General features: G+C 65.6%; 107 protein-coding genes and 2 tRNA genes (2 of these 109 running past the window's edge). 54 read left to right on the top strand and 55 right to left on the bottom strand.

All coding sequences use genetic code 11. From position 1 onward, the window contains the following. The 4 genes from IWX81_RS08550 to IWX81_RS08535 all read left to right on the top strand — a co-directional run. Positions 1 to 1,200: the 3' portion of a ParA family protein gene (locus IWX81_RS08550; protein ID WP_199280885.1), read on the top strand. Its footprint begins 111 nt before the window's first position; the window shows 1,200 of its 1,311 coding nt (coding positions 112-1,311); its start codon lies off the left edge, out of view; the stop codon is at positions 1,198 to 1,200. A 15-nt stretch (positions 1,201 to 1,215) separates the two neighbouring features. Then, on the top strand, positions 1,216 to 3,021 hold the full coding sequence (locus tag IWX81_RS08545; RefSeq protein ID WP_199280884.1) for a type IV secretory system conjugative DNA transfer family protein: 1,806 nt from the start codon (positions 1,216 to 1,218) through the stop codon (positions 3,019 to 3,021). Between the two features lie 387 nt (positions 3,022 to 3,408). Next, positions 3,409 to 3,906: a hypothetical protein gene (locus tag IWX81_RS08540; protein ID WP_199280883.1), complete on the top strand. Its 498-nt coding sequence runs from the start codon at positions 3,409 to 3,411 to the stop codon at positions 3,904 to 3,906. A 20-nt stretch (positions 3,907 to 3,926) separates the two neighbouring features. Further along, entirely contained in the window at positions 3,927 to 4,370 is a 444-nt protein-coding gene (locus IWX81_RS08535) for a single-stranded DNA-binding protein (protein WP_199280882.1), read from the top strand. A gap of 675 nt (positions 4,371 to 5,045) precedes the next feature. Here IWX81_RS08535 and IWX81_RS08530 read toward each other — a convergent pair. From IWX81_RS08530 to IWX81_RS08455, 16 genes are all read right to left on the bottom strand, one after another. After that, positions 5,046 to 5,996, bottom strand: coding sequence for a nucleotidyl transferase AbiEii/AbiGii toxin family protein (locus IWX81_RS08530; RefSeq protein ID WP_199280881.1), 951 nt, complete (start codon positions 5,994 to 5,996; stop codon positions 5,046 to 5,048). Then, positions 5,986 to 6,555 (bottom strand): type IV toxin-antitoxin system AbiEi family antitoxin domain-containing protein, encoded by a 570-nt coding sequence (locus IWX81_RS08525; RefSeq protein ID WP_199280880.1) that lies wholly within the window; start codon positions 6,553 to 6,555, stop codon positions 5,986 to 5,988. Before IWX81_RS08525 ends, IWX81_RS08530 begins: the two co-directional genes overlap by 11 nt. A gap of 58 nt (positions 6,556 to 6,613) precedes the next feature. Next, the gene (locus tag IWX81_RS08520) at positions 6,614 to 6,862 is read right to left on the bottom strand and encodes a hypothetical protein (RefSeq protein WP_199280879.1); all 249 of its coding nucleotides are present in this window, start codon (positions 6,860 to 6,862) and stop codon (positions 6,614 to 6,616) included. Between the two features lie 51 nt (positions 6,863 to 6,913). Next, on the bottom strand, positions 6,914 to 9,922 hold the full coding sequence (locus IWX81_RS08515; protein ID WP_334593604.1) for an AAA family ATPase: 3,009 nt from the start codon (positions 9,920 to 9,922) through the stop codon (positions 6,914 to 6,916). 181 nt (positions 9,923 to 10,103) lie between these two features. Continuing rightward, positions 10,104 to 10,796 carry a hypothetical protein gene (locus IWX81_RS08510; RefSeq protein WP_199280877.1) on the bottom strand — a complete coding sequence of 231 codons (693 nt, stop codon included), beginning with the start codon at positions 10,794 to 10,796 and terminating at the stop codon, positions 10,104 to 10,106. A gap of 36 nt (positions 10,797 to 10,832) precedes the next feature. Then, on the bottom strand, positions 10,833 to 12,629 hold the full coding sequence (gene dcm / locus IWX81_RS08505) for a DNA (cytosine-5-)-methyltransferase (protein WP_199280876.1): 1,797 nt from the start codon (positions 12,627 to 12,629) through the stop codon (positions 10,833 to 10,835). A 37-nt stretch (positions 12,630 to 12,666) separates the two neighbouring features. Next, positions 12,667 to 13,140, bottom strand: a complete 474-nt coding sequence (locus tag IWX81_RS08500; RefSeq protein ID WP_199280875.1) for a hypothetical protein — start codon at positions 13,138 to 13,140, stop codon at positions 12,667 to 12,669. After that, positions 13,130 to 14,875, bottom strand: coding sequence for a DEAD/DEAH box helicase (locus IWX81_RS08495; protein ID WP_199280874.1), 1,746 nt, complete (start codon positions 14,873 to 14,875; stop codon positions 13,130 to 13,132). The genes IWX81_RS08500 and IWX81_RS08495 overlap by 11 nt, the downstream gene beginning before the upstream one ends. Next, complete coding sequence (locus IWX81_RS08490) at positions 14,872 to 16,401, bottom strand: hypothetical protein (RefSeq protein ID WP_199280873.1); 1,530 nt, start codon at positions 16,399 to 16,401, stop codon at positions 14,872 to 14,874. Before IWX81_RS08490 ends, IWX81_RS08495 begins: the two co-directional genes overlap by 4 nt. Further along, entirely contained in the window at positions 16,398 to 17,009 is a 612-nt protein-coding gene (locus IWX81_RS08485; protein ID WP_199280872.1) for a sigma-70 family RNA polymerase sigma factor, read from the bottom strand. Before IWX81_RS08485 ends, IWX81_RS08490 begins: the two co-directional genes overlap by 4 nt. A 184-nt stretch (positions 17,010 to 17,193) precedes the next feature. Further along, entirely contained in the window at positions 17,194 to 18,228 is a 1,035-nt protein-coding gene (locus IWX81_RS08480; RefSeq protein WP_199280871.1) for a zeta toxin family protein, read from the bottom strand. Then, positions 18,218 to 18,475: a hypothetical protein gene (locus tag IWX81_RS08475; protein WP_199280870.1), complete on the bottom strand. Its 258-nt coding sequence runs from the start codon at positions 18,473 to 18,475 to the stop codon at positions 18,218 to 18,220. Before IWX81_RS08475 ends, IWX81_RS08480 begins: the two co-directional genes overlap by 11 nt. A gap of 104 nt (positions 18,476 to 18,579) precedes the next feature. Next, positions 18,580 to 20,001, bottom strand: coding sequence for a ParB/RepB/Spo0J family partition protein (locus IWX81_RS08470; protein ID WP_199280869.1), 1,422 nt, complete (start codon positions 19,999 to 20,001; stop codon positions 18,580 to 18,582). 269 nt (positions 20,002 to 20,270) lie between these two features. Continuing rightward, a complete protein-coding gene (locus tag IWX81_RS08465) occupies positions 20,271 to 20,501 on the bottom strand; it encodes a hypothetical protein (protein WP_199280868.1) in 231 nt (76 codons plus the stop codon). A 154-nt stretch (positions 20,502 to 20,655) separates the two neighbouring features. Next, complete coding sequence (locus IWX81_RS08460) at positions 20,656 to 20,913, bottom strand: hypothetical protein (RefSeq protein ID WP_199280867.1); 258 nt, start codon at positions 20,911 to 20,913, stop codon at positions 20,656 to 20,658. A gap of 161 nt (positions 20,914 to 21,074) precedes the next feature. After that, positions 21,075 to 22,088 carry a hypothetical protein gene (locus IWX81_RS08455; RefSeq protein WP_199280866.1) on the bottom strand — a complete coding sequence of 338 codons (1,014 nt, stop codon included), beginning with the start codon at positions 22,086 to 22,088 and terminating at the stop codon, positions 21,075 to 21,077. Between the two features lie 116 nt (positions 22,089 to 22,204). On the opposite strand from IWX81_RS08455, the gene IWX81_RS08450 reads away from it, so the two are divergent. From IWX81_RS08450 to IWX81_RS08440, 3 genes are read left to right on the top strand one after another with little or no spacing between them, the layout of a single operon-like run. Further along, on the top strand, positions 22,205 to 22,804 hold the full coding sequence (locus IWX81_RS08450; RefSeq protein WP_199280865.1) for a hypothetical protein: 600 nt from the start codon (positions 22,205 to 22,207) through the stop codon (positions 22,802 to 22,804). Continuing rightward, a complete protein-coding gene (locus IWX81_RS08445; RefSeq protein WP_199280864.1) occupies positions 22,782 to 23,012 on the top strand; it encodes a helix-turn-helix transcriptional regulator in 231 nt (76 codons plus the stop codon). Before IWX81_RS08450 ends, IWX81_RS08445 begins: the two co-directional genes overlap by 23 nt. Beyond that, entirely contained in the window at positions 23,009 to 24,151 is a 1,143-nt protein-coding gene (locus IWX81_RS08440) for a tyrosine-type recombinase/integrase (protein ID WP_199280863.1), read from the top strand. The genes IWX81_RS08445 and IWX81_RS08440 overlap by 4 nt, the downstream gene beginning before the upstream one ends. A 32-nt stretch (positions 24,152 to 24,183) precedes the next feature. Here the strand turns inward: IWX81_RS08440 and IWX81_RS08435 are convergent, their stop codons facing one another. From IWX81_RS08435 to serS, 6 genes are all read right to left on the bottom strand, one after another. After that, on the bottom strand, positions 24,184 to 24,441 hold the full coding sequence (locus IWX81_RS08435) for a hypothetical protein (RefSeq protein ID WP_199280862.1): 258 nt from the start codon (positions 24,439 to 24,441) through the stop codon (positions 24,184 to 24,186). 203 nt (positions 24,442 to 24,644) lie between these two features. Further along, positions 24,645 to 24,733, bottom strand: a tRNA-Ser gene (locus tag IWX81_RS08430). A 49-nt stretch (positions 24,734 to 24,782) separates the two neighbouring features. Continuing rightward, positions 24,783 to 26,060 (bottom strand): LCP family protein, encoded by a 1,278-nt coding sequence (locus IWX81_RS08425; protein ID WP_199280861.1) that lies wholly within the window; start codon positions 26,058 to 26,060, stop codon positions 24,783 to 24,785. Between the two features lie 174 nt (positions 26,061 to 26,234). Further along, positions 26,235 to 26,322: transfer RNA gene (locus IWX81_RS08420), tRNA-Ser, on the bottom strand. Between the two features lie 64 nt (positions 26,323 to 26,386). Further along, a complete protein-coding gene (locus IWX81_RS08415; RefSeq protein WP_199280860.1) occupies positions 26,387 to 27,211 on the bottom strand; it encodes an HAD family hydrolase in 825 nt (274 codons plus the stop codon). Continuing rightward, the gene (gene serS / locus IWX81_RS08410; RefSeq protein ID WP_199280859.1) at positions 27,208 to 28,473 is read right to left on the bottom strand and encodes a serine--tRNA ligase; all 1,266 of its coding nucleotides are present in this window, start codon (positions 28,471 to 28,473) and stop codon (positions 27,208 to 27,210) included. Before serS ends, IWX81_RS08415 begins: the two co-directional genes overlap by 4 nt. Before the next feature lie 39 nt (positions 28,474 to 28,512). Between serS and IWX81_RS08405 the strand changes: the two genes are divergently transcribed. Together IWX81_RS08405 and IWX81_RS08400 are read left to right on the top strand one after the other, a co-directional pair. After that, positions 28,513 to 29,499: a diacylglycerol/lipid kinase family protein gene (locus IWX81_RS08405; RefSeq protein WP_199280858.1), complete on the top strand. Its 987-nt coding sequence runs from the start codon at positions 28,513 to 28,515 to the stop codon at positions 29,497 to 29,499. 184 nt (positions 29,500 to 29,683) lie between these two features. Then, positions 29,684 to 30,589, top strand: a complete 906-nt coding sequence (locus IWX81_RS08400) for a DUF559 domain-containing protein (RefSeq protein ID WP_199280857.1) — start codon at positions 29,684 to 29,686, stop codon at positions 30,587 to 30,589. Between the two features lie 113 nt (positions 30,590 to 30,702). Here the strand turns inward: IWX81_RS08400 and pheA are convergent, their stop codons facing one another. Then, the gene (gene pheA, locus IWX81_RS08395; protein WP_199280856.1) at positions 30,703 to 31,656 is read right to left on the bottom strand and encodes a prephenate dehydratase; all 954 of its coding nucleotides are present in this window, start codon (positions 31,654 to 31,656) and stop codon (positions 30,703 to 30,705) included. Between the two features lie 44 nt (positions 31,657 to 31,700). On the opposite strand from pheA, the gene pgm reads away from it, so the two are divergent. Both pgm and IWX81_RS08385 read left to right on the top strand, forming a co-directional pair. Next, positions 31,701 to 33,377, top strand: coding sequence for a phosphoglucomutase (alpha-D-glucose-1,6-bisphosphate-dependent) (gene pgm / locus IWX81_RS08390; protein ID WP_199280855.1), 1,677 nt, complete (start codon positions 31,701 to 31,703; stop codon positions 33,375 to 33,377). Further along, on the top strand, positions 33,374 to 33,988 hold the full coding sequence (locus IWX81_RS08385) for a hypothetical protein (protein ID WP_199280854.1): 615 nt from the start codon (positions 33,374 to 33,376) through the stop codon (positions 33,986 to 33,988). The genes pgm and IWX81_RS08385 overlap by 4 nt, the downstream gene beginning before the upstream one ends. Here the strand turns inward: IWX81_RS08385 and IWX81_RS08380 are convergent. After that, the gene (locus IWX81_RS08380; RefSeq protein ID WP_334593598.1) at positions 33,976 to 34,830 is read right to left on the bottom strand and encodes a M15 family metallopeptidase; all 855 of its coding nucleotides are present in this window, start codon (positions 34,828 to 34,830) and stop codon (positions 33,976 to 33,978) included. The genes IWX81_RS08385 and IWX81_RS08380 overlap by 13 nt on opposite strands. 267 nt (positions 34,831 to 35,097) lie before the next feature. Here IWX81_RS08380 and IWX81_RS08375 point away from each other — a divergent pair, with 267 nt between their 5' ends. From IWX81_RS08375 to IWX81_RS08345, 7 genes are all read left to right on the top strand, one after another. After that, a complete protein-coding gene (locus tag IWX81_RS08375; protein ID WP_199281001.1) occupies positions 35,098 to 36,831 on the top strand; it encodes an MDR family MFS transporter in 1,734 nt (577 codons plus the stop codon). Positions 36,832 to 37,384: 553 nt separating this feature from the next. Further along, entirely contained in the window at positions 37,385 to 38,668 is a 1,284-nt protein-coding gene (locus IWX81_RS08370; protein ID WP_442977638.1) for an ABC transporter substrate-binding protein, read from the top strand. Between the two features lie 87 nt (positions 38,669 to 38,755). Next, complete coding sequence (locus IWX81_RS08365; RefSeq protein WP_199280852.1) at positions 38,756 to 39,760, top strand: carbohydrate ABC transporter permease; 1,005 nt, start codon at positions 38,756 to 38,758, stop codon at positions 39,758 to 39,760. Then, positions 39,757 to 40,680 (top strand): carbohydrate ABC transporter permease, encoded by a 924-nt coding sequence (locus IWX81_RS08360; RefSeq protein ID WP_199280851.1) that lies wholly within the window; start codon positions 39,757 to 39,759, stop codon positions 40,678 to 40,680. The genes IWX81_RS08365 and IWX81_RS08360 overlap by 4 nt, the downstream gene beginning before the upstream one ends. A 7-nt stretch (positions 40,681 to 40,687) precedes the next feature. Then, positions 40,688 to 42,145, top strand: coding sequence for a GH1 family beta-glucosidase (locus IWX81_RS08355; protein ID WP_199280850.1), 1,458 nt, complete (start codon positions 40,688 to 40,690; stop codon positions 42,143 to 42,145). Positions 42,146 to 42,159: 14 nt separating this feature from the next. Next, positions 42,160 to 43,185, top strand: a complete 1,026-nt coding sequence (locus IWX81_RS08350; protein ID WP_199280849.1) for a LacI family DNA-binding transcriptional regulator — start codon at positions 42,160 to 42,162, stop codon at positions 43,183 to 43,185. Positions 43,186 to 43,194: 9 nt separating this feature from the next. After that, a complete protein-coding gene (locus tag IWX81_RS08345; RefSeq protein ID WP_199280848.1) occupies positions 43,195 to 43,479 on the top strand; it encodes a GNAT family N-acetyltransferase in 285 nt (94 codons plus the stop codon). Positions 43,480 to 43,512: 33 nt separating this feature from the next. Here IWX81_RS08345 and IWX81_RS08340 read toward each other — a convergent pair whose 3' ends face one another. From IWX81_RS08340 to IWX81_RS08325, 4 genes are all read right to left on the bottom strand, one after another. Next, positions 43,513 to 43,761 (bottom strand): DUF3072 domain-containing protein, encoded by a 249-nt coding sequence (locus IWX81_RS08340; RefSeq protein WP_199280847.1) that lies wholly within the window; start codon positions 43,759 to 43,761, stop codon positions 43,513 to 43,515. Positions 43,762 to 43,833: 72 nt separating this feature from the next. Further along, positions 43,834 to 44,142 carry a hypothetical protein gene (locus tag IWX81_RS08335; protein WP_199280846.1) on the bottom strand — a complete coding sequence of 103 codons (309 nt, stop codon included), beginning with the start codon at positions 44,140 to 44,142 and terminating at the stop codon, positions 43,834 to 43,836. 38 nt (positions 44,143 to 44,180) lie between these two features. Continuing rightward, entirely contained in the window at positions 44,181 to 44,597 is a 417-nt protein-coding gene (locus tag IWX81_RS08330; protein WP_199280845.1) for a hypothetical protein, read from the bottom strand. A 9-nt stretch (positions 44,598 to 44,606) separates the two neighbouring features. Continuing rightward, positions 44,607 to 45,239 (bottom strand): TetR family transcriptional regulator, encoded by a 633-nt coding sequence (locus IWX81_RS08325; protein ID WP_199280844.1) that lies wholly within the window; start codon positions 45,237 to 45,239, stop codon positions 44,607 to 44,609. 87 nt (positions 45,240 to 45,326) lie between these two features. Between IWX81_RS08325 and IWX81_RS08320 the strand changes: the two genes are divergently transcribed. Together IWX81_RS08320 and IWX81_RS08315 are read left to right on the top strand one after the other, a co-directional pair. Beyond that, positions 45,327 to 46,043, top strand: a complete 717-nt coding sequence (locus IWX81_RS08320; RefSeq protein ID WP_199280843.1) for a type 1 glutamine amidotransferase domain-containing protein — start codon at positions 45,327 to 45,329, stop codon at positions 46,041 to 46,043. 24 nt (positions 46,044 to 46,067) lie between these two features. Next, a complete protein-coding gene (locus IWX81_RS08315) occupies positions 46,068 to 47,075 on the top strand; it encodes an NADP-dependent oxidoreductase (RefSeq protein WP_199280842.1) in 1,008 nt (335 codons plus the stop codon). Positions 47,076 to 47,131: 56 nt separating this feature from the next. Here IWX81_RS08315 and IWX81_RS08310 read toward each other — a convergent pair whose 3' ends face one another. Together IWX81_RS08310 and IWX81_RS08305 are read right to left on the bottom strand one after the other, a co-directional pair. Further along, positions 47,132 to 48,181 carry a lipoate--protein ligase family protein gene (locus tag IWX81_RS08310; RefSeq protein ID WP_199280841.1) on the bottom strand — a complete coding sequence of 350 codons (1,050 nt, stop codon included), beginning with the start codon at positions 48,179 to 48,181 and terminating at the stop codon, positions 47,132 to 47,134. Between the two features lie 33 nt (positions 48,182 to 48,214). Continuing rightward, positions 48,215 to 49,099 carry an alpha/beta hydrolase gene (locus IWX81_RS08305; RefSeq protein ID WP_199280840.1) on the bottom strand — a complete coding sequence of 295 codons (885 nt, stop codon included), beginning with the start codon at positions 49,097 to 49,099 and terminating at the stop codon, positions 48,215 to 48,217. 119 nt (positions 49,100 to 49,218) lie between these two features. Between IWX81_RS08305 and IWX81_RS08300 the strand changes: the two genes are divergently transcribed. From IWX81_RS08300 to IWX81_RS08290, 3 genes are all read left to right on the top strand, one after another. After that, complete coding sequence (locus IWX81_RS08300; protein ID WP_199280839.1) at positions 49,219 to 50,091, top strand: N5-glutamine methyltransferase family protein; 873 nt, start codon at positions 49,219 to 49,221, stop codon at positions 50,089 to 50,091. 72 nt (positions 50,092 to 50,163) lie between these two features. Continuing rightward, complete coding sequence (locus IWX81_RS08295) at positions 50,164 to 50,580, top strand: MarR family winged helix-turn-helix transcriptional regulator (RefSeq protein ID WP_199280838.1); 417 nt, start codon at positions 50,164 to 50,166, stop codon at positions 50,578 to 50,580. Next, positions 50,577 to 51,902, top strand: coding sequence for an MFS transporter (locus IWX81_RS08290; protein ID WP_199280837.1), 1,326 nt, complete (start codon positions 50,577 to 50,579; stop codon positions 51,900 to 51,902). Before IWX81_RS08295 ends, IWX81_RS08290 begins: the two co-directional genes overlap by 4 nt. 279 nt (positions 51,903 to 52,181) lie before the next feature. Here the strand turns inward: IWX81_RS08290 and IWX81_RS08285 are convergent, their stop codons facing one another. The 5 genes from IWX81_RS08285 to IWX81_RS08265 all read right to left on the bottom strand — a co-directional run bounded on the left by IWX81_RS08285 (position 52,182) and on the right by IWX81_RS08265 (position 57,744). Further along, on the bottom strand, positions 52,182 to 53,030 hold the full coding sequence (locus tag IWX81_RS08285) for a transglutaminase family protein (RefSeq protein ID WP_199280836.1): 849 nt from the start codon (positions 53,028 to 53,030) through the stop codon (positions 52,182 to 52,184). Then, positions 53,027 to 53,956: an alpha-E domain-containing protein gene (locus tag IWX81_RS08280; RefSeq protein ID WP_199280835.1), complete on the bottom strand. Its 930-nt coding sequence runs from the start codon at positions 53,954 to 53,956 to the stop codon at positions 53,027 to 53,029. The genes IWX81_RS08285 and IWX81_RS08280 overlap by 4 nt, the downstream gene beginning before the upstream one ends. Further along, positions 53,950 to 55,614, bottom strand: coding sequence for a circularly permuted type 2 ATP-grasp protein (locus tag IWX81_RS08275; protein ID WP_199280834.1), 1,665 nt, complete (start codon positions 55,612 to 55,614; stop codon positions 53,950 to 53,952). The genes IWX81_RS08280 and IWX81_RS08275 overlap by 7 nt, the downstream gene beginning before the upstream one ends. A gap of 74 nt (positions 55,615 to 55,688) precedes the next feature. After that, positions 55,689 to 56,387, bottom strand: a complete 699-nt coding sequence (locus tag IWX81_RS08270; RefSeq protein ID WP_199280833.1) for a potassium channel family protein — start codon at positions 56,385 to 56,387, stop codon at positions 55,689 to 55,691. Continuing rightward, complete coding sequence (locus tag IWX81_RS08265) at positions 56,380 to 57,744, bottom strand: TrkH family potassium uptake protein (protein WP_334593585.1); 1,365 nt, start codon at positions 57,742 to 57,744, stop codon at positions 56,380 to 56,382. The genes IWX81_RS08270 and IWX81_RS08265 overlap by 8 nt, the downstream gene beginning before the upstream one ends. A gap of 54 nt (positions 57,745 to 57,798) precedes the next feature. On the opposite strand from IWX81_RS08265, the gene IWX81_RS08260 reads away from it, so the two are divergent. Continuing rightward, a complete protein-coding gene (locus IWX81_RS08260; RefSeq protein WP_199280832.1) occupies positions 57,799 to 58,677 on the top strand; it encodes an SMP-30/gluconolactonase/LRE family protein in 879 nt (292 codons plus the stop codon). 3 nt (positions 58,678 to 58,680) lie between these two features. Here IWX81_RS08260 and IWX81_RS08255 read toward each other — a convergent pair whose 3' ends face one another. From IWX81_RS08255 to IWX81_RS08245, 3 genes are all read right to left on the bottom strand, one after another. Further along, positions 58,681 to 59,121, bottom strand: a complete 441-nt coding sequence (locus IWX81_RS08255) for a nitroreductase family deazaflavin-dependent oxidoreductase (protein WP_199280831.1) — start codon at positions 59,119 to 59,121, stop codon at positions 58,681 to 58,683. A gap of 22 nt (positions 59,122 to 59,143) precedes the next feature. Continuing rightward, positions 59,144 to 59,932 (bottom strand): endo alpha-1,4 polygalactosaminidase, encoded by a 789-nt coding sequence (locus tag IWX81_RS08250; RefSeq protein WP_199280830.1) that lies wholly within the window; start codon positions 59,930 to 59,932, stop codon positions 59,144 to 59,146. A 96-nt stretch (positions 59,933 to 60,028) separates the two neighbouring features. After that, positions 60,029 to 61,039 carry a LacI family DNA-binding transcriptional regulator gene (locus IWX81_RS08245; RefSeq protein ID WP_199280829.1) on the bottom strand — a complete coding sequence of 337 codons (1,011 nt, stop codon included), beginning with the start codon at positions 61,037 to 61,039 and terminating at the stop codon, positions 60,029 to 60,031. A 202-nt stretch (positions 61,040 to 61,241) separates the two neighbouring features. Between IWX81_RS08245 and IWX81_RS08240 the strand changes: the two genes are divergently transcribed. The 11 genes from IWX81_RS08240 to IWX81_RS08190 all read left to right on the top strand — a co-directional run bounded on the left by IWX81_RS08240 (position 61,242) and on the right by IWX81_RS08190 (position 74,436). After that, positions 61,242 to 62,762 (top strand): sugar ABC transporter ATP-binding protein, encoded by a 1,521-nt coding sequence (locus tag IWX81_RS08240; protein ID WP_199280828.1) that lies wholly within the window; start codon positions 61,242 to 61,244, stop codon positions 62,760 to 62,762. Continuing rightward, a complete protein-coding gene (locus tag IWX81_RS08235; RefSeq protein ID WP_199280827.1) occupies positions 62,759 to 63,784 on the top strand; it encodes an ABC transporter permease in 1,026 nt (341 codons plus the stop codon). The genes IWX81_RS08240 and IWX81_RS08235 overlap by 4 nt, the downstream gene beginning before the upstream one ends. Continuing rightward, positions 63,777 to 64,802: an ABC transporter permease gene (locus tag IWX81_RS08230; RefSeq protein WP_199280826.1), complete on the top strand. Its 1,026-nt coding sequence runs from the start codon at positions 63,777 to 63,779 to the stop codon at positions 64,800 to 64,802. The genes IWX81_RS08235 and IWX81_RS08230 overlap by 8 nt, the downstream gene beginning before the upstream one ends. Positions 64,803 to 64,859: 57 nt before the next feature. Further along, positions 64,860 to 65,915, top strand: a complete 1,056-nt coding sequence (locus IWX81_RS08225; protein WP_199280825.1) for a rhamnose ABC transporter substrate-binding protein — start codon at positions 64,860 to 64,862, stop codon at positions 65,913 to 65,915. Between the two features lie 64 nt (positions 65,916 to 65,979). Then, positions 65,980 to 66,354, top strand: a complete 375-nt coding sequence (locus IWX81_RS08220) for an L-rhamnose mutarotase (RefSeq protein WP_199280824.1) — start codon at positions 65,980 to 65,982, stop codon at positions 66,352 to 66,354. Then, positions 66,351 to 67,517, top strand: a complete 1,167-nt coding sequence (rhaI, locus tag IWX81_RS08215; RefSeq protein ID WP_199280823.1) for an L-rhamnose isomerase — start codon at positions 66,351 to 66,353, stop codon at positions 67,515 to 67,517. The genes IWX81_RS08220 and rhaI overlap by 4 nt, the downstream gene beginning before the upstream one ends. A 27-nt stretch (positions 67,518 to 67,544) precedes the next feature. Then, positions 67,545 to 68,975: an L-fucose/L-arabinose isomerase family protein gene (locus tag IWX81_RS08210; RefSeq protein WP_199280822.1), complete on the top strand. Its 1,431-nt coding sequence runs from the start codon at positions 67,545 to 67,547 to the stop codon at positions 68,973 to 68,975. Positions 68,976 to 69,009: 34 nt separating this feature from the next. Continuing rightward, positions 69,010 to 71,046: a bifunctional aldolase/short-chain dehydrogenase gene (locus tag IWX81_RS08205; RefSeq protein WP_199280821.1), complete on the top strand. Its 2,037-nt coding sequence runs from the start codon at positions 69,010 to 69,012 to the stop codon at positions 71,044 to 71,046. Further along, positions 71,046 to 72,407, top strand: coding sequence for a rhamnulokinase (locus tag IWX81_RS08200; protein ID WP_199280820.1), 1,362 nt, complete (start codon positions 71,046 to 71,048; stop codon positions 72,405 to 72,407). Before IWX81_RS08205 ends, IWX81_RS08200 begins: the two co-directional genes overlap by 1 nt. 66 nt (positions 72,408 to 72,473) lie before the next feature. Then, complete coding sequence (locus tag IWX81_RS08195; protein ID WP_199280819.1) at positions 72,474 to 73,115, top strand: GntR family transcriptional regulator; 642 nt, start codon at positions 72,474 to 72,476, stop codon at positions 73,113 to 73,115. Beyond that, entirely contained in the window at positions 73,108 to 74,436 is a 1,329-nt protein-coding gene (locus IWX81_RS08190; RefSeq protein ID WP_199280818.1) for an alpha-hydroxy acid oxidase, read from the top strand. Before IWX81_RS08195 ends, IWX81_RS08190 begins: the two co-directional genes overlap by 8 nt. A gap of 285 nt (positions 74,437 to 74,721) precedes the next feature. Here IWX81_RS08190 and IWX81_RS08185 read toward each other — a convergent pair whose 3' ends face one another. After that, on the bottom strand, positions 74,722 to 75,717 hold the full coding sequence (locus IWX81_RS08185; RefSeq protein WP_199280817.1) for a M56 family metallopeptidase: 996 nt from the start codon (positions 75,715 to 75,717) through the stop codon (positions 74,722 to 74,724). Positions 75,718 to 75,737: 20 nt separating this feature from the next. Beyond that, on the bottom strand, positions 75,738 to 76,100 hold the full coding sequence (locus IWX81_RS08180; protein ID WP_199280816.1) for a BlaI/MecI/CopY family transcriptional regulator: 363 nt from the start codon (positions 76,098 to 76,100) through the stop codon (positions 75,738 to 75,740). 179 nt (positions 76,101 to 76,279) lie between these two features. Here IWX81_RS08180 and IWX81_RS08175 point away from each other — a divergent pair, with 179 nt between their 5' ends. Genes IWX81_RS08175 through cydD form a run of 3 tightly spaced genes read left to right on the top strand, consistent with a single transcriptional unit; the run spans position 76,280 to position 82,140 of the window. Continuing rightward, a complete protein-coding gene (locus IWX81_RS08175) occupies positions 76,280 to 77,866 on the top strand; it encodes a cytochrome ubiquinol oxidase subunit I (RefSeq protein ID WP_199280815.1) in 1,587 nt (528 codons plus the stop codon). A gap of 9 nt (positions 77,867 to 77,875) precedes the next feature. After that, positions 77,876 to 78,907: a cytochrome d ubiquinol oxidase subunit II gene (cydB, locus tag IWX81_RS08170; protein ID WP_199280814.1), complete on the top strand. Its 1,032-nt coding sequence runs from the start codon at positions 77,876 to 77,878 to the stop codon at positions 78,905 to 78,907. Continuing rightward, positions 78,904 to 82,140, top strand: a complete 3,237-nt coding sequence (cydD, locus tag IWX81_RS08165) for a thiol reductant ABC exporter subunit CydD (RefSeq protein ID WP_199280813.1) — start codon at positions 78,904 to 78,906, stop codon at positions 82,138 to 82,140. Before cydB ends, cydD begins: the two co-directional genes overlap by 4 nt. A 107-nt stretch (positions 82,141 to 82,247) precedes the next feature. Here cydD and IWX81_RS08160 read toward each other — a convergent pair whose 3' ends face one another. Both IWX81_RS08160 and IWX81_RS08155 read right to left on the bottom strand, forming a co-directional pair. Beyond that, positions 82,248 to 82,928, bottom strand: coding sequence for an IclR family transcriptional regulator (locus IWX81_RS08160; protein ID WP_334593575.1), 681 nt, complete (start codon positions 82,926 to 82,928; stop codon positions 82,248 to 82,250). Next, positions 82,925 to 84,454, bottom strand: a complete 1,530-nt coding sequence (locus tag IWX81_RS08155) for an APC family permease (protein WP_199280812.1) — start codon at positions 84,452 to 84,454, stop codon at positions 82,925 to 82,927. Before IWX81_RS08155 ends, IWX81_RS08160 begins: the two co-directional genes overlap by 4 nt. A 188-nt stretch (positions 84,455 to 84,642) precedes the next feature. Here IWX81_RS08155 and IWX81_RS08150 point away from each other — a divergent pair, with 188 nt between their 5' ends. From IWX81_RS08150 to IWX81_RS08140, 3 genes are read left to right on the top strand one after another with little or no spacing between them, the layout of a single operon-like run. Next, a complete protein-coding gene (locus tag IWX81_RS08150) occupies positions 84,643 to 86,127 on the top strand; it encodes an APC family permease (protein WP_199280811.1) in 1,485 nt (494 codons plus the stop codon). 33 nt (positions 86,128 to 86,160) lie between these two features. Beyond that, a complete protein-coding gene (locus tag IWX81_RS08145; RefSeq protein ID WP_199280810.1) occupies positions 86,161 to 88,161 on the top strand; it encodes a primary-amine oxidase in 2,001 nt (666 codons plus the stop codon). Positions 88,162 to 88,181: 20 nt separating this feature from the next. Continuing rightward, positions 88,182 to 88,745: a hypothetical protein gene (locus IWX81_RS08140; RefSeq protein ID WP_199280809.1), complete on the top strand. Its 564-nt coding sequence runs from the start codon at positions 88,182 to 88,184 to the stop codon at positions 88,743 to 88,745. Between the two features lie 96 nt (positions 88,746 to 88,841). Here the strand turns inward: IWX81_RS08140 and IWX81_RS08135 are convergent, their stop codons facing one another. Continuing rightward, positions 88,842 to 89,885, bottom strand: coding sequence for a Gfo/Idh/MocA family protein (locus IWX81_RS08135; protein ID WP_199280808.1), 1,044 nt, complete (start codon positions 89,883 to 89,885; stop codon positions 88,842 to 88,844). A gap of 162 nt (positions 89,886 to 90,047) precedes the next feature. Here IWX81_RS08135 and IWX81_RS08130 point away from each other — a divergent pair, with 162 nt between their 5' ends. Together IWX81_RS08130 and IWX81_RS08125 are read left to right on the top strand one after the other, a co-directional pair. Further along, on the top strand, positions 90,048 to 90,791 hold the full coding sequence (locus IWX81_RS08130; RefSeq protein ID WP_334593571.1) for an HAD family hydrolase: 744 nt from the start codon (positions 90,048 to 90,050) through the stop codon (positions 90,789 to 90,791). Beyond that, the gene (locus tag IWX81_RS08125) at positions 90,788 to 93,328 is read left to right on the top strand and encodes a glycoside hydrolase family 65 protein (RefSeq protein WP_199280807.1); all 2,541 of its coding nucleotides are present in this window, start codon (positions 90,788 to 90,790) and stop codon (positions 93,326 to 93,328) included. Before IWX81_RS08130 ends, IWX81_RS08125 begins: the two co-directional genes overlap by 4 nt. Before the next feature lie 145 nt (positions 93,329 to 93,473). On the opposite strand, the gene IWX81_RS08120 is transcribed toward IWX81_RS08125, so the two are convergent. Beyond that, positions 93,474 to 93,926, bottom strand: coding sequence for a hypothetical protein (locus IWX81_RS08120; RefSeq protein ID WP_199280806.1), 453 nt, complete (start codon positions 93,924 to 93,926; stop codon positions 93,474 to 93,476). A gap of 349 nt (positions 93,927 to 94,275) precedes the next feature. On the opposite strand from IWX81_RS08120, the gene IWX81_RS08115 reads away from it, so the two are divergent. After that, on the top strand, positions 94,276 to 95,118 hold the full coding sequence (locus IWX81_RS08115; RefSeq protein WP_199280805.1) for a hypothetical protein: 843 nt from the start codon (positions 94,276 to 94,278) through the stop codon (positions 95,116 to 95,118). A gap of 90 nt (positions 95,119 to 95,208) precedes the next feature. On the opposite strand, the gene ddaH is transcribed toward IWX81_RS08115, so the two are convergent. Beyond that, the gene (gene ddaH / locus IWX81_RS08110; RefSeq protein ID WP_199280804.1) at positions 95,209 to 96,057 is read right to left on the bottom strand and encodes a dimethylargininase; all 849 of its coding nucleotides are present in this window, start codon (positions 96,055 to 96,057) and stop codon (positions 95,209 to 95,211) included. Positions 96,058 to 96,160: 103 nt separating this feature from the next. Between ddaH and IWX81_RS08105 the strand changes: the two genes are divergently transcribed. From IWX81_RS08105 to IWX81_RS08095, 3 genes are all read left to right on the top strand, one after another. Then, on the top strand, positions 96,161 to 96,598 hold the full coding sequence (locus IWX81_RS08105; protein ID WP_199280803.1) for an Lrp/AsnC family transcriptional regulator: 438 nt from the start codon (positions 96,161 to 96,163) through the stop codon (positions 96,596 to 96,598). Between the two features lie 55 nt (positions 96,599 to 96,653). After that, on the top strand, positions 96,654 to 97,103 hold the full coding sequence (locus IWX81_RS08100; protein ID WP_199280802.1) for a hypothetical protein: 450 nt from the start codon (positions 96,654 to 96,656) through the stop codon (positions 97,101 to 97,103). A gap of 87 nt (positions 97,104 to 97,190) precedes the next feature. Then, positions 97,191 to 98,204: an SDR family oxidoreductase gene (locus tag IWX81_RS08095; RefSeq protein WP_199280801.1), complete on the top strand. Its 1,014-nt coding sequence runs from the start codon at positions 97,191 to 97,193 to the stop codon at positions 98,202 to 98,204. Positions 98,205 to 98,265: 61 nt separating this feature from the next. Here the strand turns inward: IWX81_RS08095 and IWX81_RS08090 are convergent, their stop codons facing one another. Both IWX81_RS08090 and IWX81_RS08085 read right to left on the bottom strand, forming a co-directional pair. Beyond that, entirely contained in the window at positions 98,266 to 98,709 is a 444-nt protein-coding gene (locus tag IWX81_RS08090) for an SRPBCC family protein (protein ID WP_199280800.1), read from the bottom strand. 2 nt (positions 98,710 to 98,711) lie between these two features. Continuing rightward, positions 98,712 to 100,166, bottom strand: coding sequence for a phytoene desaturase family protein (locus IWX81_RS08085; RefSeq protein ID WP_199280799.1), 1,455 nt, complete (start codon positions 100,164 to 100,166; stop codon positions 98,712 to 98,714). A 44-nt stretch (positions 100,167 to 100,210) separates the two neighbouring features. On the opposite strand from IWX81_RS08085, the gene IWX81_RS08080 reads away from it, so the two are divergent. After that, positions 100,211 to 100,561, top strand: a complete 351-nt coding sequence (locus IWX81_RS08080) for a GntR family transcriptional regulator (protein WP_199280798.1) — start codon at positions 100,211 to 100,213, stop codon at positions 100,559 to 100,561. Between the two features lie 37 nt (positions 100,562 to 100,598). On the opposite strand, the gene IWX81_RS08075 is transcribed toward IWX81_RS08080, so the two are convergent. From IWX81_RS08075 to IWX81_RS08060, 4 genes are all read right to left on the bottom strand, one after another. Further along, positions 100,599 to 100,811, bottom strand: coding sequence for an antitoxin (locus IWX81_RS08075; protein WP_199280797.1), 213 nt, complete (start codon positions 100,809 to 100,811; stop codon positions 100,599 to 100,601). 98 nt (positions 100,812 to 100,909) lie between these two features. Next, complete coding sequence (locus IWX81_RS08070) at positions 100,910 to 102,340, bottom strand: dihydrolipoyl dehydrogenase family protein (RefSeq protein ID WP_334593566.1); 1,431 nt, start codon at positions 102,338 to 102,340, stop codon at positions 100,910 to 100,912. Positions 102,341 to 102,350: 10 nt separating this feature from the next. Continuing rightward, entirely contained in the window at positions 102,351 to 102,908 is a 558-nt protein-coding gene (locus IWX81_RS08065) for an isochorismatase family protein (protein ID WP_199280795.1), read from the bottom strand. Positions 102,909 to 103,062: 154 nt separating this feature from the next. Next, positions 103,063 to 106,536, bottom strand: a complete 3,474-nt coding sequence (locus IWX81_RS08060; RefSeq protein ID WP_199280794.1) for a proline dehydrogenase family protein — start codon at positions 106,534 to 106,536, stop codon at positions 103,063 to 103,065. A gap of 120 nt (positions 106,537 to 106,656) precedes the next feature. On the opposite strand from IWX81_RS08060, the gene IWX81_RS08055 reads away from it, so the two are divergent. Then, positions 106,657 to 107,541 (top strand): LysR substrate-binding domain-containing protein, encoded by an 885-nt coding sequence (locus IWX81_RS08055; RefSeq protein ID WP_199280997.1) that lies wholly within the window; start codon positions 106,657 to 106,659, stop codon positions 107,539 to 107,541. A gap of 129 nt (positions 107,542 to 107,670) precedes the next feature. Here IWX81_RS08055 and IWX81_RS08050 read toward each other — a convergent pair whose 3' ends face one another. Then, a complete protein-coding gene (locus IWX81_RS08050; RefSeq protein ID WP_199280793.1) occupies positions 107,671 to 107,997 on the bottom strand; it encodes an antibiotic biosynthesis monooxygenase family protein in 327 nt (108 codons plus the stop codon). Between the two features lie 79 nt (positions 107,998 to 108,076). Between IWX81_RS08050 and IWX81_RS08045 the strand changes: the two genes are divergently transcribed. Both IWX81_RS08045 and IWX81_RS08040 read left to right on the top strand, forming a co-directional pair. Next, positions 108,077 to 108,553 carry a MarR family winged helix-turn-helix transcriptional regulator gene (locus IWX81_RS08045; RefSeq protein WP_199280792.1) on the top strand — a complete coding sequence of 159 codons (477 nt, stop codon included), beginning with the start codon at positions 108,077 to 108,079 and terminating at the stop codon, positions 108,551 to 108,553. Then, a complete protein-coding gene (locus IWX81_RS08040; protein ID WP_334593558.1) occupies positions 108,546 to 110,084 on the top strand; it encodes a phytoene desaturase family protein in 1,539 nt (512 codons plus the stop codon). Before IWX81_RS08045 ends, IWX81_RS08040 begins: the two co-directional genes overlap by 8 nt. A 25-nt stretch (positions 110,085 to 110,109) precedes the next feature. On the opposite strand, the gene IWX81_RS08035 is transcribed toward IWX81_RS08040, so the two are convergent. Both IWX81_RS08035 and IWX81_RS08030 read right to left on the bottom strand, forming a co-directional pair. Beyond that, positions 110,110 to 110,652 carry an acyl-CoA thioesterase gene (locus tag IWX81_RS08035; RefSeq protein WP_334593650.1) on the bottom strand — a complete coding sequence of 181 codons (543 nt, stop codon included), beginning with the start codon at positions 110,650 to 110,652 and terminating at the stop codon, positions 110,110 to 110,112. Positions 110,653 to 110,697: 45 nt separating this feature from the next. Next, entirely contained in the window at positions 110,698 to 111,639 is a 942-nt protein-coding gene (locus tag IWX81_RS08030) for a DNA-3-methyladenine glycosylase family protein (RefSeq protein WP_199280789.1), read from the bottom strand. 49 nt (positions 111,640 to 111,688) lie between these two features. Here IWX81_RS08030 and trhO point away from each other — a divergent pair, with 49 nt between their 5' ends. Then, positions 111,689 to 112,567 carry an oxygen-dependent tRNA uridine(34) hydroxylase TrhO gene (gene trhO / locus IWX81_RS08025; RefSeq protein WP_199280788.1) on the top strand — a complete coding sequence of 293 codons (879 nt, stop codon included), beginning with the start codon at positions 111,689 to 111,691 and terminating at the stop codon, positions 112,565 to 112,567. A gap of 47 nt (positions 112,568 to 112,614) precedes the next feature. On the opposite strand, the gene IWX81_RS08020 is transcribed toward trhO, so the two are convergent. Further along, complete coding sequence (locus tag IWX81_RS08020; RefSeq protein ID WP_199280787.1) at positions 112,615 to 112,971, bottom strand: DUF4190 domain-containing protein; 357 nt, start codon at positions 112,969 to 112,971, stop codon at positions 112,615 to 112,617. Positions 112,972 to 113,104: 133 nt separating this feature from the next. Here IWX81_RS08020 and IWX81_RS08015 point away from each other — a divergent pair, with 133 nt between their 5' ends. Both IWX81_RS08015 and IWX81_RS08010 read left to right on the top strand, forming a co-directional pair. Further along, positions 113,105 to 114,130: a 6-phosphofructokinase gene (locus tag IWX81_RS08015; RefSeq protein WP_199280996.1), complete on the top strand. Its 1,026-nt coding sequence runs from the start codon at positions 113,105 to 113,107 to the stop codon at positions 114,128 to 114,130. A 36-nt stretch (positions 114,131 to 114,166) separates the two neighbouring features. Then, on the top strand, positions 114,167 to 114,267 hold the 5' portion of the coding sequence (locus tag IWX81_RS08010) for a DUF1304 domain-containing protein (protein ID WP_199280786.1). The gene runs 304 nt beyond the window's last position; only the first 101 of its 405 coding nucleotides appear in the window; the start codon lies at positions 114,167 to 114,169; the stop codon falls past the right edge of the window.

Here is a 114,267-nt window from a genome sequence, read left to right as displayed (position 1 = left end):
GACGCGCGGAGTGTGGTGCTGCGCCGCACCGTCTGGGAGGCGCGCCGCGCCCGAGGCCCCATCGAACTGACGACCGCAGGTGATCACGGGGAACACAGGATCACCGTCTCCCCCGACGGAACTATTGCAGCGAGCTCCCCCGGCGATGACATCACCGAGTTCGCCGATGCCTTCGACGAGACCAATGAGTCCGAACCCAGTGCGATCGCAAATCTGCGCCGAGTGCCGAGCATCGGTCCGTCCACCGAGGCTCTGCTGGCTAAGGGCTCGGGAGAACCCGCGCAGTCGTCAGGGCGAGCATCGTTCATCCAACCGGAAGGGCTCTTGCCACCCTCATCGGGCGTGGTCGGTTTGCTCAGTCGTCTCGGTATGACCATCAAGCCCAGCGCGGCGCAACGCCAGCATCTCGAGAACGTGCGGGCAACTGCCCGGCATTGGGGTGGGTGCCGAACGATCGCCGTCGTTAATGGCAAGGGCGGTGTCGGCAAGACTATGACCAGTGCGATGCTGGCCGCCGTGTTCGCCCGAAATGGAGGCGGGAGCGTCCTGGCGTGGGACAACAACGACACCCGCGGCACGCTCGGATGGCGCACCGAATCGAGTCGGCACGACGCGACCGTGCAGGACGCTCTCGCCGCGGCCGAGGAACTCTTGGCCTCCGGAGCCGCCGCGGCAGACGTCGCTGGATACGTCCATCACCAAACCGAGGATCGCTACGATGTGCTGCGCTCCAACCCTCAACTGCTGGCCGCCAGCCAGCGAATCGGACACGCCGAGTTCAACCAGCTCCTGCGGGTCGTCACCCGGTACTACCGCCTGGTGGTCTTCGACTCCGGCAATGACGAGTCCGCCGAACGCTGGCTGCGGATGGTCGACTCTTGCGCGCAACTGGTGGTGCCAACTCTGGCGGCACCGGAATCGGCCGAGTCGGCGGCGTTGCTTTTGGAAGCCCTCGCGGCGAGGGACGAGCACTCTGCACGGTTGGCCCGCAATGCGGTCGTCATCGTCACCCAATCCGAGCCGGGACCCTCCGCCGAGATAAGGCGGGTCGCCGCAGCATTCGAAGGGATGGTGCGTTCCGTTCACCAGATCCCGTTCGATGCCGGCCTGAAGGGCGGCCCGCTTCGATTCGACAACCTCCGCCCGGTAACCCAACGAGCATGGGTGGCCGCGGCGGCCGCCATCGCCTCCGAGATCTAAGTCGGAGGGACGATCATGGCGCGGGATGGGTTCTGGCCGAAAGCTGCAGCAGCGGCGATCGCCGCGTTGATCCTTTTGAACCTGCTGTTCGCCTTCCTCGCCGAGGCGATCACCCAGATCGTCTGCGGAAACGTACCCACGGCGTCCGGGCCCTTCTCCGCTCTATGGCTTGCGCTGAGCGGCGATCCCACGACATACCTCTCGCCCGCTGGATGCACCTTGCCCGTCTGGCAGATCCGGATCGCCGATGCCGTAGCCCTGGTGCTGCTTGTTGCGCTGGCCGTGTGGGCGTTGGTTGCGTGGGCGCGTTACCAGCAGTCGGACGCGAAGTTCGTTTCCGACCTGCACCGTAGGCCAGGGTTCGCGAGCGCGGCAGAGGTAAGACAGCACCTGTCTGCGGCAGCCGTTCTCCGACGGGCGAGCGTCCTGCGACCGGGATCCGCGCACGTGGCAGCAGCGGATGTTGGATGGCGGGTCGGGCGAGCTCGCGGGACGGACGTGTACGTGTCCATCGAAGACTCGGTTGCGTTGGAAGGACCGCCGCGGTCGGGCAAGGGCTACCGGGTGCTCATCTCCGCGATCCTCGACTGGGCAGGTCCACTGGTGACAACCTCGACGACCAACGACAACCTGACCGCGACGATGCAGATGCGTGGCCAGCGCGGCGAGGTGTTCGTGTTCGACCCGCAAGATCTGTCGGGCATCCGTCACACGGTCCACATCAACCCGATTGCCGGCTGCGATGACCCTCTGGTCGCAGTCCAGCGGGCCTCGGCGATCGTTACCGGAACGGCGCTCGGCGCGTCCGCGACAAATCAGGAATGGGCGGCTGCCGCTGCAACGGTCCTATCCCGGCTGCTTCACGCGGCGGCGGTCGGCGGGCGAGACGTCGCTGACCTGCACGAATGGGGCTCAACACCGGCGCTGGCGCGGGCGGCCGTGGAGATCCTGCGCTCCGATGGTGCACCGGGCTGGGGCGATGGTCTCGAGGCGGTGCTTGTCGGCGACGACAAGCTGCGCTCCTCCACATGGTTCGGGGTGCAGGCCGCCGTCGCCCCTTTGGCGATCCCACAAATCCGTGAGGCCCTACGGCCGGAGCCCGGAAGCCCTGGGTTCGAACCCGAAGCATTCCTCGACGGCCACAACACCCTGTATCTGCTGGGCTCCGGATCTGGGGCTGGGGCGATGGGTGGTTTCTTGTCGGCTGTTCTGGACGATGTCGTGGAGGTCGCGCGTCGCAAAGCGCTCGCCTCCCCGGGGGCCCGCCTGGGCGAGCCGCTGGGACTGATCCTGGACGAGATCGCGAACCTCTTCCGGTGGGCGGCACTCCCGCGGGTCATGGCCGACGGCGGAGGGCGCGGGATCTGCACGTTCGTGGTGCTGCAAGCACTGTCCCAGGCCGAGACCGCCTGGTCCAGGGCCGAAGCCGACACCATCTGGAGCGCCGCCACCGCCAAGCTCCTGCTCGGTGGCGCTGCAGGAGTCGCCCACCTACGAGACATCGAAACGCTGCTCGGCCACCGAGACCGGCGACGCACCCAACGCTCATGGAGCACAGAACGCTCCGGCACCCAAACCTCCGAACACCACGACCGGCTACCGTTGATGACCGCGGACGAGATCCGCCGACTACCTCAGGACATCGGACTGCTCGCCTACCGCAACAGGCGCGGCGTGCTGCTCGATCTGAGTGCATGGGACCAGCGCAAGGACGCCCGCGTCATACAGGCGGGCAAACGTCGCACCGAGACCGAACAGCGGAGCGTGTTCGCCGAGCAACGCCAACCCGCGCCCGTCGCTCCTGCCGAGGATGAGCCGTGAGCAACGCCAGAAAGTCCCCGGTCGGAAACGGGTACCGCACTGGCTACTTGAAGTCGATCCAGTGGTTCCGCCGCCGCGACCACTGGTTCTCCGAACAGGAGGCTCGAACACGCGAGCTTCGCTGCGTCGTGTGCCGCACCACGGCACCCGCCGTCAGCTCGAATTACATCATCTCGACTACTCATCGGTCCCTCGCATCGGCGATCAATGGATCGCTGGAGAGGTCCACGAGGACCTATGCGCGATGCATCCGGGGTGCCACGAGTTGGTGCACCGAGTGCTCGACACCGACCCGGTGCTGCGAGCCCATCGCAGGCGACCGATCGCCACCGTTCATGCCATCCGGATCGCCCGATCCCGCCTGCCGCAAGAAGGAGGGATCCGGACATGAGAGGCGAGTATGACGACGAAGAGGACTGGGCGCCCGTCGAGGACCTCATTGCTGGGCTCGACCTAGACCCCTTCGATCCCCTCGCCCGCACAGGATCCGACGCCTCTCCTGGCACCCGCGCAATCCGATGGCGAGACCTGCCACCGGAACTCGCATCGGTCGAGTGGGCAACGCTGCGCGAATGGGTCCAATGGGTCACAACCCGCTTCGACGTGCCCATCACCCTCATCCCGAACTGCTGGTGGAAACATCCCGCGCTGGTCGAAGAGCTCTCCGCCCTCCACGTTGCCTGGCGCACCGCCTACGACAAGCAAGACACCGGGCTCGGGCCGATCATGTGGCTCGAGCGGTGGCATGCCGCCAAGGCCCGGCTTCGTGAGGTCTACCCCGGGTCGTGCACCAGCGGACACAAAGACTCGAAGAGACGTTCCTGGGAGGGCACAACCGACCAGGGCGAATGGGACGCCTGGGTGAGAGACGCCCACGGCGACTAACGAGGAAAGGAACGAGAGAGATGAGTACGAAGATCCCCGTCACGATCGAGGGCAACCTCACCGCCGACCCGGAGCACGGCACCAGCGAGAACCAGGTCGACTACGCCCGATTCTCCGTCGCCGTGAACGACCGACGGCTCAACGAGCAGACCAACAAGTGGGAAGATGCCGGCACCGTCTTCCACCGCGTGGTCGTGTTCAACGAGCAAGCCCGCCATGTGGTCGGCAGCCTCCGCAAAGGCGACCAGGTCCTTGTGGCTGGCGATTTGCGGTTCGGCACCTTCACCGACAAGGACGAGAACGTCCGCGAGAGCCGGGACATTGTCGCCGACACGGTCGGCGCCTCGCTCCGATTCGCCACGGTGAACATCGAGCGTGCCGCCCCAAAAGCTAGCGGCCCCAACGCCTACGCGGAGGGGCCGGTAGCTACGCCGGCGGCAACCGGCGCAGGATTCGCTCGCTAAATCACTGAGAGATGCGGAGCGGGAGTCAGTGTACTCCCGCTCCGTTTTTCACGCTTGACCTCGGAGCGGGCTGTCGGAGGCTGGCGACAAGATCCTCACATGTCGACAGCATCAGTCTCCTACCGCCCCGTTCTCAGCATCCTCGTGCTGGATCTCCCCGCGCTGCCTGTGATCGGGCTCCTCGGCGCCGGAGTAGCGGTGAGCCTCGCCCTTGGCAACGTCGCTTCTTCGGCGCGATCATCGCGATCAACGTCGCCGCGGACATGGCCGGATCCTCTGTACCAGGTTCGACATCCGAGATGCTAGGCGTCGTGATCGGAGCCGCGGGAGTTCTTGGGCTGACCGGAAGCGCAACCCTGTTGGGCCGGCGGGTACTCACACTTAAACCGGGCGGACGGGCGAAGTCCCTGAAACGCGGAGTCCGGAGACTCTGCCGGACCGTCCAAGCCCCAGCGATCACACTGGACCAACACAGCCTCCTGGTTCGGCACCTCACCACGACCTGGTACCTGCTCTGGCTTCCGCTATTGACCCTGATCGCCGCGGCGATCTGGCTGTCGATCGCCATGAAATAGCGGACTCTCCTGCAGCCGCAGGATGCGGATCTCTCAAAACGCCTGGAGCCCAGTCGCCCAATCCCGCTTTCTCATCTCTGCCCGATCCACCAAACTGCCCTCAGGCCGATTCGATCTGCTCGATCCACTCGTTGAGCTCAGCGACTGCCTCGTCGAGGGGGATTGTGAACTGCGCCGATGCGGCAGCGCGCGGGTAGTCGACTGACCAATGCGTGTGGGCGACCGCGACCGGTGGCCATGTTCGCTGTGGGAGCCCCAACTGGCCGGCTTCATCGGCACGGGAAGAGAACACGGCCGTCGCCGCGTCACGAATCTCGGCCAGGGTCGGGCTGCCAGTCGCGGCAGCGAGGTCACGTAACAGGAGCAGGTCGATGACGTCCCGGACGCGATCGTTGACGGATGCGGGCGGGTCGTGAGGGTCGGTGACGGCATGAAGCTTTTGCGCGATCTGGAATCGCATAGCGATCCCGACGAGGATGTCAGGATCGGGAAGCCCGAATCCACCAAGCGGCGGCGACTCAACTGCCTCGGCTTCCTGCCCGATGCCGGCCTCGTCGGCAGAGATTTCGAACTGAATGCGCCGCCAAGTCACGCCCCGCAGTTCGAGGATGAGGTCGAAACGGCGTGGTTTGATGAGCTTGCTCGGCACGTTGATGACCTCGACCGGGCCGCGTCGTAATGTCAGCGGACCCCACGGCTCCGTGAGCACCTGCTCGAGGATCCGCAAGAAATCGTCCAGATCGCCCCGGACCACGCCATCGATGTCTTTGGTGGACCGCCCGGGCACGTTCAGGCGGTGCTGGAGCAACGTGCCGCCCTTGAGCAGAAACAACTGCCGACCGTCCCCGTCGACGGCGCGCTGGACGGCGGCGATCGCAACCGACGAGGCGATCAGCCAGCCGAGCCGACCACCACCGGTATCAGCACCCAGCCTGCCCTCAGCCTGAGATATCCATCCGTTCAGCACCGCCGCTGACACGGGCTGCTTCGTCTTGGGCACCAGTTGCCGCAGCAATGCCGCGATGCGAGACGGCGCAGGCTCATCCGTCATGACGCACCTCGAGGATCGCAGCCAGCTCGTCGCGCTCAGCGGTCGTCATCCGGCCCTGCGCGTGACCGTTCTCTATCGCCTGTCGTAGCAAGTAAGTCGGGGTCCCAGTGGAAATGCACTGGGTGATCGCGGTGGCAACCGTGACGGTGGGGACCTCCTGCCACCACCCGATCTGCTCCCGCGTTAGATCTTCGTAGTGGATGACGTAGCCCTCCCCCGCGCTGCGCCGCAGCCGACGGTCCTTGCCGACTGTGACGTGGATGCGATTCGGGTTGATGTCGCTGATCCCGTACACATCCAGCGCTGTCTCATGGCTCAGGCATGCCTCCGGCGCCCGCGTCCACAGAACCGCGAGCATGTACGGGTCGTGCTCGCTCACCGGATAGCGGGGGAAGCGATACACACCGAAGGCTGCGCGCTCCAACGTGCCGCGCTGCACCAACATCTGCAACGCGCCCTTGCCCACCCCGAGCTGCGCCGCCTGCTGCGCCGTAACGAAGCCGTGCTGCACAGTTGCGGTCTCCCACAAGTCATCGCGAGAAAGCGTCCGATCGGTCATGGCAAAAGTATAACGGAACCGTGACACTATTGACACTAAGTTTGCGGGCGACCTGTCATTACCGCGATTCGCTGGGCGTTTCAGGATCCTCGCCATTGGCGATCGCCTCGATCCAGTCAGCGGCGTCGTCGGAAATGTAGAACCCGGACGGGCCGCTTTGCCCTACCCACCATGCGTCCGAGGTGATCGTCCCGCCCGCAGCGGTGACCTCGGCCACGATTTCCGCCGGCACTGCGTCGCCGTTGTTCTCAATCAGCCACTCTCGTGTTGACGGGCGCAGCTTCGGCCACCATTGCTCGATGCTCATGCACCAAAGTCTGCCACTGACCGCGCCACGGGCTTCCGACCGGCCCAGTCGTTAGATGCTAAGACCGCCACTTGAGTCTCGGACGGGCGGGGCGACTAGTGACTCGGCTTGGAACTCCTGGTCGGCGGCACTTGCGACTTGATGTGAGTTGTGGAGCGGAGTCACAAACCGCTCTCGATGTTCCTGCAGGAGAGCCGCGATCTCGTCTCGGGCGCCCTCGATCCGAATCTGGATAGCGGCCCGCTCGGTGGTCGATGTCGGTCGATGGCCGATCGTTCTGGCGTGACTGACGGCCTCGGCGCGGGTGATGTCCCTATCGATCTCCCGTAGCCGGGCTCGCGCCGCGCGCTCGACCGCGCGCGCCGTCTCCAGACGATCCAGCACACCGCGAACTGAATCGTTCGAGCCAGGTGCGTGCGCGCGGGCCGCGCGGCCAAGTTCGCTGAGTGAGGCGCGACGGGCGTCGTCCAGGGTGACTTCTAGGCGGCCGCGCATCATGGTGTCCGCGAGCTGGTCGATCGCGTGATCGGTGTCGCGGCCGATCGTGATCGCAGTGTTCGTGTGGCGACCGCGGGTCATCCCGACATAGAGTCCGGCAGCGTCGACGCCGGGTCCGACATAGGAGCTGTGCACGGTCTCGCCTTGGATCCCGTGCACGGTGGAGGCGTAGGCGAGGTGGAGGTGTTCAGCGGCGTAGTCGTGGTCGACGGTGCGGATGTCGCCGGAGTCAGTGACTGAGGCGAGCTGGATGCCGTCGCGCTCAATACCTGTGACAGTCCAGATGGCGCGGTTGTCGACGCCGGACTCGGTGTCGTTGCGTCGGGTTTGCACAACGTCGCCGACCAGGAGTCTCTGTCCGTGTTGACCGAGCGCGACCCTGTCAAGGGTGAGCTGACCGTGATCGAGGCGCTCATGCTGGATGCGGTCGTTAATCTGCTGCGCTTCGGCGTTGGTTGCGGTCACCAGCGCGACGCGCTGCCCGCTCGAGTCGTGTCGAAGGTAGGCGGCGACCATCTGCTCCTTCGCCTCATACTCGGTCGCGACGACCTCCACGTGTCCGGACACGGCCAGCTCGTCAGCGATCGTTCGAGCATCGGCTCGGTCGGCGGGTTCCCGCAACCGAAGGGTCAGGGCACCATAGGCAGCGTCGCGGAATCGGTGCACTGCGGTGAGTTCGACGGTGGATCCGGAGCGGCGCTGCATGCTGGCCATCGCGCCGGAGTGGCCGACCGGCAGAGCCTGGAGGTGGTCACCGATCATCGCGATGCCCGCCCCGGTACGGTCGGCGAGTTCGGCGAGGACGTTGGCAGTGTGAAGGTCGACCATGCCGGCTTCATCGACCACGATTCGATCCCCCGCACCCAGAGGGAGGCGTCGCGGCCCGCGGAAGGTGACTCCGGTGCGAGGGTCGGTATCACCCACCCTCAAGCGGGTCCACACGTTGCGGCCCGCGGGGTCGGCCTCAAATCGGTAGCCATGGTCGACGAGCAGAGCGTGCAAGCTGGATGCGGCCGCGCCGATCTCACGACCGGCAACAGTGGCCGCCTTCCGGGTGGGTGCCACCACGACCATCCGCCGACCCCTAGTCTCAAGGACCGTGCGAGCGACCCGCAGAAGGGTTGTCTTACCCGTCCCGGCCGGCCCGGTGACAGTCACGAGACGATTCGTGCCGGCGATCGCACCGGCCGCTTGAACCTGCCCTAGATCGAGAGTCGTGTCCTCCTCCAACTGGTCGGCGGCCACGCGCGTAATCACCTCCGCTGGGATGTCATCGCCGGGAGTGTTGAGCTGATCGAATCGTGCGGCAAGGTCGAGTTTCGCTTGCGCGGTCGGCAGAGACATCAGGTGCTTCACATGCGCAGGGACCGCGGTCTCGTCGTCGAGGAAGTCCACGGTCTGTTCCCGCAGCGCCCGGCCGGTGAGATCCTCGACTACCTCCTCGAGGACGGCGCGCTCCACCACGATGCCAGAAGCGGCGAGCGCGCGGATCACGCCAGCACGAACGTCGAATTGGCTGAACCGCCCGCCGCTGCCAGCAGCGCGGCGGTCGGCATCGGCGATCGCGGTAGCGGTGAGCAGATCACGGTCGAGGTCCGCGAGCAGCCGAGGTGCCATCGACGCAGGGTGCCGTGGTCGGAGTGCCGACTTGTCGAGAGCGGCGATCTCGTCACGGACCTCGCTCGCCCAAACAGCCTCATCCATATCGTCGGGCTTACCCGGACGCCCCTGCGCCCAAGCCAATCGATCGATCCACGCCAACGTCGCATGGTCGGGCTGCTGACCCGGGTGGGTCTGCCGCCAGCCAGCGAGGCAGATGGCGCGGTTCGCCTCGATCTGGTTCGACCTTCGCGAGAGCGGTCGGACCAGATGAGCGAGCTCGGCGACCTCACCATCAGCATCGAGGGTGAAGCCGTGCGCCGCGAGTGCGGCAACCCACGATGGATCGGTACGGGACGCCAGATCTCCCTCCGCGTTGACGACGGTGTGTAGCTTCATTGCGACCCGCGAGTCAACGTTCGACCACTTGCCATCCTCACCGAGCACCTTGACACTCAGCCATAAGTGCCGGTGGATATGCGGGTCGAGAGCGCGAGACCGTTCATGCTGCAGCTCGACCACCTCGAGACGGGCAATGGGCTCACGGATCAAACCGCCGGCACCCCGCCGTGCGTTCAACTCACGCTGCCAAAGCCGAAGGGTCCGGTCGCGAATGCGGTCCTGCAATGCGTCGAACTCTGCCCGCAGCTCTGGTGTGACTAGGACGGCAAGGCTGAAGGACTTGGGCATGTTCATCGTCCCATCGAGCAACAGGTCCGCGTCTGGGCTGGTCAGCTCTCGACCGCGCGGCTCCCCGGTCAACGGATCAGCGCCGTCGACCCAGCGGGCGAGACCGGTGGCGTCGAGCGCGCCTTCCTCGATAGCAGCGCTAGTCACCGTGAACCGCGGAACCACTGCGGCTTCAGCAGTCCCATAGCTGACCGCCCGCTTGACTGCCTCGCCGCGGCGCTGGACGGCGGCGTCGCAGGTGCCATCGAAGGCGTAGGCGACAGCTTGGCCCACGCCCTCGGACGCTTTGCCTCGCTTCCACCGCTCCAATCCGCCCCGCATACAAACAACGCTAGGCGTGAATGCCCCCATCACGCCCGAGTGCCTGCGTGCATTCCTTCAACTCTGTTACTCCGCGGCTCGTTTCAATGTCGACCGGCGATATCGGAGTTCGTAGCGGCGCCCTGCGGCTGATTCAGAACAGTGGGGGTCCGGCGTCCGCAGCCTGACGTGGGGTGCGCTGCCGCCGAGAAGTCTTTGGCATCTTCCGAAAAGCAACGCGATCGGCGAAAAGGCTACGGGCCAAGCCCATCATCGCGGGAATGGCAGCGGCGTATACGGAAAGCAGTTCGGGTCTGGCGCCGTCGATTCCGAGGCCGCAATTGGCGGCACGTACGAGGGGAAGGAGGCGTTTCAGGCGCTGCTCATCTGTGGCGAACAGCACTACCGGGTGAGGCGACCACGAGTTCGCGACGTGGCTCCGACAACTCGCCGCAGGGAAGAAGCCCGCGTTGGACATGGCGTGAACCAGACCTGAGACGCCGAGTTCCAGACTGCCGAGGCCTGCCCAATTGGAAGTCGGATCCGCCAGGAACGGCAGGTCTGCCAGCTCTTCACGAGGCATTGGATCGTCGGGATCCATTTCCTCGACTCGTCTAGCCAATGCCTCGAACTCCCAGGCGTTCCTGGCGCGTTGGCCGACGTGTTCTGCAGCGACCGCTTCCGCACGGATGACTTCGGCGGTCCAATGGGTGCCGGCGCCGACGATTGGCCAGACTCCTATGAAGTTTCCGAACCCCTCGTCATCGATATCGCTCGTTTTCGGCACCCAGAAGGTAGCACCGGTGGGAATCTCGAGGCGGATGTCTACCTTGGCCGTGGGAAACATAGGAGAAGTCTGCTACGAAGCCGTTGCGGCTATTGCCTAGGGCGTCGAAACCGTGATGAGGTGATCCGAACTGCCCGTACGCAACGCCGCGATCACTTCGTGGATGTGACGAATGCAATCCTGAGGATCCTCATGCTCCCAGAATTCGACTATCTCCCAGCCCTCAGTGCGCCAGAGCTCCCGTGAAACGGCATCGCGTTGGACATTGCCGTGGATCTTGTCAGCCCACCATTTAGTACTGGACTTAGTAGATCGAGAGTGCTTCTCGCATCCGTGAAGGAAACACCCACTAACGAGGACGACTACTTTCGCGTCCTCGATGAGAATCTCCTTATTTAGCCGGGCGGTCTCCTCGGTTCGCGCGCTGAGGGTGAAGGGGACCCCTGCCGCCGAGAGGGCGTCGCGGACTCCTCGCTCAGCTGCGGTGTCCTGGTAAGCCTCTTTCTTCATCCTCGCTCGCGCGACCTCATCGATCGCGGTCTCGGATTGAGTGGCGACACCCCGCTTCATGACCGCCGGGCGTGGATGATGTGACTTCGCTCTCACTCCCCAGACTTGGACCGCAATTTCGTGAGCCAGGACCGATGCCAGTAGCGGCGGTACAGCATTTCCGATCTGACGGCATCGCGACCCGATCGATCCGATGAACTCGTAGCTGTCCGGAAAGGTCTGGAGGCGAGCGCCTTCCCTCACAGACAGCGACCGATTCTCGGTGGGGTGGGTAAAGCATCCGGTGGTGACGTTGTTGAACTGTGTTGTGATCGTGTACGAGGGCAAGTTCCAGTCCAGCCGACCGAGTAGGTTCGTGCTGTCCGTGCGGCGCATCCCGCGGTATCGATCTGGGAGCAGGTGGGGAGGTACGTCCCGCCACGTCCCGCCAGCGGGCACGTGGGAGATGAGCGAGGCTGTGTCGGTGGCCAGCGGCTGCACTTCGTGGTCGCGAACCGTCCGGCTGCTTCCGCGCATCTGCTTTGCAAACGGGGTGGCCTTCTCTTTCGGAACGGAGTAGCGCGATGAGGACGCAACTCCCGTCTCGAGGGGTGGAAGGTCGCCGATCGCGTCATCCACTGTCAGGTGGGGCAGTAGTCCCTTCGCCTTACGCTTGGTCTCCCACATTTCGAGTGCGTCCCGACGCCAGCCGCCCATGTGGGTCGGTTCCGGAAAGGCAAAGGGCTCATCACCAAGGACGCCCACGATGAACAGCCTCCGACGCCGCTGCGGGACCCCCCAGTCGGCAGCGAGGAGAATCTCCTTGCGAACTGAGTAGCCGATCTCGGTGAAGCGCTTGAGGACTTTGTCACCGAACGCCCCCTCTTTCCAGTAGACCATTCCTGGCACGTTCTCCATCAGGAACGCCTTCGGACGAAGGTGCTCCACGACTTTGAACATGTGTTCCCAGAGGTCGTTGCGTTCGTCACCGTCGGCCACCCAGCCAGACCGCCGACCGGCCGTGCTGAACGACTGACAGCTTGGGCCGCCGAGGACGACGTCCACCCTCCCCCCGGCGAGCTTCTTGATTTGAGCGGGGGTGAAGTCGGTGATAGAGGCGCACTCGACGTGTGTGTCGGGATGGTTCTTCTCGTAGGTTGCGCACGAGTCGGCATCGAAGTCCAAGGCGAACGGTATCTCGTAGCCGGCGTCGCGAAACCCTTGGCTCAGGCCGCCCGCGCCTGAGAAGAGGTCGATCGCACGGAGAGGGTACTTCCCGCGACGTTCACCACTTACATTGGTCGCGGATGTGGGTGCGGCGACTGTCCCGGGATTGGCAACCGAGCTGGGGTGCTTTGCGGTCCTCCGCGGGAGGCCGCGGGCGGACTTCGGGACGTAGGACATGACTCAACTTTAGGCGAGACCACCGCGTTCGTCGAGTTCAACGTTCAGGATGTGTGGGCCTGGTCGTGGCCGATCCTGAGAAACGGCGGTTGGCCAGGTTCAGTGGTGCTTGTGCGCCGATTTCGATCGTCAAGATAGCGAGCGAGGCATCCACGACGAAGGTGCGCACGTGCCCGTTGCCCATGCCGCCCACGCGCCAGACGCGGGTGAGCGTTTCCGCCCACGGCCTGGATTCCGATGGTTCGACTGCGAGAGAGAGGCTGACGTCCCAGCCGGCCACCCGCCAGTTCCTGCACGCACGCGCGTAATGGACCAGTCGACGCTGGGTCGATTGGTTGCCTGGTGACTCGCTCGATTTTGCGTCCCCGACGCCTAAGCGCGGTCGGACCGGATCGAGCCGCGCGACATCGGGTTGCAGCTCCCAGCGAAGATTTAGCGGAATGGTGAGGCCGGCAAGGATGAGCATCGAGTCGAGCTGCCCGCGACGCAACTCGTGCAGGTCACTTGGCATCGCTCGCCCCTATTTCATCGAGGCTAGCGAGGAGTTCGGCCAGCATCATTTCCCTCGAGAAGCGTTCGAGCTCAGGATCTCCAAGAAGATCGGCTTGCCGCATCGCCTTCTGTTTGAGCCGTTCGAACTCGTTCCACTCGATCGTGCCCTCGCTCAGCAGGGTCACGTACTCGACCGGCTTCGTCTGTCCCCGTCGGTGCGTGCGGTCGAGCGACTGCAGAAAGTGCGCGGCCTGATTCGACATGGACTCGTACACCGAGATTGCCGCGCTATGAAGAGTGATGCCAGCTCCGGCGGCGGCAGGGTTGCCGAGGAAGAGACGGGTGTTGTCGTCCGTCTGGAAGGCCTTGACCGCGGCGCGCCGTGCCTTCGAATCAGTGACGGAACCGTCAATGCGAACCAGGCCATGCTTCTCGTATCGCTCCGCGAGCTGGTTCAGCGTCGATCGGTAGAAAGACCAGATCACCACCTTCTCGCCGAGCGACAGCCAACGCGCGAGTAGTTCGTCCAGAGCGGCGAACTTGGACGGCAAGGAGGAGAACGATGGGTCCACACCGCGCGGGTCCGAACAGATGCGGAGCAGAGCAGATCGACGAGCCAGGAAGTTGGCGTAGTTCGCGTTGAACTCGTCATCAGAGGTTGTGGAGAGGTCCGTGGCGAGTTGACTGGCGACACGTTGGTAAAGCCGGTTCTGCTCCGCACTTAGAGTCACCGCCAGCTCCGTGTAGGTGCGGTCGGGGAGATCCGGCAGGACCATTTGCTTGAGGTTGCGCGTGAACACAACGCTCGATTCAACGATGGACCGGATCTGATCCTGCGCATCGTCGGGATCACGTGAGAGTGCTACCCCGTTGAACGCTCGTCCCATGTCCACAAACGAGACCTGAGCGACGATGTCTGCCGCGCTATTGGGCGCTGGCGTGCCGCACAGAGCGAAAGCCCGTACGCACCATTCGCGCAATTGGGTCGCCGCGAACGTGCGGGCAGCGCTCGGATTCTTGACGTTGAAGGATTCGTCCGCTGCGATCGCCACCCGACGTCGGGTGCAGAGGAGACGCAGGTCATCAGAGATCGCCAGCGTGGTCTCGTAGTTGCAAACGTAGACGTCTGCGCCGCTTGTCAACATCGCCGCCTTTGCTCGACGCGAGCCCTCGAGCACCTGGACGCGATACGCGCCGTCTGTGAAGCGATCGATCTCCGACGCCCATTCGCCGATCATGGACTTGGGTGCGACGATCAGCAGGACCTCGGCGATCTCTCGTTCCACAAGTAGGTCGAATGCCGCCACGAGCGAGATGGTCTTGCCAGTCCCCTGCTCATCGAAGACGCATGCTCCGTAGGAGTCGCTCATCGTCATGATTGCCACGTTGCGAACTTGATGGTCATCGAGGAGGTCGATGAGACGGCAGTCGTTGACCTGCGCTCGGACCTGATCGAGTGGCAGCTGCTTCAGTCGATTGGCACGGGCAACATCGTCAACAAACGGCCGTCGACGATTCGCGAGAAATTGGAGGACGTCGGCCGGCCAGCGAACGTTCAAGGCGTCACTATCTTGAAGGCTCGCCGCCTGGTCCAATGAGACCTCAACAGCTCCGTTCCTGATCCTGGCCCCGGCGGGCTCGACAAGAGCGGCACGCACGTCTGCCGCGAGGGCGTACACGTCGCCACCGCCAAGGGGGACGAGTTCCACGACTTCGCCTCCGCTTAGCGCGCGTCGTGCGAGAACGCCTGTCATTCGACCTCCACGGTGGCCAAGGCGTCGCCACGAGTTGACAGTTCGCCGTTGATCGCGCCGAGCGTGCCCATCAGGGTTTTGCGCAGACCGATCAGCAACTCGTCATCGAGGGTTTCCCACGCTTTCGTGGGGGTGTCCGAGAGACGCTTGATGGCAGCGCGGACGTATTCTTCGAGGCCGATGGACTTCTTTGCGCGAGCACGCTGGCGGGCATCGTTGATCGCATCCTTGACCAGTTCGCGCGCCTCCTTCTGACGCGTCTCGCGAATCTGGTGCGCCTCAGTGAGCTGCCGGTACGCGTCGTCGTCAGCCACAACCTGAAACATCGCGCGAACCTGTGCGCCGCTGTCGAACGTCGCGTCGTACATCATGTCGTAGATCATCGAGCGCAACTCGGGGTCAGACTCGAACTGCTCCGTCACCTTGCTACCCGCCGGGCCGGCCTCGATCTCGTAGAACCACTGGAAGATCGTGTCGGTCCGGTAGGCGACCTCGGCTTTCTCGCGGCCAGCTTCGATGTTGTAGTCCATGAAATCGTCGGCCCACTGAACCATGCGCAGATACCGTGTGACATCGGCGGCCTTGATCGCGTACTTGGTAGCGACGGCGTTCTTCAGCTGGGTCAGGTCTTTTGCCTTCGGCAACTTCGGGAGGGTCTCCTGTTGTGCACGGTACTCACGGACAACCAGGCGTGCTTTGACATACTCCGGCCAGGGCTTCTTGAAGTCCTCTTCGAAGTTGAGCGCGACGACGATCTGGGCCAGCTGATCGGGCGTTACGTCCTTGTCGGTCTGCCAGACCTTGATCCAGCGAGCACGTTCCTTCTCCTCCGGTGTGAACTCGGCGCTTTGCACCACCAAGCGAGACGCCGCGATCCGGCGGTTGCCGTCATGCGGGACTCCCTCGCGTGTGATGATCGGCGGCCGCTCCACTCCCTTGCGAGCAATGTTCCGGGCCAGGGGCCGGAGGTCGAACGGGTCCCTGTCGCCACCGCCGATGTTGATCTCTCCGGTGAGGATCTGAAGAAGTTCCGCCGGCTCGGGCCGCCGGCCGTTCTTCGACTCGAATTCATCGACGTACAGGGTCACACGTTCGTTTTCCGCCCACGGGTCAAGGAGAGTGACGTCGACGTATCCTTCACGCATCGGAACGCTGGTTCCGTTGAACTGCGGTACTGGGTTGACGTCATGTGCGGTCAGCCCGTTCCGGCTCGAGAGCTCGATGTGTGGGATCGGCTTGCTCACTGTGGGCGCTGCGGGCCGCGAGACGCTCTCAACGAGGGCTGTCACTTCGGCCCGGATCTTCGCCGACGCCTCGTCACCGGCAGGAGTGCCGGGAACAACGCCCTTCACGATGAGCAAGATGGCGGTGTACAACCGTTCGGCGCTGGCTGCATCGAGCGGCAGTTGGGAGGCCTCCCGGATCTGCGTCTCGATGTCGTTTCCGAAGTCCTTCGCGGCCTCGGCGGCCCGATTGATGATGGCTTCGATGACCTCTTTCGATGCCGGTGCCTGCAGTGTGCTCATGACTTGCTCCGTTCGTCTTCTGTGTTTTCGTTGTCGGTTTCAATGCCGTTCATCTGATTGCGGAGGCGTGTGAGCCCCCGGTGCTTCCACATCGCGGCGGTCTTGGCGGAGACCTCGACACCGAGGATGTCTTCGAGTTCGCTCGCGAAGTCATCCATCGTTAGGTCTTGCCATTCATCGAGGAATGCATGGTCGAGTGCGAGGCTCGTCGCGATCCGGATGTTCTCGTTCCAGTCTTTGATCAGGGTCTTGATCCACCGGAGAAGGTCGTTAGCCTCAGCCTCTGTGAGCTCGGGCTCCGAATCCGGATCCCCGTCCTGCTCATCGATGGTGCGAAAGCGACCCTCCGCCTTCAATATCCGGAACAACTCATTGCGGGCGCTAACAAAGACGTAGGTGGCGACGTTCGTCACTTCGTGATCGTCTGCGCGTTTGAGCGTCTGTGCTACCGCGTGCATGACCGCGTCCTCGGCCATCTGTTGAGGCGCTCGCGTTGTGCCCATCAAGCTACGAACGATGCCGTCGAAGCCGCGTTCGCGCAGCATCGAGGTAATCGCGGCATCTGCAGCTTCACGACTCGGTGTGGGCATCCCCTGCACCTCCTTCACTAGAGAGAGATGACAGAGGCTCTGTTCATATCACTTGATCACGGAATTCTTCAAAGAAGTAAGGGCGGTCTCCCTTCGGCCGCTTCTCGGCGGGGGAGCGCATCGCTACGGGATCAATGATTCGAGGGACGCGCCCCTGACTGGGCGTCATCCCTTCCTCGACTTGCGCGTTTGGCCGCCGAAGTCAGTTGACGGTTGGCTCGGGTCGGTCGACAGGATCGAGCACAGGCGCCCCACCCGTCGAGGTTGCTGGTTCAGGTTGATGCGTCGCGCGCCGAAGGCCAACGAATTGCTCGGCGACTGCGTTGTGGATAAAGCGAGCCTGTGGGGATGCCGGATCAACGCTTAGTCGAGGAATGACATCACCGAGGGCATGCTCGTGTGCCGCGACGAGTAGCTCCGCGATCGCGGGCGTGAGTTCTCCCGAGGCGATCGCGTAGGCCGTCACTTGCTTCAGTTCGCCAAGCAGCTCCATCGTGGAACGTGCCCCCCAGGACGCGGGGTTTCGTCCTTCGTCCAGAGCCCTAACCGCATCATCGAAAGGAGCAGGTGCGTCGGCATCTGGGCGGGACCGGTCTAGGAGGACCGCCCCGTTCCGGCTGATGACTGTGATGCGGTCGGCGGGGCCGGTTGCGTCCAGGGAGTCGATGAGGCGGGTTGTCCCGTCATATCCGCGGTCGTGGGCGGAGAGTGAGGTGAAGCGCGCCGTCGAGCTCATCTTGCGGTCGCGGAGGTACCTGGAGGCGGCGGTGATCAGACTGAGCGTGCGGGGGGACGCGATTACGACGATGCGGATGTTAAATCCGGCGTCCCGGAATCGTGCGGCGGTGGCGAGGGTCACCTCGGGGTCCCCGAAGGTTCCCTCCAGCAGGAGGCTGCGTCGTTCGTCCAGGGAGTCTTGGATTGCGGAGCGGATCCAGGGGCGCGTCGCGTCGGCGAGCACGGCGCCTGCTCGCTCGGGTTGGTCGGTGATCAGGTCGCGGAAATACGGGTGATAGATGCGCAAATCGTCGCCGCTGACAGCAACCATTCCGCTGTGCTCGATGAGGAGTCGGGCGCTTGCCCGGGACTTGCCCGAACCGGGTTGCCCGCCCAACAGCACCAGAGTAGGAGTTGCTTCGCCCCCGGGAGAATCCACGAACATTGTCGGCTGGATCAGTGTCCGGTAGATCTCGTCAGTCACGTCCGGCGTGAGCGGCTCGGCCGGGTCAGCTGGCACCTGATGCCGCCAGCGCGAGTTCTGCATCCCGTAGCCGCAGCTGGCGCGTGCATGAATCCACGGCGGCGCGGTCGTACCCGTCCACCGCTGTGGTTGTGCGGCGCACCTCGAGCAACTCTGCATGCGCAGACCGGTCGCCGTCGCGAGCTAGATCGAGTAGGCGCGCTTGGAGCCCCCCGGAGAGTTCGCGCATGACGTCGTAGGCGACGACGTCGTTTACGTGCCACATGGACTGCTGTGCGGCCATTACGGGCTCCCTCCATTCGAGCTGATTCTACTCGGTGGCTCCTTCTCGTCCTCTAGCTTGGCAAGGGTGTGGCCCCGGACTGTGGTCCGGGGCCACACGGTCGCTCAGGCGGCGGTGTCGCCGTCGTGGGCGGGCTCGTCGTCCCGAACGTCGTCCTCGTCAGGTTCGGAAGGCTCGTCCGGCTCGTCCGTGCCGAGGACGATCTGCTCGACGTCCGACAGGGGGTATCCCCATCCGGCGATCTGCGCAAAGTAGGCGCGAGCCGTGCACGCCGGCTGCCGCCAGGTGTGCTTGCCAGTGCTCGTCTCGATCGCGCCCAACACCACCGCGAGCGCCACGTGTCCCGCTCGGCCCGGCTGCGCCTCGGCCACCGGGTCGATCGGGCTCTGACCCCATTCCGAGTCCTGCGCGTCAAGGCCGAGCAGGGTCGCCGCGAGCCGGTTCCCACCGCTGAGCGCCGAAGCGATGGTGGTGCGGTGTGCTGTGAGGGCCGTGGCGACGAAGTGCGCGGCGTCCTTCGGGAGGGTCTTGCGACCTAGGAATCCGGCCAGCCATTCCCGGCGGACGACCTCGGCGGAAGCCCAGGCCTTGTTGTTGGCGATGAGTTCCTTGCGCTCGGCTTTCTGCTCGTCGGTCATGGGGCCGCTCGCGCTGCCCGTGGCGGGCTTCTTCTTGAACCCGTACGCCTTGACCTCGCGCAGGTACACGTCACTGGTCACCTCGTCCCATCCCGAGCGGACTGTTGCGTACTTGTCGGTGATCCCGCCAAGGTCGTCGATGGTGACCGGCTTGCCGTCGCGGGTGACGAGGTCGGCGATGCTGGTGTACGCCTTCTCCCCGTAGTAGGGCGCCCGGTCGATGATGATGAACCCTTGCTCCCGCAGCGCCTCCTGCTCGGCCTCGACCCGCTGTCGGCGGGCACGGTCCTCGCGCTGGCGCTGCACTTCGTGCCGGAACTGGTCCGGTGCGTCCTCGGCGCACTGCACGAGAGACTTGACCGCTTTGGGATCCTCCTCGAACTCGAGGATCGCCGCAGCCTGGTCGAGGGTGACCTCGTGCTTGGTCGCTATATTGCCCGCGAACTCACTGTCGGCAACCGTGATCCCGGCCTCCACGACGGTCATCTTCACGCCGGTGCGCTTGGCGATCTGCAGAACGGTCAGCCCCTCGAACGCCAATTGCTGAAACACGGCTGCGCGCTCCGGTTCGGTGAGGCTGGCGCGGTGCTCGTTCTCAGCGAACTGCTCCAACAACCGGGTCACGGAGGATTCGTCGCCCTCCACGATGTAAGCGGGAATACTGTCCAAGCCGACCTCGCGTGCGGCGAGCACGCGACGCTGGCCGATGCGCAGGGCCACGGTGCCATCCTCGTTCCTGTGGCAGCCGACGGGGGTGAGGACCCCGTACTCGCGGATGGACGCAAGGAACACGCTGTCCAGTTTGACGGTGGTGCGGATGTTGGTTTCAACCTCGATCTGGGAGGGGTCGATGTGCTCGATGGTGCCGAGCGTTGCAGTGTCTGACATTGCTGTCTCCTTCTCTGGTTCCGATAGGCCGGGTTGCTCCCGGTACAGAGATCAATAGAGAGCGCAGCGGGCGTAGTGACCGGTCGTGGAATACCGGACTGAGCGAAGCGAGGGAGGATATGCCGCGAAAGCCGGGCACGGAGCCTGCGTAGCGACCTATGATCGGCGGACCGGGAGCAACCCGCACAGGAACGCGCTCGCCGAACACGCGACGAAGCGTCCTTCAACATCACGGTGTGAAGTCGGCAGCAGCGACGGGAGGATTTGTCCTACTGGTCGCCTTGCTGTCGGTTGTCGTCAGGCTGCGTCGGGGTGTCGAGTACGGACGCTCGCAACTCCCTTTCAGTGTTGCCGGTGAGGCGATTGGCGCGGCTGAGCAGCAGGTCAATCGCAACTCGGATGAGAGTATTCTCGGTCAGTCGCGGCCCGCTGCGGTCAGTGCGGCGGCGTCCGAGCACCCGCACCAATTGGGACAGTGCGACGTATTGGTCTTCCCGCACCCGCGCTTCCTTGCGCGCGAGTCGCCGGTAGAGAGGAGTCGCGGCTGGCGCCCGCGCCCCTCCTTGCTCGCTGTTCTCGGGGGCGCTAGGTGTTCCAACATCTGTTCGATCGGACACGGTCTGGCCGGAATCCCGTGGACCCTGGGCGGTCATGTCAGGTTTCCGACGAGAGCGACTTGAGGTGCTTGATGAACGCCTGCCGGCCGGCGGTCGGATCGGTGATGAGGTTGAGAATCTGAGCACGGAGTTGCTCTCGCTCCTCTTGCGGGAGGTGGCGAAGCGGTCGCACACACCAGTCGAGGTCCTCGTCCACGATGTAGCCGGGTTCCTTGAGGTGCTTGTCCGGGTAGTGAGTGAAGCTGGCGATCGCGACGCGGTAGATGGTGGCGTCGACCTGAGTTCTGTCAAGCATGGTGCGGGTCCCTTCTTGTTGCAGCTGATGTTCACGGTGCGCGATGTGCGCGGAGATTGCTGGCAGCGGCGGATATCTGTGGAGAGTCACGCCGGCCACGTGGCGGGGAGGCGCGGTGCTTCGCGCGCATCGGGGCCCGCGTCCGAGATGTTGGTGGGTGTTCATAGTCCAAGTCCTCCGTTGTCGGTTGCAGATGGGGGCTGATAGGCGAGATACGGAGCAGGTTGCGGGTCGCGCCGAGGTACCTGACGTAGTCGGTCGTTGATGTCTCGCGCGATTGCGTCCAGGCGGACTTCCTCGCTCTCTCGTCGTCGGACGGTGTCGGAGCTGGTCTCCGGGTTGCGGCGGGCATAGTCCACGGCACGGATGCGTGCCCAGTCGCGGCGCAGCGCGTCGATGAGGTGCTGTGGGGTGGCGAGCTCGGCCTTGAGTTGTTCCCGCAGTTGCTGGGTGACCTCACGTGCGAAGAATGCTGCGGCGGCGGCCGCGTTCTGGCCCCGGTCCTCGGGGGCGACTTTGTGCAGGCGACGGACGGGCAGCCCCACTTCGATTCGTCGACGTTCGCGGTCCCTCCACTGTTTCTGTTTGGCCAGCTCGCGGTCGCGGTTCTTTTGGTAGGAGCGGCGCCGGGAGGCCCGCCTCTCGTCCCCGTGCCGTTCGTAGTCACGTTGGGCCCGGGCCTTCTTCTTGCTCGGGTCGCGCAGGTTCTTCTCACGCAGCTTGGAGTTGATCTCGTCCTTGTGACGCTTCCGCCAGGCGGCGTTGCGGCGCTTCTTGCCTTCCCGGTAGGCGTCCGGATCCTCCGCTCGTTTCTGCTGAAGGTACTCCCGCGCCTTGGCTCTGCTCGCCTCGATGTCAGCGTGGTAACGCTCGCGGGCCTTCTCCGCTTTCCGCTCGCGACGCTCGATCTCGGCCCGCTCCTTCGCGCTCTGGCGGCGCATGTACTCGCGGTTGGCTTCCCGAATCTTCTCCCGGTTTTCTTCGCCGTACTTGCCTCGGTAGTCGGCGAGATGCTCACCGTTGCGCTCGCGCCAAGCCCTCTTGTACTCAGCAATCTGCTCGGCGTGCTCGGCCCGATACTGGCGCCCGTAAGCGGATATCTGCTTCGCGTTCTTCTTCTTGTAGCGCCGGGCGGCTTCGCTGCGCCGCTGCTGCGCCTCTTCGCTGTCGCCCATCCGAACTCCCGAGTGCTAATCCATGTCTTGTATTGACACGAGTAAAGCATCCGATGTAGAACTGTGTCAAGTAATCGCAATAGCGAATCCGTGACGCGGAAAGGCATACTGAGGAGGTGAAGATCGACGTGCGTACACTCGACGGACAGCGCATGACGTGGAAACACGCCACGCTTCCACTCGGGTCCGCGTTACGGATCGCCCCGGCGTTCCGAGCCACCGCTGTGGCAGAAGACAGCTCCATCGAAACCACAATCGAAGCCGCCTACGCAGCTGAGGCGGGCCGGTATCGGATCGCGGCGACCGCACACCGTGCTGTCGGATCGACGACCGAGATCACCCCATCGGTGCTGCGGCAGGTTCGACTCGGCGAGGTCCTCTCCGCCGCAGTCCCCTACTCCGTGGTGGTCGACCTCGCAGGCAAGCCTTTGACCGTGCAAGCCCTCACCACCAGCGAAGGCCGCATCCTTCCCGCATGGATGGCAACCGAGTCCACCCAAGCCGGACCCGTGGCCGACACCCTCGAACTGGTCCAGCTCGTATACGGCGTCGCCGCGCTCGCCGCACAACCACCGATGCGCGCAGTCGCCACCGAATTCGGCATCCCCGAGCGCACCGCAACTCACTGGATCACCAAGGCACGCAAGGCCGGCCTGCTGGACGGCATCACGTACGCCGTCGGTCGCCAGCCAGATGGACACCACCGAACCGAATAGCCCAAGCGGTTGCCCGCCCATCCAGGGCACCACGGGCAGCCTGTTCTACTCTGAGACCGAAGCTGCCGCGCGCTTGGGTCTGCACCGCACGACCCTGCGTTCGCTCGCCCTCGCCGGCCGAGCACCCGTCGAGCCCATCCCCCTCACCGAGCACCGCCGCGTGTACCGTCGGGCCGATATCCACCGCCTCGCAGGGCTCGAAACATGAGCGTCGAACGCCGCCAGACCAGCAGTGGTGCCGCCAGATACGTCGCCCGCGTGAAGGCCGGACGGCAGCTCGTTGCCAGCAAGACCTTTGCACGAAAGACCGACGCGGAAGCATGGGAGCGAGAACAGCGCCGGGCTCTCGCATTTGGCGAGTTCATCCCGCCCTCCCGCAGCTCCGCACCCTTCTCGGACGTTGCCGCCCAGTTCCTTGAGTCGCGCCGCGGCCAGATCAGTCCGCACAGTTGGCGCACCGACCGCGACAACGTGGCTGGAATCCCGACATGGTTCGCCGCCCGGCCAATGTCGTCGCTCGGCGAGTCGGAGATCCTCAACTACCTAACCGGTCAACTTGCCGTCAAGGCCCGCTCCACCGTGCAGCGGGCCCGCACCACCCTCTCCTCCGTATTCGCCTACGCAGTCCGGGAGAAGATACTCACCCGAAATCCCGTGCGCGATGTCCGAATGCCGCCCGGAGCAACACGAACATCGGTCGGGGTCGAGACGTTCACAGACGACGAACTTGCCCGCACCCTGCGGCGACAATACGAGAGCCGTCCACACCTAGCCGCTGCTACTGAATTCCTGAGCCTCACCGGACTGCGCTGGTCGGAACTCCGGGCTCTAAGAGTGCGCGACCTTCAGCACACCCCGTTCCCAGCGGTCCGAATCTCCCGTGCTCAATCGGACGGGTACGCCGAGAAGGGGACCAAGACCGGCAAGGCGCGCGTGGTGCCGCTAACAAACCGCGCGCTCGAGATCGCCGCATCACGGGCCGCCGACCGCTCAAAGACCGACTACCTATTCACCGGGGAGACCGGACGGCAACTGGGCGGTAATCTCTTCCGCCGGTTCGTCAAGTGGCCAGAGACGGCGCCTCCCGGTCGCACCATTCACGACCTGCGGCACTACGCTGCCTCATCGTGGCTCCGAGCTGGGATACCCGTCAATCAGGTCTCACAATGGCTTGGCCACGCGAATCCCAACACAACACTGAAGGTCTACGCCCACGTACTCGGCGAGGCTCAGGACATCACGGCGATCGCACGCCTCAATGGCATGAGCGACGAGCGCGCCACGTATACGTCACCACCGTACGTGCGAGGTCACGACACGGGCGCTTTCGACGGCCCTTCGATCTGACCTTTTCTGCCCCTCGTTCTTGGCGGGGCAACTCATACGCGCGGAATCCCTGCGGCGTGAGCGATCGCGTTCCATTCCTCGATGCGGACGAGCAGCATGTTGCTAAGTTCGCGGGCGGTTGTCGAATGCAAGTAATGGCGCACCCCGTGAACTGTGACCTCTACGCACTCGCCCTGATCATCGCCAGTCAGCGTGACAGCCACGTGACCATCGGGCCAGTTCTGCGGCAACTGCGGCTCGTGAGTTTCCGTGACCAGGGTGCGACCTGGCTTCTTGCCTCTATGACTCATCTCGTCTCCTTCACGACGCCGGCATCAAGAACACAATGCCTCATGGATCGCCTGCATTGGTGGGACCAATGCGCTTCGATGAGCTGCAAAGTTGTCGCACGGGGACACTGGGGGGACATATGTAAGCCCACTGACGGAAAACCTGAATCCGTGGCGCCTACGTGATAGTGGCCAAAATTGGGCTCTGACCAGCATTCTTCTTGCGGAGACGGAGGGATTTGAACCCTCGGTACCCGTTAGGGTACTCCACCTTAGCAGGGTGGTGCACTAGGCCGAACTATGCGACGTCTCCAGTGTCCGTCAGCAATCATAGCCAATCCCGGGCGCATGCCCGAATCGGATCAATAACTGTTTGTGACGGTGCACGTGTACTGGGCCGCCGTCTGGCCACTGACGCCCTCGGCAACGGGGACGTCCGGCGCCTCGGTCGAGGGAGTGGTCGGAGCGACCGGCGCAACGGGGGCGTTCGGGTCGAGCGTCGAACCGCGGTCGTCTCCGGCCGCTTCCAGGGCGAATGGCTGGTCGGCCTTGATGTATTCGAGGAGCGCGTCAGCCGCATACTCGTTCGGCTGCACCTTATTCAGGTACACGCCATCGCCGCCCGTTGTGCCCGGATACTGCACGAATGTCACGTTCTCGAGCGGGATGTTCTTGAGCGCCTGCGCGATCGAGACCATGGTGGGGATGCTGTTCAGGCTCGACGACACGGTCATGTTGCTCAGTGCGGCGTCCGCGAGCGAGTAGACCTTCTTGAAGTCGCCGAGCGTCTCCGAACTCTTCAACTTCCGCACGAGAGCCGAGAGGTACACCTGCTGCGAGCTGATGCGGGTCAGGTCGCTTCCGTCGCCGACAGCCGCGCGAGACCGCAGGAAGGCGAGTGCATCGATCCCGGTGAGGTTGTAAGTGCCAGCTTCCGCGATGTTGATCCCGGTGTTGTCATCGACCATGGGTCCATCGACACACACGTCGACTCCTCCGATGGCGTCGGCCATGTTGATCACACCGTAGAACTTGATCAGGCCCGCGTACTGAACCGGCAGCCCTGTGAGCTCGGTGACCGTCTGCGCCACACAGGAAAGCCCGCCGTAGGAGAGCGCCACGTTAATCGGCTCTGTCGAATATCCCTTGGTGTAGCCGTCGGAATTCTCACACTCCGGGATGCCCACCACCATGTCACGCGGGAAGCTGATCGCCACGGCGTTGGTCTGGTCCTGTGAGACGTGGAGCAGCATGGTGACGTCGTTCAATTCGCCGCTGTCATCGTCAGCGCTTCCGCCGATTCCACCCTGATCCGCGCGAGTGTCGCTTCCGGCGATCAGGATGTTGAATCCACCCTCGATCGCTCCTACCTCGGGAAGGGGCGCCGCCCCATCCTCGGTGCTGGGGATGTCGACTACCGTCGCTTTGGAGGTCAGCCCGGTCACGGCCAGCGCGCCGACCGAAACACCACTCACGAGCACGACAGCAAGCGCAGCAGCGACGAATTTGAGGATCGTGCCGATCGGGCTGGCCTTGCGCAGTCGCCCGTGCCGAGCAATACCGGTGAGTGTGCTGGCGCCGCTGCGCGTGCGCAACTCAGAGCGCGAACGCAACTCAGACCGTGGAGTCAATTCACTCAAGACAGAACCCTTTCGTCAGCCCCGAGAGGGACAGTCACACCTGCTCGTGCGGGTATGAACCACCACACAACACGGATTTGCGGGGCAGTCGAGTCGATGCCCCCCAGCTTCGCGGCGCGATCAGATCGCGTGACCGGCCTACGTTACCAAGCAAAGCTGAGAAATCAAGATATTTGGCGGAGGGCGCGAGATTCGAACTCGCGAGACATTTCTGCCCACCAGTTTTCAAGACTGGCTCCATCGGCCGCTCGGACAGCCCTCCTGGTACAAGTTGAGAGTTTAGCCGACAGAACGCCCGAGCTCGCGAACCGGTGTGCGGCGAGGAATCAGAAGGACTCGAGAAGCTGCGCTACGCCATCGTCGATGTCGCTCGCGGTGCGCTCATTCGAGGCCGCGATGACTTCATCCGGAGCCTGCCCCATGGACACCCCACGACCTTCCACTGACGCCCACTCGAGCATGTCGATGTCGTTGCGGCCGTCACCGACCGCCATCACCCGCGACCGGGGAATGTCGAGCAGCTCTCGCACGCGCTCGAGGGCGGTCGACTTGTTCACGCCGTCTGGAGCGATGTCGAGCCAGGCCGTCCAGCCGACGTTATAACTGACCTTGTGGAGGCCCATCCTCTCGACGACCGAAAGGAAGTCCTCGATTTTATGGCCTGGGGAGATGACGACGACGCGCGTTGCATGCGCGAGCAGCAGTTCTTCGAACTCCACTTTTTCGCTCGCGGTCCCGAGGGTCCCCTCGGGAAAATGCCCGGTGAACTTGTAGAGCCCATCCTCATCTTCCACTGCGTAATTCGCAGATTCGAGATTGGAGCGGATCGTCGTCAGCACCTCGCTCGGGTTGAAGGTCTCGACGAAGTCGCGCACGTAGCCGGTCGGGTCCTCCGGATCGCGTCGAAGCGTGATCGCACCGTTCGAGCACACCACGAACTCGGGCGTGATCGCCAGTCGCTCGAGGATCGGCAGGGTCAAGGCGACAGAGCGGCCCGTCGCGAGCATGACCTCGTGCCCGGCATCGCGCACCTTGGCGACGGCGGCGATCACGGGATCGTTCATTATTCCGTCTTCGCGCAGAACAGTTCCGTCGATGTCAAGGGCGATGAGCCAGCGGTCGGTTGCGGCGCCCGTACGTGCGACGCTCATACGATCGGCTCGAAGATCTCGAGGCCGCCGAGGTACCCGCGCAGGGCATCCGGAACCACGACAGAACCGTCGGCCTGCTGGTGGGTCTCGAGGATGGCGACCAGCCATCGGGTCGTCGCGAGCGTGCCGTTGAGGGTCGCGACAGGCGCCGTCTTGCCCGATTCCGTGCGGTGGCGGATGTCGAGTCGCCTGGCCTGGTAGGTCGTGCAATTGCTCGTGCTGGTGAGCTCGCGGTACGCGTTCTGAGTCGGAACCCATGCCTCCACGTCGAACTTGCGGGCGGCACTGGAACCGAGATCCCCCGCAGCGACGTCGATCACCCTGTAGGTCAGCCCGCACGCCTGCAGCATCGACTCCTGGTAGGCGAGAAGCTTCTCGTGCTCGGCCTCGGCCTCATCCGGAAGCACATAGCTGAACATCTCGAGCTTGTTGAACTGGTGCACGCGCAGGATGCCACGGTTGTCACGCCCGGCGGAACCGGCCTCCCTGCGATAGCAGGTCGACCAGCCTGCGTACCGCAGCGGCCCGTTCGACAGGTCGAGGATCTCGTCGGAGTGATATCCCGCGAGCGCGACCTCGCTGGTGCCCGTGAGGTAGAGGTCGTCGGCAGGGAGGTAGTAGATCTCGTCGGCGTGCTCGCCCAGGAACCCGGTTCCCGCCATGATCTCGGGGCGCACCAGCGTCGGAGTGATGAGCGGCACGAAGCCCTCGGCGAGCGCCTTGTCGAGGGCCATGTTCATGAGCGCGAGCTCGAGGCGAGCGCCGACACCCTTGAGGAAATAGAAGCGGCTGCCGGAGACCTTCACTCCGCGGGCGATGTCGATGGCGCCGAGCAGCTCGCCGAGATCCGCATGATCACGGGGCTCGAAGTCGAAGGTAGCGGGGGCACCGACCTCGCGAACGAGGTTCCAGTCGTCTTCCCCACCCGCGGGCACGCCATCGATCGTGACGTTGCCGATGGCCCCGACGAACTTCGTGAACTCGGCTTCGGCATCCACCGATTTCTGCTGGGCTTCCTTGACCTGGGCGGCAAGCGCCTGGGCCTGAAGCACGAGCGCGCGCTTCGCCTCCTTGGGTGCTGTCGCCACCGTGCGGCCGAATGCGTTCTGCTCGGCCCGCAGCTTCTCGAACTGCTGGATCGTTGTACGCCGCGCGGAGTCGGCCGCGATCGCATCGTCGACGAGGGTGACGGATGAACCTCGAGACTGCTGCGAGCGACGAATGGAGTCCGGGTTTTCGCGAAGAAGCTGGGGGTCAATCACCCATATAGCCTACCCAGCCCATGCCGTACCGTAAGCGGGGTGAAGAATACCCCCGCCCCCACGCCGAAACGCGCTGCGGTGGTCTACAACCCCATCAAAGTCGACATCGAGAAGCTCCGGGCCTCCGTCGAGGCGGCCGAGGCCGCACACGGCTGGGCCACGACAGCGTGGTTCGAAACGTCCCTGGAGGATGCCGGCCAGGGGGTCACCGCCAGCGCCATCCGGCGGGGCGCCACGGTTGTGCTTGCCGCGGGCGGCGACGGAACAGTTCGCGCGGTCGCCGAAGGGCTCCGGGGCAGCGGTGTGGCACTGGCGCTCATCCCCTCGGGAACAGGCAACCTGCTCGCGAGAAATCTCGAACTCCCGCTGTCAGACCTGGGCGGCGGGGTGGAGATCGCGTTTGGTGGAGTCGACCGCGTGATCGACCTGGGAATGGTCGAGATCGTGCGAGATGACGGCGCCTCGGAGGAGCACGGCTTCCTGGTGATGGCGGGGCTCGGCCTCGACGCGAAGATGATCAAGAACACCAACAGCACACTGAAGAAGGCTGTCGGATGGCTCGCCTATGTGGACGGCATCGCGCGGTCGCTCCCCGAACTCAAACCGGTCCGGCTGAGCTACCGCCTCGACAACGGCCCGACGAAGTCGATCAAGGCCCACACGATCCTGGTCGGCAATTGCGGGCTCCTTCCCGGCGGCCTTCTCCTCATGCCGGATGCCAGGCCCGACGACGGCTTACTCGACATCGCCGCCCTCAGGCCGCAGGGGCCTCTCGGCTGGGCGAAAATCTGGCGCAAAGTCGCGTGGGAGAACGGTGTGCTGCGTAAGTCCGCCCTCGGTCGCAAGATCATCGACCTGTCCGCCGACGTGAAGGATGTGACCTACGTCACGGGTGCATCGCTGCGGATGACCGTTGAGCACCCGCAGGAGTTCCAGCTGGACGGCGACGAGTTCGGTGAAGCCAAGAGCGTGCACGCCTGGGTGGATCCCGGAGCCCTCACGGTCCGCGTGCCTGCGGCGGCTTAGGCTCTGGATACGGCCGAATGTTCCGCTTTTGCTGCGGCCCAGCCCGCTGGAGCCACAGAAGCAGAACACTCGGCGATGGTGTGGCCGACGGCGACCAGTCCTGCACAAGCGGCAATGCAGACCGAAGACCCCGGAGCTGCCGACGGCGGTCTGCGGGACCGCGGCCTTCGGGCAGCCTTGGTCGATGCATCCGTCACCTCTTCCGGAAAAGTTTGCGTCGAGGCCCTTTACCGTCGCAGAAGCGCGCACGGCAGGCGTATCGGCATCACGCCTCCGCGCGCTTGACCTCGACGCTGGTGTGTGGGGGCTGAGGACCCGTCGGAGCGATGCGCCGATCTCCCTCGACGACAGATGCAGGATGCTGGCGCTCAGGGTGCCGCCGGGAGCCTTCTTCAGTCACGCGACGGCCGCCCTGCTCCTCGGTGCTCCGCTCACGCTCGAAACAGAACGATCCTCTCGCCTCCACGTTGCAGTTGCCGCCCCGGCCGCTCGACTTCATTCGAGCGCGCTGGTGGGGCACAGGCTCGCGATCGATCTGCGAGACGTGGTCTCGAGTCGCGGGATCCGGCACACGAGCGCGGCGCGAACATGGATGGACCTTTCGGCGGACCTGAGCCTGGGAGACCTCGTGGCTGTTGGAGATTACCTGATCCACCGCTCCAGGCCGATCACCAGCCAGCAGGAACTGCACACCCGGGTCTCCGCCGCGATGGGACAGCGGGGAGTGTCGATTGCGAGGGAGGCAGTCGGACTGATCCGGGACGGAGCGGAATCACGTCCGGAGTCGCACCTGCGCGTCATTCTTGTTCGAGGGGGACTTCCGGAACCTCGGATCAATCACACCATCGTGCACACCGAAACCGGGCGCAGTGTGCGGCCTGACTTTCTCTTCCCTGATGAGAAACTCATCCTGGAATACCAGGGCGACTACCACCGGACAGCCCGGCAATGGCGGATGGACATGACGCGGCGCTCGAGGCTCGAAGCCGCAGGGTGGTACGTGATGGAGCTGAACGCCGACGACCTGCGTGACCCAGTCGAATTGCTGAGACGCATCCGCCTCGTTCTGGCTCGACGAAGCGTCGGATAATTGCCGATTGCGGTCGAGTGTTCCGCTTCTGTCGTCTCCTGTGGAATGCCAGCGACACAAGCGGAACACTCGGCGGAGGTTGGGGCAAAGGGTGGCGCGGCGCGGCGCGCGGGCTACTCGCCGCCCAGCAGCCCCGTCAGCCAGCGCCGCGCATCCACGAACGCGTCGTTGTCGTAGCGCGGAATCACGCTGATCGCGAGCTTGTCCGCGCGCGGGTAACTGCCCAGGAAGGTTACGCGGGGGCTGAAGCGCTTGAGACCGAGCAGCGCGTCGGCCACCCGCTCGTCCAGGATGTGCCCATCGAGGTCGATGACGAACCTGTACCGCCCGAGGGCATCGCCGATGGGCCTCGACTCGAGCAGGCTCATGTTCACTCCGCGGGTGGCGAACTGCTCGAGCATCTCGAGGAGGCGGCCGGCCGTGTCATCCGGAAGCTCCACGATAAGTGAGGTCTTGTCGCTGCCGGTGGGCGCCGGGAGTGCGGCCACGCGGGAGACCAGCACGAATCGAGTAACGGCATGGGGGTTGTCACCGATGCCCTCGGCGAGCACGACGAGGTCGTGGTGGTCGGTGATGCCGGGGGGCGCGACCGCCGCGTCAGCCAGGTCGCTCTCGAGCAGGGATGCGGCAGCGGCGACATTGGACGTAGCCGGGATGTGCCCGTGGCTGGGTAGGTTCGCGTCGAGCCAGAGGTGCGTCTGGCCGTAAGCGACCGGATGCGCGTTGACGACCGTCACGTCGGCGAGGGTTGTGCCGGGCCTGGCCACGAGCACGAAGTTGACCGGCACGAGGTATTCGCCGATGATCCGCAGGTTCGGGATGTTCGCCAGGGCATCCTGCGTAGCGCTGACGCCGCCCTCCACCGAGTTCTCGATCGCGATCATCGCCGCCACGGAGCGGCCGACCACCACGTCGCCCAGCGCCTCCCCCACGTTGTTGACGGAGCGCCATGACATGCCGACGGCAGCGGGCACCTGTTTCAGCGCAGCCTCGGTGAAGGTTCCGGCCGGGCCAAGGTAGCTGTAGGTCTCCGCTGCGGCAGGGGTGAGATTGGCGCTGTCTGGCATGGTGACGAGTGTATCGGCGGGCCGCGAGTGCAAGACTGGACGGCATGAATGATCGCGCAGGCACCGCAGCCCAGCCCTCAGACCTCATCGACGTGCATGAACTGGTTCAGGCTTATTACACGCTCGTTCCGGATGTCTCGATCCCCGAGCAGCGCGTCGTCTTCGGCACGAGCGGCCACCGCGGCTCGTCGCTCGACACCGCGTTCAACGAGGTGCACATCGCCGCCATCACCCAGGCGATCGTGGAGTATCGCGCGTCGCAGGGAATCACGGGGCCGCTGTTCATCGGTCGCGATACCCACGGCCTCTCGCGACCGGCCGAGACGACCGCACTCGAGGTGCTCGAGGCGAACGGCGTGCGTGCCCTCGTCGACGAGTTCGACGACTACGTGCCGACCCCGGCGCTGAGCCACGCCATCATCAAGTACAACGCCGAAGGTCATCATGACCAGGCCGACGGCATCATCATCACGCCGAGCCACAATCCTCCACGTGATGGGGGCTTCAAGTACAACCCTCCGCACGGCGGACCCGCCGACAGCGACGCGACAGGGTGGATCGCCGACCGGGCCAACGCGATCATCGCCGACGGCAGCCGCGACGTGAAGCGCGCTGAGCCTTCCTTAGCAGGGACCACGCCGGCCGGTTCCGGCGCGTCGCGAAGCGACGGGACGGCCGTGCTGGCGGGGACTTACGATTTCCGCGGCAACTACGTCAACGACCTCGAGAACATCATCGACATCGACGCGATCCGCGCGGCCGGGCTCCACATCGGTGCCGATCCGCTCGGCGGCGCCAGTGTGAACTACTGGAAGCTGATCGCCGAGCGCTACGAGCTCGACCTGACCGTGGTGAACCCGTCGGTCGATCCCGCCTGGGCGTTCATGACGCTCGACTGGGACGGCAAGATCCGCATGGATCCGTCGTCGAAGTCGGCCATGGCATCCGTCGTCGCCCGACGAGACGAGTTCGACATCCTCACGGGCAACGACGCCGACGCCGACCGTCACGGCATCGTGACCCCGGATGGCGGCCTCATGAACCCCAACCACTACCTGGCCGTCGCCATCCGGTACCTCTACACGCACCGCGAGGGCTGGAGCCAGGATGCCGCGATCGGTAAGACTCTCGTCTCGAGTTCGATGATCGACAGGGTCTCCACCTCGCTCGGGCGCGAACTCTGGGAGGTGCCGGTCGGCTTCAAGTGGTTCGTCCCCGGGCTCGTCGATGGCTCCGTCGGGTTCGGCGGCGAGGAGAGCGCGGGCGCGAGCTTCCTGCGCAAAGACGGCACAGCGTGGACGACCGACAAAGACGGCATCCTGCTGGCGCTGCTCGCGAGCGAAATCCTCGCGGTCACCGGCAAGTCGCCCTCGGTGCTCTACGCCGAGCTGGTCGAGGAGTTCGGCGGCCCGGCATACGAGCGAGTGGATGCCGCGGCATCCAAGGAGCAGAAGGCGAGGCTCGGCAAGCTGAGCGGCGCCGCGATCACCGCCACCGAACTCGCCGGCGACCCCATCACCTCCAGGCTCTCGGAAGCACCGGGGAACGGGGCATCCATCGGAGGCGTGAAGGTGACCACCGAGTTCGCCTGGTTCGCGGCCCGCCCGAGCGGCACCGAAGACGTCTACAAGATCTACGCAGAATCGTTCAAGGGAGCCGAGCACCTGCTGCAGGTGCAGGCCGAGGCCAAAGCCATAGTGGATGCGGCGCTCGCCGGATGAGCACTGTCACGAATCGCCCGCTCACCCTTCCGACAAGCCGACTGGGGGTGGGCCTTATCGCGACAGTGCCGACGACTCTCCTGGTGCTCGCGACGCTCATCCACCCTCCTCGACTGGACGAGGCCGGAGCTGAAACGTGGCGCAATCTGCACTTTGCCCTGCTGTTCGTGTTCCCCCTCGTGGGGTTGGCGCCATGGATCGTCGCGCGTCGCGCCGGTCGCGTTTATGGCTGGGTGGCCGGAATTCTCGGCTACGGCTTCGCCACCGCGTATACGGGTCTCGACCTGCTCGCCGGTGTGGGTGGTGGAGCCCTGGTTCTGAGCGGGAACGCGGATGTCACGGGTCCGGTGTTCGCGATCGCCAGGGTACTCGAACAGCTGGGTGGCGCCTCTCTCATTCTCGGCTGCCTGGTCGCAGCTCTAGCGGCTGTCAGGCTGGTCGGCTGGCGCGCGATCCCCGGCGGCGTGCTGGCGCTAGCAGGTGCGATCCTGCTGCTGCAGTTCCACATCTACCCCGGCCGCGGAACCCTGGCCACCGGACTGCTCACGATCGGATTCGCACTGTTGGCGGTCGCCGTGACGACTCGACAGCGAGGGTCTCAGCCCGCGTAGTCGGGAGCGGCCGGCAGGCCGAAGAACTCCTCGAGGGTCTGTACACCGGTGGTCCGCAGCTCGGTGGCGAGTTCCACCCCGACGTAGCGCATGTGCCATGGCTCGAATTCGTATCCGGTCACGTCGGTCTTGCCCTTCGGGTAGCGCAGCACGAAGCCGAACCGCCAGGCCTCCGTGGCCAGCCACTGCCCCTGCGGGGTGTCTGCGAAGCACTGGTCGAGCGTACAGTTCGCGGGTGACGCACTGACGTCGATCGAGAGCCCAGTCTGGTGCTCGGAATGCCCAGGGCGTGCGCTGGTCAGGTCGGCGCCGGCCTGGCCCAGACTCGCGACCCAACCGGCATAGACGCTTTCCTGCGTCGAATAGCTCCGGTAAGCACTTTGCGACTGCATCTGGAGCCCGCCGCTCTCGGTCGCGAACGCGGCGAACATGGCGACCACAGCATCCGACGCCGCCTGGCGCAAAAATGGCTGGTTGGCGTAGGCCACCGGTACCTCGACGAGGTCGGGAGGCTCCCAGTCCACGGGGTTGAGCGGGCGGAGTTTGTCGGCGACGACCCAGTAGCTGTTGGGATCGTCGATGGACTGAGCCGCGGCGTCGAACGTCGGGGTAGGAGTGGGAGTCGGGGTCGGCGCAGGGGCAGGAGTCGCTGTCGGGGTGGGGGTTCTCGACGCGGTCGGGCTGCTCGTGGGAAGCGCCACCGGCGCGGGACTGGGTGTCAGCGCGATCGTGCCGACAACGACCGCGAGAACGACCAGAGCGGCGATCGCGCCGACGATAATCGCCGTGCGGCGGCGCTTCAGGAAGATCGCCGCACTGGGCGTGGAGCCGAGATCTGACACGAGTCGATCCTAAGACCGTCCGCCATCACGATCGAGAAGGGACTTGCAAGATTCGTGCATCGGGTATAACTTTGCACTCTGCGCAAAGATTTCCGGGCCATCGTGGGACCGCGTTTCACGATGGCTCTCTCGCGTTTCCAGACCTACGACTGTCAGATACCTGAACCAGTCACACTGAACCAGCCACACCATGAACGAGGAACCATGACACGCGTCGAATCAAAGGGCAAGCAGCAGGCCCAGGCCATTGCGGATGCTGGCGGCGTCATGACGCACCGCCAGATCCTGTTCGTCATCTTCGGACTCATGGCGGGAATGTTCCTGTCATCGCTCGACCAGACCATCGTCGGCACGTCCATGCGCACGATCGCCGACGACCTCGACGGGCTCGCGCTGCAGGCGTGGGTGACCACCGCGTACCTCATCACCTCCACGATCACCACGCCGATCTACGGCAAGCTCAGTGACATCTTCGGTCGCCGACCGTTGTTCATCACCGCCATTGTGATCTTCCTCGTCGGTTCGGTCGCCGCAGGCTTCGCGGATTCCATGTACCAGCTGGCGATCTTCCGGGCGCTTCAGGGCCTCGGCGCTGGCGGGCTCATGGCGCTCCCGCTGGCCATCATGGGTGACATCCTCGCTCCCCGTGAGCGCGCCAAGTACCAGGGCTACTTCCTCGCGGTGTTCGGCGTCTCGAGCGTCATCGGCCCACTGATCGGTGGACTGCTGTCGGGAACGCCCGCGATCCTGTTCATCACCGGATGGCGCTGGGTCTTCCTGATCAACCTCCCGATCGGCGTCATCGCTCTCGCCATCGTGCTCCGCTTCCTGCACATCCCGCACACGCGTCATAAGGTGCGCATCGACTGGTGGGGTGCCGCGACGGTCGTGATCGGCCTCGTTCCGCTTCTGCTCGTCGCCGAGAAGGGCCGCGAGTGGGGCTGGGATTCCGGATACGCCATCGCCTGCTACGTCATCGGAGTGCTCGGTATCGCCGCCTTCATCCTGAGCGAGAAGCTCATGGGCGACGACGCGCTGATCCCGCTCAAGCTGTTCAAAAACTCTACGTTCCGCATGGCCACCATCATCGGCGTACTGGTCGGGTTCGGCATGTTCGGAGCCATGATGACGATCCCGCTGTACCTTCAGCTCGTGCAGGGCGCGACGCCGACCGAGAGCGGCTTCCTGATGCTGCCGATGATCCTCGGCCTCATGATCGCCTCGATCGTCAGCGGGCAATTGATCGCCCGCACCGGCAAGTACGGCATCTTCCCGAAGACCGGCACCGCGCTCATGGTCGTTGGATTCTTCTGGCTCACCTTCCTCACCGCAGACAAACCGGTGATCTGGGTCATGGTCGGCATGTTCTTCATCGGGCTCGGTCTCGGCCAGCTGATGCAGACGCTGACGATCGCCTCGCAGAACGCCGTCGGCCCCCGTGACATCGGTGTGGCGACGAGTTCGTCGACCTTCTTCCGCCAGATCGGTGGAACGCTGGGTGTCGCCGTGCTGTTCTCGGTGCTGTTCTCGCGCATTCCCGACACCATCGCCGCGGCGTTCGCCAGCAAGTCTGTTCAGGATGGCCTCGCCGTAGCCACGGCGGATCCTTCGGTTCTTGCCGACCCTGCCAACAAGCAGATCCTCGGACTGCTGCAGAATCCCGGCAGCATCGGGACCGCGCTCGACGGGGACACCTCGTTCCTGAACGGATCGGATCCTCGGCTTGCAGCTCCCTTCCTCGAGGGCTTCAGCAACGCCACGGTCAGCATCTACTGGGTCGGACTCGTCGTCGTGCTGGTCGCGTTCATCCTGAGCTTCTTCCTGAAGGCTGCACCTCTCCGCGAGAAGTCGGCCCTGCAGGAGAACGCCGATAACGAGGCAGCCCTGCTCGCACAGGATGCCGCGGACGCCACAGGAGCGCTCGTGACGCCGGGCACCGCCGCCGACACTGACGCTGCCGGGTCATCGTCCGCCTCACGGTCGGAGAAGCCGACTACCTGACGCGGGTAGCCAGTCGGACCAGGTGCGGTCCCGGAGTGCGCGTGGTCCGGCGCAGGCCGAGCATGTCCCACTCCTGCGCGCCATGACAAGGCCGCTGCGAATAGGGCGAGTGTTCCGCTTTGGTGGCTCCGGACGCCACAGACCCGACACAAGCGGAACACTCAGCTGCGGGGGCGGGCGGCGGCGCGCGGCGCGGCGCGGCGCGGGGGCGGGGGCGCGGGGGCGCGCGGCGCGGCCGCGGGGGCGGGCGGCGCGGGGCGGGGACCGGGCCGTGGGCGCAGGTGCGGTGACCCCGCCCATCCACGCAAAGTTTTCTGATCAGGATCGCCGGAGTAGACCCGCGCCATTCCGGGAATGTCGACCGCGGCAAGCGTTTGCACGAAATTACTGGGTGAGAGCGCTCCCAAATTTTCCTTGACACGGTCTCGGGGCGCTGCCTAGTGTTGGCCTCGCCTTCGTGAGAGCGCTCTCACCACTGACGATGAGAGCGCTCCCAAGCATCGAGGCCCACCACGCAGTATCCCTCGCAGTACCCATCCACGCACACAAAGGAGTGACCGTGAGAACATCACGACGCACAATCGCCGCAATCGTCGCCGGCGCATCAGCCCTCACACTCGTAGCCACGGGCTGCGCAACGGGGGGAGGCGAAGCCGCAGATCCCGACGCGAAGATCACCCTCACGCTCGCGACCTTCAACGACTTCGGCTACACGGACGAGCTGCTGGCCCAGTACACCGAGTCGCACCCCAACGTGACGATTGTGCAGAACAAAGCCGCCACCTCCAACGACGCCCGCGACAACTTCTTCACCAAACTCGGCGCAGGATCCGGGCTGGCCGACGTCGAGGCCATCGAGGTCGACTGGCTCGCCGAGATGATGCAGTATTCGGACAAGCTCACCGACCTCTCCGGCCCCGATGTCGACGGGCGCTGGGTCGACTGGAAGACCGAATCAGCCACAGACGCCGACGGACGGCTTGTGGGCTACGGCACAGACATCGGCCCGGAGGCCGTCTGCTACCGCGCAGACCTCTTCGAGGAAGCCGGCCTGCCGAGCGACCCCGCCGGTGTCGCCGCTTTGCTCGAGGGCGATTGGGACAACTACTACTCGGTCGGGCAGAAGTATGTCGATGCCACGGGAAAGCCGTGGTTCGACTCGGCTGGAGCCACCTACCAGGGCGTCATCAACCAGGTCGAGAACGCCTACGAGGAGAACGACGGAACCGTCATCGCCACCGAGAACCCCGAGGTAGAGGAGGCCTTCACCTCGGTGCTCGAGGCCAGCAGCACCCTCTCTGCCCACCTCGGACAGTGGAGTGATGACTGGACCGCAGGGCTTGCGAACGGCTCGTTCGCGACGATGCTCTGCCCGGGCTGGATGCTCGGCGTCATCTCCGGCAACGCGCCAGACATCACCGACTGGAACGTCGCGAACGTCTTCCCTGGTGGCGGTGGAAACTGGGGCGGCTCATACCTGACCGTCCCCGCGCAGGGCAAGAACACCGAGGCTGCGACCGAGTTCGCCGCCTGGTTGACCGCTCCCGAACAGCAGCTGCAGGCGTTCGCCAACGCCGGAACGTTCCCGAGCCAGGTCGAGGCATACAGCGACGCGACGCTGCTAGATGCGACGAACGAGTACTTCAACGACGCCCCGGTCGGCCAGATCCTCACCGACCGTTCGAACGCGATCACCGTGACGCCCTTCAAAAGCGTGAAGTACTTCCCGATCAACGACGCGCTGCAGAAGGCCCTCACCCGGGTCGACGTCGACAAGTCCCAGTCGATCTCCGACTCGTGGACCCAGTTCGTCGCTGACGTGAAGGCGCTCGGCTAGCCACAGCAGTATCGGGCCGCGCGGTCTCCACCACGATCGCGCGGCCCCATCCTGACCTGCACCACCGAGCCACACGGAATCGACACCATGACCACCGCACTCGACGACGAGCGCCGCATCAGGCGGATCGCGTTCTCCCAGAAGCTTTCGCACTGGGACGTGAAGATCTCGCCATACCTCTACATCTCGCCCTTCTTCATCCTCTTCGCCATCACCGGGCTCTTCCCATTGCTGTACACGGCCTACGTATCCGTGCACGAATGGCACCTCATCGGCGGCGAGGGCGACTTCGTCGGTCTCGACAACTTCGCCTTCGTGCTGCAGCAACCGCAGTTCTGGATCGCCCTGCGCAACACCTTCAGCATCTTCCTGTTCTCGATGGTTCCGCAGGTGACGTTCGCCCTGCTCATCGCGGCCGTGCTCAACGAGAACCTCCGCGCGAAAACGTTCTGGCGCATGGGTGTACTGCTGCCGTACATCGTCGCTCCTGTCGCGGTCACCCTCATCTTCAGCAACATGTTCGGGGACCAGTACGGACTCGTGAACAACCTGCTCGGGCAGATCGGGATCCCCCCGGTGCAGTGGCATTCCCAGGAGCTCCCCAGCCACCTCGCCATCGCCACGATGGTGAACTTCCGATGGACTGGATACACCGCCCTGATCCTGCTGGCCGGCATGCAGGCCATTCCTCGGGATCTCTACGAAGCAGCATCCATCGATGGCGCAGGCAAACCCCGCCAGTTCTTTTCGATCACTATTCCTCAGCTTCGGCCCACCCTGATCTTCGTGATCGTCACCTCCACCATCGGTGGACTCCAGATCTTCGACGAGCCACGGCTGTACGACCAGTACGGCCAGGGAGGGGCAAACAGCCAGTGGATGACCATCACCATCTACCTCTACAACCTCGGGTGGGGCCAGCTGAACTTCGGGAGGGCCGCGGCAGTCGCCTGGCTGCTGTTCCTGATCATCGTGCTGATCGGCCTGCTGAATCTCGCCATCACCCGCTCCATCGCCGCTTCCAGTGACGTGACCGCCACACCGCGAAATTCGACAACAGTCCAGCCTCCCCGGCAGAAGGTGACGGCATGACCGCCCAACTCACTCCCGACCGCGTGGATTCCCACGTCGGCTCTGCGCCAGCCGAACAGCACGGCGCGATCCGCCGCCGTCCGAACCGACTCGCCAACCGGCAGCGACCCGGCTTTCTGGCATACGGATTCCTCGCGGCCGTGATCCTCGGATCGGTGTTCCCGCTCTACTGGTCGTTCCTGATCGGCAGCGGCGACGCATCCACCATCACGAGACAGGACATCGTCTGGTGGCCCGGCGGGAACTTCCTGGTCAACGCCGCTTCGGTTCTCGAGAACGAGAGCGTCAACTTCTGGCGCGCCATCGGCAACAGCATCATCGTCTCGACGGTGGTCGCGGTGAGCGTCGTCTTCTTCTCGACGCTGTCGGGCTACGCCTTCGCCAAGCTGCGCTTCCGGGGCAAGACCGGGCTGCTCATCTTCGTGATCGCGACGATGGCCGTGCCGACCCAGCTCGGCATCGTGCCGCTGTTCATCGCGATGTCGAAACTCCAGCTTGCCGGCACACTCGCGGCGGTCATCCTGCCCGCCATAGTCTCGGCTTTCGGGGTGTTCTGGATGACCCAGTACTTCGGCCAGGCCCTGCCGTTCGAACTGATCGAAGCGGCGAGGGTGGATGGCGCATCCATGATCCGCACGTTCTGGCACATTGCCCTGCCCGCCGCGAGGCCCGCCGCCGCCATGCTCGGACTCTTCATCTTCATCGCCACCTGGACGAACTTCTTCTGGCCGTTCATCGTGCTCGACCGGCAGAATCCGACGCTGCCCGTGGCGCTCGCGCTGCTGCAGAGCAACTACTTCGTCGACTACTCGGTCGTGCTCGCGGGGGTGATCCTGTCGACAGTGCCGCTGCTGATCCTGTTCATCGTGGCCGGACGGCAGCTCGTCTCCGGCATCATGCAAGGCGCGGTCAAGGGCTGATGGGATAATGACAATCGTGTTCGAAGCCCAGACCGCGGCAGGCCGCCCACCCGCCACCCGCACCTTCCCGCCCACTTTCCTGTTCGGCGCGGCCACCGCCGCGTACCAGATCGAGGGAGCCGCCCACGAGGACGGCAGAACCGACTCCATCTGGGACACGTTCTGCCGCGTTCCGGGGGCAGTCGTGAATGCCGACAACGGCGATGTCGCGTGTGATCACTACCACCGCTACCGCGACGATGTCGCGATGATGAAAGACCTCGGCCTGCAGACCTACAGGTTCTCGACGTCGTGGTCACGCGTGCAGCCAGACGGCGGCGCGTTCAACCCGAAGGGCCTGGATTTCTACTCCAGGCTCGTCGACGAGTTGCTGGGACACGGCATCACCCCGTGGCTGACGTTGTACCACTGGGATCTTCCGCAGGCTCTCGAAGAACTCGGTGGCTGGGCGAATCGCGACACGGCTCTTCGGTTCCGCGACTACGCGCTCGGCGTGCATGACGCGCTCGGCGATCGCGTCACCAACTGGACCACACTCAATGAACCGTGGTGCGCGTCGTTCCTGAGCTACATCGGCGGTGAGCATGCGCCGGGCATCCAGGATCCCGCCACCGGGCTCGCGGCCGGCCACCACCTCCTGCTCGCGCACGGCCTGACCGTGAAAGATCTCGCGGCACGCGACGAGAGCCTGCGGCTCGGGATCACGCTCAACCTGACCGTGGCCGACCCCGTCGATCCCACGGCCGAGGGCGACCTCGACGCTGCGAGACGCATCGACGGCCAGTTCAACAGGTTCTTCCTCGACCCGATCTTCCGTGGGTCATACCCCGATGACGTGATGCAGGATGTCGCACACCTCGGTTTCGAGCAGCACGTGCGGCCCGGCGACCTCGAGATCATCAGCTCGCCCATCCACTCGCTCGGTGTGAACTATTACCACGGTGAAGCGGTCAGCTCCCGGCCCAGTGAGGCCTCGATGTCGACGGCCGCACCCTCGGTCAGGCCCAAGCGCTCCCCGTTCCCCGCGGCAGACGATGTGCACTGGCACCTTCGAGACCTCCCGACGACCGCCATGGGCTGGGAGGTGCAGCCCGAGGGCCTCACCCGGCTGCTCAAGCGCGTGCACGAGGAATACACCGGACCGGCCGGTATCGCCCTCGCCGTCACCGAGAACGGTGCGGCCTACAACGACGAGCTGGTCGACGGTGCGGTGCACGACGTCGAGCGGGTCGACTTCCTCGAGGCCCACCTCGGCGCGATCCTCGACGCGATCGACGATGGCGTGCCCGTGAGCGGCTACTTCTACTGGTCACTCATGGACAACTTCGAATGGGCCTGGGGCTACGACAAGCGGTTCGGGATCGTCAGGGTCGACTACGACACCCAGGTGCGCACGCCGAAAGACAGCGCCAACGCCTATGCCCGCATCATCGAGGCCCGTGCCATCACCTCCCGCGCCGACTGACCTAGACTTCCCCCATGACGCTCGATCTGCACGGCAGACGCACGGCGCCCACGCTCGAAGCAGTAGCCGCCGAGGCTGGGGTGTCGCGCTCGACTGTGTCGCGCGTCGTCAACGGATCGACCCAGGTGCGGCCCGATGTGGTCATCGCGGTCAACGCGGCCATCGATCGCCTCAACTACATCCCGAACCGCGCAGCGCGGTCGCTGGCGAACAGCCAGACGATGGCCATCGCACTCGTGGTGCCGGAAGATACGACCAGATTCTTCGGTGACCCGTTCTTCGCGGAGATCGTGCAGGGCATCACCCAGGGGCTCGAAGACAGCGACTATGTGCTCAACCTCCAGCTCGCGAGCGCGTCCAGCCCGTCATCGAAGACCATCCGCTACCTCCTGGGTGGCAACGTGGACGGTGCGATCGTCGTCTCCCATCACTCTGGTGACGACTTCTTCACGACGCTGGATGCCACGATCCCGGTCGTCTTCGGCGGCAGGCCATACCTGCCCGAACTGCACAACAACAACTTCGTCGACGTCGATAACGCAGCAGGCGCCGAGATGGGCACTCGCTATCTGATCGACATGGGCCGCAAGCGGATCGCTGCCATCGACGGACCCGCCAACATGCAGGCGGCGATCGACCGGTCTGAAGGATGGGGCCGCGCAATGCTCGCGGCCGGGATGGCCCAGGATCTTCGGGCCCAGGGGGATTTCACCATGGCCAGCGGAGCGAGCGCCATGAGGTCGCTGCTGGAGGCCGACCCTGATCTCGATGCCGTCTTCGCGGCAAGCGACCTCATGGCGACCGGGGCGATCTCGGCTCTGCGTGACCGTGGTCGGAGTGTGCCCGGCGACGTCGCCGTCGTCGGCTTCGACGACAGTTCTGCCGCCACGAACGGTGAGATCGGCATCACCACCGTGCACCAGCCGTCGCGCGCGATGGGTGTGGAGATGGCCAGCATGCTGCTCGCCCTGCTTCGGGGCGAAGACGTGGAGCGGGCCAGGGTCATGCCCACCAGGATGGTCATTCGCGACAGCGCGTAGGCTTGCAGCATGACCACCGAAGTGCAGCAGGACACGAAGATGAACCGTTTCGAGTTGCTGGTCGACGGCTCCAGCGCCGGCGAGATCGATTACCAGGTCCGCGAGAACACGATCGTTCTCACCCACACCGAGATCGATCCCGCGCAACGCGAGGAAGGCCTGGGAGGCGAGCTCGTACGCGGAGCGCTCAACCTCATCAGGGCGGACACCGACTATCGCGTCGTACCGAGCTGCCCGTTCGCGGCGGAATGGATCTCGAAGCACCCCGAGTACGACGACCTGCTCTCTCGCTGATCGGGCTCCACAGCGCGGTTGCGCCAGCTGGGGCTACTCGTCGCTATCGCCGACCCCGCGGCCGGTCTTCTGCTGGAGGCGATCGATGTGTTCGGATGCCTCGGCCTTGCTGACGCTCGCGGGAATTTCTTCGCCAGCCTCCCGTGCGAGGGTATCGAGGTAGCTCTTCTGTGGCGCGGTGGCCGGCTCGTCGCCCGTCACCCAGTCCGATGGATCCTTGATCGCTGAGTCTGTGGGGCCACTCGACGCATCGCCGAGCATTTCTTCGTGTGAATCGCTCATCCGACCACGCTACGTGTCGATGGCGGCGCGTGCGAGAAGGGTCTTCACCCTTGAACAGGCCAGACGGCTGTGCTACCGGTCTGCCTTGTAGTGCTTTCCCCGTTGCGTGAGATCGATTTTCAGCTTGCCGTCGTAGATGCCGAAATCACCGTCGCCGGGCAGCGGTGCTGGAGCAGGAAGAATCGACTGGCGATCCATCTCGACCTGCGCTTCATGCCTGGTCGGGTGGAACACCTCATCGCCGATCCCGCCGATTCCTCCACCACCACCCCGACCGGACGACTTGCTCTTGTCGGTGAGATCGATGAGCCCGAAATGCTGGGCGAGGTAGAACGCGACGCCGACGCCCACAATGACGAGTATGACGATCCAGGGCTCCACCGTCATAGTTTAGGCGGCACCCCTGATTGTTCGGCGTGTCACGCGCACAGCCTCGACCGCACCCAGTCCGCCCCGTCGACGGCGGCAAGTTCGCGCCGCAGAAGCAGGCTGGCGAACTCCACCGCAAGATCGGTCAGCTTCCCATCCGGGGACGATGGTGCATCCCGCCCCACGACGATCGACAGCCAGCGGGTGAGCACAGGGCCGACCCTCACCACCGACGTGGCTATGCCCGCGAAGTGGCGCACCTGTCCGTCGGAATCATCGTCGAACTCACTCGCCATGCCCCGACCGGGGAAATGGTTGCGTCCGCCGCGCGCGAGATCGAGGAGGGCGAGAGGACCAGGACGGATGCCCGCGGCCGCCGTGCCCAGGGTCACGAGCAACTGTCGAGGGCTGGTCGTCTGCGCCGCCGCCAGGTCGATGGCGTTCGCCAATTTGGAGCACGCATCCATGCTTCGACGCTAGGCGATCGGGCGGACTGTCGCGATGTCGATCGCGGGATGACCAACAATCCTGCGCGCGGCCTGCCGCACTGAATCACGCTGGGCCGCGGCATCCAGATGGAATCCCGAAGGATCGATCACCCTCAGTTCGGCTGGTGCGCGATGCCAGTTGGCGGCTACCGCGAGCAGCAGTGCGAGCAGCTCCTCGGGTCGCCAACTCTGGTCGGCGAGTCCCTCGCTCTGGGCCTTCCGGATGATGTCGAGCTTGTGGCTGTACCCCAGCGTTCGATCGTTGGAGAACGCGCCAGCAGTTGCCGAATCGTGGAGCCACGCCCATACGGCGATGCGCTGCGTGCTCTCGTCACGGGCGAAGTAGTCGTGGAGCCGCACCGTGTAGTCCACGAGATCCATGTCGATCGGAACCGCGTCGGCGAGAGTGTCCAGTCCGTTCTGCATCACATGGCCGAACAGGGAATCCTTGTCTCCGAACCAGGCGTAGATGCGCTCCTTGCTGGCCCTGGCAGTGTCGGCGATGCGGTTGATGCGGGCACCGGCCACGCCGTACTCGGCAAACTCCTCGGTCGCGGCGTCGATGACCCGCTGGCGGGTTTCGCGGCCACGCAGTTGATCACGGGGGACCGTCGGTTCCATCGCGTTTCCTCCTAACCGTACCGGTTGGTTTGACTAAGGATACAACGAAGCCTACGATCGAACCAATCGGTTTGATAAAGGAGAATGATGACCAACGTACTCATGGTGCTCTCAGCAGCCACGTATTGGACCCTCGCTGACGGAACACGACACCCGACCGGCGTCTGGGCCGAGGAATTCCTCGAGCCGTACCGCATCTTCACCGAGGCCGGGTGGGACGTCGACATCGCTACCCCCGCAGGCGTCGCTCCCACGTTCGACGCCGTCAGCCTGAGCGATGGCGGAGCCGGATCGGCCGAGCGTGCCGCCGACTTCAGCTCGAGGATCACCGCACTGGATGCCGTGCTCCAGCAGCCGAAGAAGGTCGACGCCGTCGCCACCGCCGACTATGACGTGCTCTTCTATCCCGGCGGCCACGGCCCGATGGAGGATCTCGCCGTCGACGCGGACTCCGGCCAGCTCATTGTCGATGCCGTGAGGTCGAACACCACGCTCGGAGTGCTGTGCCACGCCCCGGCGGCACTGCTCGCCGCGAACGACACGTCCACCGGCGAGTGGGTGCTGAAGGGCCGCAGGATGACCGGCTTCGCGAACAGCGAGGAAGAACTGAACCACCTCGCCGATAATGCCCCGTGGCTGGTGGAGACCCGGCTCGTCGAGCTCGGCGCCGACTACTCGAAGGCTGCTGAGCCATTCGCCTCCCACATCGTGGTCGACGGCCAGCTGTACACCGGACAGAACCCCGCATCGTCCGTCGCCGTCGCCGAGCGCATCGTCGCCGACCGCGCCGCAGCACAGAACTGACCTGACCCCTCGAGAGGACAACGCATGAGCAGCACCACCAGCATCCAGTGGCAACTCCACTCGCGCCCGACCGGCGAGCCGACGGCCGAGAATGTCGCCAGGGTCGAGATCACGCTGCCCGAGCTCGCGTCCGGGGACGTTCGCGTGCGCAACACGTTCTTCTCGGTCGACCCCTACATGCGTGGTCGCATGAATGAGGGTCGTTCGTACGTGCCACCGTTCACCCTCGACGAGACCATGCAGGGTGCCGCCGTCGGTGAGGTCATCGAATCACAGGACGACTCCCTGCCGGTCGGTACGCTCGTGCAGCACCAGCTCGGCTGGCGGGACATTGCCCAGGGGGCAGCCGCCCAATTCAGGCCGCTTCCCGCGATTCCCGGAGTCTCGCCTTCGCTGTTCCTCAGCGTGCTCGGCATCACCGGGATCACCGCCTGGGTCGGACTCACCCAGATCGCCGGCCTGAAGGAGGGCGATACCGTCTTCGTGTCCGGCGCGGCCGGTGGAGTCGGAACCATGGTGGGGCAGATCGCTCGACTGCTCGGCGCCTCCCGCGTCGTCGGCAGTGCGGGAACCGCCGACAAGGTGGAACTGCTGACAAGTAAATACGGCTACGACGCGGCGTTCAACTATCGCGATGGTGACCTGCGCGGCCAGCTGAAGGCTGCGGCTCCGGAGGGGATCGACGTCTACTTCGATAATGTCGGCGGCGACCACCTCACGGCGGCCCTCGGGGCGTTCAACGACGGCGGGCGGGCGGCGCTGTGTGGCGCGATCTCGCTGTACAACGCTGACGGTGACGTGGGTGTGCGCAACATGTCGAATATCGTGACCCGCGGGTTGACTCTCAAGGGCTTCACGATGGGCAGCTATTTCCACCTCGCACCGCAGTTCGCCGAGATCATGCGCGGCTGGCTGACGGAGGGGAAGATCCAGTTCGACGAGACCATCTCGGACGGGATCGACAGCGCCTTCGACGCCTTCACCGGCATGATGAACGGCGCGAACACCGGCAAGGCGATAGTCCGGCTCTAGCCACTGCTGATCCGGAAAGGGCAATCAGTCGAGACTGGTTGCCCTTTCTGCGTTTCTCAGGGCACGCGGCGCAGCCACTCCTCGGTGCCGAACTTCTCCGCGACGAGCTGCTCGGCTTTTGCCAGCTCGTCTGCAGTGATCTGATCCGGGGTCGCTCCGTACAGGCCCGAGAACGTGGCCTTCATCCTGTCGATGATCTCGGCGCGGCTCAGGCCGGTCTGGCTGCGCAGGGGGTCGACCCGCTTGTTCGCGCTCTTCGTTCCCTTATCGCTCATCTTCTCGCGGCCGATGCGCAGAACCTCGACCATCTTGTCGCCATCCATGTCGTAGCTCATGGTGACGTGATGGAGCACGGCTCCGCTGCCGAGCCGCTTCTGAGCAGCGCCGCCGATCTTTCCCGTGGGGCTCGTGATGTCGTTGAGCGGCACGTAAGACGCATCGATCCCGAGGGACTTGAGGGCCACGATCACCCACTCGTCAAGGAATGCATAAGAGTCGGCGAAGCTCATGCCCTGCACCAGGTCGGCGGGGGCATAGATCGAGTACGTGATGACGGAGCCGGCCTCCATGAACATCGCGCCACCACCGGAGATGCGGCGCACGATGTCGAAACCGTGTTTGGCGGCGTTCTCTTCGTCGACCTCGTTCTTCACGGACTGGAAGCTCCCAAGCACCACGGCCGGCTTCTCCCATTCCCAGATGCGCATCGTCGGTTTGCGGATGCCGGCGCCGACCTCCTCGGAGAGCACCTGGTCGAGCGCCATCTGCAGCACGGGGTCGAGCGCGGGACCCTGGATGACCTGCCATTCGTAATCGCGCCAGCCGGTGGCTCGCTGCAACGCCCGGCGGATCGTGGTGGCGACCGCCTCGGGCGAGAAGCCCAGCAACAGCGCGCCGGCGGGGAGGGCCGCGCTGATCGCCTTCGCGAAGGCCGCGGCCTCTGAGTCGGCCGGCATGCCGTTGATCGCGGAATCGATGGCCTCGAGCGCGCTGTCCGGCTCGAGGAAGAAGTCGCCAGCAAGCCGGAATCCCGAGATCACGCCTCCCTCGACCTCGAGGTCGACGACGACCAGTTTTCCTCCGGGGACCTTGAACTCACCGTGCATCAGCGACCGCCTCTCGAAACGTCTCGCTCCAGCCTATGCCGCGGTCGCGTCACCCGTCAGTCGAGCGTCGAGCCACGCCACGAGGTCGTCGTTCACCTCGTCGCGGTTCGTCTCATTGAAGATCTCGTGCCGGGCATCCGGATAGATGACGACCATCACGTCGGACAGCTTGGACCTGCGCACGTACGCGTCTGCGAGCTTCTCCACACTCGACTCTCCACCGAGAGAGTCGTCGCTTCCGATCATGATCAGGAGGGGGATGTCGCGCTCGAGGTTTTTCGCCGGGCGACCGTAGAGGCGCAGGCCATCGGCAACCCCGAACAACCTGAGCACTTCGGCGTCGAACGTGAGCGGGTCATCCACGAAAGCCTGGAGGATCGCAGGATCCCGGGACAGCCAGTCGTAGCCGGTCGGGCCGAGGTGACGGTGCTTGGCGGCGAGATCGCCGCCGTTCATGAACCGGGGCGTGCGGTACGCGGTGCCCGTGAGCACGACGGCGTCGTAGTCGGTGGAGTGGTCGTTGAGGATGATCTGCACCATCAGCGATCCCCACGAATGGCCCAGCAGCACAAGGGGGATGCCGGGATTATCGATGCGGGCGATCCCGGAGAGCTGGCGCACCGCCGCGATCGTGGCACGCAATCCGCCGGCACCGAGTCGTCCCAGTCGCGACACGTCGTTGTCGTACTGTTGCATGCCTGTCGCGCCGTGGCCGCGGTGATCGTCGGCGTAGACCGAGTATCCGGCGGTCACGAGAGCCTGGGCCAGGTACTCATAGCGCAGCGCGTGCTCCCCGATGCCGTGGGCGAGCTGCACGATCCCTCGCGGCCTGGCTGCCTTCCACTCGTAGTAGTGGATGGTCACGCCCTGGGGGTCGACGAAGGTCGCCTCATTGCGGATGACGGTGAATTTCGGCACGGGGCCTCCTTGCTCAGTTTCACTGTACGGGCTTGCTTTCCGAACTCGCGACACGAGTGTCGAATCCGCGCTGCGCCGGGGAATACCCGTTTTACTGTTGAGTAAATCGAGGAGAAGCCATGAAGACCGAACTCGACAGCACCGCCGTCGACACCTTCGCCGCTGTTGTTGCCAGGCTGAACGATGCGGGGATCCCGACCGCCACGGGAGACGCCGAGATTATCCTGGCCCACGCCCTCGGATTGCGGCGTGCCGATGTGCAGTCAGGGGCGCTGGATGGCGTGATTCTCACCGACCGCCAGCGCAACGATATCCGCGACTTCATGAATCGGCGCGTCGACCGTGAACCTCTCCAGCACCTCACGGGTCGCGCCTTCTTCCGGCAGCTCGAGCTCTCGGTCGGGCGTGGCGTGTTCGTTCCGCGCCGTGAGACGGAATTCGTGACACAACTGGCGATCGACGCGCTGCGAGCTTCTGACGCGGAGCACCCGATCGCGGTCGACCTCGGAACCGGCGCGGGAGCGATCGCTCTCTCGATGGCCGTCGAAGTGCCGGCTGCCACGGTCTACGGCGTCGAGATCTCGCCGGAAGCATTCGAATGGACGAGTCGGAACTTCGCCGAGCACGCGCCCGTTAACGGGCATCCGATCCTGGGCGACATGACCGACGCTCTCGGCGAGCTCGACGGGCAGGTGGATGTCGTCTCGGGAAACCCGCCGTTCCTCCCCGACGGAATCGAGCCGGTGACACCCGAGGTGCGGCTGTTCGACCCCGCGGTGTCATGGGCTGCGGGCGGGGACGGACTGCTCATCATCCGCGCGCTGTCGAAGACCGCGCTGCGGCTTCTGAAACCGGGCGGGCGCCTCGCTTTCGAGCACGGCATCTCGCAGGGGCCCAGGGTCGGAGAGTTGCTGGAGGCCGATGGCTGGTCGTCCATCACCAATCACCAGGACCCTCGCGGCGAGTTCAGGGTCACGACAGCCCGACGCTGAGGCGCACAGCACCGCCGCTCCTCGTGGCCTTTCGATTTAGTTAGCATTACTAATTTGCTATGCTAAGTAAATATGGATGAGGCCCTGAACGACGACCTGCGCATCGCGGTCATGCGACTCGTCCGTCGCATGCGCTTCGAGCGTGCTGACGACGACATCAGCGACGGGCAGCTCTCGGTCCTGTTCGTGCTGTGGAAGGAGGGCGCGCAGACCCTCGGCTCCCTCAGCGAGCACGAGCGCGTGACACCGCCATCCATGAATCGCACAGTCAACGCTCTCGTCGAGGCGGGCCTGGTCACGCGCACCACCTCGCCGGATGACGGTCGCAAGGTGCTGATCGAGTCGACGGATGCCGGGCTCGAGATCGCCCGGGAGACCAAACGGCGGCGGGCAGCCTGGTTCGCGCGCCAGCTCGAGGCCCTGCCTCCGGCCGAACGGGATGCCCTCGCGGCCGCGGCGCCCATCCTGAGAAAGCTCGCAGACTCGTGAGCGCGATGTTCAGGTCCCTGAAGATCTTCAACTACCGCCTGTGGTTCGCCGGGGCTCTCATCTCCAACACTGGCGCATGGATGCAGCGCACCGCCCAGGACTGGATCGTGCTGACCGAGCTCACCGACCGGGACGCCGCCGCGCTCGGGATCACGATGGCACTCCAGTTCGGCCCGATCCTGCTGCTCATGCCGGTCTCGGGGCTCATCGCCGACCGCTTCGACCGCCGGCAAGTGCTCATGTGGACGCAGGCCACCCAGTGCGCGCTCGCCCTCGGCATGGGTGTGCTCGTCATCTCGGGCCAGGCCCAGCTCTGGCAGGTCTACGCTTTCGCGCTGCTGCTCGGCATCGCGACCGCGATCGACGCCCCCGTGCGCCAGGCTTTCGTGTCTGAGCTCGTCACCGACGCCGACCTGTCCAATGCCGTGGCACTCAACTCGACGTCGTTCCAGAGCGCGCGGCTGATCGGCCCGGCCGTTGCGGGTGTGCTCATCGCATGGATCGGATCCGGACCCGTCTTCATCGTCAATGGGCTGTCGTTCGCCGGAGTGCTGCTCTCCCTGGCCTTCATCCGCAAACACCAGCTCGTCGCCACCCCGAGACTGGCCAAGGCCAAAGGCCAGATCCGGGATGGACTGCGCTACGTCGTCGGCCGCAAAGACATCCTCGTGGTGCTCGTGATGGTCTTCCTCGTGGGCACCTTCGGCTTCAACTTCCCGATCTTCATCTCCACGATGTCGACCGTGGAGTTCGGCCTCGGCGCCACCGAATTCGGAGTGCTCTCCTCGATCATGGCGGTCGGTGCGATCGTGGGATCGCTGCTGGCAGCCAGGCGCGAGCGGGTGCGCCTCGGACTCATCGTCATCGCCGCTGCGGCGTTCGGCTCCATCTGCGTGCTCGCCGCCCTGGCGCCGACCTACTGGCTGTTCGCCGCCGCGCTCGTGATCGTCGGCGCGACCTCGCTCACGATGATGAACACCGCCAACGCCTACGTGCAGACCACCACGGCACCCATGATGCGCGGCAGGGTCATGGCGCTGTACATGGCGATCTTCGCCGGCGGCACCCCGATCGGCGCACCCGTGGTGGGCTGGGTGGCGAACGAGTTCGGCCCCCGCTGGTCGATGGGCATCGGAGCGGCATCCGGAATCCTGGCAGCAGCCATCGCCGGAGTGTGGATGCTGCGTTCCCGCCGTCAACGCCTGGTCGACGAGGTCGCGGCAGAACTGTCGGCCCGCGTCGAAGCAGACCCCGCGGAGCACAGGGAACTCGCGACCCAGGAGATCGCGATCGTCGCCGCGACCGCCCGCCGCACGAGCTGACGCCCCACCCTGACGCCGTCATCCAGTCGCGCCCACTAGTCCAGCGCTCATCCAGTCCAGCGCCATCCAGTCCAGCGTCGCCCAGTCCAGCGTCGCCCAGTCCAGCGTCGTCGAGTCCAGCGCCATCCAGTCCAGCGTCGCCCAGTCCAGCGTCGTCGAGGTGACGCCAACTGCTGTTATCGCCGCGCGATAGCGACGGCTGGCGTCACCTCGGCGGCGAACCGGTGGCTGGTGACCGGTGGCAGCACCAGTCAGGCAGCGCTAGTCAGGCAGCGCGAGTCAGGCCTCGCGGGTGATCTCCACCTTCACGAAGAGGGAGGAGCCGAACGGACCGGCGTACACCCCGCGCAGCGGAGGCACGTCGTTGTAGTCGCGGCCGCGGCCCACCAGCACGTGGCGGTCGCCGATGTCGATGAGGTTGGTGGGGTCGAATCCTCTCCACAGCCCGCCGCAGAACCACTCGACCCACGCGTGCGATTCACCCGCGATGGTTTCACCGATCGCGGCGGACGGCTTCGGATGGAGATATCCGGAGACATAGCGTGCAGGGATGCCGACGGAGCGCAGCGCCCCGAGCGCGAGGTGGGCGATGTCCTGGCAGACGCCCTTGCGCACGGCCCAGGCTTCGGCGGCGGTCGAGGTAACGGCGGTGACGCCCTGCATGTACTCCACGGCGTCGCCGATGGCCATGCTGATCTCGAGTGCGGCGGCGCAGGTATCGGTGTGACGACCGGCGATCTCCCGGGCCATCGCGACGACCTCCGCCGGAGGTTCGGTTCGGCGCGTCTGCTTCAGCTGCTCGACGGTCTCGGTGACCCGGTCGGAGGCGGTGGCGAGGTCATCCCAGCCCATCCCCTCGAATTCGTGCGGCCTCGGGCGCACCTCGACGAGACTCGTCGCCGTCAGCGACAGTTCCTTGTGCGGCGTGAGGATCTCGAACGACGACACCCGCGAACCCCAGTAGTCGACGTAGCCGTGGCTGCTCGACATCGGCAGGATCTCGAGGTTCGAGTAGAGCACGAGCTGTCCGTCTGAGCTGACCGGCAGCATCCGCGCCTCGTTGTAGGAGGCGGTGACGTCTCCGCCGTAGTGGAATCCCGTCATGTGCTTGATGCGAAGGCGGTTCACGAGGTCTCTCCCACCCAGCTCGGTGCGGCGTTCGTCGGGAAGTAGCGCTGGCGGATCGCCTCTGATGCCGCGCTCGTCGCCGCCTGCACGTTGTCCATGTGCATGGTCAGGTCTTCGAGGATCTCGACGATGGGCCGGTACTCGAGTTCGCTCCGGATCTGGCCGAGCAGGCGCTGCGAAGGATCGGAGATTCCGACCCTGTCGCTGCGCGGCTCGAGCTCACGCATGCACTCCTGCGCCCGGGTGACCGAGTACAGGATGCTGCGGGGGAACAGCCGATCGAGCAGCAGGAACTCCGCGGCATTCCTGGCGCTCGGCACGCCGCGGTAGGTGCGCAGGTAGGCCTCGTACGCGCCACAGGACCGCAGGATCGTGGTCCATGACGGCCCACTCGCCTCGGTCAGCGACCGGGTGGCCAGCAGCCTGGCCGTCATGTCTGCACGCTCGATGGAGCGGCCGAGCGTGAAGAACTGCCACGCCTCATCCCGGCTCGTGCCGGACTCGATGATCCCGACCGCGAGCGCCGAGCGCTCCCGCACCCAGCCGAAGAACTCGTGCACTTTGTCGCTCGACACTCGCCGTGGCATCCGGGCCCTGGTCGTGTTGAGGCATTCCCACAGCTCGGTCGAGACGATCTCACGCGCGCGCCTGGCGTTCTCGCGGGCTGCCCCGAGCGAGTATGCGATGGATGCCGGCTCCGAGCGGTCGACGGCGAGGATCTCGAGCACGCTCTGCCGGTTGAGCACGCGGTCTTCGGGAACTTCGCTGCCCATGACGCTCAACAGGGAACGGCAGGCGAGGTCTTCTTCGATCCACGGGTCTTCGAGCAGCAGTTGCAGGTGCACATCGAGGATGCGCGCTGTGCCGTCTGAGCGCTCGATGTAGCGCCCGATCCAGAACAGTGATTCGGCGATGCGGCTCAGCATTCGGTTGCCTCCGCTTCGGTGCTGGTGTGTTGTTGCTGCTGCTGTTCCTGCTGGCCGTGGCCGAGCGGTCGCTCGTTCGGCGCGTGATCCTGCTGGGCCGCCTTGAGCATCTCCGGGGTGATGATCGAGATCGCTTCGGTCGCGGCAGCCTGCCCGGCCACCAGACCCTGGATGCTGTGGCGAGACACCAGCAGCGGATCCTGCCCCACCACCCAGGTGTCTTTCGAGCCGCCACCCTGCGAGCTGTTGACGACGAGCTCGCCTTCGGGCAGGGCTACCCTGGTGAGCCCACCGGGCAGCACCCAGATGTCTTTGCCGTCGTTGACGGCGAACGGCCTGAGGTCGGCGTGGCGCGGTCGCATGCCATCGTCGACGAGCGTCGGGATGGTCGACAACTGCACCACGGGCTGCGCGATCCAGCCCCTGGGGTCTTTCAGCAGGCTCGCTTTGAGCTTCGCCAGTTCGGTGGCGGATGCCGCAGGGCCGATGACGAGCCCCTTACCGCCCGAACCGTCCACGGGCTTCACCACGAGTTCATCGAGCCGGTCGAGCACCTCCTCGAGCTGCCCCGGTTCCTCGAGGCGCCAGGTCTGCACGTTCTGCAGCAGGGCCTCCTCGCCGAGGTAGTACTTGGTCAGCTCTGGCAGGTAGGTATAGACGAGCTTGTCGTCGGCCACACCGTTGCCGACCGCGTTGGCGATCGTCACGTTTCCGAGCCGGGCGGCGAGCATCAGGCCGGGGCTGCCGAGCATGGAATCGGCCCTGAACTGCAGCGGGTCGAGGAACTCGTCGTCGACCCTGCGATAGATCACGTCGACTCGGGTAGGGCCAGCGGTGGTGCGCATCCACACCCTGCCGCCCGAGCAGAAAAGATCGCGACCCTCGACGAGCTCGACACCCATGAGTCGCGCAAGCAGCGTGTGCTCGAAGTACGCAGAGTTGTAGACGCCGGGTGTCAGTACCACGACGGTCGGATCTTCGACGCCGGCCGGGGCGGATGCCCTGAGCGCCCCAAGCAGCTTGTGCGGGTAGTCCCCCACGGGCCGCACCCTCATGCTGACGAACAGTTCGGGGAGGGTCTGGGCCATGACCCGGCGATTGGAGATCACGTAGCTGACGCCGGACGGAACGCGCACATTGTCTTCGAGCACTCGCCATGTGCCCTGTTCGTCACGGATCAGGTCGATGCCACTGACCTGGATGCGCACGCCGTTGGCGGGGTCGATCCCGGCGGCCTGGCGGTGGAAGTGGCTCGACGACGTGATGAGCTTCGCCGGGATCACGCCATCCTTGACCGCGTTCTGCTCACCGTAGATATCGGCAAGAAACGCCTCGAGCGCCCGCACGCGCTGCTTGATCCCGGCCTCGACGGTCAGCCACTCGGCCTGGTCGATGACGCGGGGCACGGCATCAAGCGGGAATGGTCGTTCCTCGCCGGCGAAGTCGAACGTGACACCCTGGGCGAGATAGCTCGCTCCGAGAGCCTCGGTGCGACCGCGGAGCTCATCCTGGGTCATCTCGGCGAGCGCGGCATGGATCTCGCGATACGAGTCCCGCGCCATCCCCGGTGTGGAGAACATCTCGTCCCACGCGGGCGTGCCCGACGACTTCGTGCCGGTCTTGGTCGTGGCGCCATAGCCATCGAAGAGGTCAGCCATATACCGACTCTAAGCCCACAGTGTTGCGGTGGTGTTTCCACGGCGCGACGGCGAGCGCCTCGGGTCTTCTGCGCTCAGAACTGCTGGCTGAACGCTTCCGCCTTGCGGGTCGGCCCCGATACGAGGATGGTGTCATCCGCCCTGATGACGGTGTCGAGGGTGGTGTGGCTCCAGGTCCCACCGACCGGTAGCACGGCGATCACCGTCACTCCGGCGGTGGATCTCAGCTTCGATTCCCCGAGGGTCCGCCCGACGATCCCCTGCGGCGGCGCCATCTTCACGAGGGAGAAATCGTCGCCGATCTCGAGGTAGTCCTGCATGGAGCCGCGCACCAGATGCGCGACCCTGCGCCCCATCTCCTTCTCCGGGTAGACGACGTGCTGCACACCGAGTTGCTCGAGGATGGTGCCGTGCGCATCGCTGACCGCTTTCGTCCACAGGTTGGTGACCCCCAGTCGCAGCAACAGGGAGGTCGTCAGGATGCTCGCCTCCACATCGTTGCCGATCGCCACCACGACACGGTCGAATTCTGGCACCGACAACTGCCGCAGCACCTCCTCCTTCGTGGAGTCCGCCATGACGACGTGGGTGAGCTGCCCGTTGAGCCCCTGGACTATGTCTTCACTCGTGTCGATGCCGAGCACCTCGGTTCCGCTCGCGACGAGCTCCAGCGCGAGTGACGCCCCGAACCGCCCGAGGCCGATCACGGCGACCGAGTTCGCCTGCGACGCGATCCCGGCATCCTTCGAGGTGAAGAGCGACAACTTAGCCAATGATCGGCCTTTCCTTGGGGAGTTGGTACAGGATCTCGCGATCCCGCAGTGCTAGCGCAGACGCGAAGGTGATCGGCCCGAGTCTGCCGAGGAACATGAGAGCAATCAGGATGAGCTGGGCCCCCACGGGAAGACCCGCGGTGATGCCGACCGACATCCCCACGGTGCCGAAGGCCGAGACCGCTTCGAACAGCACGGGACCGAGCGCCAGGCCGGACATGATCATTATCGCGATCGTCGCCGCCACGACGACTCCGACCGAGAGGAGCACCAGAGCGATCGCCTGCCGATGAACGGCGCGCGAGAGTCGCTTACCGAACACGTTGACGACGCCGTCGCCACGGATCTCCGCGACGAGGATGAACAGCAGCACAGCGAAGGTGGTCACCTTGATTCCACCCGCCGTTCCGGCCGAACCTCCGCCGATGAACATGAGCGCGATCATGCCGAACTGGCTCGCGTCATCCATCGACCCGATGTCGATGCTGTTGAACCCGGCTGTTCGGGTCTGCACCGACTGGAAGAAGCCAGCGAGGATCTTGCCTGGCCAGTCGAGCGGGCCGAGGGTGGCGGGGTTGGACCACTCGATCGCCGTGATGTAGATCGTGCCGAGCACGAGCAGTGAGATGGTCGCCGCCACCACGATGCGGGTGTTCATCGTCCAGCGGAGGGGGCGGCGCCACTCGCGACGCAACTGAACGAGCACCGGGAATCCCAGCCCGCCGAGGATGATGGATGCGCTCAGTGTCAGGGAGACGACGGGATCGGTCACGAACCCCATCATGCTGTCGCTGTAGAGCGCGAACCCGGCGTTGTTGAACGACGACACGGCGTGGAAGACCGCGAACCAGAGAGCTTTACCCAGCGGGTAGTTCAGCGCGAACGCGAACCACAGGAACAGGACGACCGCCACCGCGCCCTCGATGAGGAGGGAGATCTTCAGCACGCTGCCGACGATCTTGTTGACGTCGAGCACTCCCGTGCTTTTCGTCTCGGCCGCTGCGGTGAGTCGTGACCGGAGCGAGAGCCGGCGCACCACGGCGATGCCCACGATCGATGCGAAGGTCATCACGCCCAGCCCGCCGATCTGGATGAGGACGAGGATGACGACCTGCCCGAACACCGTCCATGCGACCGGAGTGTCGACGATGATCAGCCCGGTGACACAGATCGCGGAGGTGGCGGTGAAGAATGCCTCGATGAAGGAGGCGCCGCCCGGGCCGGGCCGGGAAATCGGCAGCATGAGCAGCAGAGTCCCGACGATCGTCGCGACCGCGAAGCCGATGACGACGACCCGTCCGGGTCGCGCCGGTCGAAGCCGCGGGCCCGGGGAAACCACAGCTCCGACGGTTCGCACGGAGTCAGACTACCCAGTGAATGCCGGTTCGGCGATGCCGGTACCGTTGTCCCCATGCACACGGCGAGCACCTTACTGGCGGGCGATGTCCACCTCGAATCGCTCTGGACGGGTGGGATCTGGCTCGAAGGGCCTGTATACGTTCCGGGCTCCAGGACCGTGCGGTTCAGCGACATCCCGAACAACCGCATCATGCAGTTCTCGACGGCTAGTGGCGAGACCACCGTCTACACCGACGACGCCGAGTTCTCGAACGGACGCACGCTGGACCTCGATGGCAACGTCGTGCAGTGCAGCCAGGGCCGTCGAGCCATCGAGCGCGACGTCGATGGCACAGTGCAGGTGGTCGTCGATCGCTTCGGCAGCGGGCGCTTCAACTCGCCGAACGACGTCGTCGTCGCCTCTGACGGATCCATCTGGTTCACCGATCCACCGTACGGCCTGCACCCGAGCGGTCGAGAAGGTCGACCGGGGCCGCAGGACTACGACAGCTGTTTCGTCTTTCGTGTGTCGCCGGACGGTATCCCCACCGTCGTGATCTCGGACATGGTCTACCCGAACGGGCTCGCCTTCTCCCCGGATGAATCCCTGCTCTATGTCTCAGACACCGGCCCCACGACCGACGACTCGGCGCTGCAGCAGATCCGCGTCTATGACGTCGTCGACGGAGCGGCCCTCAACGGGCGGGTGTTCGTCGAGCCGGACGGGGTCGCCGACGGCTTCAGGGTGGATGTCGCCGGCCGGGTCTGGACGTCGAGCGGGTCGGGCATCCAGGTGTTCGCCGCCGACGGCGAGCCGCTGCTCGACGTGCCTGTGCCGGAGACCGTGAGCAACCTCTGCTTCGGCGGCGACGACGGCACCGAGCTCTACCTGACGGCAACGACGAGCCTGTACCGACTGCACACGGCGACGACAGACACCGCCCGGCGGTGAGCGTCAGGCGCTGAACGGTTCCAGCACGAAGACCGGGATCTCGCGGTCAGTCTTCTCCTGGTAGTCGGCGTAGTCCGGATACGCCGCAACGGCGCGATCCCACCATGTGACCTTCTCGGCACCCGTCACTTCCCGTGCCCTGTAGTCCAGCTTGCTGGCGCCATCCTGCAGCTCCACATGCGGTTGCGCGACGATATTGAAGTACCAGACAGGATGCTTCGGGGCGCCGCCGAGCGATGCTACGACGGCATACGTGCCATCGTGCTCCACCCGCATCAACGCCGTCTTGCGCAGTTTGCCGGATTTCGCGCCCACCGTCGTCAGCACGATGACGGGCATGCCGCGCAGTTCGCCGCCCTCAGCACCATCCGTCGCCTCGTAGAGTTCGGCCTGCTTGCGGGCCCAGTCGGACGTGCTCGGTTCGTATTCTCCTGTGAGTGGCATGCATCCATTGTGCCTCGCGGCGTCAGCAGCGGTCGTAAACGTATCCACTGCTGCCAGGCGGCGAGAGGTCACGATCTCGCAGGATGGTGGATGCCGGTGTCGCGGCATCGGCGCACACCTCCGCAAACGAACGACGCAACTCATCCGTGTATTCGATGTCGATGACCCGGTCGCCATACACCTCGGTGAAGCTCCCGCACTCCTCGTACTGGTCGCACTCCTCAGCGACGGCGAAGTCGAAACCGATGTCGTCCCGGCCACGCGTGCCCAACTCACCGGTGTTCTTTTGGCCCGCAGCGAGGCCGAGGTCGTGCGCGTGAGCAACAAGAATGGTGGCGAAGTCCACCGCATCGCCGAGGGTCAGCGCTCCCCCTGAGCGTGTATACGAGTCGAGATTGTCCAACTCGACGGCGTCGAACCCGGCGGAAGCGCAACGGTCGATCATGGCGGTGACCCGTGCCGCGGCATCCGTCCGCTTCGCCGCCGTAGAGACGTCGATGATGTTTTCGTCGGGCCAGTTGGGGTCGACCAGCGCTGCGCCGGAGTCGCCCCGCACGACCAGCTCGATGGGCCATTCGGTGCCGGGCTGGGTCTGGAAGCCATTCACGTAACAAATCGAATACAGGCCAGGCTCTGGCTCGTCGAGGCTGTCCCTCGTGACCACCGTCACGCCCGCTGGCGGCGGGTATTTGCCGCCGAGTTGATAGTCCACAACGGAACCGGCGGGGAATACTGAGGGCGAGTCAGCGGAGGGAGCGGCTGTGCAGCCGGACAGGATGAGGATGCTCGCACAGGCCACCCAGATTCTCATAGCGCGAGCTTAGGGTGACGATTCGGGCGCCCGCCATCGCTGGAATCACATCCGGGGAATGACCTGGCCGGCGACCTCCGGATCCGGAGTCGCCCGTCACCGACGAGTGGACGCCCTGACCACGAGCTCCGGCTGGAACACGACCTGGCGGGCCTCGATGGTGGGGTCGGCTGCCTCGTCGAGAAGGATCTCGACAGCGGTCTGCCCGATCAGCGCACTCGGCTGGCGGATGGACGACAGCGGCACCACGGCAGCCGACGCGAAGTCGATGTCGTCGTAGCCGATGAGCGCGATCTGTTCGGGAACCAGCATTCCGTGACCCTGCATCATGAGCGCCTGCAGCACTCCCATGGCGACCAGGTCGTTCGCGGCGAAGATGGCGTCCGGTCGCTGCGCGGCGGGTCTCGTGAGGATCTCGGCTCCTGCTGCGCGGCCGGCGATCACGCTCAGGGCATCGATCGGGATCACATCGAGCGTGACATCCGGGTTGACCGCGACGGCATGCCTGGCACCTTCCAGCCGGTCGGCGACCTGGCGGATCTCCATCGGTCCGCCGATGTAGGCGATCCGACGCCGGCCCTGCGCGATCAGGTGCTCGACGGCGAGACGGCCGCCCGCGATGTCATCCACCGAGACCGAGCTCACCGAAAGATCGGTGCTGGTCCTGTCGACGAGCACCGCCGGAATGCCGCGCTTTCGGAGCCTCAGCAATCGCTGCGTGATGTCGGCATAGGGCGAGATCAACACCCCGTGCACCCGTTGTTGCTCGAACAGGTCGAGGTAGGTGGATTCGCGGTCTGTATTCTCGTCGCTGTTCCCGAGGGTGACGGTGAGTCCGGCGGCGGCTGCCTGGTCTTCCGCACCGCGAGCGATATCGGTGAAGAACGGGTTGCGCACATCGAGCACGATGAGGCCGATGGTCTTGCTGCGCCCGTCACGCAGTTGCCGCGCAGCATCGTTACGGATGAAGCCGAGATCGTCGATCGCTGATCGCACCCTGGCTACAGTCGCCGCCGAGACCTTCTCGGGGTGGTTCATCACATTCGAAACAGTCCCCACCGAGACGCCGGCGCGCTCAGCGACATCGCGAACACTCACTACCGTCATCGGCCTGCCTCCTTCGAGCGACCTTCGTCGCCGAATTGAATCGATCCATGTTTACACCCAAGTGATCTCCGACAACGAACTACGCCGGATTCATTGTGAACGGATCGTGACTTGACGCTTCGGCGCTACCCATCGTAGAGTTCAACCGCCCCAAGAATTAAAACGATTCAACCGCTCCTCAGAGCCGAGGCAGGAAACATCAATGTCGATACCCGCGGAGAAAACCTTCGTCGCAGCCCTCGAGCTTGCTGGCGCTGCGAAATCCTTCGGCCCGGTCATAGCCCTCGCCAACGGCACGGTCGAACTGCGCGCCGGTGAGATCCACGCGCTCGTGGGAGAAAACGGCGCGGGCAAGTCGACCCTCGTCAAGATCCTGGCCGGTCTGTACCACCCCGACGCCGGCGACTTTCGCGTCGCAGGCGAGCCTGTGTCATTCCGCACGGTAGCCGACAGCAAGGCCGCCGGCATCTCGGTGATCTATCAGGAGCCGACACTCTTTCCTGACCTCACCGTTGCCGAGAACATCTTCATCGGTCGACAGCCCCGCGGGAGATGGGGGCTCATCGACCGCTCCGAGATGCGCGCACAGGCGAGGGAGCTGTTCGCACAGTTGGGAGTGCCGATCGACCCCGATCGCGTTGCCGAGGGGTTGTCGATCGCGGACCAGCAGATCATCGAGATCGCCAAGGCCATCTCCCTCGACGCCAGGGTGCTGGTGATGGATGAACCGACCGCCGCGCTCTCGGGCACCGAGGTCGAGCGGCTCTTCACTGTCGCACGCGGGCTTCGCGATAAGGGCGCCGCCATCCTCTTCATCTCGCACCGCTTCGACGAGGTGTTCGACCTGTGTGATCGCATCACCGTGATGCGCGACGGCCACTACATCGGCACCCACGCCACAGGCGACGTCACGGTGGCTCAGATCGTGCGCGAGATGGTCGGCCGCGATATCGAAGCCCTGTTTCCGAAGCAGGATGCCGTGATCGGGGACGTGGTTCTCGAGGTCAGCGGACTCGGCCGGGCCGGGGTGTTCAGCGACGTAGACCTCGTCGTGCGCTCAGGCGAGATCGTCGGGCTCTCTGGACTCGTCGGGGCCGGGCGCACCGAGATCGCCCGCGCCATCTTCGGCATCGATCGCTACGACACGGGCACCGTGCGCTTTCTCGGAAAAGACCTGCCAGCTCATAACCCGATGGCCGCGATCAACGCTGGCCTCGGGTTTGTTCCTGAAGACCGCCGTAAGCAGGGTCTCGTGATGGATCTCTCCGTCGCCCGCAACTCAGCCCTCACGCTGCGACACAGCCTCGCGCGATTCGGCATCATCAATGGCGCCAAAGAGCGCAGCGAGGCTGCGAGCTGGACCAAACTCCTGCAGGTGAAAGGCTCGCTCGATGCCTCGGTCTCCACGCTCTCCGGAGGCAACCAGCAGAAGGTGGTGCTCGCCAAGTGGCTTGCGACCGAGCCGACACTGCTCATCGTCGACGAACCGACGCGCGGGATCGACGTCGGCACCAAAGCGGAAGTACACAGGCTGCTCTCCGAACTCGCCGGTCGCGGCATCGCCATCCTGATGATCTCTTCGGAGCTCCCCGAGGTGCTGGGAATGTCAGATCGCGTGATCGTCGTTCGTGAGGGACGGATCGCGGCTGAACTCGACCGCGCCGATGCAACACCCGAGACCGTGATGCATGCGGCAACGGGAGCCAGGGAGGACGCCCGATGACAACCGCTGACTACACGGGGCGCCGAAGTGTCGGCGCCAGTATCGGCCACCTGATCAGGCTGCGTGAAATCCCGGTATCTGTCGCACTCGTCGCTCTGGTAGCGATCACCTTTCTGGCCAACCCCCGGTTCCTGAGCAGTCAGAGCGTCAAAGACCTGCTGCTCAACGCCACCATCGTGATCATCCTCGCGACGGGCCAGGCCCTGGTGCTCATTACCCGCAACGTCGACCTCTCTGTCGGCTCGATCCTCGGTCTTTCCGGATTCCTCACCGGCACCCTGTTCGCGACCTTTCCCGGCATCCCGATTCCCCTGGTGTTCCTCGCCGGAATCGCGATCGGAGTTCTACTGGGCGCCGTCAACGGACTTCTCGTCACCGCGGCAGGTGTGCCTGCACTCGTCATCACCCTCGGGACGCTCTACATCTACCGAGGAATCAATAATGCCTGGGCCGGTGGCAAGGAGTACTTCTCCGGTGACCGCCCAGCGGCGTTCGGCAACCTTTCTGTCGATACCTTCCTCGGGTTTCCCATCATCACTCTCATCGCCCTGGCGGTGCTCCTGGTGATAGCTATAGCGCTTGCCGCGACGCGAGGGGGGCGCGACTTCTACGCCATCGGCTCAGATCCGGATGCCGCCAAACTCTTTGGCATCCCCATCAAGCGCCGCGTCGTCACTGCGTTCGTTGCGAACGGTGCGCTCGCGGGGCTGGCCGGTGTTCTTTACGCCTCGCGATTCAGTTCGGTGGGCGCGACAACGGGAACGGGGATCGAGCTCGACGTCGTCGCCGCAGCGGTCGTGGGAGGGGTCGCCATCTTCGGTGGTTCCGGCTCTGTCGTCGGCGCAGCCATCGGAGCGCTCCTGCTCACCACGATCACCAGCTCCCTGACCGCTCTGAGGGTCGATAAGTTCTGGCAGCAGGCTGTCGTCGGAGCGCTGATCCTGTCCGCCATCATCATTGATCGAATCGCGAGCCTGCGAACAGCCAGGAAGCTCCGAGTAAGCGAGGCCCGCGATGTCTGAAACTCTTGCCGTCTCCGATAGGCCCCGCGGCCCGCTCTCACGGCTCACCAGCAGGGACGCCCTGCTGGTGGGAGTGCTCGTGGCCATCCTGCTGGTGGCGAGCATCGCGCTTCCGCGATTCGCCTCTCCCGTCACCGTGGGCTACCTGCTGCTGAATGCGGTACCTGTGCTGCTCATCGCGCTGCCCATGACGCTCATCATCATCACCGGAGAGATCGACCTCTCGGTCGCGAGCATCGTGGGGCTGAGCACGTCGACGATCGGAACCCTGACACTCCAGGGCTGGGATTTCGGGCCAGCCGTGCTGGTCGCAGTGCTTGTCGGCATGGTTGCCGGGGCCGTCAACGGCGCCCTCATCGCCTTCGTGGGCCTGCCCTCCCTGGCCGTCACCATCGGTACGCTCGCCCTCTACCGGGGGCTGACCCTCGTCTTCATCGGAGACAACTCGGTGTCGAGCAGCCAGTATCCGGGCGAGTTCTCGACCTTCATCAACCAGAAGCTGGGTACGACCGGAATTCCTGTCGTCATTCTCGTCGTCGCCCTCATCATCGGGATCTTTGCCGTCGTGCTCCACTTCACACCGTTCGGTCGTGGCCTGTACGCGCTCGGTTACAGCACGGAAGCAGCGACATTCGTGGGCATCAATGTGGCCCTGTCGAAGTTCTGGCTCTACGTCGCCAGCGGCGTCACCTGCGGCATCGTCGGAATCTTCTGGGCCCTCTACTACAGCGCACGAAGCGACAGCGCAACAGGACTCGAGCTCACGGTGATCGCCGCCGTGCTGCTGGGTGGAATCTCGATCTTCGGCGGGCGAGGAACCATTGTCGGCGCCATCTCCGGAGTGCTCGTGATCAGCAGCATCAACTACGCCCTGCGGCTACAGCGCGTGCCTGACGTCGTGTTGATCATCATCACCGGATCGCTGTTGATCGTCTCTGTCGTCGGCCCGAGCGTGTTCGACGCGGTCAAGCAAAGGCAGTACAGCAGGCGCGTGCGCCGCAGTATTCCCCGGGATTAGCCCCGGGGCCGGCCGACACCGCACCAGGAGTCGGAAACCCTAAAAGAAGGAAAGACAATGAAGTTGATTCGCAATCACGGGCGTCGCCGCTTCGCCGCTTTCGCGGCAGCGGGGACCGCTGTAGCGCTGGCAATGACGGGCTGCGCCGCCGGAGACACCGGTGGGGGAGCAGAAGGCGGGTCGAGCGATGGCGCGTCGATCACCTACATCCCCAAGGCCCTCAACAACCCGTACATCACCCTCGAACTCTCCGGCGGAAAGGCTGCCGCAGACGACCTGGGCTTCACGTACAACGAGGCGGCCGCTCTCGATGCTGGCGCCGACACCCAGATCCCGTTCATCCAGACCGAAGTGCAGAACGGCACCGACATCATCGCGGTATCGCCCAACGACCCGGACGCCGTGTGCCCCGCGCTCGAGGACGCCCGCGCCGGTGGAGCGAAGATCATCACCTTCGACTCCGACTCCGCCGTCGAGTGCCGTGACCTCTTCATCAACCAGACCTCGGTCGAGGGAGTAGCTGCCGGCCAGCTGGAGCAGCTCTTCGATCAGATCGGTGGCACCGGCGAGATCGCGATCCTGTCAGCAACAGCAGCGGCACCTAACCAGAACTCCTGGATCGATGCCATGAAGCAGCAGATCGCCGACAACCCCGACTACGAATGGAACCTGGTCTCGACCGTATACGGCGACGATGACGACACCAAGTCGTTCCAGGAGGCCCAGGGCCTGCTGCAGTCATACCCGAACCTCAAGGGCATCATCTCGCCCACAACGGTCGGTATCGCTGCCACAGCCCGCTACCTCTCCACCTCGGAGTACAAGGGCAAGGTCGCACTGGTCGGCCTCGGCCTGCCCGGCCAGATGAAGGAGTACCTCACGGACGGCACCGTCAAGGCGTTCGCCCTGTGGGATCCGTCTGACGTGGGATACCTGACCGCATACGCCGGCAAGGCTCTGCTCGACGGCACCATCACGGGCGAGGAAGGCGACACGTTCGACGGCGGGAAGCTCGGCGAATACACCGTCGGCAAGGACGGACTCGTGATCGTCGGGGAACTGCTCAAGTTCACGCCAGAGAACATCGACGAGTACGACTACATCTCGTTCTAACCACCAGCACCAACCGGGGGCCGGCCGCAGGGTCGGCCCCCACCACCTCACCAAAGGACACCCCATGACCGACCGCCTCGAGGCCACGCGAGAGCGCGTCTGCTTCCAGCTGCAGGTCAAGCCGGACCGCATCGAGCAGTACCGCGAAGCCCATGCCGCCGTCTGGCCTGACATGCTCGACGCACTCGAGGCGACCGGCTGGCACAACTACTCGCTCTTCCTCCGCGACGACGGACTGCTCATCGGATACTTCGAGTCCGATGACCTCCAGTCCTCCCTCGACGGCATGGCCGCCACCGACGTGAATGCGAAGTGGCAGGCAGCCATGGCCGACAACTTCGTCGACCTCGAGGTTCCCGCAGACGAGGGATTCCTGCGCCTCACCGAAGTCTTCAACCTCTCCGACCAGCTCTCCCGCATCGACAAGGACCTCTCGTGACCACTTTCTCTGACATCGCCCCCCGCCTGGAAGAGCAGGCCATCGAGCTCCCGTCCTGGGCGTTCGGCAACTCGGGCACGCGATTCAAGGTGTTCGGCACCCCGGGAACACCACGTACCCCGCAGGAGAAAATCGCTGACGCCGCCCAGGTGAACACATTCACCGCGCTGTCGCCGAGCGTCGCCCTGCACATCCCCTGGGACAGGGTCGACGACTACGCAGCGCTGCGTTCCTTCGCCGAAGACCACGGCGTTGCCCTCGGAACCATCAACTCGAACACCTTCCAGGACGACGACTACAAGTTCGGCTCACTCACCCACACCGACGCTGCGATTCGCCAGAAGGCCATCGATCACCACCTCGAATGCATCGACATCATGGATGCGACAGGATCCCGCGACCTGAAGATCTGGCTCGCCGATGGCACCAACTACCCGGGCCAGGGCGACCTGCGTGGCCGCCAGGATCGTCTGGCCGAATCGCTCGGAACGATCTACGCCCGCATCGGCGAGAGCCAGCGTCTCGTGCTGGAGTACAAGTTCTTCGAGCCGGCTTTCTACCACACCGACGTGCCCGACTGGGGAACGAGCTACGCCCAGGTCGCGGCCCTGGGCGAGCGCGCCCTCGTGTGCCTCGATACCGGTCACCACGCTCCGGGGACGAACATCGAGTTCATCGTGATGCAGCTGCTGCGCCTCGGCAAGCTCGGCTCGTTCGACTTCAACTCGCGCTTCTACGCCGACGACGACCTCATCGTCGGAGCGGCAGATCCGTTCCAGCTGTTCAGGATCCTCGTCGAGGTCGTGCGCGGCGGGGGCTATGGCACAGACAGCGGCGTCGCGTTCATGCTCGACCAGTGCCACAACGTCGAAGACAAGATCCCCGGTCAGATCCGCTCGGTGCTCAACGTGCAGGAGATGACGGCGCGCGCACTCCTCGTCGACTCGGAATCACTGAAGGCCGCTCAGGATGCCGGCGACGTGCTCGGCGCCAACGGCATCCTGATGGACGCGTTCTACACCGACGTGCGCGCAGACCTGGCGGAGTGGCGTGAGTCGCGCGGGCTGGACGGTGACCCCATGGCTGCGTATGCGGCATCCGGCTACCAGAAGCAGATTGCCACAGACCGCGTGGGCGGCCAGCAGGCGAGTTGGGGAGCCTAGGCTCTCGACAGCCCGAAGGAGCAGATCATGACAGGACTTTCAGAACTCTTGCCCCCGAAGAACCGCCGAAAGACCCGTATCGGGCTCGTGGCCGGTGGGCTCGGCACGTACTGGCCGCAGTTTCCCGGGTTGCTTCCGCAACTGCAGGAGTCGGCGACGTATGTCTCGGACCGGTTCGAGCAGATGGATGCGGACGTCATCGACGTGGGCTTCATCTCGGATGCACAGGAGGGTGTCGCTGCGGGCGAGAAGCTCCGCGTCGCGGACTGCGACCTGATCGTCATGTTCCTCACCACCTACCTGACCTCATCGATGGTTCTCCCGATCGCCCAGCGCAGCAACACCCCGGTGCTCGTGATCGACCTGCAGCCGACGGAGAAGATGGACCGCGCGAACTTCGACACGGGACTGTGGCTCGCATACTGCGGGCAGTGCCCTGTACCCGAGGTCGGCAACGTGTTCCGGCGGGCGGGGATCCCCTTCCGCTCGGTATCGGGATACCTGCGGCAGGAATCAGCCTGGGCGCGCATCGAACAGTGGATCAATGCGGCTCATATCCGGGCCGCCCTCCGCCACGCCAGGCACGGACTGATGGGACACGTCTATCCGGGAATGCTGGATGTCTCGACCGACCTCACGCTGCTGCCGACGACGTTCGGTTCGCACGTCGAAGTGCTCGAGTTCGACGACCTGCGCCAGCGTGTGGAACAGGTCACGGATGCCGAGACCACCGCGCGCATGGACCTGGCACGGCAGATCTTCACCATCGACGACACCGTGGTGGAGGATGACTTCGCCTGGGGCGCCCGCGTATCGGTCGCCCTCGACAGGCTCGTCGACGACTTCGACCTGGACAGTCTCGCCTACTACCATCGCGGCCTCGACGGTGAGCAGCACGAACGACTGGGCGCCGGCATGATCCTGGGTGCATCGTTGCTCACCGCCCGCGGCATCCCCTCGACCGGTGAGTATGAGCTGCGCACGACTGTCGCCCAGCTCGCCACCACTGTCATCGGGGCCGGTGGTTCGTTCACCGAGATCCAGGCTCTCAATTTCGACGACAACGTCGTGGAAATGGGCCACGACGGCCCCGCACACCTCGCCGTCAGCTCACAGGATCCCCTGCTGCGCGGTCTCGGGATCTACCACGGCAAGCGTGGTTGGGGAGTGAGCGTCGAATTCGACGTGCGTCAGGGACCTGTCACGCTGCTGGGCCTCGGACAGGACCGCGATGGTGCTCTCGCCTTCGTGGCCTCGGAGGGAACTGTCGTGCCCGGCCCGCTCCTCGCGATCGGCAACACCACGTCACGGGTCGACTTCGGCCGGGATCCCGGTGAATGGGTCGACGAGTGGAGCGCCACAGGAATCGGTCACCACTGGAGCCTGTCCCTCGGTCACCGCGCCTCAGATTACAAAGCCGCCGCCAACCTGCTGGGAATCGATTTCCGCCAGGTCTGACGCAGCACCCCGTTCAACCACCTCGAAGGAAACCATGACCAACCCCACCGCGGCAGAACTCGTCGCCCGCTCGAACCGCCTCGGCTCCGACGCCAGGGTCACGAACTACGCCGGCGGCAACACGTCCGCGAAGGGCACCGAGATCGACCCCGTCACCGGGGAACCCGTCGAGCTGCTCTGGGTGAAAGGCTCGGGCGGAGACCTCGGAACCCTCACGGAGTCCGGCCTCGCGGTGCTGCGCCTCGACCGCATGCGCGCGCTCGTCGACGTCTATCCCGGTCTCGACCGTGAGGACGAGATGGTCGCGGCCTTCGACTACACGCTGCATGGCAAGGGGGGAGCGGCTCCCTCCATCGACACGGCCATGCATGGACTGGTGGATGCCGCCCACGTCGACCACCTGCATCCTGACTCCGGTATCGCCTTCGCCACCTCCGCCGATGGGGAGGCCATCACCGCGAAGGCCTTCGGTGACAGGGTGGTCTGGGTGCCGTGGCGTCGACCCGGCTTCCAGCTCGGTCTCGACATCGCGGCCATCAGGGCGGCTCATCCCGAGGCGATCGGCTGCATCCTCGGCGGGCACGGCATCACAGCCTGGGGAGACACCAGTGACGAGGCCGAAGCCAACAGCCTGTGGATCATCGCTACAGCTGAAGACTTCATCGCGGCTAACAGCAAGGCCGAGCCGTTCGGCGCTCCACTCGAGGGGTACGGAGCGCTGCCAGCAGAAGAACGACTCGCGAAGGCTGCGGCTCTCGCCGCCCACATCCGGGGGCTCGCCTCGACCGACCGTCCCCAGGTCGGACACTTCACGGATGCGCCGGTGGTCACCGACTTCCTCGCCTCCGCCGAGCACGTGCGACTCGGGGCGCTCGGCACGAGCTGCCCCGACCACTTCCTGCGCACCAAAGTGAAGCCGCTCGTGCTCGACCTTCCCGCGAGCGCCACGGTCGAGGAATCCATCGCCAGGCTCGACGAACTGCACACCGCCTACCGTTCCGATTATGCGGAGTATTACGACAAGTACAGGATCGAGGGCAGCCCGGCGATGCGCGGTGCTGACCCCGCGATCGTGCTCATCCCCGGCGTCGGCATGTTCAGCTACGGCGCGAATAAGCAGACCGCACGCGTCGCCGGCGAGTTCTACATCAACGCCATCAACGTCATGCGCGGCGCCGAGGGCATCTCGACCTACTCGCCCATCTCCGACGCCGAGAAGTTCGCGATCGAGTACTGGTCGCTCGAAGAGGCGAAGCTCCAGCGGATGCCGAAGCCGAAGCCGCTCGCCGGCAGGATCGCGCTCGTCACCGGCGCGGCATCCGGAATCGGCAAGGCCATCGCGACCCGCCTCGCGGCCGAGGGCGCGTGTGTGGTCATCGCCGACCTCGACCTGGCCAGGGCACAGGAGGCCGCCGCAGAGCTGGGCACCTCGGATGTCGCGATCGGCATCGTCGCGAACGTGACGGACGAGGCGGCTGTACAGTCGGCTATCGACCAGACGGTACTCGCCTTCGGGGGGCTCGACCTCGTCGTCAACAACGCCGGACTCTCGCTCTCCAAGAGCCTGCTCGAGACCACCGTCGCCGACTGGGACCTTCAGCACAACGTCATGGCGAAAGGCTCGTTCCTGGTCTCGCGGGCGGCAGCGAAAGTGCTCATCGACCAGAAGCTCGGCGGCGACATCATCTACATCTCGTCGAAGAACTCGGTGTTCGCAGGCCCCAACAACATCGCATACTCGGCGACCAAGGCCGACCAGGCTCACCAGGTGCGGTTGCTGGCGGCCGAGCTGGGCGAATACGGCGTGAAGGTCAACGGCATCAACCCGGATGGCGTCGTGCGTGGCTCCGGCATCTTCGCCGGCGGCTGGGGCGCCAAGCGTGCCGCCGTCTATGGGGTCGCCGAAGACGACCTCGGCAAGTACTACGCCCAGCGCACCCTGCTGAAGCGCGAGGTGCTGCCGGAGAACGTGGCGAACGCCGTGTTCGTGCTCTGCACCTCAGACCTCAGCCACACGACCGGCCTGCACATCCCCGTCGACGCGGGTGTCGCTGCGGCCTTCCTGCGCTGATGACAAGGGCGGTCGCCGCCGTCGACCTCGGCGCCACGAGCGGTCGTGTCATGCTCGGTCATGTCGGACACAACGAACTCAGCGTGCGGCCCGTCGCGCGGTTCCCCAACGGTCCGGTACAGCGCGACGACGGCCTGCACTGGGACATCGACGCGCTCTACAGCCACGTACTCGATGGGCTCGCCGCCGCCGCGCGCGAGGATCCGGAGATCTGCAGTATCGGCGTCGACTCCTGGGCCGTCGACTACGCCCTGATCAAGGACGGCCGGATGCTCGCCGCCCCGTTCCACTACCGCGACGAGCGCACCGTGACTGCGGTCACGCGAGTGCACGAACTCGTGTCACCCGCGGAGCTGTACGCCGCGAACGGGCTGCAGTTTCTCCCGTTCAACACGCTCTACCAGCTCGCTGCCGAGGCGGACCTGGCGGGAGCCGACTCCTTCCTACTCGTACCCGACCTCGTCAACTTCTGGCTCACGGGCGAGCAGTTCGCCGAGCGCACCAACGCCTCGACCACGGGGTTGCTCGACATCGCGACCGGCCGGTGGGATGACGGGCTCGTCGATCGGCTCGGCCTGCCCCGCTCGATCTTCCCCACCCTCATCGACCCCGGTACGCCCGTCGGCCGGTTCGGTTCGGTGCAGGTCACAGCGGTCGGCTCGCACGACACCGCCTCGGCAGTCGTGGCCGTGCCCGCGACCCTGGACGATTTCGCCTACATCTCCTGCGGAACCTGGGGGCTCGTGGGGGTCGAACTCGATGCCCCCGTGCTGACCGAGGCATCGAGGGCGGCGAACTTCACCAATGAGGGCGGGGTCGACGGTCGCGTGCGCTACCTGCACAACGTGATGGGCCTCTGGCTGCTGAGCGAGTGCGTGCGCGACTGGGGCTCCCCCGATCTCGGTGAACTGCTCGCAGCCGCTGCGGCGCTCGAGACTCCGGTCACCATCTTCGACGCGGACGACCCCGGCTTTTTGGCACCGGGCGACATGCCAGCGCGAATTGCGCGGTGGTGTGTGTCGCGCGGGCTCCAGCCGCCCGAGTCCCGGGCGGCGTTCGTGCGCAGCATCATCGAGAGCCTCAGCGTCGCGTTCGTGACGGCGGTGCGCACGGCCTCAGAGCTGTCGGGTAAGCCGGTGAGCGTCATCCACATCGTCGGTGGCGGTTCGCAGAACGAACTACTGTGCCAGCTCATCGCGGATCGCAGCGGGATGCCCGTGCTCGCCGGTCCCGTCGAGGCGACCGCCATCGGCAATGTGCTCATCCAGGCGAGAGCGCAGGGACTCGTAACGGGTTCCCTCGAGTCGCTGCGCACCCTCGTGGCTGCGGCATTCTCGCCCCGGAGATATTCACCCTCGTGATTGTCTGACAATCTGGTACATTGTTAGACAATCTCTTCGGTGGGACCACAATGAGGCGGGAGCGAGATGTCGATCGACACCATCACCGTGCTCCCCGGCGCGATCTACGACCAGCTTCGCACCAGCATCCTCACCCAGCAGGATGCCCCGGGCTCGGCCATCACGGAATCGGCTGTCGCCCTCCGCTTCGGTGTTGCGCGCCCGACCGCCCGGCTCGCGATCGAGAGGCTCGTCGTCGATGGACTGCTGCGCCGCGAGCCGCACCACGCCGCCCGCGTTCCTGTGCTGCGCGGCGACGACATCGCGGATCTGTACTACAACCGCTCCATCGTCGAATCCGAAGCGGTGACGGCTCTCGCCGCCCTGTCAATCGTGCCGCCGGCGGCACTCATCGCCAACGCGGCCATCTCCACCGGAACCGACTTCGCCCGGCACGACATCGACTTCCATCGCGCACTGGTCGAAGGGCAGCCGAGCCTCCGGCTCACCCGGATGCACTCACTGCTCATGGGCGAGATCGAACTATGTATCGGGCAGGTGCAAGTGGCCCAGCTGCTCAGCGCGCACGACATCGCGGAGCAGCATCAGGGAATCCTCGACGCCATCGGCGCCGGCAACTCCGAGCTGGCAGCGCTGCTCATCACGGACCACATCGCCGGTGCCCGAGACCGACTCCTTCACAACCTGAACAGGACACACCATGGTTAAGCGGCAGTTCCCCAACCCCGTCGAGCTGGCAAAGCTCATGAAGTTCAAGGCTCCCGAGCTCGACGGCAAGAAGCGTCGGCTCGAGGGTGCGCTCACCATCTACGACCTCAAGGCGATCGCGAAGCGCCGCACCCCGAAGGCTGCGTTCGATTACACGGATGGCGCTGCCGAAGGCGAACTGTCCCTCGCCCGTGCGCGGCAGGCGTTCGAAGACATCGAGTTCCACCCGTCGATCCTGCGGGACGCGTCGAGTGTCGACACGACGACTACGGTGCTCGGCGGAACCTCCGCCCTCCCGTTCGGCATCGCACCGACCGGGTTCACACGGCTCATGCATACCGAGGGCGAGATCGCGGGGGCGGGTGCTGCGGCGGCGGCGGGCATCCCGTTCACCCTGTCGACGCTGGGGACGTCATCCATCGAGGATGTCAAAGCCGCGAACCCTCACGGCCGTAACTGGTTCCAGCTCTACGTGATGCGCCAGCGAGAGATCTCGTACGGGCTTGTCGAACGTGCGGCCGCGGCCGGTTTCGACACCCTGATGTTCACCGTGGACACCCCCGTCGCTGGCGCGCGCCTGCGCGATAAGCGCAACGGATTCTCGATCCCGCCGCAGCTCACGGCGGGCACCATCATCAACGCGATCCCCCGCCCGTGGTGGTGGTGGGACTTCCTGACCACTCCGCCGCTGGAGTTCGCTTCGCTCGCCTCAACCGGCGGCACCGTCGGTGAGCTGCTCGACTCCGCGATGGATCCATCCATCAACTACGACGACCTGCAGTTCATCCGCGACATGTGGCCGGGCCGGATCGTCGTCAAGGGCGTGCAGAACCTCGAGGACTCGAAGCGGCTCGCGACCCTTGGGGTCGACGGCATCCTGCTCTCCAATCACGGCGGCCGCCAGCTCGACCGCGCGCCCATCCCCTTCCACCTGCTGCCCGAGGTCGTGCGGGAGGTGGGCAACGATGTCGAGGTGATGGTCGACACCGGCATCATGAACGGAGCCGACATCGTGGCATCCATGGCCCTGGGCGCGAAGTTCACGCTCATCGGGCGCGCGTACCTCTACGGGCTCATGGCCGGCGGGCGCGAGGGCGTGGACCGCACGATCCAGATTCTCTCAGACCAGCTGCTGCGTACCATGAAGCTGCTCGAGGTGACGAGCATCGAGGAGCTCGAGCCGAAGCACGTCACCCAGCTGCAGCGGCTCGCCCCGCGCGCTATGGCTCCGGCCGCCGCAGCTGCCGTGCCCGCGAAGGTTTCGCGCACGGTGTCGGCTCCGCGCAAGCCTGCGGCCCGCAAGGCGCCGACCCAGGCCTGATACTTCGGTCGCGCTGGTCGTGGTGGGCAGCGCGGCCGATCCCTTCTCGCCCTCATGGCGGCTGGCGGCCCCTGGTTTCGCAACGTATGGCATCCCGCCATACGTCCCCACTATGCGACGTGCCCTTCCGAAACGACGGAGATTGCCACCCGTGGGCGCCGGCTACCCACGCAGTTCCGCGGTGCCGCGAGCTGGCTTCCGTCGTTTCGGAAGGTAGGCGGGGGAAGGTGGGCGAGACGGGAGGAGCGTCAGAGGCAGGCACGCTGCCACCCCGGCGCGCAGCTGCTAGAGCAGCGCTGCCACCCCGGGCGCGAACAGCAGCACCGTGGGCACAGCCAGCAGGGCGACCGCGGCGACAACGACGGCGGCCTCCGCAGCAGCGGTGAGTGGGCGGGCGTCGAGCCGCGCAATCCGGTTGCGGAGTTCGCCGGTGGATGCCACATCCCCCCCATCACTGCCAGAATCCCAATCACCGCCAGAATCCCAATCACGGCCAGAGTCCCAATCACCGCCAGAGTCCCAGTCCGGAACCGACGCCGCACCTGATCCACTCCCGCGCTCAGCACCGACGAGCACTATGGCTCGCGCGAGGACGGAGTCGGGTACGACCCGGCGGGCTCGGTCATCCGCCAGCATCTCGATCAGCACACCGACCTCGTGCTGGGCACGGAAGGCGATGGGAAACCACGGGAGCGAGGCGTACCAGGCCCGGAACGCGACGAGAACGACATCGTGCCGCTGTTGCACATGTGCCTTCTCGTGCTCGATCACCGCAGTCATCTCGTCGTCGTCGAGAAGCTCGACGAGCCCGGCGGAGACGACCGTCACCGAGGTCACCGCCCCCGGGAGGCAATACGCGACAGGGGCACGGCTGTCGATCATCCGTGAGCCGGAGGGCAGCGGTGAGCTGAGAAGAAAGAGAAGCTGGGCGTGCCGACGCCGCTGGCGCTCAGACCTGACGATGGTCAGGGTGAGGTTGAGCAGCAGGTGGAAGGTAAGCAGGGCCGCACCGGCGAGCGCGAGGGCGTTGGGCAGTGCTATCTCGAGCACGCCCTGATCAGCCAGACCCATCGCCCCCGACACGAGATCGTCACCGAATGGCGCCAACCCGAAAGTGAGCAAGGCGCCGATCATCGACAGCCCGCCCGCGACCGCAATCGACTGCCAGAGCAGCAGCGCGGCAGCCGGAGCGCGCGCGGGCCACGTCGCGCGAGAGAGCAGCAACGGGACCGGCCACGCGAGGGCTATCGCAAGCGCGGCGAGCGCCAGAGGCGCGATCATCGGGGTCAGCGACCGTCGAGTCAGCGACCGTTGAGAAGGTGGCGGAGAGTCTCCGCCTCCTCGGCACTGACCTGGCCCACGAATCGTTCGAGCACAGCGGTGCGGTTCGATGCTCCGCCCAGCACTTCGTGCATGAGATCAGCCATATGCGCCTCACGACCGGCCACGGCACGGTACCGATGCGGCCGTGAATCGCGCTCGCGCACGACGAAGTTCTTGTTCTCCAGTCGCGAGAGTACGGTCAGGATTGTGGTGGCCGCGAGCTCCCGTCCGGTCGTGGCGGGTTCGGCAAGCCTGGCCTGAAGATCGTAAGCGGACAGGCTCTCGCCTTTTGCCCAGAGCAGGTCCATGACGCTGCGTTCGAGTTCGCCGAGAGAGTGCATGCGTCAATTCTACCCCGAGTAGAAATGTTTTCTACAAGGGTGTAGAAATAGTTCTACGGACCGTAGAAATCGCCCGAAACAGACGGACGGGACCAACGGCCCTGTCGGTGCGCATCGCTTCCCCTGAAATATGGGCTGCGGTCAGGAGAACTCCGACCGATAGCAGGAAGGCATCGCGGATGGACCCGCTCGAAATCGCTCGCTGGCAGTTCGGCATTACCACCGTCTATCACTTCGTCATGGTGCCCCTCACGCTGGGCCTCGGCCCGCTCGTGGCCATCATGCAGACCATGTGGGTGCGCTCCGGCAACGAGAAGTACCTTCGCATGACCAAGTTCTGGGGCAAGCTCTACCTGATCAACTTCATCGTCGGCGTCGCGACCGGGCTCGTGCAGGAATTCCAGTTCGGAATGGCCTGGAGCGAATACGCCAGGTTCGTCGGAGACGTCTTTGGCGCCCCCCTCGCGATGGAGGGCCTGCTCGCCTTCTTCTTCGAATCCACCTTCCTCGGCCTGTGGATCTTCGGCTGGGGCCGGCTTCCCAAGAAGCTCCACCTCGCCACCCTCTGGATCGCCGTCGCCGGTTCCGTCGTGTCAGCGTTCTTCATCATCGTCGCCAACTCCTGGATGCAGCACCCCGTCGGCGTGGAACTCGTCGACGGCCGCCCGGTCATGAACGACATCTGGGCCGTGCTCACCAACAACACCGCCCTGACGGCATACAGCCACACCATCATGGGTGCGCTCGCCGTCGGCGCGGGCTTCCTGGTCGGCATCTCCTGGTACCAGCTCTGGCAGCGTCGTCGCGACGGAATCGACACAGTGGATGCCCGTGGCAGGGTCGTCGTCGGCGAACGGCTCGACATCCCGGGCCGCGACCGCACCGACCACTCGGTCTGGATCAAGAGCCTGCGCATCGGTGCCGTGGTCGCCATCATCGGATTCGGCGGGGTCGCCCTGACCGGCGACCTGCAGGCCAAGCTCATGTTCGAGCAGCAGCCCCTGAAGATGGCCGCCGCGGAGGCGGCCTGCCAGGACGGCACGAGCTTCTCGGTGCTGTCGATCGGAAATCTGGGCTCGCAGAACTGTGACGACGTGGCCGGGATCATCGAGATTCCGGGCATCCTGTCGTTCCTCGCCCACGGTGATTTCACGACGGAGATCAAGGGCGTCAACACCCTGATCCCCGAGTACCAGGCGAAATACGGGACCAATCTTCCGGATGACCCGCTCTACGGTGAGCGGGCCGGCCAGGCGATCAACTACCTGCCCATCATGGAGGTCACGTACTGGGGCTTCCGGCTGATGATCGGGTTCGGCATCCTGGCCGCAGGATTCGCCGTGCTCACGCTCTGGCTGACGCGCAAGGGCACGGTGCCGAAGTCGCGAGTGATGATGTGGACGGCGCTGCTGAGCATCCTGGCCCCCTTCGCCGCCAACATCTCGGGCTGGGTCTTCACAGAAATGGGCAGGCAGCCGTTCGTGGTGGCCCCCAACCCGACGCCGGGTGGTGTCGACGGAGTGTTCATGTTCACCGCTGCCGCCGTCTCGCCTGGCGTCACCGGTGAGGAGATCGTCTTCTCCCTCATCGCCTTCGCCCTGGTCTACGCGGTGATCATCGTGTTCGAGGTGAAGCTGCTGGTGAAGTACGTGCGCGGCGGTGTGGCATCCGCAATGCCCGAGCTGGGGCATCCTGAGCACGATGACGACAACCCGACCGATCCCGATGACCCCGGCAAGCGCGACGTTCTCGCGTTTGCGTACTAGGAGGCTGACATGGAACTTCTTCCCACCATCTGGTTCGTCGCCATCGCGGCACTCTGGATCGGCTACCTCCTGCTCGAGGGCTTCGACCTCGGCGTCGGCATGCACATGCTCGTGTCTGCACGCACCGAGAACCAGCGCAGGCTCATGCTCAACAGCATCGGGCCGGTCTGGGACGGCAATGAGGTCTGGCTCATCACCGCTGGGGCCGCCACGTTCGCCGCGTTCCCACTCTGGTATGCCTCGCTCTTCTCGACGCTCTACATCCCGCTCACTCTCACGCTGCTCGGCCTGATCTTCAGGGCCGTGGCCATCGAATACCGCGGCAAGGGCGCGACCGACCGCTGGCGTGCCTGGTGGGACAGGGCGCTCGGCATCGGATCGTTCATCGCGGCGTTCGGTGTCGGGGCCATGCTGACCCTGACCACGACCGGCCTTCCGATCGACGCGAACGGCGACAGGGTCGGTGGCCCGTTCGCCTGGCTGAACGGATACGCCGTGCTCGGTGGGCTCGCGGTCATCGGCTTCTGCCTCGTGCACGGAGCCGTGTTCCTCTCGCTCAAGACCCTCGGGCCCGTGCGTGACCGTTCGCGTGCCTTCGTGGTGCGCTGGGCTCCCGTGGCACTGCTGCCGATCGTCGGCTGGGTGCTCGCTGTGCAGTTCCTGTCGGGCACCGTCATCACCTGGGCGCTCGTCGTGCTGGCCGTCGTCGCCGTCGTGTACGGCTGGATCGCTGCCCGCGCCGGTCAGGAGGGCAGGGCCTTCGCGGGGATTGCGGCATTCCTCGTGCTCGGGGCCGCGTCCATCTTCGCCGCGGTCTTCCCCGTGCTGATCCCCTCGACGCTCGACAGCGCCTTCGACCTGACTGTCACGAATGCCTCGAGCGGCGAGTACACCCTCGGTGTCATGAGCGTCGTGACCGCGATCGGGCTTCCCCTGGTCTTCGTCTACCAGGGCTACACATACTGGGTGTTCCGCCGCCGCCTCTCCGAAACCCATCTGCCTGAGGCTCACATCGTCGAGCCGGCAACCGCCTCTCGATGACGATCGATCGGCGTCGCACCTTCGTCTTCGGCCTGCTTGCCGCGCTCAAGGCAGCGGCGCTGGTCGCCATGGCCGAGGCGCTCTCCCGAGGCATAGTCTCCGTCATCGCGGGAGACAACCGGTGGCAGGATGCCGTCACCATCGGTCTCGCCGCGGCACTCGTGCGCGCGCTCGTGGCCTGGGCCGCACAGTCCTATGCCACCCGGGCCGCCATCGGCGCCAAGGAGCAGTTGCGCCGCGACCTCGCCGGCAGGATGCTCGCCGGAACCGATGTGGGCACCGGATCGGCCACAGCGGTCGGGACTGTCGGGCTCGACCAGCTGGACAACTACTACCGCACGGCGCTGCCAGCGGTGGTCACGGCAGCGACGATTCCGCTGATCATCGGAACGCGGATCCTGTTCGCCGACTGGGTGAGCGCCCTGATCGTCGTCATCACTGTGCCGCTCGTGCCGATCTTCATGGCGCTCGTCGGCATGCACACGCGCGATCGGGCGGATGCCGCATCCGCCACCCTGCAGCGCCTCTCGGATCATCTCGTGGAGCTCGCTCGCGGACTTCCGGTGCTCGTGGGCCTCGGCCGCGTCGAGGAGCAGTCCGAGGCGCTTCGCCGGGTGTCGGACGAGCACCGGGCCACCACGATGCTGACGCTGCGCACAGCCTTCCTGTCGTCCCTCGTGCTCGAGGTCATTTCGACTATCTCCGTCGCCGTGGTCGCCGTTTTCGTCGGACTGCGTCTCGTCAATGGCGACATCCCTCTCGCTGTCGGGCTCGTCGCGCTCATCCTCGCTCCGGAATGTTTCGCGCCGTTCCGGGAACTCGGTTCCGCCTTTCACGCGTCACAGGATGGACTTTCCGCGCAACGCCGCGCCCGCGCCATCATCGACCAGCCGGTTCCCGTCGACGTGCGCGTGACCGGCACCACGCTGCGTATGGTCGGCGTCTCTGTGCTCTATCCCGAGCGCGCCGAAGCGGCCATCGATGGCGTCGACGTGACGTTCGATCGGGGCTCGGTGACCTCCATCGAAGGCCCGAGCGGCGCTGGCAAGTCGACGGTTCTGGGAGTGCTGGCTGGCATCGTTCCGGCGAGCGACGGCATCGTCACGGGGTTCGACCCCGATTCCGTGGCATGGGCCCCGCAGCATCCGCATACCGTCGCGGCGACGGTCCGAGACGAGATCGCCCTGTACGCGAACGACTCGACAGCGGTCACCCGGGTCATCGAGCAACTCGGGCTGTCGACCGTAGCCGATGACGACCCCGAGCGCCTCAGCCCCGGCGAGCTGCGCAGGGTCGGTGTAGCCAGGGCGCTCGTGCGCGTGGCGGGTGGCGCTACCGTGCTGCTGCTGGATGAGCCCACTGCCCACCTGGATCCCGCCCACGCAGCACAGGTCGAGCGCGCAATTGCCGGGATCCGCGGCACGGTCACCATCATCTTCGCGTCCCATGAGGAGGGCATGCGGCGCCTCGCGGAGCGTCGCGTGCTACTCGGAACGCAGGGAGGATTCCGCCCGGCCGTCGACGCGGAAGAGCCGACAGCCAGCGAACAGGCTCCGCCTGCCATTGCGCATGCCTCCACCGGCATATTCGCCGAACTCCTTGACTTTCTGCGCCCGACCGCGGGCCGGATGCTCGCCGCCGTAGCGCTCGGAACCGGGGCAGCCATCTTCGCGGTCACGCTAACGGCGCTGTCGGGCTGGCTCATCGTGCGCGCCAGCGAACAGCCACCCATCATGTATCTCACCGTCGCCATCGTCGGTGTGCGCTTCTTCGGACTGGGCCGCGCGACCCTGCGCTATTGCGAACGGCTCGTCACCCACGACGCCGTCCTCGGCTCAGTGACGAGCCTGCGCCAGCGGCTCTGGAGCGGGCTCGCCGCGGCGGGAATGGGCTCGCGCTCGGTCGCAACCGGCGCCACCGCACTCGACCACCTCGTCGCCGCGGCAGACCGGGTGCGTGATCTCGTGCCACGGGTCATCCTGCCCGCCAGCGTCGCCGTCACGACGGCCGTGGCCGCCGTCATCGCTGCGGCGTCGGTACATTCCCCCGCTGTACCCGTGCTGCTCGCAGCGATTCTCGTCAGCCTGGTCATCGCCCCCCTTGTCGCGGCCATCGCAGACCGTGCCGCTGCCCGCGGCATCGCCGACACTCAGACCGAGGTCGTTCGCCAGTTCAGCTCGATGGTGGGCGCGGCAAGCGACCTGCGGGCCAACGGCATCGGGGACAGGATGCTCGCCAGGCTCTCCGCGCTCGACACCGCTGCCGGCGCACACGCTCGCCGGGGCGCGGCCGCCCTGGGGCTCGGCAACGGCATCGTCGTGCTGGCCTGCGGTGCGGCATCCATGGCCATGCTGGCGGCCACCGCACCCGCTACCGCGGCGGGGACCCTCGAACCGGGCATCGTCGCGGTGCTCGTGTTGCTGCCGATCGCCCTCATCGAACCACTCACCGGCATGGTCGAGGCCGTGCAACAGTGGCCGGCCCTCGCTGGCGCCCTCGCGAAGGTGCGTGCCATCACGCAGGCACGCGGCACGACAACGGGCACCGTTCCTCTTGCGCAAATCGACTCGCTCCAACTCGAGGGGCTGGCTGTGGGCTGGGCCGACTCCGCGAGCTTCGGTCCGATCACGGCGACAGCGACCCGCGGTGACTGGATCGTCGCAGAGGGCCCGTCCGGCTCCGGCAAGTCGACACTGCTCGCCACGCTCATGGGCTTTCTTGCGCCGGCATCCGGCACCTTCTCCGTCAATGGCGTGGATGCCGCGGCCATCGATCCCGCGACCCTGAGGTCACGCATCTCCTGGTGCCCGCAGGAAGCGCACCTCTTCGATTCGACGATCCGCGGCAACCTCATGCTCTCTCGGGAGCACACGGATCGTCCCACCGACGCCGAGATGCTCGCGGCCCTGCGCACCGCCGGTCTCGGCGCCCTGCTCGACTCACTCCCTCTCGGGCTCGACACGCGCACGGGTTCCCTGGGTGACAGGCTCTCCGGCGGCGAACGCCAGCGGCTGGCCGTCGCGAGGATGCTGCTCACCCGCTCCGACCTGGTGCTGCTGGATGAACCGACGGCCCACCTCGACGCTGCCAGCGCCGAGCGGCTCATGGGCAACCTCCGCGCCGCTCTCGCCGATCGCATCGTCGTGCTCGTCAGCCACCACCCTGACGAGAAGCTGCCGGGCGACATCCCCGCGCAACTGGGCCGACCGGTGCTCGCCGCAGCCGCGGTCTAGCGCCTGATCGACCCCACCCTCGCCGAGGTGACGCCATGGGCGGCTACGACGGCCGCGAGACCGCGGTTCGCGTCACCTCGAGCGCGGCTTCGGGACTCGGGGAGGGCTCAGACGAGCAGCGGGCCGAGATCCCGCCCTGAACGCAACAGTTCGTCCAGCAGGCGCCCGGGGTCGCGAACACGCTCGACCGGACCGGACAGGCCGAGGCCCGCGACGAGGATTCCCCTCGAATCCCGGATCGGCACAGCGATGCAGCCCCGCGCGGGCACGAGCTCCCCGAACTGGGTCGCGTACCCGAGCGTCCTGATACTCACGGTGACAGCCGGGGAGGCTCGTCCGCTTTCCGCCAGCAGGAGCCGACCGAGAGCCGACGACTCCAGCTGCCTCAGGATGCGGGACTCATCGCTGAGTGGGAAATCCGGATCGGGGTCGACCAGACGCATCCGGTCCGAGTCGTAACGCACGAGGTGTACCCCGCCGCGGGTGCGCTCTCTCAGGTCCTCGATGAGGTCGCGTGCCGCTCGTGGCGGAGGCTGCGGAGTCACCAGGCCGGCAAGCTGCACGACTTTGCGTCCGAGTGCGAACCCCCTGAGGTCGGGCATCCGCACCAGATACTCGTCCTGGACGAGCAGGTTGAGCAGCCGATACGCGGTCGCCCTCGGCAAGCCCAGATTGTCGCTCACCTCTCGAGCTGTGACCCCCGCGCCAGACCTGGCGACCTCTTCGAGCACCGTGAGTGCACTATGGATCGCTTTCGGCTGCCGAGCGCTGAGGTCACCCTCGCTCATAATGGCTCCGGCTGCCTATCGCCCCCGAGCACATCCGCCAGCACTGTCTCATCGTGCATGCCGATGGTCTGGTGCAACCACGGCCTGCGCGTCCTCAACACGAGGATGCCAGCACTGCCCACCACCATCAGCACCAGGAATGCCCACATCGCCCCGCCCTGGGCAGTCGCTCCTTCGGAGATGAGGAAGGCCACGAGCACTGCGGTGAGGCCAGCAGCCCCGACCGCAGCCTTGATCGCGGGCCACAGGGTCAACTCACCGATTCGCCAGAGGAACACCGGGGCAGCTATGCACAGCAGGATGTACGCCACGACGTAACCGGACGCAGCGCCCACGATGAGAATACCCATCGCGAACCAGACGCTGCCCCCCGTTGCGATGAGCCAGATCGGAACTCCGACGAGCACCGGAAGCACAGCGGCAATGGCGACGATCGGGGTTCTGTTCGTTGCGCTGGCGTGACCGAGAGAATTCGGCAGAAGACCCTCGCGGCCCATAGAGAACAGCACTCTGGTGAGCGCGGTCGTCGACGCGATGGCGCAGGCGAAGAACGAGGTGGCGATGCTGGCATCGAGCAGGATGCCCACCCACTCGATTCCGTATGCCGAGGCGAGTTCGTTGACAGGTGATGTGCTCGACCCGATATCCCGGCCGAGAGTCTCGAAGCCGACCAATTGGCTGTAGGTCGACAGCAGGTAGAGCAGTCCGGCGCCCATGACAGTCCACAGAACGGCGCGGGGAATCGCTGCGAATGGCCGGCGCGCCTCGACGCCGAGAGCAGCGGAGCTCTCAAAGCCGACAAAGGCCGTGATCGCGAGCATCGCCCCCGCGGCGAAGTCGCCGATGGAGACAGTGCCAGACAGCAACGCGGTCGGGTTGAGCAGGTTCCCGTCGATACCTGCAGGCTGGACCGCCAGCAGCGCGACGACCAGGACAACGATCAGCACCACCGACACCGACTCGACGAGCATCGTCACCCTGGTGGACAACCGGATTCCTCGCGCAAGGACGAAGAAACACAGCGCCCCGGTTGCAAGGATGCAGATCGGCACCACGAGCCCTGATGCTGCGACCTCGGGAGCGAATTGATCCAGCAAGAACGAGAGATACAGCCCAGCTCCGGTCAGGGCGAACATCGCAATCACGCCGTACCCGATGATCATCGCCACTCCGGTGACGGACGAGGCAGTAGTTCCGAGTCCCTTGGCAACGAATGTGTAGAGCGACCCGGCCGCCGCCAACCGCCGGGTGAATTGGTTGACCGTGCTCGCGACGACGGCACACAACAGCATCGCTGCTGCGATGGCCCACACTGATGCTGATCCGGCTGCTACGGCCACCATAATCGGAACTGTCGTGGCAGCGGCTGACGGTGCCACGGCCGACACCGACTGTGCGAGAACGTCGGCGAATCCGACACTACGGCGGTCGAGGCCGGTGACCGAAGACTCGGTTCCTACGCCCACCACAGGGGGTGGATTGTCGATGGCGCGCCGCAAGGCGTTCGCGGACCTCGGCGCATTCATCCACACACCGTAGCCATGTGGTGTTGCGGCACGGATACCGGCATGTTTCGTGCAGATATTTACCAATGGGACGACCGGGGCATGCCGTCCCATTTGGAACGTGGGGATCTTTACCGGGCCGGAATAGCTCGGCAATCCGGAGCGCACACACTGGTCGACACCCAGTCCCCCACCACCAAGGAGTTGACATGACCACCACCAGTGAGCCGAAGGCGGAGAGCGAGGCGCCGACCAGGCGCGGGCTTTCCGGAAGTCTCGGCGTCGGAGCTATCGTTCTCATGGTCGTCGCGGCCGCTTCGCCGCTCACCGTCATCGGCGGTTCGGTGCCGCTCGGCATCCTTCTCGGTAATGGGGTCGGATTCCCCGCCCTGTTCGCCGCATCCGCCATAGTGCTCCTGCTGTTCTCGGTTGGGCTCGCCGCGATGACGAAGAAGATTCCGAAGCCCGGCGGCTTCTTCACGTTCGTCGGCTACGGACTCGGCAAACCGTCCGGTCTGGCGACGGCGTATGTCGCACTGCTCGCCTACACGACCATCCAGGTCGCGGTGTATGGCTACCTGGGCTTCCTGTTGAGCACAACAGTCGCGGGCCTCGGCGGGCCGGAGGTCGCGTGGTGGCTCTACGCACTCGCTACCTCAGCCATCGTCGGACTTTTGGGCTACCGGCACATCGACCTCAGCTCGAAGGTTCTCGGGGTGCTGCTCATCGGCGAGGTACTGATCGTGCTTGCACTCGTCGCGGCCGTCGTCTTCGGCGGCAGTGCCCCGGAAGGCCTCTCGGTCGAACCGTTCCTCCCCACCAACATCTTCTCGGGCACGCCGGGCGTCGGTCTGATCTTCGCGATCGCAGCTTTCATCGGTTTTGAATCGACAGTCATCTTCCGCGACGAGGCTCGAGACCCGGATAGGACCATCCCGCGCGCGACCTACACCGCGGTGATCGGCATCGGGGTCTTCTACACCCTGGCCTCCTGGGGGATCATCATGGCGTGGGGTCCGACCCAGGTCGTGGGTATCGCTGCGGAAAACCCCGGAGCGATGGTCATCACCACCACCCTCAACTACCTGGGCCCGATCGGTGAAATTATCATCAACACTCTGCTCATCACCAGCATGTTCGCGTGCGTGCTCTCGTTCCACAACGTGATCACCAGGTACCAGTACTCCATGTCGAACGCGAAGCTCCTGCCGGGGCGGCTCGGCGATGTGCACTCGAAGCACCTCTCGCCGCACTTCTCGTCGCTGGCGCAGACAGCGGTGGCCGGCATCCTGATCGTGGTGTTCGCCATTCTCGGGCTCGACCCTGTGCTCGCAGTGTTCACCTGGTTCTCCGGGATCGCCACCCTCGCAGTCGCGATTCTCATGGCGGCGACGTCTCTCGCCGTCATTGTCTACTTCGCGAGATCCAGGTCTGATTCCCGGCCGTGGAACACGATGGTCGCTCCGGCCCTGGGTCTCGTCGGACTCGTCGGCGCAGCGGTGATCATCTTCGTCAACTTCCCCTTCCTCGTCGGCGATGTCAACGCAGAGGGCGTGCCGGTCTTCGGTGTGGTGAGCACCGTGCTCATCGGACTGCTCGTGGTGTGCATCGGCGGCGGGTACCTGCAGGCCTACCTCCTCAAACGGCGCGATCCCGCGTCATATGAGCAGATCACTGAAGCCATCTCGGGCTAACGCCTCCCAACAACCACAACAGGAGACTGAATCATGACCATTACAGACCCCACCACCGACCTCTCAGAGTTCGAGGATGCCCCGGCCGCCGGTCCGCTCGCGAACCTGACCCCGGTCGAATTCGAGTCGATCCGCGACATCGTCACTGCGAGCGACGTATTCACCCCGACCACTCGCTTCGCCTATGTGGGACTCGAAGAACCGCACAAGCTCGACGTGCTCGCCTACCAGTCGGGCAGCGGCCCCGTGCCCGATCGCCAGGCCAGGGTGATGCTGCTCGACATGGCAACCGGCCATTCGACGGACAACATCGTGTCGCTGCCACTCTCTGCGGTGATCTCTACCCACGTTCTCGACGGTTCACGTGGTCAGCTGCCCATCCTGATCGAGGAATTCGACGCTATCGGCCCAATCGTCGCGGCGGACCAGCGCTGGGTCGATGCCCTCGCTGCGCGGGGGTGCACGGTCGACAGTGTGATGTGCGTCCCGCTCTCGGCCGGGTATTACGACTTCCCGGAGGAGGAGGGGCGTCGGATCGTGCGAGTGCTCGCATTCCGTCAGGACTATCCGGAGGATCACCCGTGGGCTCATCCGGTCGACGGGCTGTGTGCCTACGTCGATGTCGCGGCGAAGTCGGTGACGCGCCTCATCGACGCCGCACACCTCGCGATCCCCGCCACCTCGGGCAACTTCGACGATCCCGCGCTTCAGGGGCCGCCTCTGGTCGGCCTCAAACCGATCGTCATCTCGCAGCCGGAAGGCCCGAGCTTCTCGGTCCATGGTGAGACGGTCACCTGGGCGAACTGGCAATTCCAGGTGGGCTTCGACGCCCGCGAAGGCCTGATCCTCCGCCAACTCAGCTTCGATGACGGGCAAGAACGGCGACCCGTGATCTATCGCGCGTCGATTGCCGAGATGGTCGTGCCGTACGGCGATCCCAGCCCCGTGCGGTTCTGGCAGAACTACTTCGACACCGGAGAGTACCTCTTCGGCCGTTTCACGAACTCCCTCGAACTCGGCTGCGACTGCGTGGGCGAGATCCACTATTTCGACGCCATTCTCAGCGATGAGGTGGGAAACCCGCAGACGATCAAAAATGGCATCTGCATGCACGAGGAAGACTTCGGCACGCTCTGGAAGCACTCCGACATGTTCACCGGATCGAACGAGGTTCGCCGCCAGCGCCGCCTGGTGATCAGCTTCTTCACCACCGTCGGCAACTACGACTACGGCTTCTACTGGTACCTCTACCTCGATGGCACCATCGAATGTGAGGCGAAACTCACGGGCATTCTCTTCACCTCGTCCTACCCCGAGGAGGGCTACGACTACGCCAGCGAAGTCGCCCCCGGCCTGGGTGCACCGTTTCACCAGCACCTGTTCAGCGCGAGGCTCGACATGATGGTCGACGGCTTGTCCAATGCCGTCGATGAGGTGGATGCCGTACGGCTGCCCATCAGCGAGTCGAACCCTCACGGCGGAGCGTTCACCAGGAAATCGACCCGTATCACCTCGGAATCCGGTAGTGCACTGACCGCCGATGCCACAGTCGGGCGGGCGTGGCACATCACGAACACCGAGAAGAAAAACTATCTCGGAAGGAACACGGGATACGTGCTGCTGCCGGAAGCCAACCCCACCCTGATGGCGGATCCGGCGTCATCCATCGCGAAGCGGGCCGCCTTCACGCGGAACCACCTCTTCGTGACGAAATACGACCCCTCCGAGCGTTATCCGGCGGGAGACTTCGTGCACCAGAACCCCGGAGGAGACGGTCTCCCTCTCTACATGGCTGCCGATCGTCCACTCGATGGGGAAGACATCGTGCTCTGGCACACCTTCGGTCCGACGCACTTCCCACGGCCGGAAGACTGGCCGGTCATGCCGACCGACTACGCGAAGTTCACACTCAAGCCCTATGGGTTCTTCCCCAGGAACCCTGCGCTGAATGTGCCCGCCAATGAACCGGTGCACGCCTGCTCTCACGGGCACGATTCAACCGCACACGGCGACAACGCCGGCCATACCCATTAGCCGGGATCGGTCGATCCCTCGTGATTGAGTTGCTCCACCTGGGATCGATTGTCCCTGCGACCGTCGGGGTGTGCTGCACGGTCGGTGACCGTCGCAGCCGCTCCGCGGTCGCGTGGGCGCCGGCCATCGTGATGCTCGCGGCGATGGTCGACTCCATGACGGGAAGTGGCGTCATCAGCCCCGTGATGTGGGCACTGGCCCTCATGGGCCTCGCGGTATGGCCCGCCGTGGTCGTGCGGCTGGGGCGACGTTACCACAGCGGTGCCACCCGGTCCCTGTCTGCCGCCATGGGGATCCATCGCAGCATCAGCCTCCTGATCATGGCGGCCCTACTGCTCGTCTCAGGATCGAAAGTTTCTTCCCCTTCCTCGGCGACGGGTCACCACACAGCAGCCGTGCCGATGGCCGTGGCGCTCTGGATCGCGACCATCGCCCTCGTTGTCTTCACCCTGTGGCTGGTGGCAGCGCTCAGCCGGCGACAGCCCGGCAGGGCGACCACCCTCGCTGCACTCCTTGCCCCGCTCGAATCCGCGAGCATGGCTGTCGCTGCCGTCATGATGACCCTCGCCTTCACGACCTCCTGATCCGGCTCATCCTCGCCGAGCTGACGCCAGGTGCGGCTTCGACGGCCGCGAAACCGCAGTTCGCGTCACCTCGAGCGCGGCTTCGGGCAAGAACTGTCAGGCTCGGGGCGGGTATCCGAGTTGGGTCCGCGCGCTGTCGATCGTCTCGAGCATGGCGATGGTTGTCGACAGTGGATGCTCCGGAGCTTCGGTCAGGCCATCCGAGATGTGCTTCGCGACCGCAGCCGCCTGCCACACCAGCCCATCGCTGAACTGCGGGAACCCGTGGTCGTCATGCCAGTCGAGGCGAGCACCGTCTGCTCCGTGGAGGGTGAATCCCCCCGTCGCGATGAAGTTCGGCTCGACCTCGATGCGAGCCACGGTTCCGGCGATCTCGGCTCCCGTGCGGGTCTGCGCGAGCATCGTCGCGAAGGCGAGACCCTGCGCTCCGTTCGCGTACTCGAGAGTGAGGGCAGCCTGCACGTCGACGCCCGTCGATCCGAGAGATCCAGAAGCGCGGACGGCATCCGGCGCGCCCATCACGAAGTGGTTGAACCACACCGGGTAGACGCCGAGGTCGAGCAGTGCACCGCCCCCGAGCTCCATGTTGTAGAGGCGATGGTTCGGGTCGAACTCGAACCTGAAGCCCAGGTCCGCCGAGCTGAGGCGGAGTTCGCCGAGCACGCCGTCGTCGAGCAGCTGCCGAATGACCGTCGACTTCGGCTGGAACCTGGTCCACATCGCTTCCATGGCGAAGAGCCCAGCGGTCGCCGCTGCCGCCGCGATCTCCCGCGCTTCGGCGGCGCTCAGCGCGATCGGCTTCTCAACGAGCACGTGCTTTCCCGCGGCGAGCGCCAGGAGGGCGAGATCACGGTGTTCGCTGTGCGGAGCGGCGATGTAGACGACGTCGATCTCGGGGTGGGCGACGAGCGCCTCATACGATCCGTAGGAGTTCGGTACGCCGTGTTTCGCGGCAAAGGCCGCAGCCCGCTCGGCGGAGCGGGAGCCGACGCCGAGCATCCTCTGGTCGCTGTGGGCATGAAGGGTGGTGACGAAGGCATCGGCTATTCCGCCGGGGCCGAGCACGCCCCAGTTGAGTGTGGGGCCACCCCTCAGGGGGATCGCCGTGGATTCGGGCAGCGCGCTGGGAAAAGAGCTCATGCGACGAATCTAATCGTGTCAACGATTGTTCGTGTTGGAGTGCGGCCGCGAATGCTGTTCAATGGCACCTACGGCCCAACGGCGTCGCCGCCCACCCGTCACCACGACTCCTCACCATTCACGGAAGGCGTGCCCTTGGCCGACATCCAGCCTCATTCGCCAGTGCCTCCGCTCGACGGAATCCGCGGCGTGCTGTTCGATCTCGACGGCGTGCTCACCCCGACCACAGACGTGCACATGGCGGCGTGGGCCCGGCTGTTCACCCCGTACCTCGACGAGCACGGAGTGGATCCGTATTCGGAACAGGACTACTTCGACTACATCGACGGCAAGCCACGCTACGACGGGGTCCGGTCGATGCTCGGGTCCCGCGGCATCGAGCTGCCCGAGGGCGAGCCGACGGATCCCGCCACCGCAGACACCATCTGCGGGCTGGGCAACCGCAAGAACGACACGGTCAGCCGCGTCCTGGCCGAGGATGGCGTCTCGCCGTATCCCGGCTCTGTACTGTTTCTGGATGCCGTCACCGAGGCGGGCCTCAGGGTGGCCGTGGTCTCGAGCTCACGAAACGCCCCCGCCGTGCTGGAAGCCGCGGGTATCGCGTCCCGGTTCGAGGTCGTCGTCGACGGAATGGTCGCCGCCGAGCAGAACATCGCGGGAAAGCCGGCCCCAGACACCTACCTTCGCGCGGCAGAGCTGCTCGGCCTGACCGCAGCCGAGTGCGTGGTCATCGAAGACGCGCATTCCGGGGTCCAGGCGGGCCGCGCCGGAGACTTCGGTCTCGTGCTGGGCGTCGACCGCGGCGCCGGTGCGCAGCAACTCCTGGACTCCGGAGCCGATCTCGTGGTGTCCGACCTCGAGCTCATGCTGCCCATCGACACCTACCCGGCAGGAGCCCGCTCATGAACGAGAAGGACTGGAACGATCCGCTCGATCGCACCCGTTTCCCCGTCGACGAGTGGGCACTCGTCGAGAACACCACCAGTTCCGACGACATGGGCAACACCGAGACACTGTTCGCGGTCGGCAATGGCTACGTCGGCATGCGCGGCAATATGGATGAGGGCCGCGCCGGCCACGTCCACGGCACCTTCATCAACGGCCTCCATGAGACCTGGCCCATCCGGCACGCCGAAGAGGCTTTCGGGTTCGCCCGCGTCGGCCAGACCATCGTCAACGTGCCGGATGCCAAGATCATCAGGCTCTACGTCGACGACGAGCCGTTCATCCTGCCCGAAGCCGACCTTCTCGACTTCTGCCGCACCCTCGATTTTCGAGAGGGTGCGCTCACCCGGTCGATCCGGTGGCGCACGCCATCGGGCAAGCAGGTGCAGGTGGATTCCCGGCGCATGGTTTCGTTCGTTGACCGCCACCTCGGGGTCATCGTCTACGACGTCACGGTGCTCGACGCCGACGCTTCCATCGCCATCTCGAGCCAGCTCTTCAACCGACAGGATGGCATCGACGAGTTCGACCAGCCCCCCGTCGAGTTCGAGAAGGGTCGCGCCGCAAAGTCCGACTTCGACCCGAGAAAGGCCGAGGCCTTCACCGAGCGCGTGCTGCAGCCGAAGCTCAAGCGGGCCGTCGGCAGCCGGTACACGCTCGGATTCCGCTGCACCAACTCCGGCATGACCGTCGTCGCCGGCATCGATCACTCGATCGAGACCGAGAACGAGTGGGAGCAGTTCACCTCCCTGAGCGATGACCTCGCCAAGCACGTCTACCGCGTGAAGGCGAAGGCCGGCAAGCGCATCAGGATCGTCAAGAACATCAGCTACCACAGCTCCAGGGGCGTGCCCACGCGCGAGCTCGCCGACCGCAGCGACCGCACCCTCGATCGCGCAGCGGCCGAGGGGCACGAATTCGCGGCGCAGCAGCAGCGCGACTGGCTCGCCGACTTCTGGGATCGCACCGACGTCGAGGTGCACGGCCAGCCCGTCGTACAGCAGGCCGTGCGCTGGAACCTCCTTCAGCTCGCACAGGCGTCGGCGCGCGCCGACGGCCAGGGTGTTGCAGCCAAAGGCGTCAGTGGCACCGGATACGGCGGTCACTACTTCTGGGACACCGAGATCTATGTTCTCCCGGTGCTCACGTACACCTCGCCGATCGCCGCGAGAAACGCCCTCCGCTTCCGACACTCGATCCTCGATAACGCGCGGATGCGGGCGGGCGAACTGAACCAGCAGGGCGCCCTCTTCCCGTGGCGCACCATCAGCGGGGAGGAGTCGTCTGCGTATTACGCCGCTGGTACCGCGCAGTACCACATCGACGCCGACATCGCCTTCGCGCTCACCCAATATGTTGCGGCCACCGGCGACACCGACTTCCTGACGCGTGGCACGATCGACATCCTCGTCGAGACCGCGCGGATGTGGGCGGATCTCGGGTTCTGGCGCTCCAACGGCAGCGAGCGGTTCCACATCCACGGGGTGACGGGGCCGGACGAGTACACGACCGTCGTCAACGACAACCTTTACACGAACGTGATGGCCAGGGCGAACCTCCGCTCAGCGGCCCTCGCGGTCGAGTCACTGCGCGAGCACGATCCCCGCAGCTACGAGCACATGGTGGCGCGGCTCTCCCTCGACGACGACGAGGTCGCGGAGTGGACCGCTGCCGCCGCGGCCATGTTCATTCCGTTTGACCCTGTGCTGGGCATCCACCCGCAGGATGCGCAGTTCCTGGAGAAGGAACTCTGGGATCTCTCGAAGACTGGTGCAGACCAGCGACCACTGCTGCTGCACTACCACCCGCTCGTGATCTACCGCTTCCAGGTGATCAAGCAGGCCGACGTCGTGCTCGCGCTCTTCCTGCAGGGCGACAAGTTCACTGCCGAGGAGAAGAAGTCCGACTTCGACTACTACGACCCGATCACGACGGGCGACTCGACGCTGTCGGCTGTAGTGCAGTCGATCATCGCCGCCGAGGTGGGCTACAGCGAGCTGGCGCTCAAGTACTTCATGGACGGGCTGTTCGTCGACCTCGCCGACCTGCACAACAACTCCGCGGATGGCGTGCACATCGCGTCCACCGGCGGCATGTGGAGCGCCCTCGTCTTCGGATTCGGCGGACTGCGCGACCACGAGGGTCGGTTCACCGTCGACCCACGACTGCCCCAGGGTTGGGAGCGCCTCACCTACAGGATCATGATCAATGGCACGAGGGTGCGGGTGGATGTCACGGAGCACGACGTCACCTTCACCTCCGAGGCCGTGTCCACCGAGGCCGGCTCCATCGTGTCGTTCAGCGTCCGTGGGCTCGACATCGTCGTGACCGGCGCCGCGCCGGTGACTGTCGCGCTCAACCACCACGGACCGCGCATCACCGGAGCGCCGAGCACGAGCGCGGTCGAGGGTTCCCGGCGCGCCGACGGAAGCCTGATCACAGCGTCGGTCCCCGTGAGCTGGGCTCCCGAGTTCGAGGTGGCTGAGCTGACCGACTAGGCCCATCCACCACTGAGGTGACGCAAACGGCGGTTATTCGTTACGAATAGCCGCCGTTTGCGTCACCTCGGCAAGGTGGGAGGGGCCGGAGATGGCTCAGGTCAGCACGGCCGCTGCTGGCCGGTCATCCTGCGCTGCCGTGCCCCTAATCCACTTCGCTCTGCCAGGCACCGTCAAGAACTTCGGAAGCGAATCGGCGGTCGTTGTCACTCACGGAATCTCCGATGAAATTGGCCACCAGCCAATCTGAGGGGTACGCGTTCGCACCGATCATTCGGGCGGCGCTTGCCGCGTCATCCTTCGTCGCAAACTTCATCAGCACCAGGTCATCGGTGCCCCAGGCAGATTCGCACGCGTACTCGTCTCCGCAGGTTGCGGAGGTGACATCCACAGCCCCGTCAAGCAGCGATATCCCACTCTGGCCCTCCACACCGACGAAGTACTCGGGTTGGAGGTCCACCCGGCTGTCCCGGGTGAAAAGCCACATGACGATTGTTACAAGACAGAGGATGAGCGCAATACCGACCGCGGCCGCCACCAGTGCGACAGGCCGTCGTGCCGCCGCGGACGGACCCGCGTTTCCTCCCTCTGGAGCCATAAACGGAACTTACACCCCGTTGCCTTCGCCGCTCAGGCCCGCACCGGCCCCTCCCACGACGACGAGAAGCCCCTCCGCGGCGAGCTCACCGACGGTGAAGGGAAAGCCCACCCCACCCACCCCAGCCCGACCACTGACATGACGCGAACGGGGGTTATTCTCCGCGAATAACCCCCGTTGGCGTCACTTCGGCAGGTGGGAAGGGCCGGACCGGCGGTTCCGGTCAGCGGCTCAGCCCGGAGAGGTCGACGCCGATCAGGTGGTACCCCGGATCCACTCCCTTGCGATCACGATGGGCCAGGAAATCGTCGCGAATAGGGACCGGCACGCCTGTAGGGTGAGCATCATAATGAGGTTGATCCACAAGTTCTGGCTGAGGCTTCAACTCATCATCACCGTTGCGCTGACCTTTTGTGCGTGGGGCCTCGCCACAGTGGCTTTCATCGGATTCGCTGCACATCCGGAAGCGCTCACCCGATCGCTCCCCGACGGGGCACCGACGTGGCCTCTGCAGGCTGGCGGCATGCTGGTCCTGGTGGCGATCGGAATAGGCGGCGTACGGGTGGTACGCAGAATCGTACGTCGCGCGCATCAGCCGAGCGCGGAACTCAGGCCATCCCGCCATGTGCGGGATTCGGCGGTCAGCTCCCGCACTGCGGGCCAGAACCGGCAGCGTCCGAGATCAGCTGGTACTGACCTGAGGTCAGTATTTTTGACGATCGCTACGCTCGTCATTGTGGCGACGGCTCTTTTGGCGGGAATGGTGGGCGAGTGGGGAGGACCGAAGCCGAAGGGCTTCGGTGGGCCCGGCACGCTGCTTGCCGCGGCCGCCTTTCTCGGTTCAATCGCTATCGGCTGGAGCTATGCGAAGCGCTTGTTGGTCGCGAGAACGAAAAGCGGAGATGTTCCGCTGGCGCAAAGATCCGACGGAAGGCCGGTGCTGGCCCTGATCTGGTGGCCGATAGTTTTTGTCGCGATTAGCGGCGCAGCACTCGTGATCACCAGCGGGGCAATTGTGGGCTTGTCTGAAGGAACCGGTCTGCCGACGGGCGTGTGCCTCGTGGTCGGAGTTTTCGGTTTCATCAGCTTGCCGGTTGTGGTGAGCGAGTCCATATGCGAGTTCGGCGAGCGCGGTACCCGCGGGTTCTGGAAAGCCGCCCGCGCAACCGAGTGGGGCAATGGGTTGGCCTGACGGCCTCACACCAGAACAGTCGCTGTCGATTTCCCAACAGGATGTGCACTTCGAGGCCGCCAGATGGGAAGGGCCGGAGTGGGCCTCAGGTCAGCGGCGCAGCTCCAGGGTGCAGCACTTCACTCCGCCTCCGCCGAGCAGGAGTTCGGAGAGGTCGACGCCGATCGGGTTGTACCCGCGCTCTCGCAGCTGGCGCTCGAAGCCTTTCGCGCGCGCGGCGATGACCACGTTGTATCCATCGCTGAACGAGTTGAGGCCCAGCACCGCGGCGTCTTCTTCGGTCACGATGATCGCCTCGGGGAACCGCTGGCGCAGGATCTCGAGTGACGGCTCATCGAACGCCGACGGCAGGTAGGCGATATTCGAGTCGTCCAGGATCGCGATCGCGGTGTCGAGGTGGTAGAAACTCGGGTTGACCAGGGTCAGGGAGACGACCTCACGGCCCGAGATCTCGGCGAGTTCCTGGTGGCTGTGGGATGCACTGCGGAAGCCTGTGCCGGCGAGGATGACGCCATCCACCAGCAGGAAGTCGCCCTCGCCCTCGTTCACCTCGACGGGCACGCGCACGTCGAAGCCGTTCGCGCCGAACCAGTCCATGTACGCGGGGCCCTCCGGCTGGCGCTGGGCGTGCGTGAACTTGGCGCCGTAGGCGATGTTGTCGATCACGAAACCACCGTTGGCGGCGTAGACCATGTCGGGCAGCCCGTCGATCGGGTCGACGAGCTCGACGTCGAAGCCGAGGTCGATGTACGCCTGGTAGAGCGACTCCCACTGGCGCACGGCGAGCGCGGTGTCGGTGGGCAGCTCCGGGTCCATCCACGGGTTGATGCGGTACACGACGGTGAAGTAGCTCGGGCGGCACATCAGCACTGTGCGCTTCGTGGCGATGCGAGCCGGTGTCGTGGGATCCTGGGCTGGCTGCTGGTCTGTAACGGTCATCCGTCCAGTGTTCCACGCACCTATCCGCACTTTCGCCGCTTGGTGCGCACGGAACTCGCGTCTTTGGGTGCCTTTCCGTCGATTCTCGCCGTAGTCTGGCGCCATGGACAACCTCGATCACGGCATCATCGACCTGTTGAGGCTCAATGCGCGCGCCGGATACGGGGAAATCGGCGATGTGATCGGGCTCTCGGCGTCCGCAGTTAAACGCCGCGTCGACCGCCTGGTGGGTGACGGGGTGATTCGTGGCTTCACGATCCAGGTCGATCCTGCCGTCGACGGGCTCGCGACGGAGGCCTATGTCGAGCTGTTCTGCCGCGGAACCGTCGCTCCCGACGAGCTGAAACGCATCCTTTCCGACGTGCCTGAGGTCGTGGATGCCGGCACCGTGACCGGGTCAGCGGACGCGATAGTGCACATGCGCTCGAGGGACATCGCCTCGCTCGAGGTCGCGCTCGAGAAGCTGAGACTCGCGCCGAACGTCGACCACACGCGCAGCGCGATAGTGCTGTCGAGGCTGATCCACCGCCAGCACGACTGAGTATCGGCTCAGCACCCTACGATCAGGAATCACAGAAGAGGGAAAGGCCAGACCCGTGACCACGAACGAAGTTCCGGATTCCGCTCACACCCGCCCCGCCGGTGTCAGCGACGAGACTGTCGCCGCCCTCGGCAAGCTCAGCGAAGCCCTCGAGGTTGTCGAGAACGCTCGCGGCCTGCTCTACGCCTTCCACAGGCTCACGGGTAAAGCCGACCTGGCGCTCGGTGAGGCTGTCATCATGCTGCGCGACGCCGGGCACTCCGACCTCGCCGACCAGCTCGACCGGAACATCGTCGGCCGCAATGTGATCGAGGGCCGCTGGACGTTCCAGGTCGTCGAGGATTACGACGCGAACTACTATCAGCCCTTCGTCGATGCGGAGCGTGATGCCAGGGTGGCACTCGTCGAGGGGAAGCGGCACCTGTTCGAAGCCGAGATGAAAGAGCAGCGGCGCACCGCCGGCCAGCGCCACCACGAATCGCGACCGGGCGAAGCCCACACCTGAGCTCCTTATAAGGCCCGAGCCCCTACAAGGGCTGGCGGTCACGGTCAAGGCCGTCCCATCCCCCGCCACGCAACCTACTGTCGAAGGATGGAAACTTTACGTGACGATCGCGGCGTGGCCGTGGTCACTGGTGGCAGCGCAGGGCTCGGCAGGGCGATCGTCAGGGAGCTGGCCGGCGCGGGCTGGGATGTCGCCATCCTCGCGCGGGGCGAGGACGGGCTCGCCGGGGCCGTCGCCGACGCGCGGAAGCTCGGCGCGCGAGCCATGTCGGTGTCCGTCGATGTCGCAGACAGCGAGAAGCTGGATGCCGCGGCATCCGCCGTCGAATCAGAACTCGGCCCCATCGAACTGTGGGTCAACGACGCCATGGTGGGCGTGTTCGGGGAGTTCCTGAGCACGGACCCGAAGGACTTCGAGCGCGCGACCTTCGTCAACTACTTCGGTTTCGTGAACGGCACGCGTGCCGCGCTGAAGCGCATGGTCCCGCGAAACCGCGGCCACGTCATCCAGGTCGGCTCTGCCCTCGCTCATCGTGGCATCCCGTTGCAGGCCGCGTACTGCGGCGCCAAGCATGCCGTACTCGGCTTCACCGAGAGTGTGATCACCGAGTTGGTGCACAACGACAGCAGCGTGCAGGTGTCGATGGTCGACATGCCCGCGCTGAACACGATCCAGTTCAACTGGGTGAAGTCGCAACTGCCGCACCACCCGATGCCTGTCGCGCCGATCTTCCAGCCGGAGGTGGGAGCGCGCGCGATCCTCGCCGTCGCCGAGAAGCCGCGTCGACGCACCTGGGTGGGCGAGTCGACTGTCGCGACCATCCTCGGCAACCGGTTCGGGGCGAACCTCCTCGACCGCTACCTCGCGAAGACGGGCTATGACGGCCAGCAGGCTCCGCAGAAGAGCCAGCCCATGCTGCCCGACAACCTTTACGCCCCCATCGCGGGCGACCAGGGCGCGCACGGCATCTTCGACGACGAGGCGCTGGATGTCTCACCCCAGGTCTGGGCGATCAGCCACCGTCCGCTCGTGGCTGCCATCGCGGGCGGTCTCGGCGCGCTGGGCGCGGTCGCAGCGGCCGCCGTGATCCGCCGCCGCTGACGCCAGGCCGCCGCTGATGTCAGGCCGCCCAGCGCCAGGCCGACCCGCGTCGGCCGTCGGATCAGCGGTCCGCGAACCGACCTTCTGCGACGAACGCGAGCCGACGCAGCGCCTCGACGTTCCTGATGTGGATGCCGGGGTCGGCGATGAACCCCGGAATCAGGGCTCCTGGTCCGCTCACGACCGTCTCGGTCATGCGCACGACGCACCCGGTGTCGCGCGGGCGCGCCTCCATGGTGACCCTGGCCTCGCCGAGCGGCCACCCGCGCGGCTGCAGCACGGCCCGGCGCGGCGGATCCCACTCCAGCACCATCGTCATGTCATTGATGAGCATCGGCCATACTCCGAACGAATGGTGGAGCTGCGAGCCGACCGCCGGCCACGACTCGTCGACGTCGCGCATCCGCGACGCTCCGACCACCCAGGTGGGAAAGAGCCAGCCGTCCGCGATCACCGCGAAGACGTCAGCCGCGGAGCAGTTCATGGCGCGGATCGTGGATGCCACGATTACCTCCCGAGGGCGAGTGACGGCCCGTTGTCGATACCGAACTCATGCCTGAGCGCGCTGCGGGCCGCGTAGTACCCGGCCAGCCCATGAACTCCTGGGCCAGGGGGCGTGGATGACGAGCAGAGGTACAGCCCCTCTGCGGGTGTGCGCCAGGGATCACGCGAGAGCACCGGTCGCGCGACGAGCTGGGCGAACGTGGCCGCGCCGGCCGCGATATCCCCGCCGACGTAGTTCGGATTGTCCTGCTGCATCTGCGCCGCGGTCTTGCTCGAGCTCGCGAGAATGAGGTCCCTGAATCCCGGGGCGAACCGCTCGATCTGGGCCGTGATGGCTTCGGTCTGGTCGACCGTGGATCCACTCGGCACGTGGGTATACGCCCACAGCACGTGCTGCCCGGCAGGAGCGCGACCGGGGTCGACGGCCGAGGGCTGCGACACGAGTACGTAGGGGTTGGCGCTGTGCCTGCCCGCGGCCACCTCGGCTTCGGTGTGCGCGATCTCGGCCCGGGTTCCGCCCACGTGGAGGGTTCCCGCCGCGGCGAGCGCAGGGTTGGTCCACGGCACCGGCCCCGAGAGCGCAAAATCGACTTTTGCCACGGCGTTGCCGAACTCGAACTTCCGCACCCGCCGCCGATAGGAGTCGGGCAGGCTGTCCCCCGCGATGTCGAGCATGGCGTGCGCATTCACGTCGAGCAGCACGGCCTTCGCCTGCGGCAGCTCGCGAAGCGACGTGACATCGACCCCGGTGACGATGGTGCCGCCATGGGCGCGCAGGTCGTCGGCCATGGCATCCATGATGCTCTGGCTGCCACCGATCGGAACCGGCCAGCCTCGAGCGTGGGCGTGAGCTCCGAGGGAGAGCGCGACGGCAGCCGTGCCGAGACTCGGCATGCGCTGGATGGCGTGTGCCGCCACCCCGGTGAGCATCGCGGGCGCTACCTCCTCCGCGAAGCGCGCGTTCCATGCCGGGGAGCCCTGTTCGAGCGACGCCAGGCCGAAGAGCAGGGTGGTCACAGGATGCCGCGGCACCCGCAGCAGCGGAGTCAGGGTGAACTGCGCCACCCTGTCGGCTCGTTCCACCAGGGGCCCCATGAGCCGCCGATAGGCGTCGCCGTCGCGGCCGAGCTCGTCGACCGTTCGCTCGAGGTCGAGCCACGCGAGCCCGGCGCGGCCGTTGTCGAGTGGATGCCCGTACGACAGCTCGGGAACGACGAGCTCGATGCGCCGCTCCAGCTCGAAGCGCCGGAAGAATCCGCTCGCGAGGGCCATCGGATGCACCGCCGAGCCGACGTCGTGGTGGAAGCCGGGTAGCGTCAGTTCGGCCGTCCTGGCCCCGCCGCCGATGGTGTCTGCGCGTTCCACCACCTGCACCGAGAGCCCGGCGCGGGCGAGAGTAACCGCCGCCGCGAGCCCGTTGGGTCCAGAACCGACAACAACCGCATCCGCATCTGCCATGCTTCGATCGTACGGCGGCCGGGGTGCCGCGGTAGCGTGGAGCGGTGAAGATCGATCCTGAATCCCCGGTGACCCTCTACGAACAATTGCGCACGCAGATCATCGGGCAGATCGAGGACGGCGAGTTGATCGTCGGCACGAAACTACCCCCGGTGCGCCAGCTCGCGACAGAGCTGGGCGTGGCGCCGTACACGGTGGCTCGGGTCTACCGGATCCTCGAGAACGACGGCTTCGTCGAGACCAGGGGACGAAACGGCACGGTCATCAGCGGCACAAAAGGCACGGCGGGGGAATCACTCCAGGCCATGGCCAGCGCCTACGCGACGCGAGCCACTGAGCTCGGGGTTCCGCCCGCCGAAGCCCTGCAGTTCGCGAAATCTGCCCTGGGGCTGTAGAACCGCCGGATCGCTCGCGGATGACCGCACCGGCCTGCTATTTCTCGGTTCCGACCGCGCCGTCCGCAGCGTCGCGTGCGCCCTCGATCTGCTCGGAGAATTTACCGCCGGTGAGGTTGTCAGCGAATCCGGCGACCCCGTCGAGGAGCTTGTCGCTGATGTCTTCGGCCTGCTGGCTGTCGAGCGCTTCCTTGACTTTATTGTCGTTGAGGAACTCCTGCGCCTTGCCGGTGATGTCGTCGATTCCCATGGTGAACTCCTGTTCGAACGCGTCGTTGCGCCGGGCGGCACAAGGGATATTGTGGCCCTCGGCGTGCGGTTACGCCACTGTTTCGGCGAGCGGGAATCTCAGCCCTGCAGCTCCACGTCAGATCCGGAAGCGTGCTCGGTGAGAAGCGCCCGAGCGGCGAGCCCGATCACAGCCCCGTAGGTGGGATAGGCGAACTTCACGCCCGCCAGCGTGGAGAGGTCGACACCCGCGGCCATCGCCGTCGTAACAGACTGCACGACCTCGATGGCGTTCTCGCCGACGGCATGCGCACCCAGGATGAGCTCGCGCCTGCGATCGGCGATGAGCTTCAGGAAGCCGAGGGAACGGTCGTCGATCACCGCCCGGTCGAGCTGGGTGAACGGCACCGTCGCGACGACGCAGTGCGGGTCGCGCTGGCGCGCCTGCTCCTCGGTGAGGCCGACTCCCGCGTAGTCGGGATCCGTGAATCCACCCGCGGGCAGCAGGTGGTGGGGCGTGCGACGGTTCGCGTCCAGCACGGCATTCTCGGCCGCCGCCTCGCCCTCGAAGTGTGCGGCCTGCACGAGCATGTCCCTGCCGTTGGCATCCCCCACCGCGAAAATGTGCGGAATGACGCTGCGGAAGTACTGGTCGATCGGGATAGCCGAGCGTTCGGTCGTGATGCCGGCATTGGCGAGTCCGAGGTCGTCGACGTCTGCTGGCCAGCCCGTCGCCATGATCACGGCATCGAAATCACCGGATGCCGCCTCCCCGGCCGCACGCCAGGCGAGAGTGATCGAACCGTCCGCGGCCCTCGCGAGGCTCTCGACTCCATCCAGGCCGGTGTGGACCGAGACCCCCTGCGCCACAAAAGCCGAGGATACGGCGCTCGACACATCGGCGTCGGACGCCGCGAGCACGCGAGGGGCGACGTCGAGCAGGGCCACCTCTGACCCGAACGCGCTGAACACCGTGACGAGCTGCGCGCCGGTGTTGCCGGCGCCGATGACCGCGACCCTGCGAGGAAGCGACGGAAGGTCGAGCACGTGCTCGGGAACGGTCGCGAGCTCGGCGCCGGGAATGGGCAGGCGCCGTGAGTGGCCCCCCACGGCGACGATCACGGACTCGGCGGTGATGCGCCGTCCGCTGTCGAGTTCGAGGGTCGTGGCATCCACGAATCTGGCCCTGCCTTCGAGGATGAGCTCGACACCAGAATCGGTGAAGCGGCCAGCCTCGTTTTTGAGGGCGCGCACCTCATCGACTGTCGCACGCACTCGCGCGACTGTGGCGTCCCACTGGACCTCCGGCGATCCGGTGACGATGCCGTACTTATGGGCCACGCGCACCTCACGCACGAGCCTCGCCGCCTTGGCGAGCACGCGGGTCGGAACGCAGCCGGTGTTGACACAGGTCCCCCCGGTGCGGGACGCCTCGACCACCGCGACCCGTGCGCCGAGTTCGGCCGCCCGCAGCGCCGCTGACGTGCCCGCCGGGCCGGCACCGATCACGACGAGATCGAAGTTCTTCACGGGGCCAGGAGTATCGTTCACAACTCTCACGTTAGATGTTTTTGCTGAAGACATCCTCGACGGTGGAGACCGACGCCGTGCGGCCAGGCGCCGACTGGAACTGCCAGTAGAGGTTCACATTCGCGATCGACAGATCCGGAGTGGGAGCACCCCAGGCCGACATGTCGTTCATCGTGTGAGCATCGCCCACGAGGGTTACGTCGTACCCCCGCGTGAACGCTCCGTGGATGGTCGACCGGATGCACGCATCGGTCTCGGCCCCGGCGACGACCAGCGCGCCCACCCCGGCGCCGGCAAGCACCTGCTCGAGGTCGGTGCCCTCGAAGGAGTCGCCGTGCTGCTTATGCACGAGCGGCTCAGAGTCGAGCCGCGTCAATTCGGGAGTGAGCTGCCACGCATCGCTCTCTTTCACGAGCTCATCGTCGGAATGCTGCACCCAGACCACGGGCACGCCGGCGTTCCTAGCCTTATCGATGAGAGTGGAGATGTTGCCGATGACGGCATCCCGGTTGAATGCCTCGCCGACCACCCCCACCTGCACGTCGACGACGATCAGGGCGGTGGCGGGTCGATCCTCCAGAGTGGTCATGCGTTCAGGGTAGGACGCAGCACCGACAACCACAATCGGCCTCATGTGCACTGCGGCCGCCATCGAGATGACGCTTCCGGTCGCTATCGCGGGGCGGTAACGACCGGAAGCGTCAGGTCGATGGATGACGCGGCCACGGCCCAAGAGAACCCGGCTAATCGACCCTGAGTGCCGCCATCTCCGGATCGGGGTTACCGAACCGGTGGGCCGTGATGCTGATCGCCTGCTCGTGGAGGAACGGCAGCAGCTCGAGGCGGCCAGACGTCGTCACCGGTCCACTCCAGATCGCGACATCCACACTTCCGCGGAGCGCTTCCGAGAGTGCGAGCGGGTCGCCCCCGACGAGCCTCACGCGCGGGCTGTCGAGGGTGCGCACGCGGCCCAGCCACGACTCATCCGACTCCACGATGAGTTCCCGCACGAGGACGGGAGCCGATGGACCGGCGAAGGTCTGCACGAGAGGCGTGGGCAGCGGCACGGCCGAGCTGATGTCGACGGTGGCCCCCGCGCGACTCGCTGCGGCGAGCAGCCGCACGAGGTGGCCGAGTGATTCGCCTTCGCTGAGGCGGATGGTCACGGGCATGGGGCGGTAGCGGAACACGTTGCGTTCGACACCGAGAGCCGAGACATCCCGCGCCACACCGTACTCGGCAGCCCAGGCCCGCTCGTCGCTCTGCGCGGCACGACGCACCCGGTCGAACTCCGGGAAGTCGAGCCCGGACTGGGCCTTCTTGATGACGGATGCCACGCGCTCGGAGATCCCCGGAAGCAGGATGTCGTTGCGTGGCTCAGCTTCCACAGCGCCCCAGGTTCCGAGCGTGAGCAGGTAGTTCGGCCCACCGGCCTTCGCCGACGCACCGACGGTGGAGCGCTTCCAGCCGCCGAACGGCTGCCGACGCACGATCGCACCGGTGGTGCCGCGGTTGACGTACAGGTTGCCGGCCTCGACGGTGTCGAGCCAGAGTTCGACCTCGGTGGGATTGAGGGAGTGGATGCCCGCCGTCAGCCCGTAGTCCACGGCATTCTGCAGCGCGATCGCGTCGGTGAGCGTAGCCGCGGTCATGATGCCGAGCACAGGGCCGAAGTATTCGGTGAGGTGGAACTCGCTGCCAGCGGCGACGCCCGCGCGCACCCCGGGCGACCAGAGCGCACCGCTCTCGTCCAGCTTCTTCGGCTGGACGAGCCAGTGCTCGCCCTCCGAGAGCGTGGTCAGGGCATGCAGCAGCTTGCCGTGGGCCGGCTCGACGATGGGCCCCATTTGGGTTGTGGGATCCTGGGGGTATCCGACGCGCAGGGTGGTGACGGCATCCACCAGCTGGCGGCGGAACCGCTCGCTCGACCCCACGGAACCGACGAGGATCACGAGTGACGCGGCCGAGCACTTCTGGCCGGCGTGGCCGAACGCGCTCCTGACGACATCGGCGACGGCGAGATCGAGGTCGGCGCTCGGGGTGACGATGATCGCGTTCTTGCCACTGGTCTCGGCAACGAGGGGCAGGTCGGGGCGCCAGGAACGGAACAGTTCTGCCGTCTCGTATCCGCCGGTGAGGATGACCCGGTCCACCGCGGGATGCGACACGAGCTGCTGCCCGAGCTCGCGCTCGCTCACATCGACGAGCGAGAGCACGTCGCGTGGAACGCCGGCCTCCCACAGCGCCTCGACCATGACGGCACCCGTGCGGCGCGCGAGGCCCGCCGGCTTGATGATGACTCCGCTGCCCGCGGCGAGGGCGGCGAGCACAGACCCTGCGGGAATCGCGACGGGGAAGTTCCACGGCGGCGTCACGACGGTCAGTCGCGGTGGGGTGTATGTGGCATCCGGGATCTGGTCGAGCTCGAGGGCGCGCTCGGCATAGTAGCGGGCGAAGTCGATGGCTTCGCTGACTTCCACGTCTCCCTCGGCAATGGTCTTGCCGGTCTCGCTCGCCATGACCTCGACCAGTCGACCGCGGTAGGCGGAGAGCACGTCGCCAGCATCCCTGAGCACGATCGCGCGATCGGCGGCACTCAGTGCGCCCCAGCGCGCTCCGGCGCTGACGGTGTCGGCAATGCGCTTGTGGAGTTCGTCGAGTTCCGTGATTCTCGCCGCGTCGATGGCGGACTGTCCCAGGGTGGAGTCCGCACTGCGCCCCAGCACTCCGCGAGCCCACTCACGATTGGCGGCGATGGAGGGGTCGGTGTCGGGTTCGTTCTCGAACCCGTCACCCGTGGGCACTTCGATGCCGTGCGCGCGATCCTGGGTGCGATGAGACGGCGGAACCGAGTCATCCAGCACCTCGAGGGAGTTGAGGAAACGGCGCTCCTCGCGAGCGAAGACCTCGGGGTTATCGGCGAGCTCGAATACCCCGGACATGAAGTTCTCGGTGCTCGCGTTCTCTTCGAGCCTGCGGATGAGGTAGCTGATCGCCGAATCGAACTCGTGCGGGTGCACGACGGGGGTGTAGAGCAGCAGGCCGCCGACGTCCCGTTTGACGGCATCCGCCTGGCCGGTCGCCATGCCGAGGAGCATCTCGAACTCGACGCGGTGGGTGACCTTGCGCTGCTTCGCGAGCAACCACGCGTACGCCACATCGAACAGGTTGTGCCCAGCGACTCCGATGCGCACGGCGTCGGTACGCTCGGGCGTAAACGCCCAGTCGAGCACGCGCTTGTAGTTCGTGTCACTCTCCTGCTTCGACCCCCAGGTCGCGAGCGGCCAGTCGTGCATGATCGAGTCGACGTGTTCCATGGCGAGGTTCGCGCCTTTGACCACCCGCACCTTGATGCCAGCGCCGCCCGCGGCGCGACGCTCAGTCGCCCACCGGGTGAGTCCCTGCAGAGCCGAGAGCGCATCCGGCAGGTAGGCCTGCAGCACGATCCCGGCGTCGAGGCCACGCAGCTTCGGCTGGTCGAGCAGCCTCTCGAAGACCGCGATCGTGAGGTCGAGGTCTTTGAACTCCTCCATGTCGAGGTTGATGAACTTGGCGGTGGGGGATGCCGCGGCCAGTTCGTACAGCGGAGTCAGTCGCTCGACGACCTCCGTCACCATCTCGTCGAATGCCCACATCGACAGCTGGCTCGCGACAGACGAGACCTTGATGGAGACGTAATCCACGTCGTCACGGGCGAGCAGCTCGCGGGTTCCCTGCAGTCGGCGATTCGCCTCGTCGTCTCCGAGCACGGCTTCCCCGAGCAGGTTGAGGTTGAGCCTGATGCCCTTGCCCCGCAGCGAGTGGAGGGTCTTCGTGAGCTTCTGGGGCGTGGCATCCACGACGAGGTGCGAGACCATCCCGCGCAGCACCCAGCGCGAGATCGGGACGATCGGCCAGGGCGCGAGCAGTGCGAATCCGCCGCCAGCCACGATCGCGGCGCGCAGGTACCAGGGCAGGAAGGCCGGGATGCTGTGGCTGAGTTTTTCGAGGTTGCGGCCGGCGACCCTGAGGTCGTGCGGGCGCACCACCTTGTCGACGAAACCGATGGTGAACGCGAGGCCCTTCGGGTCCTTGAGCACTCCCGCGAGACGCTCCGCACTCGCGTCGGGCATCACCTCGGAGCTCTCGGCGAGCCAGCGTCGCACCGTGGCGATCGTCTCATCCGCGAGGTCTGTGTGGGCGGTGCTCGCGTTCGAGTGGTCGAGTGACATGCTCATGAGGATATTCCTTGCGGATGAATGCGACTGGAGCCTTCAGTGTGCTCCCCGGAATATCGATAGCAAAAGCGACGGTTAGTGCAGAATATCCATTAGCAGAACCGAATGAATGGATGCCCCGTGCTCGACGTGCGACGATTGCGCCTGCTGCGCGAACTCAAGCTCCGTGGCACCATCGCCGCGGTCGCGGCTGCGCTGTCGTACACCCCGTCCTCGGTATCGCAGCAGCTCGCCCTGCTGGAGACGGAGGCGGGGGTCCCTCTGCTCGAGAAATCCGGCCGCAGGGTGCAGCTCACGCCGCAGGCCGAACTGCTCGTGCGGCACACCGCGGTGCTGCTCGACCGACTCGAACTGATGGAATCCGAACTCGACCAGTCGCTGACCGACGTCACGGGCACCGTCCGACTCGCGGTGTTCCAGTCGGCTGCGCTCGGGATCATCCCGCAAGCCCTCACGATCTTCGCCGAGGAGTATCCGCAGTTGCGGGTGGAGGTGACCCAGCGTGAACCCGAGAACGCGCTGTTCGAAACCTGGACCCGCGAGTTCGACCTGGTGATCGCCGAGCAGTATCCGGGGCACGCCGCTCCGCGGCAGGCCGATCTCGACAGGCTGAGCCTGTTCCAGGACCAGCTCAGGCTCGGAGTGCCGTCGACCTTCGAGGGCACGGGCCTCGAGGGTGCGCGCGCGAGCGCCTGGGTCATGGAGCCCCGCGGCACGGCATCCCGGCACTGGGCCGAGCAGTTGTGCCGCAGGGCGGGGTTCGAGCCCGACGTGAGATTCGAGACAGCCGACCTCCAGGCGCAGATCCGGCTGATCGAGAGCGGCCACGCGGTCGCCGTGCTGCCTGACCTCGTCTGGGCCGGGCGGGAGCCGGGCATCCGGTTGCTGGATCTGGATGGATCGCCCCGCCGCACCATCTTCACCGCCGCGAGGGAAGCCAGCGCCAGCCGGCCCGCGGTCAAGGCCTGCCGCGACGTGCTCGCGCGAGCCGTCGAGTTCGTCTGACCCCGCCCGGTTTCGCCACTCCCGCTATCTCAAAGCGCAGTTATCGCCCTGCACCCCCACCGAGGGGGCGAAAAGTGCGCTCTCACCGGGAGGAAAGCCGTAGTCAGGCCCCGGAGTCAGGCCCCGTAGTCAGGCTCCGGAGCCGCCGGCGATCGCGTACGACCAGAGTTCACTGCTCATGCCGACGTGGGCGGGGGCAGGCTCGCCCGAGCGCTCGGCCTCACTGCGGTGACCGTGCCCGAATGCCGGCGAGTTCACCCACGATTGGAAGGATTCCTCGTCGGCCCAGCGCGTGATGACGAGCCAGGTGGTGCGGTCGTCGGTGGGCTGCAGCAACTCGAAACCCTCGAATCCAGCCTGGCCATCGACGGCTCCGGCGCGCGCAGCGAAGCGTTTGGCGAGCTCATCTCCACTGTCGGCGGCGACGGTGATGGCGTTGATCTTGATGACGGTCATGGGCTTCTTCCTGGTGATGGATGAGGGTCGGCCCCATTCTCCCAGTGCGGGCTGGCAGCCAGCCGGGCATGATGGTGCCATGCAGAGCATCAACTCCGCCGAGGAGCGGGAACTGTGGCGGAGCTTCTTCGTCATGCGCCGCCAGCTCGAGCTCACTCTCGAGAGGCGACTCCACGCCGACGCCGGCATCTCGACGGCGGACTTCGAGATCCTCGACGCGCTGTTCGAGGAACCGACCCGTCGCCTGCGTGCCGGGTCCATCGGGGACATCATCGGCTGGGAGAAGAGCCGGGTGTCCCACCAGATCACGCGCATGGAGCAGCGGGGGCTAGTCAGGCGTGAAGAGTGCGGTGATGACGCGAGGGGCGTGTGGGTCATCCTGACGGCAGACGGCAACCGCGCAGCTCTCTCCGCCGCGGGCGACCGCAACGCGGCGGTGCGCGAATACTTCTTCGACGCGCTCGATGACAACGAGAAAGCTATGCTCCGCGTCATCTCCGGAAAAATTCTTGATGCCATCAACCCCGCGATCTGTGAGGAGCAGCAGCATGAGTGATCACCGCGATGTCGTCATCGTCGGCGGCGGCCACAACGGTCTCGCCGGCGCGGCCTACCTTGCTCTCGCCGGCAAGAAGGTCACCCTGCTCGAGCGGCTGCCGCACATCGGTGGAGCCGCGGTGTCGGCAACGGCCTTCGAGGGAGTGGATGCCCGCCTGTCGCGATACTCGTACCTCGTATCGCTGCTGCCCGAGCGCATCATCCGGGACCTCGGACTCTCGATCACCCTCGCGCGCCGCCGCTACTCGTCGTACACCCCGACTCCGGGCGGCACCGACGGACTGCTCATCGACACCGTGGATGCCGCGGCCACGGCCGCAGCGCTCGGCGCCGACTCTGCGGCCTGGAACTCCTTCTACTCCGGCACGTCAGCGTTCGCGCGAGCACTCTTCCCGACGGTCATCCAGCCGCTGCTCACGCGCACGGAAGCCCGCGCGGCCGTGGGGGACGCTGCCCTCTGGTCGAGTCTCGTCGATGCGCCGATCGGCTCCACCATCGCCGACACGTTCTCTGATGATGTCGTGCGCGGGGTCGTGCTCACCGACGCCCTGATCGGCACGTTCGCCCCCAACGTCGACGAGTCGATGGCTGCCAACCGCTGCTTCGCCTACCACGTCATCGGCGGAGGCACCGGGGACTGGGATGTTCCGGTCGGAGGCATGGGCGCGGTCACCGGCGAGCTGGCCAGGGCCGCGCTGAACGCCGGGGCCGAGATCATCACAGACGCGACGGTCACCTCGATCACGCCCGGCGGGGAGGTCACCTACCTCCACGACGACACCGAAGCCACGCTCGATGCCACGTGGGTGCTCGCCAACGTGGCACCGTTCGAACTGCAGAAATTGCTCGGCGAGACCCAGGATGCCCGCCCCGAGGGTGCCCAGGTCAAGGTGAACCTCCTCGTGTCCCGACTCCCCCGGCTGCGCGATTCCCGGGTCGACCCTGCCGCGGCCTTTGGTGGAACGTTCCACATCAACGAGTCGTGGTCGCAGCTCGACAGCGCGTTCGACGCGGCGAGCGCAGGTTCCGTGCCGAACCCGCTACCGAGCGAGATCTACTGCCACTCCCTGACCGACCCGAGCATACTGTCGCCCGAGCTACAGGCCTCGGGAGCCCAGACCCTCACGATCTTCGGGCTGCATACCCCGGATCGCCTGCTCACCGAGTCCACCAACGATGCGATGCGGCAGTCCCTGCAACGCGCAGCGATCAATTCGCTCAATTCGGTGCTCGCCGAACCGATCGAAGACCTCCTGCTTCAGGATGTCGCGGGCAACCCGACCATCGAGACGAAGACCACCCTCGACCTGCAGCACGCGCTGAACCTGCCCGGAGGCAACATCTTCCACGGCCCGCTCGCGTGGCCGTTCGCCGAGGATGACGCCGAGCTGCGCACCCCTGCGCAGCGGTGGGGTGTCGCGACGGCTCATCCGCGGATCCTGCTGTGCGGGGCCGGCGCCCAGCGTGGTGGAGGCGTAAGTGCGATCGGCGGCCACAATGCCGCCATGGCCGTGCTCGAGGCATCCTGACCCTGCGCCCGCTATCTCGACCGGGTCAGCTCCACTCGCTCGGCGCCGGGCCGCGGGTGGGTGGCAGGGAGATGTTCTCGCTCCAGTGCGCAGTCCACTCCGGTGGCGGCATCGCCGACACGTCGACACCGACGAGGTCGGCGAGCTCCTGCATGCTGACGGTGCCACCGCTCTTCTTCAGGAACCGTGCTCTCGTCATGGCACTCATGAAGATCTCACCGCCGACCACGAAGCGCTGCTCCATGTAGACGGCCTTCGCGTCGTAGCCGACGATCTTCGACTCGAGCTGGAAGGTCTGCCAGGGCTGCAGTGACTTGCGGAAGGTAGCGGTCTCGTTGGCCATTACGGGATAGAAACCCTTCGCCCGCATCGTCGGCCACAGGCCGGAACGGATCATCAGGTCCATCCGCCCGAGATCCATGATCGAGAAATACACGCCATTGTTCATGTGCCCGAGCACGTCGAGGTCGGTGGGGAGCACGCGCAACGTGATGCTGCCCACGTCGTGCAGGCCGAGCGGGGATCGCCTGCGACTGCGGAGCATGTGGATGAGCGTCCTGAAGATCATGTTCACGCCATCACGCTAGCCGACCGCGGAACGCGGGGCCGCCGGTCAGTGCGCCCGATGATCCTGCACGGTCATCCGGGCTCCGAATCGGGGTTTGGCGAATCCGCTCGCCTCGATCAGGCGCATCACCCGCTGGCGGTGGCCGGCCCAGGGCTCGAGCAACTCGAGCATGCCATCGTCGTCGACGGGCTTGCCGATGAGGGCCCAGCCGACGACAGCGGGAAGGTGGTAGTCGCCGAAGCTCGGCGAATCCGCGTCACCGTGGGCGCGCTGGGTGGTCTCCGCCGCCGTCCAGACCCCGATCCCCGGGATGCTGCGCAGTTTCGTGGCCACGGTCGCGCCGTCGCGACCGTGATCGAGGGTGCGCTCCAGGGATGCCGCGACCACAGCCGCCCGCATGATCGTGGCCGACCGCTCAGGCCCGACCGCCGCGCGGTGCCATTCCCACGACGGCACCCGACGCCAGGTCTCGGCGGCGGGGAAGACCGCCATCCCCTCGGGCGCCGGTCCCGGAGCCGGTTCGCCGTACTTCGTGATCAACACCCGCCACGCGTGCCGGGCCTCTTTTCCCGTGACCTTCTGCTCGAGAATGGCGGCGAGCAGCATCTCGAAGACCTGGCGGGTGCGCAGCAGGCGCAGCCCCGGATTGCGCCGCCGGGAGTCGGCGAGAAACGGAACGTCAGAGACATCCAGCCCACTCCAGTCGTCGCCGTCGCCGAGCAGCTCGGGCACGCCGTCGATCGCCCACTCCGCGCCCGGCCCCCACGCCATGACCCTGATGCCGTGCTGCTGCCGCTGCAGGTGCATGGTCGCGGCGCCGAGCGGCGTACGCAGCGTGCGCCAGTGACCCGTCGGCTCCACCCGCAGGGTCGGGTCGAAACGCCCGCGGATCAGGGGGCGGAGGGTTTGTGACAGGTCCACGGGCTGCGCCGGTGCATACGTGGTCGTGAACGGGGCATCCGCGGCACTATCGACAGCACTGGTCACGGGTCGACTTTACGTCGGCCCACCGATACTCGCCACGTACCCTTGAATGGTGGCCGTCCCGAAAATCCTGCTGTTCTACATCTTCACGCCGCTCGCCGACCCCGAGGCCGTGCGGTTGTGGCAGCGGGACCTCTGCGAATCGCTGGGACTCGGCGGCCGCATCATCCTGTCGAAGGATGGGATCAACGGCACAGTGGGCGGCGAGCTGAAGGCCGTCAAGAAGTACATCCGCAAGACGCGCGAGTACGCGCCGTTCCACGACATCGACTTCACGTGGAGCGAGGGTGCCGGCAACGACTTCCCCAGGTTGAGCGTGCGCGTGCGCGACGAGCTGGTGAGCTTCGGGGCGCCAGGCGAGCTGAAAGTCGACGGCAGCGGGGTTGTCGGAGGCGGTGCGAGGCTCACGCCAGAGCAATTGCACGAACTCGTCGCGGAGAAGAGCGTCACTTTCTTCGATGGTCGCAACGAGTTCGAGTCGAGGATCGGTCGCTTCAGGGACGCGGTAGTGCCCGACGTCGCCAACACCCGCGAGTTCATCGCCGAACTGGAGAGCGGCAGGTACGACCACCTCAAGGACGAGCCGATCGTGACCTACTGCACGGGCGGCATCCGATGCGAAGTGTTGTCGTCGCTGATGATCAATCGTGGATTCCGCGAGGTCTACCAACTCGAGGGCGGCATCGCCTCCTATGGGGCCACGTTCAGGGATGAGGGCCTGTGGGATGGCTCGCTCTATGTCTTCGACAACCGGATGGCCGTGGATTTCAGCCCGGACGCGGTCGTGATCGGCCGGTGTACGGTCTGCGGCACGGCGACCAGCAGGATGCAGAACTGCAGCGATCTCGCGTGCCGCGAGCAGCTCGTCGTCTGCGATTCGTGCGGCCAGTCACCGGTCTACTGCGTCTCGCACGCCGCGTTAACGACGTAACGCCCCGGCTGCCCGGGGCGTTACGTGTGAAAGGCTGCAGCCTGCGACTACGGGCAGGTGACCGTCACCCCGGTGTCGGTCGTGTAGACGCCGGAGTCGAGGCCGTCGCACTGTGCCGACAGCGCGGCTGCCCCCAGGGCGATGAGTCCCACGATGGCGATGATCGTCAAAAGCAGCGTGACAAAACCGACGATGATGGCGATCGTCGCCGGGGTGTTCTTCGCGCCGGCCTTCTTCGACTGGCTTTTGGCAACGAAGCCCAGGATGATGCCGATGACGGAGAAGAAGATCGCGACCGGGATGGCCACGATACCGAGGGTCTTGCCAGGGACGGTCGCCGGGGTGCCGGCGGCCGCGTACGTGGGAGGGGTCGGCTGGGCCGGGGGGATGATGGGATCGGTCATGATTGGCTCCTGGTGGTGAGAATTCCTGAACAATTAGTTCAACGGCCCGACTATATCGCTGGGAAAGCCCTGAGCACGATGGATAGCGCTGCCCGTCGCGGCATAGCCTCGCGGATACGCCATGATTGACACCATGAAGATCGGAATCCTCACCAGTGGGGGCGACTGCCCCGGCCTGAACGCTGTCATCCGCGGCGCCGTGCTCAAGGGCACGCAAATCTACGGACGTGAGTTCGTGGGCTTCCGCGACGGCTGGCGTGGAGTCGTCGACGGTGATGTGATTCCGCTGGAGCGCAAAGACATCCAGGGCATCGGCAAGCAGGGCGGCACGATCCTCGGCACCTCCCGCACCAATCCCTTCGAGGGCGACGGGGGTGCGGCCCGGGTGCAGGAGAACATGGAGCGCCTCGGCATCGATTCGCTCATCGCCATCGGCGGGGAGGGCACACTCGCCGCTGCCAAGCGGTTGACGGATGCCGGCATCAGGATCGTGGGAGTGCCGAAGACCGTCGACAACGACCTGTCGGCCACGGACTACACCTTCGGTTTCGACACGGCCACCCAGATCGCCACCGACGCGATGGACCGGCTCCGCACCACCGGCGACTCCCACGGTCGCTGCATGGTCGCCGAGGTCATGGGCCGTCACGTCGGCTGGATCGCCCTGCACTCCGGCATGGCCGCTGGCGCCCACGCGATCCTCATCCCCGAGCAGAAGACGAGCATCGAGCAGATCTGCGTATGGGTGAAGTCCGTCATGGATCGCAAGCGCGCTCCCCTCGTCGTCGTCGCAGAAGGCTTCAAGCTCGACACTATGGATGACGCACACTCCGAGCGCGGTCTCGATGCGTTCGGGCGTCCGCGACTCGGCGGCATCGGTGACATCCTCTCGCAGGAGATCGAGGCGAGGCTCGGCATCGAGACCCGCTCCACCACTCTCGGACACATCCAGCGCGGCGGAACGCCGACCGCGTACGACCGGGTGCTGGCCACGCGCTACGGCATGGCCGCCGTCGACTCCGTCATCCACGGCCGATGGGGTCGCATGGTCTCGCTCAGCGGCACGACCATCACGCACGTCGCCTTCGAGGATGCCCTGGGCAAGCTCAACACGGTGCCGCAGTCGCGCTACGACGAGGCCGCGATCCTCTTCGGCTGATGCGCTCCCGCAGTGCTTTCGTGGGACACTGACCCCATGGACGCTCTCGCCATCGTCGGTTCGATCTTCATCTTCGTCGCCGCGCTCATCCATCTGCTGATCTTCGTCATGGAGAGCGTGCTGTGGGCCAGGCCCGT

This window comes from Salinibacterium sp. CAN_S4 (genome assembly GCF_015752305.1).
Lineage (GTDB): Bacteria > Actinomycetota > Actinomycetes > Actinomycetales > Microbacteriaceae > Rhodoglobus.
Note: the sequence above shows the minus strand (reverse complement) of the source record. Positions and strands in the feature narration are given on the sequence as shown.

Bases quoted from the DNA above. Each gene is read 5' to 3' on its own strand.
- IWX81_RS08545 (WP_199280884.1), top strand. From the start codon at position 1,216: ATGGCGCGGGATGGGTTCTGGCCGAAAGCTGCAGCAGCGGCGATCGCC.
- IWX81_RS08540 (WP_199280883.1), top strand. From the start codon at position 3,409: ATGAGAGGCGAGTATGACGACGAAGAGGACTGGGCGCCCGTCGAGGAC.
- IWX81_RS08535 (WP_199280882.1), top strand. From the start codon at position 3,927: ATGAGTACGAAGATCCCCGTCACGATCGAGGGCAACCTCACCGCCGAC.
- IWX81_RS08530 (WP_199280881.1), bottom strand. From the start codon at position 5,996: ATGACGGATGAGCCTGCGCCGTCTCGCATCGCGGCATTGCTGCGGCAA.
- IWX81_RS08525 (WP_199280880.1), bottom strand. From the start codon at position 6,555: ATGACCGATCGGACGCTTTCTCGCGATGACTTGTGGGAGACCGCAACT.
- IWX81_RS08520 (WP_199280879.1), bottom strand. From the start codon at position 6,862: ATGAGCATCGAGCAATGGTGGCCGAAGCTGCGCCCGTCAACACGAGAG.
- IWX81_RS08510 (WP_199280877.1), bottom strand. From the start codon at position 10,796: ATGTTTCCCACGGCCAAGGTAGACATCCGCCTCGAGATTCCCACCGGT.
- dcm (WP_199280876.1), bottom strand. From the start codon at position 12,629: ATGTCCTACGTCCCGAAGTCCGCCCGCGGCCTCCCGCGGAGGACCGCA.
- IWX81_RS08500 (WP_199280875.1), bottom strand. From the start codon at position 13,140: ATGCCAAGTGACCTGCACGAGTTGCGTCGCGGGCAGCTCGACTCGATG.
- IWX81_RS08495 (WP_199280874.1), bottom strand. From the start codon at position 14,875: ATGACAGGCGTTCTCGCACGACGCGCGCTAAGCGGAGGCGAAGTCGTG.
- IWX81_RS08490 (WP_199280873.1), bottom strand. From the start codon at position 16,401: ATGAGCACACTGCAGGCACCGGCATCGAAAGAGGTCATCGAAGCCATC.
- IWX81_RS08475 (WP_199280870.1), bottom strand. From the start codon at position 18,475: ATGGCCGCACAGCAGTCCATGTGGCACGTAAACGACGTCGTCGCCTAC.
- IWX81_RS08470 (WP_199280869.1), bottom strand. From the start codon at position 20,001: ATGTCAGACACTGCAACGCTCGGCACCATCGAGCACATCGACCCCTCC.
- IWX81_RS08460 (WP_199280867.1), bottom strand. From the start codon at position 20,913: ATGCTTGACAGAACTCAGGTCGACGCCACCATCTACCGCGTCGCGATC.
- IWX81_RS08455 (WP_199280866.1), bottom strand. From the start codon at position 22,088: ATGGGCGACAGCGAAGAGGCGCAGCAGCGGCGCAGCGAAGCCGCCCGG.
- IWX81_RS08445 (WP_199280864.1), top strand. From the start codon at position 22,782: ATGGACACCACCGAACCGAATAGCCCAAGCGGTTGCCCGCCCATCCAG.
- IWX81_RS08440 (WP_199280863.1), top strand. From the start codon at position 23,009: ATGAGCGTCGAACGCCGCCAGACCAGCAGTGGTGCCGCCAGATACGTC.
- IWX81_RS08435 (WP_199280862.1), bottom strand. From the start codon at position 24,441: ATGAGTCATAGAGGCAAGAAGCCAGGTCGCACCCTGGTCACGGAAACT.
- IWX81_RS08415 (WP_199280860.1), bottom strand. From the start codon at position 27,211: ATGAGCGTCGCACGTACGGGCGCCGCAACCGACCGCTGGCTCATCGCC.
- IWX81_RS08400 (WP_199280857.1), top strand. From the start codon at position 29,684: ATGCATCCGTCACCTCTTCCGGAAAAGTTTGCGTCGAGGCCCTTTACC.
- pheA (WP_199280856.1), bottom strand. From the start codon at position 31,656: ATGCCAGACAGCGCCAATCTCACCCCTGCCGCAGCGGAGACCTACAGC.
- pgm (WP_199280855.1), top strand. From the start codon at position 31,701: ATGAATGATCGCGCAGGCACCGCAGCCCAGCCCTCAGACCTCATCGAC.
- IWX81_RS08385 (WP_199280854.1), top strand. From the start codon at position 33,374: ATGAGCACTGTCACGAATCGCCCGCTCACCCTTCCGACAAGCCGACTG.
- IWX81_RS08375 (WP_199281001.1), top strand. From the start codon at position 35,098: ATGACGCACCGCCAGATCCTGTTCGTCATCTTCGGACTCATGGCGGGA.
- IWX81_RS08365 (WP_199280852.1), top strand. From the start codon at position 38,756: ATGACCACCGCACTCGACGACGAGCGCCGCATCAGGCGGATCGCGTTC.
- IWX81_RS08360 (WP_199280851.1), top strand. From the start codon at position 39,757: ATGACCGCCCAACTCACTCCCGACCGCGTGGATTCCCACGTCGGCTCT.
- IWX81_RS08355 (WP_199280850.1), top strand. From the start codon at position 40,688: ATGACAATCGTGTTCGAAGCCCAGACCGCGGCAGGCCGCCCACCCGCC.
- IWX81_RS08350 (WP_199280849.1), top strand. From the start codon at position 42,160: ATGACGCTCGATCTGCACGGCAGACGCACGGCGCCCACGCTCGAAGCA.
- IWX81_RS08345 (WP_199280848.1), top strand. From the start codon at position 43,195: ATGACCACCGAAGTGCAGCAGGACACGAAGATGAACCGTTTCGAGTTG.
- IWX81_RS08340 (WP_199280847.1), bottom strand. From the start codon at position 43,761: ATGAGCGATTCACACGAAGAAATGCTCGGCGATGCGTCGAGTGGCCCC.
- IWX81_RS08330 (WP_199280845.1), bottom strand. From the start codon at position 44,597: ATGGATGCGTGCTCCAAATTGGCGAACGCCATCGACCTGGCGGCGGCG.
- IWX81_RS08325 (WP_199280844.1), bottom strand. From the start codon at position 45,239: ATGGAACCGACGGTCCCCCGTGATCAACTGCGTGGCCGCGAAACCCGC.
- IWX81_RS08320 (WP_199280843.1), top strand. From the start codon at position 45,327: ATGACCAACGTACTCATGGTGCTCTCAGCAGCCACGTATTGGACCCTC.
- IWX81_RS08315 (WP_199280842.1), top strand. From the start codon at position 46,068: ATGAGCAGCACCACCAGCATCCAGTGGCAACTCCACTCGCGCCCGACC.
- IWX81_RS08310 (WP_199280841.1), bottom strand. From the start codon at position 48,181: ATGCACGGTGAGTTCAAGGTCCCCGGAGGAAAACTGGTCGTCGTCGAC.
- IWX81_RS08300 (WP_199280839.1), top strand. From the start codon at position 49,219: ATGAAGACCGAACTCGACAGCACCGCCGTCGACACCTTCGCCGCTGTT.
- IWX81_RS08295 (WP_199280838.1), top strand. From the start codon at position 50,164: ATGGATGAGGCCCTGAACGACGACCTGCGCATCGCGGTCATGCGACTC.
- IWX81_RS08280 (WP_199280835.1), bottom strand. From the start codon at position 53,956: ATGCTGAGCCGCATCGCCGAATCACTGTTCTGGATCGGGCGCTACATC.
- IWX81_RS08275 (WP_199280834.1), bottom strand. From the start codon at position 55,614: ATGGCTGACCTCTTCGATGGCTATGGCGCCACGACCAAGACCGGCACG.
- IWX81_RS08260 (WP_199280832.1), top strand. From the start codon at position 57,799: ATGCACACGGCGAGCACCTTACTGGCGGGCGATGTCCACCTCGAATCG.
- IWX81_RS08255 (WP_199280831.1), bottom strand. From the start codon at position 59,121: ATGCCACTCACAGGAGAATACGAACCGAGCACGTCCGACTGGGCCCGC.
- IWX81_RS08250 (WP_199280830.1), bottom strand. From the start codon at position 59,932: ATGAGAATCTGGGTGGCCTGTGCGAGCATCCTCATCCTGTCCGGCTGC.
- IWX81_RS08245 (WP_199280829.1), bottom strand. From the start codon at position 61,039: ATGACGGTAGTGAGTGTTCGCGATGTCGCTGAGCGCGCCGGCGTCTCG.
- IWX81_RS08240 (WP_199280828.1), top strand. From the start codon at position 61,242: ATGTCGATACCCGCGGAGAAAACCTTCGTCGCAGCCCTCGAGCTTGCT.
- IWX81_RS08235 (WP_199280827.1), top strand. From the start codon at position 62,759: ATGACAACCGCTGACTACACGGGGCGCCGAAGTGTCGGCGCCAGTATC.
- IWX81_RS08230 (WP_199280826.1), top strand. From the start codon at position 63,777: ATGTCTGAAACTCTTGCCGTCTCCGATAGGCCCCGCGGCCCGCTCTCA.
- IWX81_RS08225 (WP_199280825.1), top strand. From the start codon at position 64,860: ATGAAGTTGATTCGCAATCACGGGCGTCGCCGCTTCGCCGCTTTCGCG.
- IWX81_RS08220 (WP_199280824.1), top strand. From the start codon at position 65,980: ATGACCGACCGCCTCGAGGCCACGCGAGAGCGCGTCTGCTTCCAGCTG.
- IWX81_RS08210 (WP_199280822.1), top strand. From the start codon at position 67,545: ATGACAGGACTTTCAGAACTCTTGCCCCCGAAGAACCGCCGAAAGACC.
- IWX81_RS08205 (WP_199280821.1), top strand. From the start codon at position 69,010: ATGACCAACCCCACCGCGGCAGAACTCGTCGCCCGCTCGAACCGCCTC.
- IWX81_RS08200 (WP_199280820.1), top strand. From the start codon at position 71,046: ATGACAAGGGCGGTCGCCGCCGTCGACCTCGGCGCCACGAGCGGTCGT.
- IWX81_RS08195 (WP_199280819.1), top strand. From the start codon at position 72,474: ATGTCGATCGACACCATCACCGTGCTCCCCGGCGCGATCTACGACCAG.
- IWX81_RS08190 (WP_199280818.1), top strand. From the start codon at position 73,108: ATGGTTAAGCGGCAGTTCCCCAACCCCGTCGAGCTGGCAAAGCTCATG.
- IWX81_RS08185 (WP_199280817.1), bottom strand. From the start codon at position 75,717: ATGATCGCGCCTCTGGCGCTCGCCGCGCTTGCGATAGCCCTCGCGTGG.
- IWX81_RS08180 (WP_199280816.1), bottom strand. From the start codon at position 76,100: ATGCACTCTCTCGGCGAACTCGAACGCAGCGTCATGGACCTGCTCTGG.
- IWX81_RS08175 (WP_199280815.1), top strand. From the start codon at position 76,280: ATGGACCCGCTCGAAATCGCTCGCTGGCAGTTCGGCATTACCACCGTC.
- cydB (WP_199280814.1), top strand. From the start codon at position 77,876: ATGGAACTTCTTCCCACCATCTGGTTCGTCGCCATCGCGGCACTCTGG.
- cydD (WP_199280813.1), top strand. From the start codon at position 78,904: ATGACGATCGATCGGCGTCGCACCTTCGTCTTCGGCCTGCTTGCCGCG.
- IWX81_RS08160 (WP_334593575.1), bottom strand. From the start codon at position 82,928: ATGAGCGAGGGTGACCTCAGCGCTCGGCAGCCGAAAGCGATCCATAGT.
- IWX81_RS08155 (WP_199280812.1), bottom strand. From the start codon at position 84,454: ATGAATGCGCCGAGGTCCGCGAACGCCTTGCGGCGCGCCATCGACAAT.
- IWX81_RS08150 (WP_199280811.1), top strand. From the start codon at position 84,643: ATGACCACCACCAGTGAGCCGAAGGCGGAGAGCGAGGCGCCGACCAGG.
- IWX81_RS08145 (WP_199280810.1), top strand. From the start codon at position 86,161: ATGACCATTACAGACCCCACCACCGACCTCTCAGAGTTCGAGGATGCC.
- IWX81_RS08135 (WP_199280808.1), bottom strand. From the start codon at position 89,885: ATGAGCTCTTTTCCCAGCGCGCTGCCCGAATCCACGGCGATCCCCCTG.
- IWX81_RS08125 (WP_199280807.1), top strand. From the start codon at position 90,788: ATGAACGAGAAGGACTGGAACGATCCGCTCGATCGCACCCGTTTCCCC.
- IWX81_RS08120 (WP_199280806.1), bottom strand. From the start codon at position 93,926: ATGGCTCCAGAGGGAGGAAACGCGGGTCCGTCCGCGGCGGCACGACGG.
- IWX81_RS08115 (WP_199280805.1), top strand. From the start codon at position 94,276: ATGAGGTTGATCCACAAGTTCTGGCTGAGGCTTCAACTCATCATCACC.
- ddaH (WP_199280804.1), bottom strand. From the start codon at position 96,057: ATGACCGTTACAGACCAGCAGCCAGCCCAGGATCCCACGACACCGGCT.
- IWX81_RS08105 (WP_199280803.1), top strand. From the start codon at position 96,161: ATGGACAACCTCGATCACGGCATCATCGACCTGTTGAGGCTCAATGCG.
- IWX81_RS08095 (WP_199280801.1), top strand. From the start codon at position 97,191: ATGGAAACTTTACGTGACGATCGCGGCGTGGCCGTGGTCACTGGTGGC.
- IWX81_RS08085 (WP_199280799.1), bottom strand. From the start codon at position 100,166: ATGGCAGATGCGGATGCGGTTGTTGTCGGTTCTGGACCCAACGGGCTC.
- IWX81_RS08075 (WP_199280797.1), bottom strand. From the start codon at position 100,811: ATGGGAATCGACGACATCACCGGCAAGGCGCAGGAGTTCCTCAACGAC.
- IWX81_RS08065 (WP_199280795.1), bottom strand. From the start codon at position 102,908: ATGACCACTCTGGAGGATCGACCCGCCACCGCCCTGATCGTCGTCGAC.
- IWX81_RS08060 (WP_199280794.1), bottom strand. From the start codon at position 106,536: ATGAGCATGTCACTCGACCACTCGAACGCGAGCACCGCCCACACAGAC.
- IWX81_RS08050 (WP_199280793.1), bottom strand. From the start codon at position 107,997: ATGACCGTCATCAAGATCAACGCCATCACCGTCGCCGCCGACAGTGGA.
- IWX81_RS08045 (WP_199280792.1), top strand. From the start codon at position 108,077: ATGCAGAGCATCAACTCCGCCGAGGAGCGGGAACTGTGGCGGAGCTTC.
- IWX81_RS08040 (WP_334593558.1), top strand. From the start codon at position 108,546: ATGAGTGATCACCGCGATGTCGTCATCGTCGGCGGCGGCCACAACGGT.
- IWX81_RS08035 (WP_334593650.1), bottom strand. From the start codon at position 110,652: ATGATCTTCAGGACGCTCATCCACATGCTCCGCAGTCGCAGGCGATCC.
- IWX81_RS08020 (WP_199280787.1), bottom strand. From the start codon at position 112,971: ATGACCGATCCCATCATCCCCCCGGCCCAGCCGACCCCTCCCACGTAC.
- IWX81_RS08015 (WP_199280996.1), top strand. From the start codon at position 113,105: ATGAAGATCGGAATCCTCACCAGTGGGGGCGACTGCCCCGGCCTGAAC.